Source organism: Streptomyces sp. NPDC047982 (assembly GCF_043204165.1).
Classification (GTDB): Bacteria; Actinomycetota; Actinomycetes; order Streptomycetales; family Streptomycetaceae; genus Streptomyces.
This window is the reverse complement of the sequence record NZ_JBIDBS010000007.1, coordinates 112,668-228,010: the sequence shown is the minus strand read 5'-3', so window position 1 is coordinate 228,010 and position 115,343 is coordinate 112,668. Positions and strand designations below refer to the sequence as shown.

General features: G+C 71.4%; 93 protein-coding genes and 4 pseudogenes (2 of these 97 cut by a window edge). 49 read left to right on the top strand and 48 right to left on the bottom strand.

The features are described from left to right. Positions 1-544 carry the 3' portion of a ribokinase gene (locus ACGF2V_RS11705; protein WP_362623495.1) on the top strand. 377 nt of this gene lie to the left of the window's left edge, so the window shows 544 of its 921 coding nt (coding positions 378-921); the start codon falls outside the window, past its left edge; it ends in the stop codon at positions 542-544. A gap of 302 nt (positions 545-846) precedes the next feature. Here ACGF2V_RS11705 and ACGF2V_RS11700 read toward each other — a convergent pair whose 3' ends face one another. Further along, positions 847-1,884: a LacI family DNA-binding transcriptional regulator gene (locus ACGF2V_RS11700; protein WP_362706468.1), complete on the bottom strand. Its 1,038-nt coding sequence runs from the start codon at positions 1,882-1,884 to the stop codon at positions 847-849. A gap of 435 nt (positions 1,885-2,319) precedes the next feature. Here ACGF2V_RS11700 and ACGF2V_RS11695 point away from each other — a divergent pair, with 435 nt between their 5' ends. Beyond that, positions 2,320-3,267, top strand: a complete 948-nt coding sequence (locus ACGF2V_RS11695) for a nucleoside hydrolase (RefSeq protein ID WP_362623490.1) — start codon at positions 2,320-2,322, stop codon at positions 3,265-3,267. Beyond that, entirely contained in the window at positions 3,264-4,715 is a 1,452-nt protein-coding gene (locus ACGF2V_RS11690) for an MFS transporter (protein WP_362706465.1), read from the top strand. The genes ACGF2V_RS11695 and ACGF2V_RS11690 overlap by 4 nt, the downstream gene beginning before the upstream one ends. A gap of 498 nt (positions 4,716-5,213) precedes the next feature. Here the strand turns inward: ACGF2V_RS11690 and ACGF2V_RS11685 are convergent, their stop codons facing one another. After that, entirely contained in the window at positions 5,214-6,674 is a 1,461-nt protein-coding gene (locus tag ACGF2V_RS11685; RefSeq protein WP_362706462.1) for an amino acid permease, read from the bottom strand. Positions 6,675-7,537: 863 nt separating this feature from the next. Here ACGF2V_RS11685 and ACGF2V_RS11680 point away from each other — a divergent pair. Together ACGF2V_RS11680 and ACGF2V_RS11675 are read left to right on the top strand one after the other, a co-directional pair. After that, positions 7,538-8,473, top strand: a complete 936-nt coding sequence (locus tag ACGF2V_RS11680) for an ATP-grasp domain-containing protein (RefSeq protein ID WP_362706459.1) — start codon at positions 7,538-7,540, stop codon at positions 8,471-8,473. Continuing rightward, a complete protein-coding gene (locus ACGF2V_RS11675; RefSeq protein WP_362706456.1) occupies positions 8,470-9,300 on the top strand; it encodes an alpha-L-glutamate ligase in 831 nt (276 codons plus the stop codon). Before ACGF2V_RS11680 ends, ACGF2V_RS11675 begins: the two co-directional genes overlap by 4 nt. On the opposite strand, the pseudogene ACGF2V_RS11670 reads toward ACGF2V_RS11675, so the two are convergent. The 12 genes and pseudogenes from ACGF2V_RS11670 to ACGF2V_RS11615 form a co-directional block, all read right to left on the bottom strand. Then, positions 9,297-9,491: pseudogene (locus ACGF2V_RS11670) on the bottom strand (DUF6192 family protein); the annotation flags it as partial. The gene ACGF2V_RS11675 and the pseudogene ACGF2V_RS11670 overlap by 4 nt on opposite strands. 30 nt (positions 9,492-9,521) lie before the next feature. Then, on the bottom strand, positions 9,522-9,800 hold the full coding sequence (locus ACGF2V_RS11665) for a gas vesicle protein K (protein WP_362623477.1): 279 nt from the start codon (positions 9,798-9,800) through the stop codon (positions 9,522-9,524). After that, a complete protein-coding gene (locus tag ACGF2V_RS11660) occupies positions 9,797-10,027 on the bottom strand; it encodes a gas vesicle protein (protein WP_362623474.1) in 231 nt (76 codons plus the stop codon). Before ACGF2V_RS11660 ends, ACGF2V_RS11665 begins: the two co-directional genes overlap by 4 nt. Beyond that, a complete protein-coding gene (locus ACGF2V_RS11655) occupies positions 10,014-10,844 on the bottom strand; it encodes a GvpL/GvpF family gas vesicle protein (RefSeq protein ID WP_362623471.1) in 831 nt (276 codons plus the stop codon). The genes ACGF2V_RS11660 and ACGF2V_RS11655 overlap by 14 nt, the downstream gene beginning before the upstream one ends. Continuing rightward, the gene (locus ACGF2V_RS11650; RefSeq protein ID WP_362623469.1) at positions 10,841-11,260 is read right to left on the bottom strand and encodes a gas vesicle protein; all 420 of its coding nucleotides are present in this window, start codon (positions 11,258-11,260) and stop codon (positions 10,841-10,843) included. Before ACGF2V_RS11650 ends, ACGF2V_RS11655 begins: the two co-directional genes overlap by 4 nt. Next, positions 11,257-11,502 (bottom strand): gas vesicle protein GvpG, encoded by a 246-nt coding sequence (locus ACGF2V_RS11645; RefSeq protein WP_362623468.1) that lies wholly within the window; start codon positions 11,500-11,502, stop codon positions 11,257-11,259. Before ACGF2V_RS11645 ends, ACGF2V_RS11650 begins: the two co-directional genes overlap by 4 nt. A gap of 1 nt (position 11,503) precedes the next feature. Further along, on the bottom strand, positions 11,504-12,271 hold the full coding sequence (locus ACGF2V_RS11640) for a GvpL/GvpF family gas vesicle protein (RefSeq protein ID WP_362706453.1): 768 nt from the start codon (positions 12,269-12,271) through the stop codon (positions 11,504-11,506). Next, positions 12,268-12,735, bottom strand: a complete 468-nt coding sequence (gene gvpJ, locus ACGF2V_RS11635; RefSeq protein ID WP_362623464.1) for a gas vesicle protein GvpJ — start codon at positions 12,733-12,735, stop codon at positions 12,268-12,270. Before gvpJ ends, ACGF2V_RS11640 begins: the two co-directional genes overlap by 4 nt. A 54-nt stretch (positions 12,736-12,789) precedes the next feature. Continuing rightward, the gene (locus ACGF2V_RS11630) at positions 12,790-13,137 is read right to left on the bottom strand and encodes a gas vesicle protein (RefSeq protein ID WP_362623463.1); all 348 of its coding nucleotides are present in this window, start codon (positions 13,135-13,137) and stop codon (positions 12,790-12,792) included. Positions 13,138-13,447: 310 nt separating this feature from the next. Continuing rightward, positions 13,448-15,595: a UvrD-helicase domain-containing protein gene (locus ACGF2V_RS11625; RefSeq protein WP_362706450.1), complete on the bottom strand. Its 2,148-nt coding sequence runs from the start codon at positions 15,593-15,595 to the stop codon at positions 13,448-13,450. Between the two features lie 49 nt (positions 15,596-15,644). Next, entirely contained in the window at positions 15,645-17,237 is a 1,593-nt protein-coding gene (locus ACGF2V_RS11620; protein ID WP_362706601.1) for a protein kinase, read from the bottom strand. A 234-nt stretch (positions 17,238-17,471) separates the two neighbouring features. After that, complete coding sequence (locus ACGF2V_RS11615; protein ID WP_362706448.1) at positions 17,472-17,948, bottom strand: ATP-binding protein; 477 nt, start codon at positions 17,946-17,948, stop codon at positions 17,472-17,474. A gap of 111 nt (positions 17,949-18,059) precedes the next feature. Here ACGF2V_RS11615 and ACGF2V_RS11610 point away from each other — a divergent pair, with 111 nt between their 5' ends. After that, positions 18,060-18,932, top strand: a complete 873-nt coding sequence (locus tag ACGF2V_RS11610; RefSeq protein ID WP_362623450.1) for a helix-turn-helix transcriptional regulator — start codon at positions 18,060-18,062, stop codon at positions 18,930-18,932. After that, positions 18,929-19,183, top strand: a complete 255-nt coding sequence (locus ACGF2V_RS11605; protein ID WP_362706445.1) for a DUF397 domain-containing protein — start codon at positions 18,929-18,931, stop codon at positions 19,181-19,183. Before ACGF2V_RS11610 ends, ACGF2V_RS11605 begins: the two co-directional genes overlap by 4 nt. 74 nt (positions 19,184-19,257) lie before the next feature. Here the strand turns inward: ACGF2V_RS11605 and ACGF2V_RS11600 are convergent, their stop codons facing one another. From ACGF2V_RS11600 to ACGF2V_RS11585, 4 genes are all read right to left on the bottom strand, one after another. Beyond that, positions 19,258-22,437 (bottom strand): type I restriction endonuclease, encoded by a 3,180-nt coding sequence (locus ACGF2V_RS11600; RefSeq protein ID WP_362706442.1) that lies wholly within the window; start codon positions 22,435-22,437, stop codon positions 19,258-19,260. After that, positions 22,434-23,723 carry a restriction endonuclease subunit S gene (locus tag ACGF2V_RS11595; protein ID WP_362706440.1) on the bottom strand — a complete coding sequence of 430 codons (1,290 nt, stop codon included), beginning with the start codon at positions 23,721-23,723 and terminating at the stop codon, positions 22,434-22,436. The genes ACGF2V_RS11600 and ACGF2V_RS11595 overlap by 4 nt, the downstream gene beginning before the upstream one ends. Beyond that, positions 23,720-25,834: a class I SAM-dependent DNA methyltransferase gene (locus ACGF2V_RS11590; RefSeq protein ID WP_362706437.1), complete on the bottom strand. Its 2,115-nt coding sequence runs from the start codon at positions 25,832-25,834 to the stop codon at positions 23,720-23,722. Before ACGF2V_RS11590 ends, ACGF2V_RS11595 begins: the two co-directional genes overlap by 4 nt. 89 nt (positions 25,835-25,923) lie before the next feature. After that, the gene (locus ACGF2V_RS11585) at positions 25,924-28,137 is read right to left on the bottom strand and encodes an N-6 DNA methylase (RefSeq protein ID WP_362706434.1); all 2,214 of its coding nucleotides are present in this window, start codon (positions 28,135-28,137) and stop codon (positions 25,924-25,926) included. A 176-nt stretch (positions 28,138-28,313) separates the two neighbouring features. Here ACGF2V_RS11585 and ACGF2V_RS11580 point away from each other — a divergent pair, with 176 nt between their 5' ends. After that, positions 28,314-29,540: a DNA sulfur modification protein DndB gene (locus tag ACGF2V_RS11580; RefSeq protein ID WP_362706432.1), complete on the top strand. Its 1,227-nt coding sequence runs from the start codon at positions 28,314-28,316 to the stop codon at positions 29,538-29,540. Positions 29,541-29,626: 86 nt separating this feature from the next. Here the strand turns inward: ACGF2V_RS11580 and ACGF2V_RS11575 are convergent, their stop codons facing one another. From ACGF2V_RS11575 to ACGF2V_RS11560, 4 genes are all read right to left on the bottom strand, one after another. Continuing rightward, a complete protein-coding gene (locus tag ACGF2V_RS11575; RefSeq protein ID WP_362706429.1) occupies positions 29,627-30,286 on the bottom strand; it encodes a class F sortase in 660 nt (219 codons plus the stop codon). Between the two features lie 210 nt (positions 30,287-30,496). Then, the gene (locus ACGF2V_RS11570) at positions 30,497-30,949 is read right to left on the bottom strand and encodes a sortase-dependent protein (protein WP_362706426.1); all 453 of its coding nucleotides are present in this window, start codon (positions 30,947-30,949) and stop codon (positions 30,497-30,499) included. Between the two features lie 163 nt (positions 30,950-31,112). Continuing rightward, positions 31,113-33,242 (bottom strand): sensor histidine kinase, encoded by a 2,130-nt coding sequence (locus ACGF2V_RS11565; RefSeq protein ID WP_392911685.1) that lies wholly within the window; start codon positions 33,240-33,242, stop codon positions 31,113-31,115. After that, positions 33,229-33,942, bottom strand: coding sequence for a response regulator transcription factor (locus ACGF2V_RS11560; protein WP_362706595.1), 714 nt, complete (start codon positions 33,940-33,942; stop codon positions 33,229-33,231). The genes ACGF2V_RS11565 and ACGF2V_RS11560 overlap by 14 nt, the downstream gene beginning before the upstream one ends. A gap of 303 nt (positions 33,943-34,245) precedes the next feature. Here ACGF2V_RS11560 and ACGF2V_RS11555 point away from each other — a divergent pair, with 303 nt between their 5' ends. After that, positions 34,246-36,378: a tetratricopeptide repeat protein gene (locus ACGF2V_RS11555; protein WP_362706423.1), complete on the top strand. Its 2,133-nt coding sequence runs from the start codon at positions 34,246-34,248 to the stop codon at positions 36,376-36,378. 11 nt (positions 36,379-36,389) lie between these two features. On the opposite strand, the gene ACGF2V_RS11550 is transcribed toward ACGF2V_RS11555, so the two are convergent. Further along, positions 36,390-38,255: a hypothetical protein gene (locus tag ACGF2V_RS11550; RefSeq protein WP_362706420.1), complete on the bottom strand. Its 1,866-nt coding sequence runs from the start codon at positions 38,253-38,255 to the stop codon at positions 36,390-36,392. A gap of 402 nt (positions 38,256-38,657) precedes the next feature. On the opposite strand from ACGF2V_RS11550, the gene ACGF2V_RS11545 reads away from it, so the two are divergent. Next, entirely contained in the window at positions 38,658-39,977 is a 1,320-nt protein-coding gene (locus ACGF2V_RS11545; RefSeq protein ID WP_362706417.1) for a cytochrome P450, read from the top strand. Continuing rightward, a complete protein-coding gene (locus ACGF2V_RS11540; RefSeq protein ID WP_362706414.1) occupies positions 39,974-41,236 on the top strand; it encodes a cytochrome P450 in 1,263 nt (420 codons plus the stop codon). The genes ACGF2V_RS11545 and ACGF2V_RS11540 overlap by 4 nt, the downstream gene beginning before the upstream one ends. Positions 41,237-41,305: 69 nt before the next feature. Here ACGF2V_RS11540 and ACGF2V_RS11535 read toward each other — a convergent pair whose 3' ends face one another. From ACGF2V_RS11535 to xylB, 5 genes are all read right to left on the bottom strand, one after another. Then, positions 41,306-41,851: a DUF4232 domain-containing protein gene (locus ACGF2V_RS11535; RefSeq protein WP_362706411.1), complete on the bottom strand. Its 546-nt coding sequence runs from the start codon at positions 41,849-41,851 to the stop codon at positions 41,306-41,308. 159 nt (positions 41,852-42,010) lie between these two features. Further along, positions 42,011-43,378: a cytochrome P450 gene (locus tag ACGF2V_RS11530; protein WP_362706408.1), complete on the bottom strand. Its 1,368-nt coding sequence runs from the start codon at positions 43,376-43,378 to the stop codon at positions 42,011-42,013. A 340-nt stretch (positions 43,379-43,718) separates the two neighbouring features. Continuing rightward, complete coding sequence (locus tag ACGF2V_RS11525) at positions 43,719-44,597, bottom strand: hypothetical protein (protein WP_362706405.1); 879 nt, start codon at positions 44,595-44,597, stop codon at positions 43,719-43,721. After that, the gene (locus ACGF2V_RS11520; RefSeq protein WP_362622948.1) at positions 44,597-45,874 is read right to left on the bottom strand and encodes a VWA domain-containing protein; all 1,278 of its coding nucleotides are present in this window, start codon (positions 45,872-45,874) and stop codon (positions 44,597-44,599) included. Before ACGF2V_RS11520 ends, ACGF2V_RS11525 begins: the two co-directional genes overlap by 1 nt. 176 nt (positions 45,875-46,050) lie before the next feature. Then, on the bottom strand, positions 46,051-47,577 hold the full coding sequence (gene xylB, locus ACGF2V_RS11515; protein ID WP_362706402.1) for a xylulokinase: 1,527 nt from the start codon (positions 47,575-47,577) through the stop codon (positions 46,051-46,053). A gap of 299 nt (positions 47,578-47,876) precedes the next feature. Between xylB and xylA the strand changes: the two genes are divergently transcribed. Further along, positions 47,877-49,049 (top strand): xylose isomerase, encoded by a 1,173-nt coding sequence (xylA, locus tag ACGF2V_RS11510; RefSeq protein WP_362622944.1) that lies wholly within the window; start codon positions 47,877-47,879, stop codon positions 49,047-49,049. A 320-nt stretch (positions 49,050-49,369) separates the two neighbouring features. Here xylA and pcaB read toward each other — a convergent pair whose 3' ends face one another. Then, positions 49,370-50,746, bottom strand: a complete 1,377-nt coding sequence (gene pcaB / locus ACGF2V_RS11505) for a 3-carboxy-cis,cis-muconate cycloisomerase (RefSeq protein ID WP_362706400.1) — start codon at positions 50,744-50,746, stop codon at positions 49,370-49,372. Between the two features lie 195 nt (positions 50,747-50,941). Further along, positions 50,942-51,709, bottom strand: coding sequence for a VOC family protein (locus ACGF2V_RS11500; protein ID WP_362706397.1), 768 nt, complete (start codon positions 51,707-51,709; stop codon positions 50,942-50,944). Between the two features lie 284 nt (positions 51,710-51,993). On the opposite strand from ACGF2V_RS11500, the gene ACGF2V_RS11495 reads away from it, so the two are divergent. After that, a complete protein-coding gene (locus ACGF2V_RS11495) occupies positions 51,994-53,661 on the top strand; it encodes an FUSC family protein (RefSeq protein ID WP_392911763.1) in 1,668 nt (555 codons plus the stop codon). Continuing rightward, a complete protein-coding gene (locus tag ACGF2V_RS11490) occupies positions 53,658-54,164 on the top strand; it encodes a MarR family transcriptional regulator (RefSeq protein ID WP_362622936.1) in 507 nt (168 codons plus the stop codon). The genes ACGF2V_RS11495 and ACGF2V_RS11490 overlap by 4 nt, the downstream gene beginning before the upstream one ends. A gap of 117 nt (positions 54,165-54,281) precedes the next feature. Here the strand turns inward: ACGF2V_RS11490 and ACGF2V_RS11485 are convergent, their stop codons facing one another. Beyond that, a complete protein-coding gene (locus ACGF2V_RS11485; RefSeq protein WP_362706394.1) occupies positions 54,282-55,037 on the bottom strand; it encodes an IclR family transcriptional regulator in 756 nt (251 codons plus the stop codon). Between the two features lie 732 nt (positions 55,038-55,769). On the opposite strand from ACGF2V_RS11485, the gene ACGF2V_RS11480 reads away from it, so the two are divergent. The 6 genes from ACGF2V_RS11480 to ACGF2V_RS11455 all read left to right on the top strand — a co-directional run bounded on the left by ACGF2V_RS11480 (position 55,770) and on the right by ACGF2V_RS11455 (position 62,062). Further along, the gene (locus ACGF2V_RS11480) at positions 55,770-57,377 is read left to right on the top strand and encodes an ATP-binding protein (RefSeq protein WP_362706390.1); all 1,608 of its coding nucleotides are present in this window, start codon (positions 55,770-55,772) and stop codon (positions 57,375-57,377) included. Next, on the top strand, positions 57,374-57,781 hold the full coding sequence (locus ACGF2V_RS11475) for a roadblock/LC7 domain-containing protein (protein WP_073781436.1): 408 nt from the start codon (positions 57,374-57,376) through the stop codon (positions 57,779-57,781). Before ACGF2V_RS11480 ends, ACGF2V_RS11475 begins: the two co-directional genes overlap by 4 nt. Beyond that, a complete protein-coding gene (locus ACGF2V_RS11470; RefSeq protein ID WP_362622926.1) occupies positions 57,778-58,149 on the top strand; it encodes a DUF742 domain-containing protein in 372 nt (123 codons plus the stop codon). Before ACGF2V_RS11475 ends, ACGF2V_RS11470 begins: the two co-directional genes overlap by 4 nt. After that, on the top strand, positions 58,130-58,744 hold the full coding sequence (locus tag ACGF2V_RS11465) for an ATP/GTP-binding protein (protein WP_362622923.1): 615 nt from the start codon (positions 58,130-58,132) through the stop codon (positions 58,742-58,744). The genes ACGF2V_RS11470 and ACGF2V_RS11465 overlap by 20 nt, the downstream gene beginning before the upstream one ends. Positions 58,745-58,821: 77 nt before the next feature. Beyond that, complete coding sequence (locus ACGF2V_RS11460; protein ID WP_362622920.1) at positions 58,822-60,456, top strand: cytochrome P450; 1,635 nt, start codon at positions 58,822-58,824, stop codon at positions 60,454-60,456. A gap of 259 nt (positions 60,457-60,715) precedes the next feature. Next, positions 60,716-62,062 (top strand): 6-phospho-beta-glucosidase, encoded by a 1,347-nt coding sequence (locus ACGF2V_RS11455; RefSeq protein WP_362706387.1) that lies wholly within the window; start codon positions 60,716-60,718, stop codon positions 62,060-62,062. 44 nt (positions 62,063-62,106) lie between these two features. Here ACGF2V_RS11455 and ACGF2V_RS11450 read toward each other — a convergent pair whose 3' ends face one another. From ACGF2V_RS11450 to ACGF2V_RS11420, 7 genes are all read right to left on the bottom strand, one after another. Then, on the bottom strand, positions 62,107-64,143 hold the full coding sequence (locus tag ACGF2V_RS11450; protein WP_362706384.1) for a hypothetical protein: 2,037 nt from the start codon (positions 64,141-64,143) through the stop codon (positions 62,107-62,109). Continuing rightward, positions 64,140-65,558: a VWA domain-containing protein gene (locus ACGF2V_RS11445; protein ID WP_362706381.1), complete on the bottom strand. Its 1,419-nt coding sequence runs from the start codon at positions 65,556-65,558 to the stop codon at positions 64,140-64,142. Before ACGF2V_RS11445 ends, ACGF2V_RS11450 begins: the two co-directional genes overlap by 4 nt. Next, on the bottom strand, positions 65,555-67,948 hold the full coding sequence (locus tag ACGF2V_RS11440) for a DUF5682 family protein (protein ID WP_362706379.1): 2,394 nt from the start codon (positions 67,946-67,948) through the stop codon (positions 65,555-65,557). Before ACGF2V_RS11440 ends, ACGF2V_RS11445 begins: the two co-directional genes overlap by 4 nt. Beyond that, positions 67,948-69,087, bottom strand: a complete 1,140-nt coding sequence (locus ACGF2V_RS11435; protein WP_362622904.1) for an AAA family ATPase — start codon at positions 69,085-69,087, stop codon at positions 67,948-67,950. The genes ACGF2V_RS11440 and ACGF2V_RS11435 overlap by 1 nt, the downstream gene beginning before the upstream one ends. Beyond that, complete coding sequence (locus ACGF2V_RS11430) at positions 69,084-72,704, bottom strand: DUF4132 domain-containing protein (protein WP_362706376.1); 3,621 nt, start codon at positions 72,702-72,704, stop codon at positions 69,084-69,086. Before ACGF2V_RS11430 ends, ACGF2V_RS11435 begins: the two co-directional genes overlap by 4 nt. Positions 72,705-72,950: 246 nt before the next feature. Then, entirely contained in the window at positions 72,951-73,391 is a 441-nt protein-coding gene (locus tag ACGF2V_RS11425) for a hypothetical protein (RefSeq protein WP_362622898.1), read from the bottom strand. Next, positions 73,385-73,843: an ATP-binding protein gene (locus tag ACGF2V_RS11420; protein ID WP_362622895.1), complete on the bottom strand. Its 459-nt coding sequence runs from the start codon at positions 73,841-73,843 to the stop codon at positions 73,385-73,387. Before ACGF2V_RS11420 ends, ACGF2V_RS11425 begins: the two co-directional genes overlap by 7 nt. A 205-nt stretch (positions 73,844-74,048) precedes the next feature. Between ACGF2V_RS11420 and ACGF2V_RS11415 the strand changes: the two genes are divergently transcribed. The 3 genes from ACGF2V_RS11415 to ACGF2V_RS11405 all read left to right on the top strand — a co-directional run bounded on the left by ACGF2V_RS11415 (position 74,049) and on the right by ACGF2V_RS11405 (position 75,907). Next, complete coding sequence (locus tag ACGF2V_RS11415; protein WP_362622892.1) at positions 74,049-74,909, top strand: helix-turn-helix transcriptional regulator; 861 nt, start codon at positions 74,049-74,051, stop codon at positions 74,907-74,909. Beyond that, a complete protein-coding gene (locus ACGF2V_RS11410) occupies positions 74,909-75,145 on the top strand; it encodes a DUF397 domain-containing protein (protein WP_362622889.1) in 237 nt (78 codons plus the stop codon). Before ACGF2V_RS11415 ends, ACGF2V_RS11410 begins: the two co-directional genes overlap by 1 nt. Before the next feature lie 312 nt (positions 75,146-75,457). After that, a complete protein-coding gene (locus ACGF2V_RS11405) occupies positions 75,458-75,907 on the top strand; it encodes a YchJ family metal-binding protein (RefSeq protein WP_362622885.1) in 450 nt (149 codons plus the stop codon). A gap of 85 nt (positions 75,908-75,992) precedes the next feature. Here the strand turns inward: ACGF2V_RS11405 and ACGF2V_RS11400 are convergent, their stop codons facing one another. Further along, positions 75,993-76,256, bottom strand: coding sequence for a hypothetical protein (locus ACGF2V_RS11400; protein WP_362622882.1), 264 nt, complete (start codon positions 76,254-76,256; stop codon positions 75,993-75,995). A gap of 149 nt (positions 76,257-76,405) precedes the next feature. Then, positions 76,406-77,701: a helix-turn-helix domain-containing protein gene (locus ACGF2V_RS11395; protein WP_362706372.1), complete on the bottom strand. Its 1,296-nt coding sequence runs from the start codon at positions 77,699-77,701 to the stop codon at positions 76,406-76,408. Positions 77,702-78,577: 876 nt separating this feature from the next. On the opposite strand from ACGF2V_RS11395, the gene ACGF2V_RS11390 reads away from it, so the two are divergent. Together ACGF2V_RS11390 and ACGF2V_RS11385 are read left to right on the top strand one after the other, a co-directional pair. After that, positions 78,578-79,186, top strand: a complete 609-nt coding sequence (locus ACGF2V_RS11390) for a hypothetical protein (RefSeq protein WP_362622877.1) — start codon at positions 78,578-78,580, stop codon at positions 79,184-79,186. 214 nt (positions 79,187-79,400) lie between these two features. Then, positions 79,401-80,933, top strand: a complete 1,533-nt coding sequence (locus ACGF2V_RS11385) for a DUF6801 domain-containing protein (protein WP_362706370.1) — start codon at positions 79,401-79,403, stop codon at positions 80,931-80,933. A gap of 154 nt (positions 80,934-81,087) precedes the next feature. Here the strand turns inward: ACGF2V_RS11385 and ACGF2V_RS11380 are convergent, their stop codons facing one another. Further along, positions 81,088-82,020, bottom strand: a complete 933-nt coding sequence (locus tag ACGF2V_RS11380) for a hypothetical protein (RefSeq protein ID WP_362622871.1) — start codon at positions 82,018-82,020, stop codon at positions 81,088-81,090. Between the two features lie 852 nt (positions 82,021-82,872). Between ACGF2V_RS11380 and ACGF2V_RS11375 the strand changes: the two genes are divergently transcribed. From ACGF2V_RS11375 to ACGF2V_RS11310, 14 genes are all read left to right on the top strand, one after another. After that, entirely contained in the window at positions 82,873-83,859 is a 987-nt protein-coding gene (locus ACGF2V_RS11375; protein WP_362622867.1) for an ATP-binding cassette domain-containing protein, read from the top strand. After that, positions 83,856-84,710: an ABC transporter permease gene (locus tag ACGF2V_RS11370; protein WP_362622864.1), complete on the top strand. Its 855-nt coding sequence runs from the start codon at positions 83,856-83,858 to the stop codon at positions 84,708-84,710. Before ACGF2V_RS11375 ends, ACGF2V_RS11370 begins: the two co-directional genes overlap by 4 nt. Before the next feature lie 6 nt (positions 84,711-84,716). After that, entirely contained in the window at positions 84,717-85,520 is an 804-nt protein-coding gene (locus ACGF2V_RS11365) for an ABC transporter permease (protein ID WP_362706367.1), read from the top strand. Further along, on the top strand, positions 85,517-86,833 hold the full coding sequence (locus tag ACGF2V_RS11360; protein ID WP_392911653.1) for an MCE family protein: 1,317 nt from the start codon (positions 85,517-85,519) through the stop codon (positions 86,831-86,833). The genes ACGF2V_RS11365 and ACGF2V_RS11360 overlap by 4 nt, the downstream gene beginning before the upstream one ends. Beyond that, complete coding sequence (locus ACGF2V_RS11355; RefSeq protein WP_362622859.1) at positions 86,830-87,861, top strand: MlaD family protein; 1,032 nt, start codon at positions 86,830-86,832, stop codon at positions 87,859-87,861. The genes ACGF2V_RS11360 and ACGF2V_RS11355 overlap by 4 nt, the downstream gene beginning before the upstream one ends. After that, positions 87,858-88,877: an MCE family protein gene (locus ACGF2V_RS11350; protein ID WP_362706364.1), complete on the top strand. Its 1,020-nt coding sequence runs from the start codon at positions 87,858-87,860 to the stop codon at positions 88,875-88,877. Before ACGF2V_RS11355 ends, ACGF2V_RS11350 begins: the two co-directional genes overlap by 4 nt. 1 nt (position 88,878) lies before the next feature. Next, positions 88,879-90,021: an MCE family protein gene (locus tag ACGF2V_RS11345; RefSeq protein ID WP_362622854.1), complete on the top strand. Its 1,143-nt coding sequence runs from the start codon at positions 88,879-88,881 to the stop codon at positions 90,019-90,021. Then, a complete protein-coding gene (locus tag ACGF2V_RS11340; protein WP_362706362.1) occupies positions 90,018-91,313 on the top strand; it encodes an MCE family protein in 1,296 nt (431 codons plus the stop codon). The genes ACGF2V_RS11345 and ACGF2V_RS11340 overlap by 4 nt, the downstream gene beginning before the upstream one ends. Next, the gene (locus tag ACGF2V_RS11335; protein WP_362622850.1) at positions 91,310-92,566 is read left to right on the top strand and encodes an MlaD family protein; all 1,257 of its coding nucleotides are present in this window, start codon (positions 91,310-91,312) and stop codon (positions 92,564-92,566) included. Before ACGF2V_RS11340 ends, ACGF2V_RS11335 begins: the two co-directional genes overlap by 4 nt. After that, positions 92,563-93,081: a hypothetical protein gene (locus ACGF2V_RS11330; protein WP_362706359.1), complete on the top strand. Its 519-nt coding sequence runs from the start codon at positions 92,563-92,565 to the stop codon at positions 93,079-93,081. The genes ACGF2V_RS11335 and ACGF2V_RS11330 overlap by 4 nt, the downstream gene beginning before the upstream one ends. Before the next feature lie 19 nt (positions 93,082-93,100). After that, complete coding sequence (locus tag ACGF2V_RS11325; RefSeq protein WP_392911647.1) at positions 93,101-93,823, top strand: hypothetical protein; 723 nt, start codon at positions 93,101-93,103, stop codon at positions 93,821-93,823. A gap of 77 nt (positions 93,824-93,900) precedes the next feature. Beyond that, positions 93,901-94,431, top strand: coding sequence for a hypothetical protein (locus tag ACGF2V_RS11320; RefSeq protein ID WP_362706356.1), 531 nt, complete (start codon positions 93,901-93,903; stop codon positions 94,429-94,431). Positions 94,432-94,472: 41 nt separating this feature from the next. Further along, positions 94,473-95,318: a hypothetical protein gene (locus ACGF2V_RS11315; RefSeq protein ID WP_362706353.1), complete on the top strand. Its 846-nt coding sequence runs from the start codon at positions 94,473-94,475 to the stop codon at positions 95,316-95,318. A 41-nt stretch (positions 95,319-95,359) separates the two neighbouring features. Further along, a complete protein-coding gene (locus ACGF2V_RS11310) occupies positions 95,360-96,562 on the top strand; it encodes a lytic murein transglycosylase (RefSeq protein WP_362706350.1) in 1,203 nt (400 codons plus the stop codon). Between the two features lie 69 nt (positions 96,563-96,631). Here the strand turns inward: ACGF2V_RS11310 and ACGF2V_RS11305 are convergent, their stop codons facing one another. After that, complete coding sequence (locus ACGF2V_RS11305; protein ID WP_362706348.1) at positions 96,632-97,699, bottom strand: ATP-dependent DNA ligase; 1,068 nt, start codon at positions 97,697-97,699, stop codon at positions 96,632-96,634. 97 nt (positions 97,700-97,796) lie between these two features. Between ACGF2V_RS11305 and ligD the strand changes: the two genes are divergently transcribed. Then, on the top strand, positions 97,797-98,807 hold the full coding sequence (gene ligD, locus ACGF2V_RS11300; RefSeq protein WP_362706583.1) for a non-homologous end-joining DNA ligase: 1,011 nt from the start codon (positions 97,797-97,799) through the stop codon (positions 98,805-98,807). Between the two features lie 424 nt (positions 98,808-99,231). Continuing rightward, positions 99,232-100,416 (top strand): multicopper oxidase domain-containing protein, encoded by a 1,185-nt coding sequence (locus ACGF2V_RS11295; protein WP_362622835.1) that lies wholly within the window; start codon positions 99,232-99,234, stop codon positions 100,414-100,416. A 5-nt stretch (positions 100,417-100,421) separates the two neighbouring features. Here the strand turns inward: ACGF2V_RS11295 and ACGF2V_RS11290 are convergent, their stop codons facing one another. Then, positions 100,422-102,818 carry a DEAD/DEAH box helicase gene (locus ACGF2V_RS11290; RefSeq protein WP_362706345.1) on the bottom strand — a complete coding sequence of 799 codons (2,397 nt, stop codon included), beginning with the start codon at positions 102,816-102,818 and terminating at the stop codon, positions 100,422-100,424. A 435-nt stretch (positions 102,819-103,253) separates the two neighbouring features. On the opposite strand from ACGF2V_RS11290, the gene ACGF2V_RS11285 reads away from it, so the two are divergent. After that, on the top strand, positions 103,254-103,508 hold the full coding sequence (locus tag ACGF2V_RS11285) for a WhiB family transcriptional regulator (protein WP_362622830.1): 255 nt from the start codon (positions 103,254-103,256) through the stop codon (positions 103,506-103,508). Positions 103,509-103,802: 294 nt separating this feature from the next. Here the strand turns inward: ACGF2V_RS11285 and ACGF2V_RS11280 are convergent, their stop codons facing one another. The 4 genes and pseudogenes from ACGF2V_RS11280 to ACGF2V_RS11265 form a co-directional block, all read right to left on the bottom strand. Further along, complete coding sequence (locus ACGF2V_RS11280; RefSeq protein ID WP_362622827.1) at positions 103,803-104,777, bottom strand: acyl-ACP desaturase; 975 nt, start codon at positions 104,775-104,777, stop codon at positions 103,803-103,805. A 163-nt stretch (positions 104,778-104,940) separates the two neighbouring features. After that, a pseudogene (locus tag ACGF2V_RS11275) lies at positions 104,941-107,243 on the bottom strand (ATP-binding cassette domain-containing protein). A 207-nt stretch (positions 107,244-107,450) separates the two neighbouring features. Continuing rightward, positions 107,451-107,570: pseudogene (locus tag ACGF2V_RS11270) on the bottom strand (Scr1 family TA system antitoxin-like transcriptional regulator); the annotation flags it as partial. A gap of 204 nt (positions 107,571-107,774) precedes the next feature. Continuing rightward, entirely contained in the window at positions 107,775-108,188 is a 414-nt protein-coding gene (locus ACGF2V_RS11265) for an SsgA family sporulation/cell division regulator (RefSeq protein ID WP_362622821.1), read from the bottom strand. A gap of 129 nt (positions 108,189-108,317) precedes the next feature. Here ACGF2V_RS11265 and ACGF2V_RS11260 point away from each other — a divergent pair. Further along, a pseudogene (locus ACGF2V_RS11260) lies at positions 108,318-108,497 on the top strand (oxidoreductase); the annotation flags it as partial. 274 nt (positions 108,498-108,771) lie between these two features. Here the strand turns inward: ACGF2V_RS11260 and ACGF2V_RS11255 are convergent. Then, positions 108,772-109,068 carry a YciI family protein gene (locus ACGF2V_RS11255; protein WP_362622819.1) on the bottom strand — a complete coding sequence of 99 codons (297 nt, stop codon included), beginning with the start codon at positions 109,066-109,068 and terminating at the stop codon, positions 108,772-108,774. 60 nt (positions 109,069-109,128) lie between these two features. Here ACGF2V_RS11255 and ACGF2V_RS11250 point away from each other — a divergent pair, with 60 nt between their 5' ends. The 6 genes from ACGF2V_RS11250 to ACGF2V_RS11225 all read left to right on the top strand — a co-directional run. Next, a complete protein-coding gene (locus ACGF2V_RS11250; protein ID WP_362622816.1) occupies positions 109,129-109,806 on the top strand; it encodes an endonuclease V in 678 nt (225 codons plus the stop codon). A gap of 103 nt (positions 109,807-109,909) precedes the next feature. Next, on the top strand, positions 109,910-110,053 hold the full coding sequence (mmpA, locus tag ACGF2V_RS11245; protein ID WP_362622814.1) for a morphogenic membrane protein MmpA: 144 nt from the start codon (positions 109,910-109,912) through the stop codon (positions 110,051-110,053). A gap of 618 nt (positions 110,054-110,671) precedes the next feature. After that, positions 110,672-111,823 carry a CaiB/BaiF CoA-transferase family protein gene (locus ACGF2V_RS11240; protein ID WP_362706342.1) on the top strand — a complete coding sequence of 384 codons (1,152 nt, stop codon included), beginning with the start codon at positions 110,672-110,674 and terminating at the stop codon, positions 111,821-111,823. An 86-nt stretch (positions 111,824-111,909) separates the two neighbouring features. Further along, positions 111,910-113,052 carry an acyl-CoA dehydrogenase family protein gene (locus ACGF2V_RS11235; protein ID WP_362706339.1) on the top strand — a complete coding sequence of 381 codons (1,143 nt, stop codon included), beginning with the start codon at positions 111,910-111,912 and terminating at the stop codon, positions 113,050-113,052. Positions 113,053-113,136: 84 nt separating this feature from the next. Further along, the gene (locus tag ACGF2V_RS11230) at positions 113,137-114,351 is read left to right on the top strand and encodes an acetyl-CoA C-acetyltransferase (RefSeq protein ID WP_362706336.1); all 1,215 of its coding nucleotides are present in this window, start codon (positions 113,137-113,139) and stop codon (positions 114,349-114,351) included. Positions 114,352-114,390: 39 nt separating this feature from the next. Then, positions 114,391-115,343 carry the beginning of a 3-hydroxyacyl-CoA dehydrogenase NAD-binding domain-containing protein gene (locus ACGF2V_RS11225; RefSeq protein ID WP_362706333.1) on the top strand. 1,255 nt of this gene lie beyond the right edge of the window, so only the first 953 of its 2,208 coding nucleotides appear in the window; it begins with the start codon at positions 114,391-114,393; its stop codon lies off the right edge, out of view.

Here is a 115,343-nt window from a genome sequence, read left to right as displayed (position 1 = left end):
GGACGTCCGGGCGGCCGGACCCCTCTTCGAGGCGGCGCGGGTCGTGTCCGTTCAGCTGGAGATTCCACTGGAGACGGTTGCCGAGGTGGCGGGTGTCATGTCCCCCGATACCCGGCTGGTTCTGAACCCGTCCCCGCCCGCACCCCTGCCCGAGCACGTGCTGGCCGCCTGCGACCCCTTGGTCGTCAACGAGCACGAGGCGCGCTACATACTGGGGGAAGACGCCGGCGCCACGCCTGAGGAGTGGGCACGAGCACTGCTGAAGCTCGGCCCGCGGTCGGTCGTGGTCACGCTGGGCGCGGCGGGCGCGCTCGTCGCCGAAGGCCGTACGGGTGACGTCGTACTCGTACCCAGCCCCAAGGTCGAGGCTGTCGACACGACGGGGGCGGGCGATGCGTTCACCGCGGCCCTGGCCTGGCGGCTCGGCCTGGGAGAGCAACTGGCCGAGGCCGCCGCGTTCGCCGTCAGGGTCGGTGCGGTGGCCGTCACCCGGCAGGGCGCGCAGGAGTCCTTCCCGAGCGCGGAGGAAATCTCCGTGGTGTGAAGAAAACGGGAGTGCTCGGCTGTCGTCCCGCCGGGGCGCCGACGGCAATGACACACGGTGCGGCGTGCCCAGTGCCGCTCCCGGCAACGTTCGCCCCGTCGCGCCGCCCGGCACTTTCCCGAGCTCTCAGCTTCGTCCGAGCGGGGGAGACCCCGTCCGAGGGCTTCCGGCCGCCTTGCGATCGCACGCACCGGACGACGCTCCTGTGGGGCAAACCATGCCGGTCACGGTCCCAGGGCGTGGAGGCGGGGATCGGGGCGCCCGGCCGGCAAGTGGTCAGCCCCGGACGCCGACCACGGTCATCACGCCGGGTTTCCGGCAGGTTCCCGGGCCCACGCCGCGTCGGCGTCGGCCGGACCGCTGCAGTCAGCCGTGCTGGAGCCGCGGACGATGAGTTCCGGGCCGAGTCGTACCGTGCGGCTCGGGCCCGCCTTCTCTCCGGCCAGCCGCCGGTCCAGCAACCGGGCGGCCTCCGCGGCCAGTTCGGCAACGGGTTGGCGGACGGTGGTCACGCCGGGGTCGGTGAGGCTCGCCATGGGGATGTCGTCGAAGCCGGTGACGGCGATCTCGCCCGGGACGTCCACTCCGAGCTGTCGCAGCCGTTGCAGTGCACCGATGGCGATGAGGTCGTTGGCACAGACGATGGCGTCCGGGCGGTGTGCGCGCACCCGGTCCACCGCGGCCCGCCCCCACTCGACGGAGAATTCACCGAGTTCGACACGTCCCGGCGCCTGCGGGTCCAGTGCGCCTACGCCGGACTCGTACGCGGCGAGGCGTTCGACCGCCGCCGAGGCGGTGCCCGCAGCCCCGATGAAGCACGGACGGCGACGCCCCGCGGTCGCGAGGTGGTCCAGTACGAGTTGTATGCCGACGGCGTTGTCGACGACCACGGAGTCGGCGACGCCGGGGCCGCAGCCTCGGTCCAGCAGTACCAGCGGTACGCGGGCCGCTGCCGCGGTCACCGCGGCCACGCTGCGTTTCTCGTCGACCGGGACGACGAGCAGGGCGTCGACCTGACGGGCCAGCAGGGCGTCGATCCGGGCCGCTTCGGTCATCGGGTCGTCGTCGCAGTCGGCGAGGATCACGGCACGGTCGTCGGTGTGCAGCGCGCGCGTCAGCTCCCGTACCAGAGTGGGGTAGAACGGGTTGGTGATCTGCGGCAGGACGAGGCCGATGGTGCCTGTCGAGCGGCTGCGCAACGCGCGGGCCACGTGGTTGGGCCGGTAGCCGAGACTGTCGACGGCCGCACGTACCCGCCGGGCCGTTTCCGCGCCGACCGGGCGGCTGCCGGCGAGCACCCGGGACACCGTGGCGACGGAACAGCCCGAACGTTGAGCCACGTCTCGCAGTGTTACTTCCGCCACTTCGGATCGCCTGCCCTGTTCTTCTGGTCCGGCCGCGTGAAGCGGGCGGATGCCTGTGGGGAGTTGGCAAACGTTATCACCGGCCTTTCCTCGTGCCTAGACGGCGATCCACTGTCCTAAACGGGTCACAACGTGAGATAAGACTTCACCCATTGACATCGTGGGCGTCGATGCGCAAAGTTCTCGGAGAACGATTTCCCAGATCGTTTCCTCAACGTTTTCCCACCGCGTGATCAAGGAAGAGTGCGCGGTACCTGTCTGTTCCGCTGCCCGCCCGTGGGTCGGCGCCGCATGCCGGCGTGGACCGCGACGGCGGTCGGGGACCGTACGGCGCACTCTGTGCAGTAGCCCTGTTGCGGCGCTGGCCGAGATCCATCGCAAACTGTTCAACTGAGCGAAGGGGCTCATTTGATGGCCAGAAAGATCATCCTGGACTGCGATCCCGGGCACGATGACGCGATCGCCATGCTCCTCGCGTACGGGAACCCGGACGTGGATCTGGTCGCCGTGACCACCGTGGTCGGCAACCAGACGCTGGAGAAGGTGACGCGCAACGCTTTGTCCGTGGCGCGTATCGCCGGTATCACCGGGATTCCCTTCGCCGCGGGAAGTCCGCGGCCGCTGGTGCGGACGATCGAGACGGCGCCGGACATCCACGGCGAGTCGGGACTCGACGGCCCCGTGCTGCCCGAACCGACCCTGGAGCTGGACCGCCGCCACGCCGTGGACCTCATCATCGACACGGTGATGTCCCATGAGCCGGGCGAGATCACCCTCGTCCCCACGGCCGGCCTGACCAACATCGCGCTCGCCGTACGCAAGGAGCCGCGCATCGCCTCCCGTGTCCGCGAGGTCGTGCTGATGGGTGGCGGATACCACGAGGGCAACTGGAGCGCGGTCGCCGAGTTCAACATCATCATCGACCCGGAGGCCGCGCACATCGTCTTCAACGAGAGCTGGCCGGTCACCATGGTGGGTCTCGACCTGACCCACCAGGCGCTCGCGACCCCGCAGGTGCGGCAGAAGATCGCCGCGGTCGGCACCAAGCCGGCCGCGTTCGTGGGCGAGCTGCTCGACTTCTTCGGTGCCACTTACCTCGAGGCGCAGGGCTTCGAGCATCCTCCGGTGCATGACCCGTGCGCCGTCGCCTACGTCATCGACCCGACCGTCATGACCGTGCGCAAGGCCCCGGTGGATATCGAGCTCACCGGCGGGCTGACCCTCGGCATGACCGTGACCGACTTCCGAGCGCCCGCCCCGCCCGACTGCCACACCCAGGTCGCCGTCAAGCTCGACCACGAGCGCTTCTGGGACCTCGTCGTGGACGCCCTGACGCGGATCGGTGACGGCGCCGAATGAACGTCTCCACCAGTACCAAAGCAGTCCCGGACGGTCCGACGCCGGTCACCGACCGGCCTCCGGTCCGGGTGGGCGTGCTGCTCGCCGCCCTCCTCATGGCGTGCTTCGCCTTCCAGTTGAACGCCAGCATGCTCAGCCCGGCCCTGAAGAGCATCGAGGACAGCCTCGGCGCCACTTCGGCCGAGATCGGGCTCACCCAGACCGCGTTCTTCACCTCCGCGGCCCTGTTCTCGCTGTTCCTGCCGAGGCTGGGCGACATCATGGGCCGCCGCCGCGTGCTGGTCGCGATGATGGTGCTCATGGCGATCGGCTGCGTGGTCTCCGCGCTGGCACAGAACGTGCCGATGCTGTTCGTCGGCCGCATCATCCAGGGCGTGTCCGGGCCTACCGTGCCGCTGTGCCTGATCATGCTGCGGGTCGAGGTCAGCGAGCCGAAGAAGTACGGCACCCTGCTGGGCGTGATCACCGCCGTCAACGGTGGTATCGCCGGGGTCGACTCCCTGGTCGGCGGGTTCCTCGCCGACAAGCACGGCTTCGCCTCGGTGTTCTGGGTGATGGCCGTGGTGGCGGCGATCGCCGCGGTCCTGGTCGCCACCATGACGCCGGAGTCCAAGGCGGACACCGCGTCGCGGATGGACTGGCCCGGCGTCACCCTGCTGGTCGTCTCCGTCGGAGCACTGCTGATCGCGTTGAACGAGGCCGGAAAGCTCGGCGCCGCGAACTGGCCGCTCGTCGCCGTCCTCGCCGTCGTGGCCGCGATCGCCTTCGCCCTGTTCTGGCGGACCGAGGGCAGGAGCGGGCACCCGCTGGTCGCCACCCGGCACCTGCGACAGCGCGCGACCTGGGCGACGCTGCTGACCACCGTGCTCACCATGACCGGCGTGTTCGCCGTCATGAACGGGCTGATCCCGGCGTTCGCCCAGGACGCGCAGGCCGGGCTCGGCATGTCCGCCGAACAGTCCGCATGGTGGACGCTCACGCCGTACGCGTTGGCCGGTCTCGCCATGGGTCCCCTCGCCGGCCGACTCGCCGCCGGCTTCGGATACCGCCGTATCCTGCGTCTGGGCCTGATCGGCGCGGCCGCCTCCGTCGTCCTGATGATCCTCACCCTGGGCGAGCAGTCGCGTGCCCTGCTGCTCGTGGCCTCGCTCCTGGTCGGCATCACCTACGCGGGCGTGGGCAACATCGTGCTCAACGGCCTCGGCATCGTGCTGTCCCCGCGCGAGAACCCCGGATTCCTGCCCGGGCTGAACGCCGGTGCGTTCAACCTCGGGGCCGGGCTCAGTTTCGCGGCGCTCTACGCGGTGCAGACGGCCTTCCAGCCCGCCGACCCGGCATCGACCGACGGCTATGTCGCCGGCATGATCGCGGGCGTCGTCCTGCTGGGCCTCGCCATCGTGGCGTCCTTCCTGATCCCCAAGCCAGTGGCGGCGGAAGACGGAGCCTGACGGCTGCGGCTGCCCCGGCACGACACTGTCGAGGCCGGGGCAGCGGGATCAGCTCGGCCGCTGGTCCGGCGAAGTCCCCGGGGCTGTTCACAGCACCCCGAGGGGCGGGCGGAGCTTCCCGCTCAGGCCGCACGGCAGGAATCCTTGAGCGTCGTTGCGCACCGCGGACGACTGGTCCGCGCGGTGGACTTCGCGGGCTCTGGCGCGATCACCGCGCGACCGCACGACTGATGGGCCGCATCCCTCGGGAGGCGGCCCATTGCGTGTACGCGCTGATGCAGACGGTGCGGATCCCGGTGAACCGTCGACAGCGCCGACGGGCCCCCTCGCCCAACCCGGCCCCTCCGTGCCCCGGGCGCCCGCGCGCAGGCCCGTGCGCGCCACGATGTCGCCCCTTCACGACAGATCCGTCCGCTTCACCGCCCACCGCAACCTCGCCACGCACCGGCGGCTGCGCACGGCGGCACAGGCAGCCGACCGCCGGCAGGCCGAGCGAGGTCAGGCGTCCTGGCGCTCCCACGCAAGATCGTTCACCCGTCCACGGACCACGAACCAGCCACCCACCAGCGCCGCCGCGATCAGCGGCAGGCACAGCACGGTCGTACGGCCCACTCCGCCGCCCCACCACATCAGGAACACGACACCGGCGAGGAACGCCAGCGTGACGATCTGCGTGTACGGGGCCCAGGGCAGCCGGTACGAGGGGCGGGAAACCCTGCCGTCCTGCGAGCGGCGCCAGAACAGCAGCGAGCAGAGCATGATCATGCCCCAGGTGCCGAGGATGCCGATCGACGCGAAGTTGAGGACGATCTCGAACGCCTGGCCCGGCATGACGTAATTGAGCACGACGCCGAGTACACCGAAACCCGCGGTGAGCAGGATGCCGCCGTAGGGCACCTGGCCCTTGTTCATGCGGCCGGTGAACCTGGGCGCGGAGCCCGCCAGCGCCATGGAGCGCAGGATGCGCCCGGTGGAGTACAGACCGGAGTTCAGGCTGGAAAGCGCCGCGGTCAGCACGACCAGGTTCATCACACCGGCCGCGCCCGGAACGCCGAGCTTGTCCATGACGGTGACGAAGGGGCTCTGGCCCGCCGAGTACGAGGTGTACGGCAGCAGGAGGGCCAGCAGCACCACCGAACCGACGTAGAAGAGGCCGACGCGCCACATGATCGAGTTGATCGCCCTGGGCATGATCTTCTCGGGGTTCTCCGTCTCGCCCGCGGCGACGCCGCACAGCTCGACGGAGGCGTACGCGAACACGACGCCCTGGATCATCATCAGCATCGGGAGCATGCCGGTGGGGAAGATGCCGCCGTTGTCGGTGATGGTGGAGATGCCCGGGGTGTGACCGTCCACCGGGTGCTGGGTGACCACCAGGAAGATGCCGATGAGCATGAAGGCCACCAGGGCGGAGACCTTGATGATCGCGAACCAGAACTCCATCTCACCGAAGTACTTCACAGAGATGAGGTTGGCGGTGAGGACGACGGCGAGGGCGATCAGCGCGAGGACCCACTGCGGGATGTCGCTGAACATCGCCCAGAAATGGGCGTAGGTGGCGGCCGCGGTGATGTCGGCGACGGCGGTGGTCGACCAGTTCAGGAAGTACAGCCAGCCCGCCGCGAAGGCGCCCTTCTCGCCCATGAACTCGCGGGCGTAGGAGACGAAGGCGCCGGAGGACGGCCGATACAGGACCAGCTCGCCGAGCGCGCGGACCACGAAGAAGGCGAAGACACCGCAGACCGCGTAGGCGACGGCGAGCGAGGGGCCCGCACCGGCCAGTCGCCCGCCCGCGCCCAGGAACAGGCCGGTGCCGATTGCGCCGCCGATGGCGATCATGTTGATGTGACGGGACTTGAGGTCCTTGCTGTAACCGGCATCGCCGGCGTCGTGGTGGGGGGAGCCCGTCGCCGGTGGGGCGGCGGCGAGCGTATCGGCCGCAGTGGTGCGGTCACTCATGGAGGAGGTTTGCCTTTGTGAGGGGAAGGTGGGCGGTCCCGGCCGTGGCCAGCCAGGGAGTCGTCACCGTGGCACGGCTCAAATGCACATCATCCGGGAATTTTTTGATTCTGGCAGTGCCCCACGTCACTCAGGAACACATCTGAGGTGTGCCAGACGTTACGGGTCGGTAGGCAAAGGGCGTTTCCCGATGCAAAGGCGCAGCGGAGAAACCGGTGACTACGGAGCCAGCGCGCGCCGTCCTGCGAGGCGGTCGGCCGGGCCGCCCGGCCCGGCATGTACATGTCGCTGCGGATCTCGATCACCGGCGCGCTGACGCACGGGTCCGTTCCGTCGTGCTTCAGGGCGCGTGCGTACCGGCGAAGGCGGGCGGGCTCGCGAAGCGCGGGCGTCGGGTCTGCGCGGTGATCACCGCGGCCTTCGACGCGACGACCACTGGGCAGCAAATGGGCCGCGCCCCTTTCTGGGCCGCCCGTCATGTGTATGCGCCGGCGCAAGCCGCGAGATCCCGGTGAACCGTCGACGGTACTGACGGGCGTCGCCCATGCCATCCCTCTCGGGGCCCCGTGCGCACCCGCTGTTCGACCCGTGCTCGTCACGGTGTCCGCCCCGGGGCAGGCCCCTGCTTCCGTGCTCCCGTACTCCGCGCCCCGATGGCGGACTCGGCCGGTGCAAGGCCATCCACTCCGTGGCTGTGCCCGACGAAGACCTGTCTGTAGGAGAGAACGCATCATCAGTAACACCCGGCTGACGTTGCTTTGGGGCGAGCATGACGTAGCGTTGCCCTTTTGGCGGTGTTCGGAAGAGCACCGCAAGGCATCGTTGTGCCCGCATCAACCATGGGGGCACCGAGGGGTATTGGGATGAAGCTCTGCTTCCTCGTCGAAGAGCTGTACCGGAATGACGGCATGCCGCTTGACGTGGCCCGACGACTGTCGTCGTGGGGACATCAGGTGGACGTGGTGCGCCCCGGCGGCTCACTGTTGCGGATTTCGGAGGAGGTGCGGGCGGGGACCCATGACGCCTGGGTGCTCAAGACCGTGTCCGGCGGCCCCGGGCTCACCCTTCTGGAGGCCGCGGCGGCCGTGGGCCTGACCACGGTGAACGATGCGCGGTCGATCCGCGCGGTGCGCGACAAGGTCTTCACGTCGGTCATCGCGCGGCAGCACGGGCTACCGGTTCCGGTGACCTATTCGGCACCCAGGGCCACGCTGTTCGCGGATGTCCCCGACGAGCTCTTCCCCCTGGTGGTCAAGCCCGCCGACGGCAGCTCGGGGCGGGGGGTGCGGCTCGTGCCGGACCCCGGGCGCCTGGCGGAGGCGGAGCATGCGGGGGAGGGGCAGCTGATCGCACAGCCCTACGTGCCCAATCCGGGCTCCGACCTGAAGGTCTACTGTCTCGCCGGCGAGTTCCACGCGACCTTGCGACGCTCCCCGATCCACCCGGACGGGCAGGTCGAGGAGGGAGCCGTCCCCTTGCCCGCCGAGGTGGCCGCAGTGGCGGCGCAAGTGGGAGCGGTCTTCGGCCTCGATCTGTACGGCATCGACGTGGTGCTCGGCCCCGACGGCCCCGTGGTCGTCGACATCAATGACTTCCCGAGCTTCCGTCAAGTCCCCGACTCCGTATCCCGGTTGGCCGGAGCCGTCCTGGACCTGGCCAGGGCGGGCGGCGGCGCCAGGACCGGCGTAATCGCCCCGGCTCCGCGCATTCCCTCCCGGTCGCAGACCCTCGGCGGACAGCCTCACCCGCATCCCGAAGCGGACATGCTGGCGGCTGTCCCGGGAGCCGCCCGGACATGAAGGTCTGTCTGCTGACCGACAAACCGGATCACCCGCTGCTTGCCGCGGTCTCTTGCGCATTGATCGAGGCGGAGCACCAGGTGACGTTCCTGAACCCGGACACCGGGACCGGATCCCCGTCACACCTGGTGGCCCCGGACGATCTCGCGGACGTCTACCTCCTCAAGGCCCATAACGCCCGGGCACTGGAACTCGCCCGTTTCCTCGAAGCACACGGCGCCCGGGTGGTGAACTCCGCCGCTGCGACGGAGCTGTGCCAGGACCGGAGCCGGATCGCCGCCGTGGCCGACGCCGCCGGTCTGCCGATGCCCCGGACCAGGACCCTGGAAAAGCTGTCCGAAGCCCTCCCCGGAGCGGAGCGGCCGGAGAGCCACTATCCACTCATGGTGAAGAGCCGCCACAACCGACGCGCAGATCTTGTCGCTCGCGTGGACGGCCCGGCCGCGCTACGGGAGCTTGCCGCGAAGTGGCCCGAAGAGCCCGTCGTCCTGCAGGAGTTCGTCGCGAACAGCGGCTGGGACCACAAGCTGTGGGTGATCGCGGGAGAGGTCTTCGCGGGGATACGCCCCGCACCCGTGGGCGCCCCGCCGGACGGCGCCCTGCCCGTGCCACTGGTCCGTGACCTGCCGCGGGCCTGGACCGAAACAGCCCTCCACACGGGCGAGGTCTTCGGCCTGGACGTCTACGGTGTCGACCTGCTGGACCGCGAGGGGGCGCCCGTCGTCGTCGACGTCAACGCCTTCCCGGGCATCCGCGGACCGAAGGGCGCTCCGGCGGCGCTGGCGGCCCTGGCGTTGCAACGCCCCCGCCCGGGTCCTCCCGCCTAGGGCGTGTTTCGAAAGGCCCGTCTGGCCAGAGCCAGGTCCTTGAACGCGACGTCCGGGCGGCGCAGTAGCCCCGTCGTCACCTCGGTCGCGGCGCTCTCGTCCCGCGTCAGCGCTTCGACGACCTTCACCTTGTCAGTGGACGCGACCTTCGCGACGACCGTGGGACGGCGCTGGACGTCCGGGGCGATGGCGGCGACGTCGTCCGGGCCCGCCGCAGACGGTCAGTCGCGCGGTAGCAGGGTTCCCAGCGGCCCGAGATCCAGATTGAGATCCTCCGGCCGCAGCCCGTGCTCGTCGCACAGCTCGGTCATCCGCCGCTCCAGCATCATCAGCGTCACCCCGATCCGCTCGACCTGCTCGTCGTTCAGGTCGCCTTGCTCCACCCGGCGGATCGCCTGCCGCTCCATCAGTTGCCGGATTAGTTCGACGACGGTCAGTACCAAGGCCACCAGATCGCGTCCGACAGTGTCGGGGCCCACATCGAGCCGGGGGCCCGTCACAGTGGCCCCGAGTCGGCCCAGGGAGCGGGTACCCGTTCGCTCACCGAGGACAGCAGGGCGTGCAGCGACAGTCGTACCAGGGGCACGTCCGCAATGCCGATCACCACATCCCCGCTGATTACCACGCCCGTGGCCAGCACCCGGTCCAGCAGATCCACCAGCGCTACGCCGATCGGCCCTTCAAGCGGCTCGGGCTCCTGCCACGGCACGGCCTCAACGATCTCCATGGGCCCGGTCCTCCCCCGCGAAGGAGTAGGGCACCCACGGCCCGGACAACTCGATCAGTACGCCGGTGCGCCGCCGCAGCGTGGCCACCGCCTCGGTGAAGGGCGCCGTCTGCCCCTTCTCCACCAGGTAGGCGCCGTTGAGGACCTGGGCACGGCGGCGATCGGCCAACTGCGGTTCCTGGAGCCGGAGTCGGCGTGCCGCCACCGCCACACCTCGCAGCGCCGCGTCGATCTCCTCAGCGGCGAGCAGCGCGGCGCGCCAGTTTGCCTCCCTTGCCCTGTGTGTACCTCGTACCCGCTCCAGATAGGCACGTCCGGCCCCGGACGCCGGCGGGCCGGCCGGTACGCGAACGGGGACGGCGGCGCGGTCCGCCTCAGTCGCCGCGGACGCCGAGGGCACGTACACCTTGACGCCCCACTCGACTCGCCCGCCGACGCGGTCCAACACAGCGTGGAACCGGGCCGCATCGGCGCCCAGCATCTGCCGGGCGCGATCCTCGCTGCTGAAGAGAGTGGCCAGCGTCATCGGCACAACAGGCCCGCCGGCCGCGACCGCCGTCACGACCTGGTGGTGGGCGCGGACGCACCGCTCCAGCTCATCGGGGTCGGACAGTCGCTCGGTCCAGGACTGGTGGTCGGCCTCGGCCGCGGGGACCTCCTGTACGACGGCGCGCAACCGCTCGAAAGGCAGCGCCCGCACGGGGGCGGCGGAGATCCCCGGCAACCGGGAGAGGACGTCGTCGTCCACTTGGCGGCAGACGGCGAAGACATAGGTCGCCGCTGTGGCAGGCGGCACTGCGGGAACGGGCTGCGTCATGACACCGGTCGCTCCTCGGTCCGTCGGGTCCGTTCGCTCAGCCGGTCCTCCGGCTCGCCTTCGTATGCTTCGGGCGCGGTCGTGCCGTCACCCGGCAGCCCGGCACCCTGCGAGGACCGGGGTGCCGCGAGCTGCTCACGCAGTCGCCGGTTCTCCTCCATCAGCTCGCTGTGTGCGGCGCGGGATGAGAGCGCCGGATCGGTCTCCCACCAGTCGATGCCCGCCTTCTTCGCGGTGTCGACGGAAGCGACGAACAAACGAAGCCGGATGGTGAGCAGCTCGATGTCCAGAAGGTCGATCTTGATGTCGCCGGCGATGACGATGCCCTTGTCCAGCACTCGCTCCAGGATGTCGGCGAGGTTGCTGGTGGTGGGGCCCGGGAGCGGGCCCGCTCGCCGGTAGTCGATGTCGGTCATGGGCCCGCCTCGGGTTCGGTTCTCGCTTCCAGCCGATCGAGCAGCCGTTCCTCTTCCCGCTCGAATTCGGCCAGGTCGATCTCGCCGTCCTCCAGAGCCTGGTTCAGAGCGGCGAGTCGGGCGCGGACCACTGCTGGATCGTTCACCTCGCGATCGGCGGCCTCGGCAAGCTGGTCGGCGACCCAGACCACACCCCTCACGGGGGCCAGAGGCGCGGTGAGCAGTGCGGTGAGCAACCCCATGTCAGCTCCCCGTCCGCGCCACGGCAACGGCCCTGCCGCTGGGCTCGGGCTCGAGCTCGGTGAAGCTGTAGCAGGGCAGCGGCCCGGCCACACGCAGCTCGACCCGGTCCTGGTACTCGGCGGACAGGCGGTGGACGGTCTGCTGGAAGGCCGCGGTGTCCTGCCGGTCGACAAGAAACGACATGTTCAGCACGGTTCCGGCCGCCTGCGGCCCCGGCGAGCGGGCGACAGCCAGCGCCAACAGCTCCGGCACCACCTGCTGAGCGGCGTCGGCCGCGCGACGCGCCAGGGTGTGGACCACCGCCTCGCCCAGGCGCACGTTCGCCTCGTACCCCGGGCGGCGCTGTGCGGCCTCGCGCAACTGACGGATGTGGGGCTCATCGGCGACCAGCGCTGCGAGCGCACCGGTGGCGGACAGCGCCTTGACATTCATCTCCACGCGGTCCGCCAGCCGCTCGAGCACGCGCGGATACCGCTCGCGACCGGCCTTCAGCTGCTCATGGACCGTCTCGGCGTCCGGAGCCAGCATTCCGAAGCGCATCGGCAGCACCGGCCCGTCAAGGGCCAGCGCGAGCAGCACTTCCTGATGGGCCAGCAGATCACGCCGTCGCGCACGCAACCGGGCCGGGGCGGCACTGACCACGGCCGCGGTCGCGCCCACGGACAGCAACTCCAGGGCCGCCGCCGGCGTGCCCACCCCGCGCAAGTCCGCCGGCAGGGGGTGGCCGGCCTTCACGATGCCGTAGACATAGGGCCCGCCCGCGGTCATCGCTCACTCTCCCGCCTGCGGCGTGGCTTCTCGGATCCCGCCGGGGCGGTGCGGCGCCGTGGCCGCGTCTCCGGTTCGTACTCTTCCTGCTCCTCGTCGTCCTCCTCGGAACCGCCCACGATGTCGCGCAGCTTCTCGCCTACCGCCCCGACGGTCTTCTCGACCTTGCGCTTGCCTATGCTCTTGGCCGCCGTCGCGCCGAACATCTCGGGGATGGTGGTGCTGCGCGAGGTCGCCTCCAGATCCAGCCTGTTGCATGCCTCGGCGAACCTCAGATAGGTGTCCACACTGGCCACCACGACGCGCGCGTCTATCTTCAGGATCTCGATGCCGACCAGGGAGACCCGGACGAAGACGTCGATGACCATGCCGCGGTCCAGGATGAGTTCGAGCGTGTCGTACAGCGTCCCGGCTCGCGGTACGCAGACGACCTCGCTGCTGGAGTAGGTGGTGGTCGTGGCCATGGTCAGGTGGTCCTCTCGGGAGGCTTCCGGTGGGTGTGGGCGGAGCAGGGCCCGTCAGCCGTCGGCAGCGCCTCTCTGGTAGCGGCGGATCCTGCGGTACTCGGCAGGCCGGCCGGTTTCGTCGAGTTCCACCTCGTACGTGGCGAGCAGACTGGTCGTGTCGGGGATGCGGGGCACCTCCAGCACATCGACGGCAACGCACCAGCCGTGCTCGGTGCGCCGCACGGCGCACACGCCCTCGATGAGGTGGACGATGGAGCTGTCCAACCATGCGTAGGCGCTGCGGGCGGCCTCCTCGGGTCCCACCTGCGTGACCGTTCCCCGACCGGCGTCCGCTGAGGACCCGCGGGCACGCGCGCCTTCGGAGGGTGTACTGGTACGGGTGCTGCGTTGCTCCGGCATGACGCCAGCGTGACCGGGCGGCCCCCCGCACGCATCTCCGGAGCGGCCGTTCCGGCGATCAACGTCGGGACGCGCCGGGTCGGGCCCCCTCACCGGTGCCGCATCCCGCCCGATCCCTACGTGAGAGCGAGCCGCGCGTGGATACGCGGCCTGACCCGCGTCATCACGTGCCACAACCGTGCCGGATGCAGCAGTCGGCCGCGGTCGGCGAGCACGCTGAAACGGACGATCCCCTCCGCCTCGCGATGCACCGCACCGGACGCCGCTGGCCCCGCCCTTCGGGCGGGCGACGCTACGTTCGGAACACGCCCTACGGAGCCTGACACACCCCGGCCTCCACCAGGAACTCGCTCGGCTTGCCCGACCACGACACATGCAGCCCGTCCCGGGCCCGCGTGCACGCGACGAACAGCAGGCAGCGTTCCGCCAGCAGGTCCGACTCGTGCTGGAGCCGGTCGATGTCGGCCGGGGTCACCGCACGCGGGTACGGCAGCGCACCGTCGCTCACACCGATGACCGCCACGCACCGGAACTCCAGCCCTTTGAAGGAGTGCATCGTGCCGACCTGTACGGCGTCCGCGTCGGAAGGCGCATCGCCCCGCAGACGTGTGGCAGGGATGCCCGCGGCCTTGAGCCGTTGCCCCGCCTTGTCGCAGTTCTTCTTGAACCGGGCGCTCACCCCGATCTCACCCGGAGCGATCCCGCTGTCCAGCCAGCCACGGACGCGGGCGACGAGCGCGTCCAGCTCGGCTTCCTCCGAGTCCGCCCCGCGCGCCTCGGGCCCTTTGCCGTGCAGGGCCGAGCGGTAGCCCAGCAGAGTCTCGTTCGCCGCGTCGTCCGCCAACTGCTCGAAGGGCCTGCCGACGAGCAGCGCGGTGGACCAGGAGAGGATCTCGTGCGTGGACCGGTAGTTCTTGCGCATCTTCGCCGACCGGCCGACCACCTTGATCCCGACGGCCTTCAGCGACACCTTCGAGTCGTAGATGCGCTGATGCGGGTCGCCCGCGATGAACAGGTCGTCAGGGCGGGCCGGGGCCGCCGCACGCAACAGCCGCCACTGCGCGGGGTGCAGATCCTGCGCCTCGTCGACGACCACGTGCCGGTATCGCGGACCACCGGCCTCCAACAGATCCGCGGCCTGTGCGCAGGTGCCGAGGTAGGTGCGGAGCCCGTCGGCGGTGAGCCGCCCGGTGAACTCTTCGATCGTGCGCCACACCAGCGCGCGGGCCGAGGCGGGCAGCGCGCTGCCGCGTCCGCGCCGCTCGCAGCCCTCGTACTCCTTCAGGGTCCGCAGATTCTGCGCGAGGACGACGTGCTTGTACTCCTGCGCGAGGAACTGCGCGGTGCCGGTGAACCCGGTGACCTTCGCGGCCTGCGCCCACCGCGTCTCCTCCTCGCCGCCCCGCAGAGGCCGCCGCGCGGTGGACACGACGCGGCCCGCGAACGCGTCGACGGTCATGATGTCCACCCGGTCACGCAGCGTCTCGTCCTCCACCAGTGTGGCGAGCCCGGCCCGCAGAGCCCCCACCAGCGCATTGGTGTACGTGGTCAGCAGGATGCGGTCGCCGTCACGCAGATGCCCCAGCAGATGGCGCACCCGGTGCAGCGCCACGACGGTCTTTCCGGTTCCCGGTCCGCCGGTGACCTGCGCGGGCCCGGAGTACGAGGCCCGGTAGGCGACCTTGTGCTGGGAGGGGTGCAGAAAGACCCGCCAGGCCGCGAACGGCTTGTCGAGGATGTCACGCAGTTCCTCGGTGCCGGTGACGAGCGCGATCCGGGTACGGGTGCGGCGGATGGCGGTCGCGAAGTCGCCGGTGTCCACGGGTGCGTCGTCGGCCGGCCTGGCGGAGAGGCTGACGGACACCACGTCCCGCCACACCTCCTCCACGGTGAAGCCCGCGGCGAGGTATTCGAGTACTTCTCGCTGGTCCTGCGGGAAGTACGGTGCGAAGACCTCCAGTTGTTCGAGGTCGGTGAGGGCACGCGCCTGGCGCAGGGTGGTTTCGTCGATGCCGAGCGCCGTCAGGTCCCCGTCGGACACCTTCGCGAACAACCGCCGGTCGGGAGCGGGAGCGATGCGCTCGTACGCGGGGGTGAGCTCGTCGAGCATCGCGATGTCGCGGATCTCGACGGCCCGGGTGACGGCATTGATGCTGGCTTTCTGCTTGATGGCCCAGTCGATCGCCTTGTCGTGCGGCATGACGCGGAGCAGTACGTACGTGTCACCGCTGCCGGGTGCGAGGACGACACCGCGCGTCCCCTGGTCGATCCGGATGGTCCGGATATGAGGATCACGCGCGCGCTTCAAGCTCTCCAGCTTCAGCCCGGGATCCTTGAACAGCTCGTCCAGGGTGAGGCGTTCGAACTTCTCCCAGGCGTCGAACACCCCCTGCTTCACGCTGCCCTGAAGCTTGCCGAGCTGGGCGCAGAAACCGATGTCGAACGCGAGGTGGGGCATGGGCGGACTCTCCGGGAAAGCGAACTGAAGGGTGGCGTGGCGGCAGGCGTCAGGTGGTCGGCCCGTCGAGGTCGAGGCCGATCAGCGCCAACGCCTCGCCGACCTCTGTGGTCATCTCGTCGTCGGGCCCGAAGACCAGACACAGGTCGTCGTACAGGGGGCGGAGAACCCGATGAGCCTCGGCCGCCTGGCCCTGGGCGAGCAGCAGCATCCCGATGTCGCGGCGCAGCTCGACGGCTTCCTCGCTGAGGTCGCTGTCGACGGTCCGTACGATGTCGAGGAGACCGCGCAGCGCGGCGAGCGCGTCGGTGACCTGGCCGAGCTCGGCGCGGCAGCGCGCGGCCTGGGCGCGACAGGCGCGCGCCGACTCGCCGGTGGGGCCGCCGGTGCGCGCGTACGCGTCCGCCAGGGCATCGAACTCGGGCAGAGCCGCCCGGTAGTCCCCGCCGAGCAACTGGATCGCGGCCCGGCGGGTCCGTAGCTCCAGGACCTTCCGGCTCTCCGCGCCGAGCGCGCGTGCGGCCGGTTCGATGATCTCCGCGAGTACCTCGGCGGCCTGCGCGAACCGCTCCTCGTCCAGGAGCGCGTCGGAGTGCGCGTACGCCTCGTCGATCTCCGCACGCAACTGCGCGAGTACGGGAACGGGCGCGGCCTGCCCGTCGTTCGGATCGACTGCCGCGGGCGCGGACCGGGCCACCCCCGCACGGGCGCGCGGCGCGTACGGGTTGCGGAAGATCCCCGTCGGGTCCGGCGCCCCCGCCGGTCCAGCCTCCCCGGGCGCGGGCTTCACGCCGGGCGGCGGCAGGAACGGCCGCAGCCGCTCGTACACCTCCTGCACGTCGGCCGGCCGCGCCTCCGGCGCCTTGAGCAGCAGATGCAGGACGAGGTCCTCCAGCTCCTGCGGCACCTCCGGGCGCAGCACCCGCAGCGGGGTGGGGGCGGCGTTGACGTGCTGATGCATCACCATGTACTCGCTGTCCGCCGTGAACAGCAGGCGTCCGCTGAGCAGTTCGTGCAGCACACAGCCCAGCGCGTACAGGTCGGTCTGCGGAGTGGTCCGCCCGCCGCGGACCTGCTCGGGCGCCATGTACTGATAGGTACCGATGGGGCTGCCGGTCGCGGTCAGCTTGGTGACATCGGTCCGCAGGATGGCCGCGATCCCGAAGTCGAGGACCTTCACCGTCCCGTCGCGGGCGACCAGGACGTTGCCGGGCTTGAGGTCGCGGTGGATCACCGGGACCTCGTGCGCGTACGACAGCACGGTGGCGACCTGCGCCGCCACCGCCACCGCCCAACTGACCGGAAGCAGCCGCTCCGGGTGGATGTACGCGGACAGCGACACCCCGTCCACCAGCTCCATGACCAGGAACAGCCGCTCGTACGTGTCGTCGAGCACCGCGTCATACACCTGCGGCACGCCCGGGTGCTGGATCCGTGCGGTGATGCGGGCCTCACGGCGGAAGCGCTTGGCGAACTCCTCCGCCAGTAGCGGAGAGCCGACGACGGCCTGCTGCCGAATCAACTTCACGGCGACGGGCCGGTCGAGCACGGCGTCGTAGCCGCGCCACACGTCCCCCATGCCGCCGTTGTCGAGCGGCTCCAGAAGCTCGTACCGACCGGCGATCGGCTGCTGCTGCGGCACATTGCCCCCGTGCGTGCGCTGGCCGGTGTGCGCTGTCGCACCGGCTTTCGACGTGGTGAAGGGCCAGTGTCCCTGTGGGGCGATCTTCAGTCCAGCGGCGGCGGCGCGGAGGTGTCCGGGGGGCCTCTTTCCAGTCACGACAGTTTTGCTCCGTCGGTAAGAGGCTGGAGCGCAAGTGCCCGGGAGCCGAGGCAGCCTGCTCGATGCTCGCGACGGCCTGCTGGAGCTGCTGACCTATGGTGATTGAGCCTCCACGGCGCACACGGCCCAGACCGTCTTGCCGGGGCCGTCGGCGCAGGGGTACCAGCCCCAGCGGTCCGTAAGGGCGGCGACCAGGAGCAGGCCGCGGCCTCCGTCTCCGTCCAGGTCGTCCGAGGGTTCGGCGAGGGCGGGGAGCCTCTCGCCGCGGGTGTCGGTGACCTCCACGCGTAGGGCCGTTCCCTCGGCGGACAGGCGGAGGCGGAAGTCGCGGCCGGGCACGTGGCCGTGGCTCACGGCGTTCGCGCTCAGCTCCGCGACGATCAGCGTCACGGTGTCGTGCGTGTCGCTGCCGTACGGGATGCCCCAGGCGTCGAGTCGCTCGCCGGCCAGGCGCCGGGCGAGACGGGCGCCGCGCGGGGTGGAGCTGAAGCGCATCGAGAAGTGGTGCCAAGGGAAACGGGGTTGGGTGGTGCGAGTGGGGCGAACGGGGAGTGGCGGATTGCTGGTCATGGCTCCACGTTGCCGATTGGTGGCGTAGCGTGACTAGGGGTGACGCGCCGTCGCGGGCTGGCTGTACGTGGCGTGCGTCCGGCTTGTACGTACGTGGGACAGGCGGTGGCGATGACGCAGGACGAGACGGGTGCGGGTTCGGGGACGGATGGCGGCTCCGAGTTCGGGCAGCGGCCGGAGCGTGAACCGGGTTCGGGAGTGATGACCGCGTTTGGGCAGCAGTTGAAGCTGCTACGGATGCGGGCCGGGCTGGACCGGGCGGAGTTCGGGAATCGGGTGGGCTACGCGGCGCAGTCCGTCGCGTCGTTCGAGCAGGGGCGGCGGATTCCGCAGCCGGCATTCATCGACAAGGCGGATGCAGTTCTGGAGGCCGGGGGCTTGCTGCTGACGCTGAAGAAGGAGGTCGCTCGGGCGCAGTACCCGGCGTTCTTTCGGGATGCGGCGCGGCTGGAAGCGGAGGCGGTGGAGTTGTGCGCGTACGACACCCACATGGTCAATGGCCTGTTGCAGACCGAGGAGTACATGCGTGCGGTGCTCGCCATGCGGCGCCCGCTGCTGGACGAGGAAACCATCGAGCTGCGAGTAGCTGCACGTCTGGCGCGGCAAGAGATCTTCAGCCGCTGGCCTGCTCCTTTGTTGAGTTTTGTGATGGAGGAGCCAGTCCTTCGAAGGCCGCTCGGCGGCAGGGACGTCCTACGAGGGCAGCTTGAACAACTCCTGCTGTTCGGCCAGAACCGCAACGTAGAGATTCAAGCAATGCCACTCGATCGCGACGATAACGCGGGGGTGGACGGCCCCTTCACAGTCATCACGCGTAAGGGCGGAGAGCAGTTCGTTTACCTGGAAGGTCAGGGGCGCAGCAATCTGCTGACTGATCGGGACGAGACACGGTTGGCCGCAGCACGCTATGGGATCATCCGGAGTCAGGCTCTCACTCCGCGAGAGACTCTGGGATTCATCGAGAAGTTGCTGGGAGATCTATGAACACCACCGATGCTCCTGCCATGCGGGAGCTGGCTTGGTTCAAGAGCAGCTACAGCGGGGCTGAAGGCGGCCAGTGCGTAGAGGTTGCCTGGCGCAAGAGCAGATACAGCACTGGGGATGGCGGCGAGTGCGTAGAGGTTGCTGCCGCCGCCACCCATGTCCACATCCGTGACTCGAAGCAGCTCAGTGGCCCCATGCTGACTGTTGGTCCAGGCGCGTGGGCCGGATTCATCGGCCTCGTCGTCGGCTGAGGCACACAACACCAGGAGGGTCCCGTCGCGCGCCGTACAGGCGTCACGGCGGGACCCTCCCGTGTGTGGCGGGACTACTCGTCCACGCCCTCCTCGCGGCGGATCATCCGCCAGGCCGCCCGGCGCATGCTGCGGTCCAGGCTGGACTTGAACCCCTTGTCGGGCCCGAAGTACTGCCGTCCCATGCCGGCGATCGTGTCGATGTGGTCGGCCATCTTGTCGGCGAAGACCTTGTCGAAGACCTTGCCGAAGTTTTCCTCGTCGTTGACGACGGCCGCTGCTCGCACCTTGCCGTCGGCTGTCGTCTCATCGAACGGCCGCCTGACGTCGTCCTCGGTGAAGTCGGTGCCGAACTTGGCGTTGAACTTCTCGATCAGCTCCGACAGCAGCGACTTCTCGGCCTCCGCAGCGCCGCCCGCGCCCTCCCCGAAGCCCTTGAGTTCTGCCGGGCCTTCGGCGGTGAGCGACTTGTCGTGCTCGCCGGACTTCTCCACCCGCAGATGGCTGAGGTCGATCTCGCCTATGTCGACGCCGCCGTCGGCGCGGCGCGGAAGCCGGTTGAGGAGGTAGCGGCCGTAGAGGTGCAGCCGTTCCAGCTCGGCGTCCCGGTAGGGCACGATCTGGGCGAGGAACCCGTACTTGCGAACGTAGTCGTTGAGGGCGGCGCGGAAGTCCTCGGCGGTCTCGACGTCGTCGTTCTCCTCGCTCTCAAGGAGGGGCGTGAACCGGGCGACGGCAGGGGACAGCAACCGGTACAGCTCGGCGTGCAGCTTCTCCCACTTGGCCTGCGAGCCGGCCGCCTTCTCCTTCGCGGCGAAGTAGGCGGCGGCGAACTCGTCCATCTCCGGCTCGGAGATGATCGGCGCCGACATCACGCGGCTCTGCGCGGTGTAGAGCAGGTTCGGGTCGGAGGGGAGAGTCATCGCCTCCTCGAAGTACGGGCGGAAGGCGTCCTGAATGTCCTGGGCGTCGTTGGCGAAGTCCAGGACCGCGAGGTCGGCCTGCGACTTGCGATCCGCGGTGCGGTTGAGCCGGGAGAGTGTCTGCACGGCGGCGATGCCGGTCAGCGTCTTGTTGACGTACATGGTCGTCAGGAGCGGCTGGTCGAAGCCGGTCTGGTATTTTTCCGCGACCACCAGGATCTTGTACTCCTGCTGTCCGCGCCCACCGGCCGCAACGGCCTTGTCGTCGGCACGGGTGTACGCGAACGCCTTCGGCAGCGCACTCTCGGCGATCCCGCCGTTCTCCTTGGGCTCCGTGGTCTCCTCGTCGTCGATGGTGAGCGAGCCGGAGAAGGCGACCAGGACGCCAAGGTCCGGGTACTTGGTGTCGTACTCCCGGTCCTTGATGTAACTCTTGATCGCCCGTGCCATCTGTACGGCGGACTGCCGCGAGGCCGTCACCACCATGGACTTGGCACGCCCGCCGAGCCGGCCACGGGAGTGCGCGAGGAAGTGCTCGACGATCACTGTTGCGTGCTGGGAGACGGTGTGCTCGTGGGTCAGCGCGTACCGGGCGAGCAGGCTGTTGGCCTTGGACGGGTCCACCTCGCGCTCGTCCGGATTCTGGTTCACCAGCTTCCAGTACGTGTTGTACGTGACGTAGTTGCGCAACGGATCGAGGATGAAGCCCTCCTCGATGGCCTGGCGCATGGAGTACGTGTGGAAGGGGCGGTAGACGTCCTTGCCGTCGACGGTGTGTTCCGTGCCGAAGAGTTCGAGCGTCTTGGCCTTCGGAGTGGCGGTGAAGGCGAAGTAGGAGAGGTTCGCGGCCTGTGAGCGTTCCACGGCCTTCTTCTTCAGCTTCTCGTAGACGGTGACGGCGCTCGCGCCCTGGTCCTCGGAGTCGGAGTCCAGGCCGAGGTCACGCAGGGCGGCCTTCACGGCGGTGGACGCGTCGCCCGACTGCGAGGAATGGGCCTCGTCGATGACGATCGCGAAGCTGGTGCCCTTTATCTCCGTCGGGTTCCGCTCGATGTAATCGATGAGCGCCGGGAACGAGTGCAGGGTGACCGTGACGATCTTGCCGGTGTCACGGGACAGCGCGCGGGCGAGTTGCTCGCTCTTCGCCCCGTGCTTCTCGTCGACCTTCACGACCAGGCCCTCGGTCTGCGAGAAGCTGCCGACGGTTTCCCGAAGTTGGGCGTCCAGGTTGCGGCGATCGGTGATGACGATGACCTTGTCGAAGACGGGTGCGCCAGGCTTGAGGCGGCCTTTCTTCACGGCTTCCGGGTCGAGTACGCGCGGATCGGTGTCCGCGTGGAGGTCACTGAGGCGGTGGGCAAGCCAACCGATCGTGTTCGACTTCCCGGAACCGGCCGATGCCATGACGAGGTAGTTCTGGCCGACGCCGTAAGTCGCGGCGTGCGCGGTCAGCTTCTTCACGACGTCCCACTGGTGGAAGCGCGGGAAGATCGTCGACTTGGTGGTGCCGCCGCCGGGCGTCTTGGTCTTCTGCTGGTGTACGAACCGATGGAGCAGGTCGAGCCAGTTGTCGCGTGCCCAGACCTGTTCCCACAGGTAGGAGGTGGCGTACGTGCCGTACGCGGTCGGGGTGGGGTTGCCCGCGCCGCCGGGCTGGCCGGCGCCGTTGGAGCCGGTGTTGAAGGGAAGGAACCGGGTGTTCTTGCCCCGGAGCTGTGTCGCTACGAACACGAGGTCCGGGTCCACAGCGAAGTTCGCGACGACACGGCGCGTGAAGATCAGCTCGGTGGGGTCGCGTTCGGTTCGGTACTGCTCCTTGGCCTCCTCGACGCCCTGCCGGGTGAGCGGGTTCTTCAACTCGGCGGTGGCGACCGGGATTCCGTTGAGGAACAGGGTCAGGTCGAGGCGGTTGTTCCAGTCGGCCTGCTTGGTGGCGTAGGAGAGTTCACGTACGACGGTGAGGCGATTGGCGCGGTAGCCATCGAGGACGGAGTCATCGGCGACGAGGTTTGGCTTGAAGTAGGCGACGCGGAGGCGGACGCCCCGGTCCTTGACGCCGTTGCGGAGGACGTTGAGCAGGCCGTCCTCGCTGATGGCCTTGTCCAGGCGCCGGGCGAAGCCGTGTTGGGCGTCGTTGACGTTGTTGCCGTAGACGGCGAGCAGTTCGTTCCACTCGTTGATCTGAGTTTTGCCGAGGAAGGCGAACAGTTCGTTGGTGTCCAGGCCGAGATCGGCCTGGTAGTCCTCGGGCTGCGCCTCGCGCCAGCCGCGCTCGGTCATCGCGGCGACGATGGCGTCCCCGAAGGCGGACTCGTTGTGGATGGGGCTCACGGGTGGACTCCGTCCGTTACGTTGCGACCGCTGGCGGTGGAGACGTCGAACTGGCCGGTTACGGCGGCGGTGATGAGGGCCTGGCGGCGTTCGGTGAGCAGATCACTTTGGCGCTCAAGCTTCTGGCTCATGTGGTCCAGAGCGGCCAGCTTCCGCTTTAGGTGAGTGACCCGGCGGCGCTGTTCGGTCAGATCAGGGACTGGAATCTGGAACGAGAGAGTCTGGGCAGCACTGATTACTTCCTGCGCCGCGCCGTACTGTGCGATCCGCACCTGACCGCGTCCCGCCGGAGAATTGATGAAAGCGGACAGGAACTCGGGGAGCAGCTGCTGACTTCTGCGGAGAATAAGGACCGATGCGCAGTTAGCCCCATCGTATTCATCCGTCACGACGGCCGACCGGCCGGGGGCACCAGCACGCACCACCAACACATCTCCGGCGTGTAGTCGCGAACGGTGCAGCTCTTCGTTGCTTTCCTCGGACATGAACTTCATGCCTTGGGGATTGATCCATCCTGATCGGACGTTGAATCCGTGGATGAACGGAACCCCGGTTTCCTCGAAGTAGGTCGACGGGTTGATAACAACACCAACGTTCACGGCTGGCAGTACACGGCGTAGCTGTACTACCGGCCACTGGTAGGAGATGTTTCCTGTCAGCGGATGCCTGTACGAGTCCGGTCCGTGCGACGAGACACAGGCCGCGAGGCACGCCACGCGCCGTTCGTGCAACAGTCGGATCTGTTCGCCGCGTTTGGTGGCAAGGGCGTCGACACGATCAGTCTCCGCGTCGAGGAAGTAGGCGATGCGACGCTGGTCCTCAAGTGGAACGAGAGCGACGGGGGTTCGACCCAGGGGCTCAAGATTCAAGGCGCGGAACGTTGCACCGCCGACGCTGGAGTCCCAGAACTGGCGGGCGATAGTCGTCTGAAGGGCCCAGTAGAGGAAACGCACATCGGTTCCCACTGCGGCGGCTACGCGCGCGGTTCCCTGGGTAAGGTTGGCCCCTGCCAGTTCTCCGGGGACTACCATCACCTTCCCGTACGACGGGCCGATGGATACAACCAGGTCGCCCGCAATTACCGTGGACCGGCGATACGAGGTCGCGATCTCCGGTGAGGTACGCAAGAGTTTCGACCGGTCCGGGACGCCGGACCCAGCAGTCATGTCAGCCGGTCGGATGTAAGGGACACCGCCAGGTGTGTCAGGGCCAGCCTGGACGATCCCGTACGTAATCGGCCTGGCGGGATCAACCAATCGTTTCAGCGGTAGAACAGGCCAGTTCATTCTGTCACCTCTCCAAGCAGCGCCTGAATCTCTGCCTCAAGCGCCTTCAGCTCCGCGTCGATCTCCGCCAACGGCCGCGGCGGCTCGTACACGTAGAAGTGCCGCGTGAACGGGATCTCGTAGCCCACCTTCGTCTTCGTGTGGTCGATCCACGCGTCCGGCACGTGCGGGTGAACCTCCCGCTTCAGGTACTCCTCCACGTCCTCGCCCAGCGGCACGTTCTCGTAGTCCCGCAGCTCACTGTCCGGTTCCGACGAACCCTTGACGGTCTGGACTTCACCCTCTGGATCCCGAACCCCTACCGCATCCCGCAACGCCTTCGTGAACGGCGCACCGGTCGGGCCCTGTACCCCGGCTTCCGCCATCGCGTTCCGTACCGCCACCTGAGCCTCGGACTTGGTTGCCCACTCCGAGCCCAGCAGCGGGCTCAACGCATCCCCGAGCACCTGCGTCTCGGACTCCGCCAGCTTCCGGAACAGAGTCTCTTCCTCCTCCGTGAGCTTCCGGCGAGCCTTCGCCTTGGCCGCCAACTCCGGCTCACGCGGCAGGAAGCGCTCCTCCGCCCACTTCTGCACCGGCTTCGATGCGAGCAGCGCGGCCAGCGTCTCCTCCGTCAGCTCGAAGCGCAGCTTCAGCGGCCGTTCCACCGTGATCCGCTGGTAGCCGAACGCCGAGTTGTCGAACACCTTCACCTTGCCGTGCAGCGGGTGTTCCGCGTCCGCCGCCGCTGCCACCGCGTCCCCGTACAAGCGGGTGATGTCGGCGATGTGGTTCGGCTTGCCACCCGTCCCGTCACCCAACTCCTTGCGCTTGTCGCCCAGCGACTTGCGCATCTTCACCCACTGGTCGCGCGCGTCCAGCAGCACGACCTTGCCCTTGTGCTGGGCGTCCTTCCGGTTGGTCAGGATCCAGAAGTAAGTAGAGATCCCCGTGTTGTAGAAGAGCTGGTCCGGCAGCGCGACGATCGCCTCCAGCCAGTCGTTCTCCAGGATCCAGCGGCGGATCTCCGACTCCCCCGAGCCGGCCGCGCCCGTGAACAGCGGCGAACCGTTGAAGACGATGGCGATACGCGAGCCGCCCCCGCCATTCACATCCACCGGCTTCATCTTCGAGATCATGTGCTGGAGGAAGAGGAGAGAGCCGTCGTTGATGCGGGGCAGGCCCGCGCCGAAGCGGCCGGAGTCGCCGAGGTTCTTGTACTCGTACTCGACGTCCTCCTTGACCTTCTTCCACTCCACGCCGAACGGCGGGTTCGCCAGCAGGTAGTCGAACTTCTCCCGCGCGTGGCCGTCGTCGGAGAATGAGTTGCCGAAGGCGATGTTCTCCGGGTCCTGCTCCTTGATCATCAGGTCGGACCGGCAGATCGCCCACGACTCCGGGTTGAGCTCCTGCCCGTACACCTCCACCGTGGCGTCCGGGTTCAGGGCCTTGATGTGTTCCTCGGCCGCGCTGAGCATGCCGCCCGTGCCGCAGGCCGGGTCCATGACCGTGCGGACGACGCCGGGCACGCTCAGCGCGTCGCCGTCCGGGGCGATCAGCAGGTTGACCATCAGCTTGATGACTTCGCGCGGGGTGAAGTGCTCACCCGCGGTCTCGTTCGACTGCTCGGAGAAGCGACGGATCAGCTCCTCGAAGATGTAACCCATGTTGTGGTTGGGCACGACCTCGGGACGCAGGTCCAGGTCGGTGAACTTGCCCATGACCTGGTAGAGCAGGTTCGCACCGTCGAGCTTTCTGACCTGCTGGTTGAACTCGTACTTCTCCAGGACCTCGCGGGCGTTGTCCGAGAAGGAACCGACGTACCGCTGAAGGTTCGCCGCCGCGCCCTGCGGGTCGCCGACGATCTTCTTCAGGGTCAGGTCGCTCTTGTTGTAGAAGGAGTGGCCCGATGCGCGGCGCAGGAAGTGGTCCGTGTCGATGTCCTCGCCCTCGAAGCGGGCGGCCGTCTCGGCGACCTTCTCGCGCGTCGGCTCCAGGACGCACTCCAGGCGGCGCAGCACCGTGAACGGAAGGATGACCTTTCCGTAATCCGACTGCTTGTAATCGCCGCGCAGAAGGTCGGCTACGGACCAGGCGTGGTTCGCCAACTCCGTGTGCTTGCTGCTGTTCAAGGGATTCCCCGGTTTCCTTTCGGACCCGCCCACCCCAACCGGAGCGGGTTCGGACAAGTGTGATGGATGCGTGAAGGCCGTGGTGTCGTTCAGGCCGAATCGACAGAGGCATGAGCGGACGATGTATGAGCGCACGATGTATGAGCGGACGACGACGGGACCAGCCCGCCTCCCGTCAGCCCGCCCGCCAACAGTCGCGCCGTCTGCTCGGCCAGCGCCGTCGCGCGCCGCGCCTCCGCCCTCAGTTCGTCGACGCGGCGGAACGCCTCCCCGTACCTGCGCTGCTCCTCCAACGGCAGCAGCGGTACGCGTAGCCGCCCCGGGCTGACGTGTAGGACCGTGCTGCCCGTCGACGCTCCGGCGATGTTCTCCTCCGCGCCGAGGAAGCCCGCGAGGAACCACGGGTCGAGCCGCGCGGGGTCGGGTCGGAAGAGGTGGACTTGCGGGCCGAGCAGTGCCCCCTCGTCCGGCTCGCCCGCCACCCGGGCCATCGGCCCGCTGCCGCCCGCGACCGACCGTACGAGCACATCGCCCGCAGCGATCACCGGGGCGGAGCCCGCGCGCAGCTCGGACGGGTCACCGGTCGGGCCAGTGCCGCGCGCGATGTCCGCGCCCGTCAGGACGGCGGCGGCCATCGGCGCAGCGGTCGCGCCTTGCGGGGTCCTCGGCTCCTTCGCCTCGGGTGCCGTACGCAGCAGCGTGAGCGCGCCGCCTCGTGCCAGGTCGGACGCCGTCGCGGTGCGCCACTCGCGTACCGCCGGCCCGGCCGCCTGCCAGCCAGTGTGGCCCGCAGCCCGGCCGAGGGACTTGGCGGAGGCGATGAGACGGCGACGGCTGTCGTCCGCCTCCCGGGCGAGCTCCGCGGGTTCGATGTCGGTGCGCGAGACGCGTACGTACCGGGCGGGGGAGAGGTCGACAACGTCACCGATGAGGTCGACGACCGGGACGGCGCGTGCGATGGCGGGCTCGTCGGTGAACTCGTCCGGGGCATCCGTGAACGCTGCCCACGCGGTGAGTACCCGGTCCGTCAGCCCTGGCCAGTCCAGTGCGGCGCGGCTGCCACCGCGTGTGCCCGAGCGGGGCCCGCCCCCGCGTGAACCGGTCCCGGCGGTGTCCCCGGCCCGCCACGGGCCCGGCGCCTCGGACGTGTCGACGAACAGCACGGACTTCCGTTCCGGGCCGTTCGGATCCGGCCGTTGCAGGACCCAGATCTGGAGCCCCACGTGCAGCGGGGCCGCCGCTCCGGGCGGCAGCGCGATCACTGCCCGCAGCGCACCGCTGCGTACACACTCCATCCGTACGCGGCGCCCGGAGGCGCGCGATGCGGTGGCCGGCGGAAGGATCAGGACGGCGTAGCCGCCCGGCACCAGGTGCGCGAGCGCGTGCTGCACCCAGGCCAGCTCGGACTCGGCGCGCGGCGGCACCCCGTAGGCCCAGCGCGGGTCGTAGGCCAGCTCGTCGTGACCCCAGTCCCGGTCGCCGTAGGGCGGATTGCATAGTACGGCGTCGGCGGTTAGCTGCGGGAACGCGTCGGAGCGCAGGCTGTCGCCGGTACGTACCAGGACCGCCGCATCCGGTGCGGCCAGCATCAGGCTCACCGCGCTCCGCTGGGCCTGCACCGGAACGCTGTCCTGGCCGTACAGCTCCGTCGCGCCGCGCCGGGCAGCCGCTGCGAGCAGTGTGCCGCTGCCGCAGGCCGGGTCGAGGACGCGGGTGATCGGGCCGGGGACGAGCCGGGCCACGAGATCGGTGAGCGGGGCGGGGGTCCGGTAGGTGCCGCTGGCCGCGCTTTCCTCCAGCTCTCGTTCCGCCAGCACGCTCAGCGTGGCCTCGCCGCCCTCGTCGCGTACGCACAGGGCCAGTGCTCGCAGCGCCGCAGCGTCACCACCCGAGAAGCGTACGGATTCCGTCGCCGGAACCGTGTCCGCGAGATGCGTTGTCGCGTCGTCCGCGTGGGCGACGAGGTCTGCGTCCGGCAGACCGGCCAGCGCTGTCAGCTCGTCCGGCGTGTGACGGGCGGTGGCGAGAACGAGAGGGAGGAGTCGGCCGGCCATGCGGCTGCCCTGCGGGAGCAAGCGCAACGCGGTGCGCAGCTCCTCCAGTGAGCTGACCGCCGCCGTGTGGCCTCGTGCGTCCAGCCAGGCCCGTACAGCCGGCAGGTCGTACAGCGGGCTGCTCTCGTTGCCCCCGGACGGGGCCGGGAAATCGTCGTGCCGACGGCGCCAGTTGCTGACGGTGGCGCGCGTGACTCCCGCGATGCGTGAGATCTCGGCGGCTGTCACCTGTGCGGATGGCTGGGGCATGGCGGGAGTCCTGGCCTCTCGATAGTGAGCTGTTAGCAACCTACACCGATCGTCAAATCCGTCAAGGCGTTTGACAGTGCTTTCACGGTGATGCTTATCTGGCGTCGCTTCCGGGCGGCAGTCGCCGTCCGGGCAGCTCACCTCTGGCTCATTTCGATCCCTTGGGGGGAACAGCCGTGCGCATCACCATGCCGACCGCCGTCGTCGAGGGCACCCAGCTCACCGTCATGCCGTTCCGTGCGGACGCCGTGATCGGCACCATGTCCGTGCCGACGCTCGTCCAGCTCGTGCCGTCGCCCCGCCGCGAGGAAGACGCGAAGACGCTCAAGGCCGCGTCCGGCGCCGTACGACGCCACGCCGAACTGCGGTCGCTGGTGCAGCGGGCACTGAAGTCCACACAGAAGGGGAAGAACGTCGGCTCGTACGCCGAGTACATCGCCGACGGTGTGAAGGGTGAGCTGGGTGCCGGCTGGTCCACCCCGCCGATCACCTTCTGGCACGCCGGACCGCTCGCCGCGCTCAGCGACGAGCTGCTGCCCGGCACCGGGCTGCGGACCCTGACCATCACACCCGGCACGTCGGTGGTGGCCATCGACGGTGAGACGCAGACGACCGCATGGCACGAGCTGTACGACGAACCCGAGCGATACGGGCTCACCTACACCGAACTCGCCCAGGTGCGCGTACCGTTCGAGCTGTACGTGGACCTGACCGTGGCCGATGCGCGGCAGATCTTCTACGACCGCAATGTCCAGGGCGTCGCCGTCGCGAAGAACCTGGCCATGTCCATGGACCAGCGGGACTTCGCCACCCGCCTCGCGCATCGCGTCGCCGACGCGGTCAAGATCGACGTCGACGGCAGGCTCGTACCGTTCACCAAGTTCGTCAACGCCAGCAAGCGACAGGTGGGGAAGACCGACACCGAGGTCATCACCCTGTCCGCGCTCAGGGCTCTCGTGATCACAGCGATCTACGGGCGCGGCGGACTGTCCCGCTCGGCGGAGACCGTCCACGAGGACGAGCTGCCCGTAGGGACGAGCGCCGAGCAGGTCGAGCGGAGCATCGTGCCGCTGCTGGCCCGCCTGATCGCCGACCGCAGCGAGCACTTCGTCTCGCGCAGCGCCCTCACCGCACCGGCCGTGCTCGCGGGGCTCGGCATCGCCGTGCACCACACCGCGCCGTGGGCGGACCCTGTGAACGCGCTGGGCGCCGACGAACTGCACCGGCTCCTTTCCGGCATCCGGTGGGAGCGCGAGGCCCGCTACTGGGACGGCGTGGCAGCGAAGTCGGGTGCCTCGGGGCGCCTCAACTTCAGCGGCGGCGTCAAGGACTCCGGCGGGCGGGTCGCCGACGCGATCCTCTACCCCGGCACGGAGGCAGGCCGCCGGATCCGTGGTCAGTAGGCACCCCGATCGCGCACGCCCGGTGGGCCGGGACACGGCGGCGCGGGCCGTCGGCGACGAGCCGGGGGAGGCGGTCGCGGTCGCCGTCAGCTTCTGGTGGCGTACACGATGAGGTTGTCCACGGGGTGGCCCTCGGCGTCGAAGGCGCCGTCGCAGGTGATGAGGCGCAGGGCGCGCTCGTCGGTGGCGCCGTAGACCTTCCCCGTAGGGAATGCCTTCTTGCTCACGGTCTCGGTGCCGGTGACCCGGAAGTGGAGTTCGGCGCCGCGGTCGTTGCGGATCGCGATGTCCGCGCCCTCGGCGATCTTCCTCAGGTCGTGGAAGACGGCCTTTCCGAAGCGGGTGTCGTTGTGGCCGATCAGAACGGCGGCGCCGCGCTCGCCCGGGGCGGGGTTGCCGGTGTACCAGCCGACGGTCATGCCCTTCTCGGCGGGCGGTACCTCCACGGTGCCGTCCGGGTTCAGTCCGAGCCGCATCACGGCACTGTTCACGCCGATCGAAGGGATGCTCAGGTGGGTGGGGCGCGGCGCGACGGAGCCCGGCCTTCCGGGGCCGTCCGTATGCGCGGAAGCCGACGCGTTCCCGGCGGAGCCGGCCGCTCCCGGGGTTGTGGCGGTGTACGGAAGGCCGCCGCCCTCCCGGGAGGCTGACGGGGCGTCCGCGCCGCCCGAGGAGCAGCCGGTGAGGGCGAGACAGACGAGCACCGGAAGCATGGTGCGCCGCAGTGGCGCGGGGGTGCGGAACATGAGGGCTCCAGGCCGGGTGACGGAAGGCGGGAGGGGGAGAGGCGCCGCCCCGCTGGAGACGGGGCGGCGCCACTGGGTGCGCGGGCCGGGACGGCGTCACGGTGCGTGGCAGCCGTCGTGCGCGGTATCCGCCCCGCGGGCGCATGCCGCATACCGCATACGACGAACGCCCCGGCGGTGCGGGTATCGCCGCGCGGTCGGCTCAGTGGATCAGCGGCCCGGCTGTGCGGCGGCGCGGCGGCGCAGCACGAGCGTGCCCGCTCCCGCCACCACAAGGGCGGCCGCGGCCGACCCGGCGAGGACGGCGGTGTTGTCGTCGGAGGCGGCGACCGGCCGCTCACCCGCGGCGACCCCGCCACGAGGCATGACACCGTGGGGCTTCGGCGAGGACTCCCCGAGATCGATCTTACGGACGGGCTTGGATCCGTCCTTGACGACGACGGGGTTCTTGGACGTGCCCTCGCCGAGGTTGATCTTCTTGACGGGCTTGGATCCGTCCTTGACGAGGACGGGGCTCTCGGACGTGCCCCTCCCGGTGGTCGAGGTGGGCGTCGAGGCCACCGGCGCCGGGGAGTCGGCGAAGGCGGCGGTGGACGGGACGAGTACCGCACCGGCCGCGACGGCGGCGAGGACGGCGGTGCGCAGGGTCGAGCGATGGCGCATGCAGTGGACTCCATTCCGTATCGGCCCCGGTGCTGCCGCGCACGGGTCCGTACCGGGCGCCGGGGCATGACGAAAGGCTGGCGTGGAGTTGTGAAGAACCTGTCAGACCGGTGTCGTCAACGCATCAGGTCCGCCGCGCGTCGTCCGGCCCGTCGGATCCCTGTCACCGCGCCGGGCCCCCGGCCCCGTGCGTCCCTCCCTCCGGCTCGGGCTCCGTTCCCGCACCGGCGTCCGTGTCCGTGTTCGTGCCCCTCTCCATGCCCGCGTCCGCCTTCGCCGCCGCGTCCGCCTCCGTCTCCGCCTCTGTGACCGTGGGATCGGCCGGCAGCCGCAGGGTGAACACGGAACCCTGCCCCTCGACGCTGCTCGCGTCCACCGCTCCGCCGTGCGCCTCGACGAGCTTCCGTACGATCGCCAGGCCCAGCCCGCTGCCCCCGGTGCGCCGGTTGCGGGACTTCTCGGCGCGCCAGAAACGGTCGAAGACATGGGGCAGATCACCGGCCGCGATGCCGCTGCCCGTGTCGGCGACGTCCACCACTACCTGGTCCCCGGCCTTGGACACGTACGCGTGCAAGGTCACCCGCCCGCCCTCCGGGGTGTGACGCACCGCGTTGGAGACCAGGTTGCCGATGGCCTGCCGCAGTCGCACCGGGTCGGCCGTCAGCCCGGGGAGCGGGGCGCCCGCCGCCGTGTCGCGGACCGTCAGCACGACCCCGGCGGTCTCGGCCCGGCCCTGATGGGCCGCGGCGACCTGGTCCAGTACGTCCTCGATGCGCACGGGCTCGGGGTGCAGCCGCAGCACGCCCGCGTCGGCGGCTGCCAGGTCCTGGAGGTCGTCGATGATGTGCTGCAACTGCACGGCCTCCGTGTGCAGCGAGGCGATGAACGCCGGATCGGGCTCCGCCAGTCCGTCCTGCGCCGCCTCCAGCCAGCCCCGGATGTTGCTCAGCGGGGTCCGCAGTTCATGGGCGACGTCGCTGACCATGCCCTTGCGCTGTTCCTCCAGGCGGGCCCGGTGGGCGGACATGTCGTTGAAGGCCGCGGCGAGCCGCCCGATCTCGCTGTCGTCGGTGACCCGCACGGGCGCGGACTCCTGCCCGTCCCGCATCCGTTGCGCGGCGCCGGTGAGGGCCCGCAGCGGGCTCACGAGGCGGGCGCCCGCGAGCATCGTGGCGCCGACCGTGAGCGCCAGGACGAGGGCGGCGGCGCCCGCGATCTTCGCCGTGTTCGCCGGCGAGAGAGCGAAACCGGGCACGGTCGTGTCGTTCGCGTCGCCGATGAACAGCATCGCGGGCGAGGCGACATGGGAACTGAGCTGCTCGCGACGGGCCGTGCCCACACAGGAGGCCGTGGCGCGGTCGTCGTCGCCGGTACGCACGCCCGTCGCGTGGGTACGCACGCCCGCCGCGGGGGTACGCACGCCTGTCGCGGGGGCGGCCGCCGCCTCCGGGGTCAGGACGATCAGTGGCGGTTCGGAGGGCTGCGCCCACGTCAGGTCCAGGTTGAGCCGCACGCCTTCACGGCCCTGCCGTACCAGACAGGCGTTGGCGAGCCGGTTGAGCGCCGCCAGCGCCTTGCGCTCGGTCGCGGTCGGCCGGTCCAGTTCCTCGGCCGAGCACCGCGTGCCGTGGGCCTCCTGCGAGTCGTTGCCGACCACCTCCACGCGCGGGCGTCCGCTGGGCCCGCGTACCACGTCCGCCGCGACCCCGAGCCGGCCCATACAGGCCGTGCTGCGCTCGGCGGCCCGCTGCAGAACGGCGCGTTCGGACGCCGGCAGCCGGAACGGGCCGACCGCGCGCGGATCGATCCGGTCGGCCGCGCTGCCCGCCTCGCCCACCGGCTGGGACAGGGCCGTGTCCACGGAGAGCGGGTCGACGACCGCCGATGCCTGGGGCGGCAGCGCGGGCCGGGACGGCGCCGCGGCGGAGTCCGCGAGGAGCCCGCGCTGTTCCGTCGTGAGCGCGATCCGCCGGCCGGACCGCCGTGCCAGGTCGCGCACGGTGCCCTCGACGCCGTCCCACGTGGGGTGGGTGGCGGCGTATCCGAGAAGGGTGTTGTAGATCCTGGCGTCGGCGGTGAGGTTGCGCCCCTGCTCCTGCTTGATGGCGCCGGACGTGGTCTGCACGGCCAGCCACGCGGTCGCGGCCACCGAACAGGCCGCCACCAGCGCCGACACGGCCAGCAGACGGCCGAACAGGCTCTTGCGGAGCGGCAGCCGGTCCGTCCGGACGCGACGTCGGGCCTCCTTTGGGCGACGGACGCCCGCGCCGCGGCCCGGGTCACGACGGCGCACGGGAGGCACCCCTCGCCGGGTCGGTCAGCTTGTAGCCCACTCCGAAGACGGTGAGCAGCCGGGCGGGCCTGCGCGGTACGGGCTCGATCTTCTTTCTCAGGTTCATGATGTGCACGTCGACGGTCCGGAAGCTGATGTACCGGTCGAAGCCGTGCAGTTCCTCCAGGAGCCGCTGCCGGGAGAAGACGCGTTCCGGCTCGGCCGCCATGGCGGCGAGGATCCTGAACTCGCCACGGGTGCACTCCACGGACCGCCCCTCCACCGACACCTCGTGCCGGACCGGATCGACCGTCAGCGCACCCACCCGCAGCACATGATCCGCGGCCGTGTCGACGGCCGCAGCCCCCCGGCGGCTGCGCCGCAGCAGCGTCCGCACCCGCGCCATCAGCTCGCGTGGGCTGTACGGCTTCGTCATGTAGTCGTCCGCGCCGAGGTCCAGCCCCAGCAGGAGGTCGTCCTCGGTGCTTCGGGCCGTCAGCATCAGCACCGGTAGCTCCCGGTGCTCGGCGCGCAGCACGCGCACCACGTCCAGGCCGTCCGCCCGCGGCATCATCACGTCGAGCACCAGCAGGTCGGGCTCCCGGTGGCGGACCTCGGCGAGGGCGGCGAGCCCGTCCGCGACGACCCTGACCGAGTGCCCCTCGTGTTCGAGATAGCGGCGTATGAGCTCCGCCTGCTTCTCGTCGTCCTCGGCGACCATGACGTTTGCGCACACGCGGACGATCGTAGACGAGCGCCGACGGCCTGCGGCCGGACTCTCGCCCCGTGCGGTCCCGGCCCGCCGGGAACCGAACGCCGGATTCGGCGGGGCTGACACCGGGCGTGATCGGAGAGGTTCGTGCACGTGCAGCTCTTGCCTCAACTGCCCACCGTCCAGGGCCGACACCGCCGTGATCTCCGAGGGATGCCCGGCCGCGTGACGCTAACGTTGGTCCGCACGGTGACAGCGGTGGTGCCGGGGATGGCGCACCGCGCGGAGCAACGGGAACGAGGAGTGCGCGACATGCTGGATCCCACTTCGGTGGCGGCGATCTCGGCGGTACTCGGTGCGATCGGCGCGGGAATGGCCAACGAGGCCGGGAAATGGGCCTGGGAGTCGACCGGCGGTGTCGTACGCAGAATCGTCGGCAGGGAGGTCGTCGCACCCGTGGCCGCGGACGAACGGGACGACGTGGCCCGCCTGATCCACGAACGGATCCGTACGGACCCGCAACTCGCAGACCACTGGACCGCGTTCGCCGCACGACTGCCCCACGGGCCGCGCTCGCTCGGCGCCGCCGGGTCCCATCTTCCCGCCTCCACAAGGTTCTTCACGGACCGCAAGGAGGCGATGAGGCGGCTGCACCGCGAGGCCACTCGTCGAGCGGACGGCAGGCCCCGGCTGGCCCTGGTGCACGGTCCCGACGGCATGGGCACCAGTACCCTCGCCGCACACTTCGGCTCACGGCACGGCCGCCTCTTCCCGGACGGCCGGATCTACGCCGACCTCGGCGGCGGTGGCGTCGGGAGCGCACGTGGCGTCGGAGCCGTACTGCGCACGCTGCTGCGCCAACTCGGCGCCCGCGACGAGGACATGCCGCCCGCGACCGACCGGCTCGGCGAGTTCTTCCGGCACTGTGTGACGGACCGGAGACTGCTGGTGGTGCTCGACCACGCGCATTCCGCGGCGCAGGTCAGGCCGTTCCTCACCTCGGCCCCGGGAGTCTTCACCATCGTGGTGGCCAGGACCCCGTTCCCCGGCCTCGATGCCCTGCGGGTCCCGCTGGGGCCGCTGACGGACAGGGACGCCGTGCGGCTGCTCACCGCGGTCACCGACAAGTCCACCGTCACCGCCGCCCGTGCCACTCTGCCGTCGCTCCTCGAACGCTGCGGCGGATCGCCCTACGCGCTGCGCGCGGCGGCGGCACGACTCTCCACGGCCGCGCCGCACGCGCCCGCCGCGGCGGCGGACGGCGATCCGGTGATGGGCGCGGCGGACGACACCTACCGTCTCCTGGCGCCGGATGCCGCCAAGCTGTACCGGCTGATGGCGTTGCGCGACTGGCCCGCCTTCGACGCCGAAGCGGCCGCACGGACCACCGCCCTGGACCCGGCGGCCGTCCCCGGCCTGCTCGAGGACCTCGCCGACAGGATGCTCCTGGAACGCGTGCTGGGCGCGGACGGCGACTGGCGCCACCACTACCGCCCCGGCGTCCGCGCGCACGCCGAGGCCGCCGCGATCCGGGAGGACGGAATCGCGGCCTGCTCCGCCGCTCTCGGCCGCACCTTGCTGGCCTACGCGGAACTGGCCTCGTCGGCGGCACACCAGGCGCTCCCGGAGAGCTGGCGCGTACCGGCCCCCGCCGACGACGGGTCCGGGCGGCGCTACGAGGACAGGGGCGCCGCGCTCGAAGCCCTCCTCGGGGAGATGGGCAACCTGATCGAGGCCGTTCGTTGCGCCGAGGAGTCCGACGCCCCGGAGACCGGCGTACGGCTGTGCCGCGCCCTGTGGCCGATGCAGCTCAAGGCAGGGCACCACGAGACGCTGCTGCCTGCCCTGCGCACCGGTGCGCGACTGGCCGACGCCCATCAGCCGCAGAGCACCGACGCCGGGGCACTGCACGCACAGCTCGCACACACACTGACCGAGCTGGGGCGCTGGGACGAGGCGGAGACGGAGGCGGGAGCGGCGGCGCGGGCCGAGGAGGCCGCCGGTCACAAGCGGGGGCACGCCTCGGCCGTCGAGTTCCTGGGCCTGCTGAGGCTGCGTCAGTGGCGTCACCAGGAAGCGTACGAGTGCTTCGACCACGCCGGCCGCATCCTGGACTCGATGGACGCGCGGGACGCAGGCGCGGCCGATCGGCCACGGGCCTCGGCCCTGCTGGAACGCCACCGCGGACGGGCTCTGCGGGGGCTCGGACGCGCGGAGGAGGCCCGGCGGCGGCTGGAGAGCGCGCTGAGCCGATTCCGCACGGCCGGCGACACCTACAACACGGCCCGGACGCTCACCGACCTGGCCGAGACCTGGCTGGACGAGAACGACGTCGACGCGGCACTGCCTCTGATCGACGAGGCGATCACGACCCTCGACGGCCAGCGCGCGGAGTACCACGTGTCGTACCTACGACGCATGCGGGAGCGCTGCGTCGCCGGGTGACGCGCCGGCCCTCACCCGTCCCGTTGCAGGGGTGGGGTCAGAGGCGCGACCCGTACGCGGTACAGCCGATCCCCCGTCCGTACGCGGAGCCCGTCGTCCACCACCTGCCTGAGCCGCTTCGCGGGTGGGGGCGCGCCCGGGACGTACGACGCCAGCCAGGCATGCAGGGCGGAGGCGTATGCGGCGGGGTCCGCACCGGGTGCTTCCGCCGCGTCGGCGCCCGGCTCGGCCGACATCAGCATCGGCTCCTCGCCACGCACGCGCACCACGCACGCGGACGGCCCGGTCACATAGGCCGCGACGGAGCAGCCCTGATGCCGGCGGAGCACCTCGGCCGTCCAGAGCGCCGGCGACCCGAAGCGCGGGTCGTCCGGTTCCCCGTGCCGGAACACCACGTCGGCCAGGTCCAGTTGGTCCACGTCCCGGGTGTCCTCGTGCAGCGCGACGTGGAGTTCTCCGCCGTGATCGGGGCCGGCCGGCGGACGAGGATCGGCCCGGCGGGCGACCGCGACGTCCCCGGGCCCGAGCACCCGCGTCCGTACGTGGAGCGGGACGGTGACCGTCCCCGGCTCGTGGTCCGGCAACGGCAGAGGCTCCAGCGTGGCCGGGCGGTCGGGCTCCGGCACCCCCATCATCGAGTAGAACAGGCGACGCAGCCGGACGGCGGACTCGCCCGGCACGGACGTGGTGAACTCCGCGGGGCCGGTCAGTGGCCTGTGACCGGCGAGAAGCCCTTCGACCTGGGCGACGAGCGACGTGTCGGGACCGAGCTTCGGGGCCTCCCGCATGAACGTGGAGATCGGCGCGTCCGGGTCGAGCGAATCGAGGGGCGCCGCGCCCAACAGCACCGGAATGCCGAGGGCGGCTGCGTAGTACGTCACGGAACCGTGGTCCCCGACGACGGCGTCGGCGGCCAGCAGAGCCTGCCGCCACCCGGTCAGCGGGTCGATCAGCGCGAGGCCGGAGCGCCGTGCGCGATCCAGCCAGGAACGGACCTGGCCCGGCCCGTGGCCGTGCCAGATGTTGGGGTGCAGCACGGCGGCGAACCGGTACTCGTCGACGGGGAACTCGGCCGCGACCCGGTCCAGCAGCCTCGCGACCACATCGCCGCCGTCCCCGCCGTCACCGAACAACGACTCGGAGTTCCACGTCGAATTGAGCAGCACGAGCCGCTGCCCGGGCCGCACACCCAGCGCGCGGCGGAAGCGCTCGCGAAGCGGGCGTGCGGCGAGCATCCGGTCGAAGCAGGGGTCACCGGCGAGGACAGCGGTCGGCGCGGCCTGCGGGCAGGCAAGGCGCAGACGCTCGTGCTGCTCGGGATGGGAGAGCACGAGCGCGTCGGCGATCGGCGCGCCCCGGGAGAGCAGCCACTCCGGCGCGAGCCCGAAGACGGGCGCCTTCCCTGACCCCGACCCATGTCCGGTGTCCGGTGTCCGGTGTCCGGTGTCCGGTGTCCGGTGTCCGGTGTCCGGTGTCCGGTGTCCGGTGTCCGGTGTCGCGAGCCTCTTAGTATAGCCAACACCGTGCGAGAGAATGGCCAACTTGCTGGGGAGAGCGTCCAGTTGACCGCCGAAGCTGGCCGAGACCGCCAGGTCCACCGGTGTCCCGACCGCCTGCTCCCACGGCAGGACCGGCACTCCCGTCCCGGCCAGCAACTCCGCCGTTCCGGCCATGAACGCCGAGGACCCGGTGCAGGTGGCCAGCAATTGAACCCGCAGGTCGTCGTCGAACAGAGGCAGTACGTCGAGCAGCCGGGTCGCGGCGGTCACATTGTGTACGACGACGAGGACCCGCAGGCACTTCCCCCGGGTGACCCATCGTTCCGCGTCGTCCCCGACCGGCACCCGCACCCATCGGGCCTGCCCGCACTCGCTCATCCGCACACCGCTCATCCACTCGGATTCGGCCTTCCGGGCCGTTCATGTGGTGGGCCACGATAGTCAACCCGTGTGTGCGGTCCGACGGCCGACCGGTGGACGGGGCACCCCGGCCCGCCCGGGGCCGTGGCGTGATCGGTCCGTTCACGCCGTGACCGGTGTGACGGTCGGGTACGTCGAGGCCGGCGGTTGATCGCTTCTGCTTCGGCTTCCGCCTTTCACACGGACTGTCTGTCCCTTTTCGGTCAGCCATGCGCCAATATCGGTCTCCGGCGATTGATTATCTGGTGACAACAGTCGTGATCGGCTCCGAAAGGGTCATTGAATCTCCCTATAGTGAAGCCGCGTTGATCAGCAGACCACCGCAACGAGCGCAGCCCTCGTCACAGGAGAGTCCGTACGATGACGACGCCCGCATTATCCGCCGTGCCCCCCGAGCGTGCGAACGAGGCCACGGCGGCACCCGGAGGCGGCTGCCCGGCGCGCGCCGGTGCGGCGGCCGTCCCGCTCGGCGGTCCCGAGTTCCACACCGATCCCCGGGTGCTCTACCGCACCATGCGGAACGAACACGGTCCGGTGGTCCCCGTCGAACTGCCCGGGGGCTTTCCGGCCTGGCTGGTCATCGGATACCGGGAACTCCACCAGGTCACCAGCGACGGCGAGTTGTTCCCCAGGGATGTCGGACTCTGGAACCAGTGGGAGCGCATACCGGCGGACTGGCCGCTGTTACCCATGGTCGGACGGCCGATGCCGTCCGTCTACTTCACGGCAGGGGCCGAGCACCGGCGTCACGCGGTCATGGTCGGACAGGTTCTGGAGGAGGTCGAACAGTTCCGACTCCGCAGAGACTGCGAGGAGTTGGCCGACCGGCTCATCGACGGGTTCTGCGACCGCGGGACGGCGGACCTGATCAACGAGTTCGCCGTGCCGCTGCCCGTGCTCGTCCTGGCCCGTCTGGTCGGCTTCCCCGATGCCGACGGCCCGCGGATCGCCGAGGTGCTGCGCGATCTCGCGGACGGCGGACCCGGCGCGCAGGAGGCCCATCTGCGGTTCGGTGAGCACATGCGGCTGCTGCTGGAGGCCCGGCGGGCCGTGCCCGGACACGATGTGACCTCCCGGATGCTGGCGTACGCGGGTGACTTCACCGACGAGGAATACGTGCTCGACCTCATGGCCATCACCGCCGCCGGGCATCTCACCACGGCCGACTGGATCGGCAACTCGCTGCGGCTGATGCTCACCGACGACCAGTTCGCCGTCGCGCTCACCAGTGGAGGGCACAGCGTCGCCGAGGCCATGAACGAGGTGCTGTGGGAGGAGTGCCCGACACAGATCCTCGCCGGCCGCTGGGCGTCCCGTGACACCTGGCTGGGCGGGCGGAACATCCGGGCCGGAGACATGGTGCTGCTCGGTCTGGGCCCCGCCAACGCCGATCCGCACATCCGGCAGCATCTCCCGACCGCGGCCGGGCCGTCCGGCCGGCGCGGCAACAGCGCGCATCTGGCCTTCAGCCATGGCGAGTACCGCTGCCCGTTCCCCGCCCAGGAGATCGCGGAGACCCTCGCCCGTACCGGCATCGAAGTGCTGCTCGACCGCCTGCCCGACCTGGCGTTGTCCGTCCCGGAGCGGGAACTCGTCCGGCGGCGGTCCGCCTTCTTGCGCGGTATGACCGCACTGCCCGTCCGGTTCACCCCCGTACGCCCGACAGGAGACCGCGCGTGAGCTGCCCGTACACCGCCGCCCATGGAGCCGCGTCGCGTGACGAGGCCATCGTCATCGACCCGCTGGTCCGAGACCTCGACAGTGAGACGGCGCGGCTGCGCGCCGCCGGGCCGCTCGCCCGCGTCGAACTGCTCGGGGTGCCTGCCTGGGCCGTCACCCGGCACGCCCTGGCACGTCAACTCCTCGTCGACCCGCGCCTGGTGAAGGACATCGACGCATGGGAGCTCTGGCGCAGCGGCGCGGTCACCCGCGCTTGGCCGCTGATCGGCATGATCGACGCCGGACGGTCCATGTTCACCGTGGACGGGGCCGAGCACCGGCGGCTGCGTGCCAAGACCTCCCAGGCGCTCACCCCGCGTCGGCTGGAGGAGATACGCCCGTGGATCGAGCGGTTCACCGAGGAACTGCTCGACTCCCTGGCCGAGCACGCCGAACGGAGTGCGGACGGCGTCGTCGACCTCAAGGCCGTGTACGCACAACCGTTGCCGATGCGGGTGGTCGGCATGCTGATGGGGGTGGACGAATCCGAGCACCCCATGCTGCTGCGGCGGTACGAGGCGTTCTTCTCCATGCTCACACCGCACGAGGAACGCCTGGCGGTGCTGGCGGAGTTGGACGAGTTCTACGCCGCCCTCGTGCGGGAGCGGACGGACCGGCCCGCCGACGACCTCACCAGCGCGCTGATCCTCGCCGACGAGGGAGGGGAGCCGCTCACCGAGCAGGAGGTGATCGGCAACCTCAAGGCGATGGTGGCCGCCGGGCACGAGACCACCATCGGGCTGATCCTGAACTCCGTACGAGCGCTGCTCACCCACCCCGGCCACCTGCGCAGTGTCCTCGACGGCGCGATCGCGTGGGAGACGGTGATCGAGGAGACGCTGCGTTGGGACACCCCGACCACCCATCTCCTGATGCGGTTCGCCACCGAGGACATCCCGGTGGGCGACGTGGTGATCGCGAAGGGCGAGGGAGTGGTCGTCTCGTACCGTGCCGTCGGCCGCGACACCGAGCAGCACGGGCCGGACGCCGACGACTTCGACGTCACCCGGCCGGCTCCGATCCGCCACATGGCCTTTGGCCACGGCCCCCACATCTGTCCCGGGGCGGCACTCTCCCGGCTCGAGGCGGGCATCGCCCTGCCCGCGCTGTTCGCGCGCTTTCCCCGGCTCCGGGCGGCCGTCCCGGACCACGAGATCCGCAAACTGCCGGTGATGACGCAGAACGACATGGAGGCGTTCCCGGTCCTGCCGCACGGCTGACACGGATCGCAGGCCACCGCGTCGTCGTCGCCCCTCGCCGCCCGAGGACGGCGAGGGGCCGCCCGTACGTCAGCCCGTCGCGTCCGCCAGAGCGCGGTCGGCCGCGGCGCGCGACCGCTGCCACAGCGTGGTGACCGGCTCCCACACATGGATCCCGTCCGGCATGCCCACCACGGAGGCGGAGAACGTGACGCCCCGGTGGGAGGGGTCGGCCCCCGCGGACAGGCTTCCGACGACATGGCCCTCCACGGCCTTCGGGTCCGCCGTGCGCACCGCCGCGTACGCCCGCGCGCCCTGCGTGAGTGTGTAGGGGCCGCTCTCCGAGGGCGGGACGGGCTGGGCGGAACCGTCCAGGCCGCTGAACGTGACCGTCGGGATCCGGTCCACGACACAGGTCCGGTTGCCGCGGTTGGTGACATCGAGGCGGGCGACGTTTGGTCGGCCACCGGGTTCGGCCCGCACTTGGAGGTCCTTCTCCTGGCAGACACCGGGGCGGCTCATGGCAGGGTCGGGCGCGGTGTCGGCCGGGGCCGGCGCCGCGGTGGCCGTCGACGCCAGGGCGGCGCCGACGGCGAGGGCGGCGAGGGCGGGGACGAGAGCGCAGCGGAGACGCATGGTGTTTCTCCCGTGGGATCGGTGGCCTGCGGATCGGCCTGGCGGCCCGGCGACCGGCGCGGTCGCCATGGCCAGTGTGACCGATGCCACCCGACCTCCGCGGCAGAACGGATACCAGCGCTTCGGCGCACCCGCGCCGAGGTCGGGCCGGGGCGGTTCTCAGCGCGCGCGGACCGTGGCCATCATCTCGCGGTCCGGCTGCAGGGTCAGTGAGGGGACGGGGTGGACGACGCCGGGGTCCACCTCCAGGCGGAAGCGGCGTGCCAGCACGGCCAGGACCAGCACCGCCTCGACCATGGCGAACCGTGTGCCCAGGCAGACCCGGGGGCCTCCGCCGAAGGGGAACCAGGCGTACTCGGGGATGTCGTCGCCGTTCTGCGGGGCCCAGCGCTCGGGTCGGAACTCCTCCGGCTCGGGGAACCAGCGCGCGTCGCGGTGGGTGGCCCACTGACTGGCCCACACCCTGGTGCCCTGCGCAATGGGTACGCCGCCGATCCTCGCCCCCGCCTTGGCGACGCCCGTGACCAGCCAGATCGTCGGGTAGAGACGCAGGGTCTCCTTGACGACCGACTGGGTGTAGGTGAGCCGGGCGAAGTCGTCGAACTCCGGCTCCCGGCCGTCGAGCACCCGGTCCAGCTCCTCGCTCAGCGCGGCGAGCGCCCGCGGATTGCGGGACAGCAGGTACCAGGCCCACACCAGGGTCGAGCTGGTCGTCTCGTGTCCCCCGATGTAGAGCGTGACCGTCTCGTCGCGTACCTCCTGGTCCGTGAGGTGCGTTCCTGTGTCGTCGACCGCCGTCAGCAGCCGACTGAGCAGGTCGGGGCGCTCCTCCCCGCCGTCGCGGTGGCGGGCGACGACCCGGCCCACCTCGGCGTCGATGACCGCGGCGGCCTTCTTGATCCTCGCCCGGCCCGGTGTCGGCACCCAGTCGGGCAGCAGTGCGCCGATCCCGGCGAACTCCTTGCCGATCTCCTGCTGGGCCACGCCCATGGCGCGGCCCATCGTGTCGGCGTCGGCCGCGGTGTCGACACCGAAGATCGTGCGGACCGCGATCCGCTGCGTGAGTGCCGCCATCTCACGCTTGATGTCCACGCGTTCACCGTCCGCCCAGGTGTCGGCCAGTTCCAGCGTGCTGCTCGCCATCGTCCCCGCGTACGAACGCACCTGCTTGGGGCGTACGGAAGGCTGGACCAACGACCGCTTGCGCCGCCAGTCGGCGCCCCGGGCGACCACCACGCCGTTGCCCATCACGGTGCGGAACGCGATGCCGAGCGCGGGCTGGTCGAAGGTGCGTTCCGTCTCGGTCAGCAGTTCACCGATGCACTTCGGATCGGCGACGTACACACCGGGGTTGGGGCCGAACCGCCAGGTGACCATGTCTCCGTGGTCGCGCAGCCGCTCGAAGAAGGCGAGCGGGTCCTTGCTGAACTGCGGCAGGTTTCCGAGGAGCGGCAGCCCCTTCGGGCCGGGTACGAACGTGTGGCCCCGTGATTCGGCGCCGACGGCCGGGCCGCTCTCCGTGGACATGAAGGTCTCCGCTCCCTTGTGACGCACCTCGACCGGTGCGCGAGCACATGACTTCAGGATGACCGTACGACACGCACCTCGTCATCTACCGTGCATCGCCGGCGAGTTGTCGATGATGGGAGCCGGGAGCCGGGAGCCGGGAGCCGGGAGCCGGGAGCCGGGGCAGGGGTGGGTGCGGCGGCCGGAGCGGGAGCGGGAGTGGCGCCGGTGTGGATGCCGCCGGGCGGGAGCGGTTCCCGGTCCCGCCCGGCGGCACGGTCCGGTGGGTGTCGGACCCGGGTCGGTGCCGAACATGGGTCCGGTCCGTGCCGCGGTGCGGACACCGGACCGTGACGTGACGTCAGATGCGTGGCGGTACCCGGGACGGGCGTCCGGTGCCGCGCGTGAGGGAGTAGCCGAAGACGGCCGCGATCGCTCCCAGGACACCGCCACCGATGGTCCACAGCCAGCGGTCGGTCCACCAGCCGGATGCCCATCCGTCCTCGGGCTCGCTGCCGAGCGAGACCCTGGCCTGCCCGTGGTCGCTGTCGCCGTCGCCGTCGCCGTCGCCATCACCGTCCGTGGCCGAGGAGCCCGATGCCTGCTCGACGGAGGACGCGCCGGGAACCAGAGGTTCGGCCAGTGCGCCGTCCACGTCCGCCGCACCGCCCCGGTCGACCGAGCCGACCTGGACCTCGGTCCGGATCGGGAGTCCCAGGTCCGCCGAGGGCAGGTCGACGACCGTGAGGCGTACGTAATAGCTGCCCGGCAGCGGGTCGTCGGCCCACGGATCGGACCAGGCGCGAACGGTCCGCAGGACGCAGGTCAGTTCGACCGACGACGTGCCGGCGGCCGCCTTCGCGGTCTGGCGGCCGTACATGCACGCCTGGCGGCGCCGCAGTCCGTCGTACACGTCCACCTGCCAGGTCGACGCGCCGTGCCGGGCGGCGCTCTCCGGCAGGGTGACCTTGGCCCTCACCGTGGCCCGCTGCCCGGCGTCGGCGGGGAACACCCAGTACAGGTAGTCGCCCGTGGACGCCTCGGCGGTGGCACGCTGGTCCTGTTGGAGCGCCGTCGCCGTGCGGAAGGTGGTGCCGGCCTCCGTGGGACCGGCGGCGCCGTCCGAGGCGCTCGGGCTCGGGTCCGCCGACGGGTCGTCGGCCGTGGCGACCCCCGCCGACGTCAGCAGGGCGAGCCCGGTCAGCAGCGCACCCGTGAGTGCACGCGTCGTTCGCCTCATCAGTTGGTCCTCCAGATGGCGATGCGCCAGCGCGAGAGCCAGCCCGCCAGCAGGCCGGCGACCAGTCCGGTGAGCACCAGGACCCCCAGCAGCCACCAGCCGCGGCCGAGACCGAACGCGGCGACGTCGGACGCGTCGTCCGGGGCGTCCACCAGGTCCACGGTCAGCTCGACCGGCATGCCCGGTTCGGTCTTCACCGAGGCCGGCGCCGAGAAGGAGTTGCTGACCTGGAGGCACACGGTCTCCGCGGCGGGCTTGTCGCCGCTGTCCGTGGCGTCCTGCTCCGGCTTCGGGTAGCGCAGGCCGGCGGAGATCGCGTCGGTGCGTCCGGTGCCCGACTCCGAGCCCCGGACGATCTCACGCCCGTGCACGGTCACCGCTCTCAGCAGCACGCCGTAGTCGTTGTTCACGGCACGGTCCGCCGAGACGCTGACCGAGGCGCGCAGCTCCTGGCCGGGCAGCACGTCCACCCGGTACCAGCGGTGCTCGCCGATCCTCTCGCGGTCGGTGTACAGGCCCGCCTTGAGCTGGGGCGCCCGGGAACAGCTGTCCGCGCCCTCGGTCGCCACCGGAGTGACGACCGGCTCGGCCGCACGGTCCACCAACTGCTTGACACGTCCGGAGAGTTCATCGGTGTGCTGGACGGCGGTGTACGTGCCGCCGGTGGCCTCGGCGATGCAGGTCAGCTGCTCGCGGATCTTCGTGTTCGGCACCAGGCCCAGGGTGTCGATGACCAGGTGGATGCCGCGTGCCGCGATGTCACGTGCCACCTCGCACGGGTCCAGCGGACCGCAGGTGTCCTCGCCGTCCGTGATCAGCACGATCCGCCGGGTGGTGTCGCCGCCCTCGAGGTCGTCGGCGGCGCCCAGCAGGGCCGGGCCGATCGGGGTCCAGCCGGTGGGTGCCAGCGTGGCCACCGCGGTCTTCGCCTCGGTGCGGTCCAGCGGGCCCACCGGGTAGAGCTGCCTGGTGTCCTTGCAGCCGACCTTCCGGTCGTTGCCCGGATAGTTGGCGCCGAGCGTCCGGATGCCGAGCTCGACCTGCTCGGGCACCGCGTCCAGAACCTCGTTGAACGCCTGCTTCGCCGCGGCCATGCGGGACTGGCCGTCGATGTCCCGGGTCCGCATCGAACCACTGACGTCGAGGACCAGCTCGACCTTGGGGGGAGCCTTGGTGGGGGTTTCCTCGGCGGCGGCGGGAAGTGCCGTACCGAGCCCGGCGGTCAGCGTGGCGAGCAGGATGCCCACCCCGACCGTCAGCCTTCTTCTTATGATCATCGGCGGATACTATTGAAGATCGCTTCGCTTCCCCAAACCGTTGCCGAGGCCGCGAAGGCTCCCTTTCCCGTGTGTTCAGGGCCGGGTGACGGACGATCAGTTCCCGGGTGACGCCTGGTCGACCGATGGGTGACAGGTATGCGGTGACAGGTGGTCTGCGACCCGTCGCTTGCTTGTCACCGGTCACCATGACCCGCGTCCGCGATGCCGGAGCCACGAGGGGCGGACCCGCCCAAGAGGGGGCGTGCAGCCCGCTCCAGGACCGACTCCACCCGCTCCCACGTGGCCCGGTCCCGCCGGACGGCGGGCAGTCGGGGCCCGTCGCCCGCGCCCCAGGCGGTGGCGATCGCGACCGGGTCCTCGTCCGAAGCCGCGGCGGCGGCCAGCGCTGCCGCGCCCAGCGCCACCGGCTCGCCGGGGGCGGGCACGATCAACGGCCGCCCCGAGAGCCGTCGCACCGTCTCCACCCACACGCGCCCCCGGGCGCCGCCGCCGATCAGGCGCAGCGGCCGGGCGGCCACCTCGGGGGCGTCCGGGTCGAGGCCACAGGCCCGCAGGAGTTCGTCCAGGGCGCGCAGGACGGTGACGACCGCGCCCTCGTAGGCGGCCCCGAGGAGTTGGCGCGGGGTGGTGTCGTGCCGGAGCCCGGTGAGCAGACCGGACGCGGTGGGCAGGTCGGGTGTGCGTTCACCGTCGAGATAGGGGAGGAGCACGGCCTCGCCGCCCGGCGCCGCGTCCTCACGGTCCAGGCCCAGCAGCGCCGCGACCTTGTCGACGGCGAGCGTGCAGTTCAGGGTGCAGGCCAGCGGGAGGTACGTGCCGTCCGTCGCCGCGAAGCCCGAGAGGGCCTTCGACACCGGCCGCGTCCGGGAGGCGGCGAAGACCGTGCCCGAGGTGCCGAGGCTGAGCACCGGGTGGTCCAGCAGCCCGGCGCCGCCGAGGCCGAGACCCACCGCGGCACCCATGTTGTCCCCGGTGCCCGCGGCCACGGCGATCCCGGCGGGCAGGCCCAGGTCGTCGGCCGCGTCGGCGGTCAGGGGGCCGACCCGCGTCGCCCCGCTCCCGGCCACTTCCGGCAGCAACGCGGCGTCCAGGCCGATCAGTCGGAGAAGCCCGGGGTCGTAGGTGCCGGTGGCGGTGGAGTACCAGCCGGTGCCCGAGGCATCCCCCGGGTCGGTGGCGGCGAGGCCCGCGAGGCGCTCGGTGAGGAAGTCGTGGGGGAGGCGCACGGCGGCGGTCGCGTCGGCGGTCCGTGGCTCGTTCTCCCGCAGCCATCGCCACTTCGAGGCGGTGATCGAGGCCACCGGCGCCGAGCCGGTCCGTACGGCCCAGGCATCGGGGCCGCCCAGCGCCGCCGTGAGGGCGGTGGCCTGCGGGGCGGAGCGGGTGTCGTTCCAGAGCATCGCCGGACGCAGCGGACGCCCCGCCCGGTCGAGGACGACCAGGCCGTGCTGCTGCCCGCACACCGCGATGCCCGCCACGGCGGAAGCGGGGACGCCGGACTCCCTCAACGCCGCGGTGACGGCGTCGCGCAACGCCCGCCACCACATCTCGGGATCGCTCTCGCGGGCCCCGCCCTCACCGGTGACCACATGCGGCGCCCGGCCGACGGCGAGCGGCCGGCCGGTGTCCGCGTCGACGAGGACGGCCTTGGTCGACTGGGTGGAACTGTCCACACCGATGACGACGGCACGCGACGGCATGGTCGGCCTCCTTCCTGTTCCCGCCCTGCTCCGGCGCCGCGGGGCGGGCGAATCCTGCCATGCGGCGAACGACGCATGCGCCGGACATTTTTGACCGCGCGGAGAACAAATCAAAGGGCCGGGCCCGCGGCGGGCCGCGAGTTCCCCGCAGGCGTACGGAGAGTGACGCGGGGTGGCAACGGGGTTACCGTACGGCGGCCGGGGGTGCATGATTGGCCACCGGCGTAGACACATGACGGGGCGGGCCCCGGTCCCCGTCCCGGGTTCTGGAACCCGACGGCACCGAAGGCGGCCAGACGATGACGACAGAACGCTTCATGCCCACCCCCGCGGACAGGTTCACCTTCGGCCTCTGGACGGTGGGCTGGCAAGGACGCGACCCCTTCGGCGAGGCGACCCGCTCCGCGATCGACCCGGTCGACTCCGTACGGCGCCTCGCGGAACTCGGCGCTTACGGTGTGACCTTCCACGACGACGACCTCATTGCGCCCGGCACGACGGACGGCGGCCGCGAGAGGATCGTGAAGCGTTTCCGGCAGGCGCTGGACGCGGCCGGGCTCGTCGTGCCCATGGCGACGACGAATCTCTTCACTCATCCGGTGTTCAAGGACGGCGCGTTCACCGCCAACGACCGGGACGTACGCCGCTACGCCCTGCGCAAGACCTTGCGCAACATCGACCTGGCCGTCGAGCTCGGCGCCACCACTTATGTGGCCTGGGGAGGACGCGAGGGCGCGGAATCCGGCGCGGCCAAGGACGTCCGGGTCGCCCTCGACCGCATGAAGGAAGCCTTCGACCTGCTCGGCGACTACGTGACCGAGCAGGGGTACGACCTCAGATTCGCCATCGAGCCCAAGCCGAACGAACCGCGCGGCGACATCCTGCTGCCGACCATCGGGCACGCCCTCGCCTTCATCGAGCGCCTCGAACGCCCGGAGCTGGTGGGCGTCAACCCGGAGACCGGGCACGAGCAGATGGCAGGGCTGAACTTCCCGCACGGCATCGCGCAGGCCCTTTGGGCGGGCAAGCTCTTCCACATCGACCTGAACGGGCAGTCCGGCATCAAGTACGACCAGGACCTGCGGTTCGGCGCGGGCGACCTGCGCCAGGCGTTCTGGCTCGTCGACCTGCTGGAGACGGCCGGCTACGAAGGCCCGCGGCACTTCGACTTCAAGCCGCCGCGGACCGAGGACCACGAGGGCGTGTGGGTCTCGGCCGCGGGCTGCATGCGCAACTACCTGATCCTCAGGGAACGCGCCGCCGCCTTCCGCGCCGACCCCGCCGTGCGGGAAGCGCTGCGCGCGTCCCGGCTCGACGAACTGGCCCGCCCGACCGCCGACGACGGCCTGACCGGGCTGCTGGCCGACCGGTCGGCGTTCGAGGAGTTCGACGTCGACGCGGCGGCGGAACGGGGCATGGCCTTCGAGGCGCTGGACCAGTTGGCGATGGACCATCTGCTCGGCGTCCGCTGACCGCCCGCCGCCGCGGGGCACGCGCTTCGTACGGGTCGGCCGGCGAACCGGACCCCGGCGTACGCCATCGGGTCGGCGAGCCGCTTCGGTTCGGCGACCGCGGCTCCGGCGCCGGGTCCTGGTCGGTCTTCGGCCCCAGCGGTGCGAGGTCGCGCTCCATATCGGGGCCGAGCCATGCGGCCCCTCGTACGACGGGCCGCAGCGTTCTGCGCACGGGAGGACGGGTGCCTCACGCATGGGAGACGTGCGGCGGCGGTCGGAAGGGCCCGCTTCGCCGGTGGCCGGAAGTGCGTTCTTCGCGCGTCGGTGGCCGCAGGTGGTCACCCCCGGTCGAGCGCGCGATCCGTGAGCGGGCCCGCGCAGCCGGTGTACCGGGCGGGTTCCGTCAGCTCGGCCAGGTCGAGGCCGGCCAGCTCCGGCTCCTCGTCCAGGACGTCGGTGAGGACATCGGCCAGATCCGTGGCCTCCGCGCGGGCCCGGGCGGCGGCGTTGATCAGTACCTCCCTGGCCCGCTCGCGGCCGATCCGGCCGGCGAACACGGCGGCCAGCCGCTCCGAGACGATCAACCCGTCGGTGAGCTGGAGGTTCTCCCGCATGGCGTACGGGACGACGCGCAGTCCCTCGGCGAGTTCTGCGGCTCCCCGAGCGGCCCCGCCGACGAGCCTCAGCAGTTCGCGCAGCGGCTCCCATTCGGCGTGCCAGGCCCCGGCGGGCCGTTCGTCCCCGGCGGCCAGTGATCCGTACAGCGTCGCCGCGAGACCCGGGGCGCGGCGGGCGGCCGCCGCGATCAGCGTGGCCCGTACGGGGTTCGCCTCGTGCGGCATCGCGGGCGAGCCGCCGCCGTGTCCCTCGCTCACCTCACCGATCTCGGTGCGGGACAGGATGAGCACATCGGCGGCCGGCTTGCCGAGGGCCCCCGCTGTGAAGGCGAGCGCGCCCGCCAGATCGGCGACCGGGGTGCGCAGGCTGTGCCACGGCAACAGCGGCTCTGCCAGACCGAGTTCGTTCGCGAACGCCTGGAGCAGCGGCATGCCGCGGCCTTGGCCGCCGAGAGCCGCCTCGTCCCCGTCGGTCCGCGGTGCGAGGGCGTCGAACGCCGCCAGCGTCCCCGCCGCGCCGCCGAGTTGTACCGGCAGTGATTGCCGTACGGCCGACAGCCGGTCCCGGGCGTCCAGGATCAGCGCCCGCCACCCCGCCGCCTTGAGCCCGAAGGTGATCGGCGCGGCGTGCTGGGTGAGGGTACGGCCGGCCATCGGGGTATTGCGGTGCGCGACGGCGAGCCGTGCCACCGAATCCGCGGCCCGCGCCAGATCGTCGAGCAGCTCCGCCAGGGCCCGTGCGGCGACGAGCATGGCGGCCGTGTCCAGGATGTCCTGGCTGCCCGCGCCCCGGTGCACGTACGGCCGGGCCTCCGGCTCGACCGCCGCGACCAGATCGGCGATCAGCGGCACGACCGGATTGCCGGCCGCGCGGGCGCGCAGGGCCAGACCCCGTACGTCGAAACGGCTCGCGTCGGCCGCGGCCGTCACCGCGCGCCCGGCCGCGACGGGCGCGAGCCCGCAGGCGGCCTGGGCGCGGGTGAGGGCCGCCTCGGCGTCGAGCATCGCCTGCAGAAAGGCTTTGTCGCCGGTGGCCGCCTCGACGGGGGAGCCCGCCCGTCCGGGGGCGAGCAGACCGGCATCGTTCTCGTACGTCAACTGAACTCCAGGAAGACCGTTGGCCACCGATGGAACACGCTGAGCGCGCCGGGCGGGAGCCCCGCCGGGGGCCGATGAGGCGCCGCCGGACGCCGTTGGCGATCCCGCCGGCACCGACGGAAGAACCGGCGCGCTTTGGTGACGGATTCGCACAGCGGAAGAGAAGTGCCGGGTCACGCCCCGCGGGGGCGGTCCTCAGTCCTCGTCGACCGCCCGGTGGATGCCGAACGCCGCCCCCTGCGGGTCCCGGACCACCGCCATCCGCGGCGCCTGCCGAACGCTCGTGGGCGGCATCAGCAGTTCGCCGCCCGCCCCCTGAGCGGTGGCCGCCGCCGCGTCGACGTCCGTCACCCCGAAGTACGGCAGCCAGTTGGCCGACCTGTAGGCGGCGAACGCGTCGTCCATGACCACCAGACCGCCGAAGTCGTCCCCGGCCAGGCTCCACTGCGGATACTTCTCCGAAGCGCCGTTCACCGTCCATCCGAAGACCTCCGGGTAGAAAGCCAGCGCCGGTTCGGCCTCATGGGTGACGAGTTCGACCCAGCCCAGCGCGCCGGGGGCGTTCAGCCGCTCGAAGCCCGCGAAGGCGCGCGGCTGCCACAGCGAGAAGACCGCACCGGACGGGTCCGCGACCACCGCGAACCGTCCCTCGTCGGGCACGTCGAGCGGGCCGACCAGGAGCGATCCGCCCGCCCCCTTCACCTTTTCGACGGCGGCATCGGTGTCACGGGTGGCGAACGAGACGGTCCAGGCGGTCGGCTGCTCCGGCAGGTGGGTGGGGCTGAGCGCGGCCACGCGCGCGTCCCCCAGGTACGCGGTGGTGCAGCCGCCCGCCTCCGGGCGCGGATCGGTCTCGGGGCGCCAGCCGAGGACCGCCGCGTAGAACGACTGGGCGGCGGGGACGTCGGACGTGCTCAGCTCGACCCAGCAGGGTCCACCGGGCACCGGTCCGGTCAGCTTCATCGCGTTCCTCCTTCGGGCGCGTGGCGATTGCGGGCGCGTGGCGACGAGGACGTGGGACGGCGGGGACGTGGGACGGCGGGGACACGAGGACACGCGTCCCCCGGCCGGGATCCGCGCCCGCCCCTCCCGGACCCGCGCAGTCGAACGCTATGGCCTCGGGGTGAGGGCGGCCATCGGTGGCCCGGCGACACCCTCGGAGGAGAGAGAATGTTTACGGGTGTAATACCTGCTAAAGTATTTGAGTGAGTAAGGCAACCATCCGGTCCGCGCGGTCGTTCCTCCGCATGTTCCCGCTGGTGGCGCCGCTGCGCCTCGTCCGCCCCTCGGACATGTGGTTCAAGCCGGCGACCAGCGTCGTCGTCGCCTCGGCCGTGCCGAACCTGTTGCTGTTCGCCCTCGACCGGCTGGACCTCGTGATGTACACGATGGCCGGTTCGCTCTGCGCGCTGTACGGGCACGACCTCCCGTACGCCCGCCGTGCCCGGGCGGTCGCCGGCGTCGTGCTCTCGATGGTCGTCGGCATGGCGATATCCCTGGTCGCGGCCTCGCTCACGGGATCCGCCGCCGTACTCATCGCGGTGGGCGCACTGCTCGCGGCCGCGCAGAAGCTCCTCTGCGACGCCAGCCGCATCGGTCCGCCCGGACCGGTGATCTTCACCTTCGTCACCTCGGCCGCGCTCTTCGGCCCGCAGCGCCTCGGCCAGGTGCCCGGCCATCTCGCACTGGTGCTGGCCGCGGGCGCGTTGTCCTGGCTGGTGACGCTCACCCCCGCGCTGATCCGCAGGGAGGGCCCGGAGCGCCGGGCGACCGCCCGCGCCCTCGACGCCGCCGCGGCGTACGCCGACCACCCCGGCCACCGGACACGTCACACCGCGGTCGCCGCCGTGCACGCCGCCTGGCGGGCACTCCTCGCCTCCGGGCGCCCCACCCCCGTACGCCGGGCACTCGAACGCCTCGTCGTCCACGCCGAGGCCGCACTCGCCGGGGGATTCCCGGGCGGGGACCCGGCCACCCCCGCCGCGCCCGGCCCCGACCGGCTCCGCGACTGGGCGCGGCGGACCCGGGGCCGCGGCCCCGTACCCGTGCCGCCCCCGGCGCCCGGCACGTCCGAGGAACTGTTCGGCATCGACGCCGAGCGGGCCGCCCGCCTCGCCGGAGGCCGCCGCGAAGCCCGCCGCGCACTGCTGCGCGGGCTCGCCCCGGGCTCCCCGCTGCTGCCCGTCGCCGCCCGGGCCCTCGTCGGCTGCGCCCTGGCCGGATACGTGTCCCAGGCGGCCGGGGTCGGCCGTCCGTACTGGGCGATCGTCACCGCCGCCTCCCTCTACCAGGCCAATGTGTCGCTGTCCTGGAACCGTGCCCTCCAGCGCACCCTCGGCAATCTGCTGGGCGTCCTCGTGTTCGCGGCCGTGCTGCCGCTCAGCCGGGTCTCGCCCCTCGCCCTCATCGGCTGCTGCCTGTTCTTCGGCTTCGCGGCGGAAGCCCTGATCACCCGCAACTACTGGTTGGGCTCCGTCGCCGTCACGCCCATGGCCCTGCTGGTCATGGAATTCGGCGGAACGTACCCGGCCGGTGAACTGATCGGCGACCGGGTGCTCGACACCGTGATCGGCGCCGCCACGGGCCTGCTCGGAGCCATGGTGGTGACCAACCGCCGGGCCACCGGACGCCTGGAGAAGGCCCTGGCCGACGTGCACCGGGCCCGGGCCCACGCCGTCCACGCGCTCGCCGCCCCGCAGCCCGCTCCCACCGCCCTCGACGCCGCGCGCCGTCGGCTCACCGGATCGCTCGTCGAACTGCGCGAGGCCGACGACGCGGCGGCGGGCGAATGGTGGCAGCGCGCCCTGCCCCGCGAACAGGTCCTCGCGGCCGAGCAGGCAGGACACCGTACGCTCGCGGCTACAGCAACACGGCAGGGGCTGTTCGCCCCCGCCCAGGAGAACGGAGCGGTGTGACCGACGACATCGTCGCCTCGGTGGTACGGCAGTGGCAGGCCGTCAATCCGGAGCTGGACACCGGACCCATGGAACTCATCGGCCGCATCAATCGCTGTGCGGCCCTGCTCCAGCAGGCGGAGGACGCCCCGCTGCGCGCCGCCGGCCTGACCCGTCCCGAGTTCGACGTGCTCGGTGCCCTGCGCCGTACGGACCGTGAGCTCACCCCCGGCGAGCTGGCCAGGGAGACGTTCTCCTCCGGCGCCGCCGTCACCAAGCGGCTGCGTGCCCTTCAGGAACGCGGGCTGGTCGACCGGCGCGGCGACGAACGCGACCGCCGCGTCGCCCATGTCCGCCTCACAGCGGAGGGCTGCGAGCTCGTCGACCGGTTGCTGCCACGGCAGTTGGAATACGAGCGCTCGGTGCTGTCCGGGCTCGACGAGCAGTCCCGCGCCCGGCTCAGCGCCCAGCTCAGCGAGCTGCTGGTGCAGTTGGAGGGACGCATCGGCGGCGGCCGACGCTGACGCCGGGAGCCGGGAGCCGGGAGCCGGGAGCCGGGAGCCGGGAGCCGGGAGCCGGGAGCCGGGAGGGCTGAGGGGGAGGGAGACGGGGCCGACGACTGAGGGCCTTCGCCGTCGGTGTCAGGTCGCGTCCAGCAGCGCGACCGACCGGCGCAGTTCCTCGGCGCGGCGGAGCAGGGCGCCGTCGCCGCCCCGGTCCGCGGGCGCCGACGCCACCAGCGCGAGCCGGTCCCGTCGGCTCGACCCGGCCAGCGGGACGGCCACGGTGTGCAGCCCCGCGACCGACTCCCCGCGGCTGACGGCGTATCCACGGGAACGGACGTGGGCGAGCTCCGCGAGCAGCGCGGACCGCGTGATGAGCGTCGTCGGTGTGTACCCCGGCAACTCCTCTCCGGGGTACAGGGCACGCACCTGTTCCTCCGTCAGCGACGAGAGCAGCAGCTTGCCGCCCGCGGTGGCGTGGGCGGGACGCGTACGCCCCAGCTCCAGCATCGCCCGTACCGGATGCGACGACTCGCGGCCGTCCGTGACGATGACCTGATCCCCGATCAGCGCCGCGCTCTGCACCGTCTCACCGGTGCGCCGGACCGCGTCGTCCAGCACGGCCCCCAGCCGTCGACGGACCGCCGCGCCGAAACCGGCCGGGAGGCCGAGGCGCACCAGCTCGGGCCCGGCCGCGTAGCCGCGCCCCGAGGAGTCCCGTACCGCGAAACCGCGGCCCTCCAGCGTGCTGAGCACCCGATGGGCGGTCGACCGGCCGACGCAGAGCGACGCGGCCGCCTCCGAGACGGTCAGCCGGTCGCGGGTGAGGAAGAGCTGTATGAGCCGGAGCCCGGTGTCCAGCGATTCGATCGTGTAGCGCCGTGTCTGCCCCATGGCGTATCCGTTCTCCTGTTCCGTTCTGTTGTGTTCGGGTGCGACTTCCGCTCCCGGTGCGGGCGTGGGTGACGTACCGCTTCCGGGTACGAGGCGCCGGGCGGGCGCGGGTGGTCCATAGGGGTGAAGTTCGCGTTCCGGCGGGCCCTCGTGTCGACCGGGTGCGCCACGGGCGAGTCCGTGGTGCGCGGTCACGACCGCGGCGGCCTGCGAGATGTCGGTCGGGCGGACCTGTGGACCGGTGACCGACGGCGTTTCCGTCACGGCGCGATGTCCTCTGCCGCACCTCGCCATTCGGTCATGAATGTGCATCTTTCGATCCACTTCGATCACATGCGTTCTTGTATCGCTGTGAAGGACGGAGGTGGTGTGCCTGGTCGGGCGGTCGAGCCGTCATCGTGTCATATTCCCGTGTCGACCTGGCCTGTTGCGTCGAGAATCCGGGGCCATGTGGCGCGCATATGTCCCGCTGTGCGGTACGTGGGGTGTCGTCCTGCGCCGATTTCGACATCCCGTCACTCCGTGTGCACGCACGGAGGCGCTGCGTACAGAAACTCGTGAGTGTATTACCGCGTGAGCGTTCCCGCAGGGGGTTGGGTGAATATGCCGAGGCGCTGATTCGATCTGACTAAGCTCACGCGCAGCGCAGTCGGGTTGAGACGCATTCGAGTGCTTGTTCTCAACTGTCCGGCGGGCGCGTATATCTCCCGAATCAACCGCCCGAGGTTCCAGATGGTCCGTGTCGAATCACCACCGACCGAACGGGAAGCACCCGTCGCTCGAGCCGTGTTGCTGCCCGTGGTCCTGTGCGGTGGCGCGACCGCCGCCGCCGCGCTGATGTCCGGGGCCGCCCGGATACCAGTCGTCTGGTGCGGCGCGCTCGCCACCGTCGTGATCACCGCGCTCACCGTCCAACTCGCCCGACGGGCACGCGACATGCGCGTCCAGCGCGCGGCGTACGAACGGCGCTTCGCCGATCTGGAGCGGCGCATCGCGGCCCATGACGACGAGACCGTACGGATCAGCAAGGTGCTCCTGCCCGCAGCCATCCACCGGCTGCGCGTGGGCAATTCGCCCGAAGAGGTGCTCCGGGACGTCGTCGACGCGGACGAGCGCTACAACGACCTGCCCGACGCCCAGCGCTCCTTGGTCTACAAGGTGCTGAACATCATCGACAACGAAGAGGCGCTGCGCGACTCCGCGCAGCGCGCCTTCGTCAACGTCGCCCGCCGCGTCCAGGCGATCGTCCACCGCCAGGCGAGCGAGCTGCGTGAGATGGAGGAGCACCACGGACGCAACCCCGACGTCTTCGACGACCTGCTCCGCATCGACCACGGCACCGCGCTGATCGGTCGTCTCGCCGACTCCATCGCGGTGCTCGGCGGTGCCCGGCCCAGCCGTCAATGGCCCAAGCCCGTCCCGCTGTTCAGCGTGTTGCGCGGCGCGATGTCCCGGATCCTGGAGTACCCGCGGGTCGATCTGCATTCGATCGCGAAGGTCGCCATCATCGGAACCGCCGTCGAACCGCTCATCCACGCCTGTGCCGAGCTCCTCGACAACGCCACCCGGTACTCGCCGCCGCAGACGCGGGTCCACGTCACCGCCGTCGAGGTGCAGACCGGCATCGCCATCGAGATCGAGGACGGCGGGGTCTCGCTCAGCGAGGAGGCCCGCGCACGCGCCGAGAACATGCTGGCCAGGGCCCAGGCGGGCTCCAGCATGAACGACCTCGGCGAGTCCCCGCGTCTCGGCATGGCCGTCGTCGGCCGAATCTCCCGGATGTACGACCTCCAGGTCTCCCTGCGGCAGTCCGCTTACGGCGGCGTCCGGGCGGTCCTCATCGTGCCCCGCGCCATGATCACCACCGGACCGGCTCCCGGCATCGCCCACGGCATCGGCGCCACCTCGCGGCCCACCAGCGACATCGACCACGAGGCCATGAAGCACGTCGTACCGGCCCGGCGCAAGCCGCGCCCCGTGGCCCAGCGCCCGGCAACCGGGCCGGTCGCGCCCGTCACCCGCCCGGCCATGCCCGCGGCCGCCATGGAGGACGACGTCCCCGTGGTCACCGAGTGGACCGCCGGGGGTCTCCCGCAACGCCGCAGCCGCGGCCGCGCCCCGCTGGGCTCGCACAACCTTCCCGCGCAGCCCGCCGACCCCGCCCCGGCACAGCGCAACGGCCATGCCAACGGGCACGGCCACGGGCAGGGCGGCGCCAGCCGGGAACAGCCGCCCGGGCTCTGGCTGGAGGCCTTCACCAACGCCGTCAACGGCGTGCCGCAGGAGCCGACGACCGACGAAGACTCTGACGACGCCCGGGACAAGGGAGACCTGAAGTGATCCAGCAGCGGGGAAACATGGACTGGATGCTCAAGGAACTGGCCGACGACGTGCCGGACATCCATCAGATCGTGGTGCTGTCCGCCGACGGACTGCGCATCGCCCAGCACGGCGGCGACCCCGACGTCGCCGACCGCCTCGCGGCGGCCTGCGCCGGACTGCAGAGCCTCGCCGCCGCCGTCGCCACCGAGATCCCCTACAGCGACGGCATCATGCGCCTGGTCGTCATCGAGGTCACGGGCGGCTTCTTCTACATGATGGCGGCCGGAACCGGCGCGTACCTCGCGGTCCTGGCCGGTGAGACCGTGGACGCCGGACTCGTCGGGGCACGGATGCGTGACATGGTCGTCAGGATCGGCGCCCATCTGACGAGCCCCCCTCGCCATGACAGGCAGGGAGGATGAACTCCCCCCGACGAGAACGCCGAGCGGCCGATCCGGCGCTGAGCGACCCGGAACGGCTGTACGTGCTCACCGGCGATCCCGACGGAGGCGAGCGCGCCGCGCTCGACCTGGTCACGATGATCGTCGCGAACGCCGAGCCGACGCCGACGGTCCAGCCCGAGCAGGCCGTGATCCTGCGGCTCTGCCAGGCCCCGTTATCCGTCGCCGAGGTCTCGGCGTACCTGGCTCTGCCGTTCAGCGTGGTGACCTCGCTCCTCACGGAACTCCTCGCGGCCGACCTCATCGAGTCGCGCGCACCCGTCGTTCGCGCCACTCTCCCGGACAGGTCCCTTCTCGAAGCGGTGATGCATGGACTTCAGAAGCTCTGACACGATCGCCGGCCCCCGGCGCGAGGACGTCCTCCCCACCACGGCCACGGCCGCGGTGAAGGTCGTGGTCGTCGGCGGGTTCGGGGTCGGCAAGACGACCATGGTCGGATCCGTCAGCGAGATCCGGCCGCTGACCACCGAAGAGACCATGACGCAGGCCGGTGTGGGCGTGGACGACAACTACGGGGTGGAGAGCAAGACCTCCACCACCGTCGCCATGGACTTCGGGCGGATCTCCATCAGCGAGGAGCTGATCCTCTATCTGTTCGGCACCCCCGGCCAGGAACGGTTCTGGTTCCTGTGGAACGGCCTGTTCGAAGGCGCCCTCGGCGCGGTGGTCCTCATCGACACCCGCCGTCTCGAGGTCAGTTTCGACGTCATCGGCCGACTGGAGGAACGCGGAGTGCCGTTCGTCGTCGCCATCAACACCTTCCCCGACGCCCCGAAACACCCCGTCGAGGCGCTGCGCACCGCTCTGGACCTGCCCGAAGAGGTCCCGATGATCGACTGCGACGCCAGGCTGCGCGGCTCCAGCCGCGACGTGCTGATGACCCTGATGCGCTATCTGCACAGCCTGGCCCTCCCACTCGCCTGACCGCACCGACCCCCCGTACCCACCCCCGCGCGTCCCATCCGTCCGGATTCTCGGGAATCCTGATCCCTGGAGCGATCGTGACAACCCCCTTCCACTACGAGCCCGGAGCGGCCCAGGGGCCGGTTCCACCCCCCGAGTGCCCGGCCCGCGGCCTCGGCATCGGCCCCGGCGGAATCCGTCGGCTCTACGGCCCGGAGGCCGAGCGGGACCCCCATGGGCTGTACGACAAGCTGCGCGCCGAACACGGCACCGTGGCGCCCGTGCTGCTGCACGGGGACGTTCCCGCCTGGCTGGTCCTCGGGCACAGCGAGAACCTGCACGTGACCCGTACGCCCTCGCAGTTCTCCCGGGACTCGCGGCGCTGGCGGGCCCTGCAGGACGGCAGCGTCGCCGCGGACCACCCCCTGGCCCCGATCTTCACCTGGCAGCCGATCTGCGTCTTCGCCGACGGCGCCACCCACGAACGCCAGCGCAGCGCGGTCACCGACAGCATGGCGCGCATCGACACCCGCGGGGTGCGCCGCCACATCAACCGCTACAGCAACCGGCTTGTCAACGAGTTCTGCCAGGAAGGCCATGTCGACCTGGTCAGCCGGTTCGCCGAGCGGCTGCCGATGATGGTGATGTGCGCGGTCCTCGGCATGCCCGAGGAGTACAACGACCGGATGGTCCAGGCCGCCCGGGACATGATCCGGGGCACGGCGACCGCCGTCGCGAGCAACGCCTACGTCTCGGACGCGCTGACCCGGCTCGTCGAGCGCCGTCGACGCGATCCCGCGGACGACTTCGCCACATGGCTCGTCGAACACCCCGCGGGGATGAACGATCAGGAGGTCAGCGAGCACCTCCGGCTGATCCTCATCGCCTCCTACGAGGCGACCGCCAACCTGATCGCCAACGTCCTGCGCATGGTGCTCACCGACCCCCGCTTCCGGGCCAGGCTGAGCGGCGGTCACATGACGGTGCCCGAGGCGGTCGAGCAGACGCTGTGGGACGAACCACCGTTCACCGCGGTCTTCGGCCGGTGGGCGGTCGGTGACACCGAACTGGGCGGCAAGCGGATCAAGGCGGGCGACGCCCTGATCGTCGGGATCGCGCCCGCCAACACCGACCCGGCGGTGCGGCCCGACCTCGGTGCCGACATGGCGGGCAACCGCGCCCATCTCGCGTTCAGCGGCGGCCCCCACGAGTGCCCGGGACAGGACATCGGGCGCGCCATCGCCGATGTCGGCGTCGACGCGCTGCTGATGCGGCTTCCCGACCTCGAACTCGCCGTCGAGGAGAGCGAACTGCGGTGGATCGGGAACCTCATGAGCCGACAACTGGTCGAGCTCCCGGCTGACTTCGCCGCGCGCCCGCCCCAGGACGACAAGGAACCGCCGGCCATGGGCAAGCCGCACGCGCAACGCCATGACTGGGACGTGCAGACGACGGTCCGGCGCACGGGTCCCACACCCGTTCGCGACGTGGGCCGGGCCCCGGCACCCGCCCCCGGCTCCGTCCGCGCCCCTTCCCCCGCTCGCACGGCGGCGGGCGGTGCGGCGCAGGCACCGGATTCGGCGGCGACGGACGCGGCGGTGGCGACGGCCGTCGCCGCGTCCCGGGACGCGCCCACCGACGGACCGGTGGCCGACCGGATTCCGCAGCAGCACGGTGTGTCCGCTCCGACGAGGATGTGGCGTGTCGTCGCGCGCTGGTGGAGCGGCAACTGACGACGCCGCACCCGGAGGGCGGCCGCAGGACGCAGGCGGGGCCGCCCGCACGCATGCGGCACAGCCCCGCCCGGAGCCCAGCGGGTCCGGAGTCGGGACGGGCCGAGGGCCCGGGTGGCCGTGAGGCCGGGAGTTGCGAAACGGGGCCCGCAGCCGGGGCGGCCCGGAGCCGGGAGGGCCAGGGGCGAGAGGGGGCGGGGACGAGAGGGGCGGAGTCGAGCGGGCCCGCTTCCGCCCCGTCCCCGTACCATGCGGAAGCGTGAAGCTGACAATTCTGGGCGGCGGCGGATTTCGGGTTCCCCTCGTCCACAGGGCACTCCTCGCCGATCACGCCGAGGGCGGCGTCTCGTCGGTCACCCTCCACGACACCGATGCCGACCGGCTCACCGCCGTGGCCCGGGTCCTTCGCGAACAGGCCGCGGACGTCCCCGACGCCCCCGTCGTCACCGCCACGACAGAACTCGACGAGGCCCTCCGGGGCGCCGACTTCGTCTTCTCGGCGATCCGCGTCGGCGGACTCGCGGGCCGGGCGGCCGACGAACGCGTCGCCCTCGACGAAGGCGTCCTCGGCCAGGAGACGGTCGGCGCGGGCGGCATCGCGTACGGGCTGCGCACCGTGCCGGTCGCCGTCGACCTCGCCGAGCGCATCGCACGGCTCGCCCCGGACGCCTGGGTCATCAACTTCACCAACCCGGCCGGACTGGTCACCGAGGCCATGGCCCGTCATCTGGGCGACCGCGTGATCGGCATCTGCGACTCCCCGGTGGGCCTCGGCCGCCGTCTCGCCCGGGTGCTGGGTGCCGACCCCGACCGGGCCTGGGTCGACTACGTGGGCCTCAACCACCTCGGATGGGTCCGCGGTCTGCGCGTCGACGGGCGTGACGAACTTCCGCGGCTGCTGGCGGATCCCCGACTCCTCGGTTCCTTCGAGGAGGGCAGGCTCTTCGGTGCCGACTGGATCCGGTCGCTGGGCGCCGTCCCCAACGAGTACCTGCACTACTACTACTTCAACCGGGAGGCCGTACGCGCCTACCAGTGCGCCGAGCGGACCCGGGGTGCCTTCCTCCGTGAGCAGCAGGAGGGCTTCTACGCCCGCATGAAGGACCCGGACACCCCCGCCCTGGCGGCATGGAACCGCACCCGAGCCGAACGCGAAGCCACGTACATGTCGGAGAACCGGGAGGCCGCCGGGGCCGGTGACCGCGACGAGAGCGACCTGGAATCCGGCGGGTACGAGAAGGTGGCCCTCGCCCTCATGCGGGCCCTCGCCCGCAACGAACGGACCTCGCTCATCCTCAACGTCCGCAACCGGACGACGCTCTCCGTGCTCGACGCGGACGCCGTCATCGAGGTGCCCTGCCTGGTCGACGCGAGCGGAGCCCGTCCCGTCGCCGTCGACCCCCTGCCCTACCACGCCGTCGGACTGGTCACCGCGGTCAAGGCCGCCGAGCGCGCCGTGCTCGACGCGGCGGACAGCGGCTCGCGCGCCGCCGCCGTGAAGGCGTTCGCACTGCACCCGCTGGTCGACTCGGTGACCGTCGCCGAACGACTCGTCGACGGATACGTGAAGGTCCACCCCGGTCTCCGCTACCTCGACCGCCGTTAAGGGCTGTCCCGCCCCGGGGCGGAACGCTCCCGGGGCGCGGGCCGTCAGCGTATCGACCCGGTCGCGAACCCTGGCCCGGACGCACGGAGTTCGCTGCCGACCAGGAGGTGGAGCTGTGCCTCCAGCCACGCGTCGGCGGCGGCCCCGAGCTCCGTCCCGCTCGCCGCCGCCCCGGCCGGCGTGTCGAGAAAGGCGCGCAGCAGCGTCGCGGCACGGACCAGGCCGACGCGCGACAGCGTCGTGGCGGCGTCGTCGATGCGGGAACGGGCGGGGACCGTCAGATGGCGCAGCCCGCTGTGCGGCACCGCCGAGAGCGCGGACAACGCCTCCTCCAGCGCCGCCGCCAGCGGATCGGCCGGGCGGTGGGCCACCGCCGCCAGGGCCGTGGAGCCGTCGCCCGGTGCGAGATCCGGCACGACCACCCCGGTCGGGGTGAGCACCGCGATCGGATCGATCGCGACGCCCCCGGCAAAGCGGTGCACCGTACCGCTCACATGCGTGGCGCCGCCCTCCAGGGCCGCCGCCAGGGCGTCCAACGCTCCGGGGCATTCGGGCCGGTAGGCGGACGTCAGCAGCGCCGCAGTCCCCGAGGCATCGCGCACGACGGCTTCGACACGCTGCTCGGCCGGGTCGTAGCCGACGCTCTCCACCGCCGACAGGGCGATCACATGGACCGACTCCGCCTCCACCCGCGGCCGGATCAGCCGGGGCGGTCTTCCCTCCCACCCCGTCGTGAGCGCGGACAGATCCCGTACGAGCAGAGGCTCGGGGAGCTCCGCCCAGGCCCTGCCGACGGGTGTGACGGTCGAGGTGCCGAGCCTGCCGCGGCTGATGGTCAGCGCACGGCTCGCCGTGCGCCGCACGCTCTCGCTGACCAGGCTCCCGGTGGCCAGCGCGCTCAGCCGGGTGGCGAGGACACGGCGGGCGGCGAGCAGATGACCCCTGAGCTCCTTGCCCTCGGCGGCCGTCCACGCCTTGCGGAGGACGAGGACGGCGCCCGCGCCGGGATGCGCGAAATACACCTCCGAGACGAGGGCCTGGGGCGTGCCGCGGACCCGGCAGCCCAGCGAGACGAGCCGGACCCGGCGCAGTGGGGTGTCACCGGCCTCGCGGGTGCCCAGCACGCCCGGCAGCGCGGCGGCCCGCTTCCGGGCGTGCACCTCGGTGAGCAGGGCGGCCACGGACTCCGGGCGGTAGTGCGCGTCGCGGTCGGCGTACGCGGTGAGCTGGTCCGCCAGGTCGGCGAGCGCACCGGCGGGCCAGTGCAGCGACCGGGCCGCCAGATCGGCACCGGCCCGCGCCAGGGCCCCGCCGTGCACCGGCCCGACGTGCGCCACGCCCTCCGCCAGCAGCTCGTCGGCCAGCTCCACCGCGATGTCCAGCACCGGTCCGGCCGACGGCGAGGCTGCGGGGCGACCGCCGACCTGGACGGAGACGGACCGTTCACCGGTCCCCACCGCGTCGGCCGCCCGGAACGCCCATACCGCGAGCGCCAGCACCTCGCCGCGCAGCGCCGCGGTCGCGTCCGTCAGCGCGTACGCGATCTCGCCGGGGACGGGGAAACGCACTGTGCAGGTGGGGAGTTCGACCCGGGGCTCGGGATGGTCCGGGGACGGGCGGTGCACCACGGCGGCGTAACCGCGGTCGAAGGAACGACGGGCCGCGGCGAGCGGGCGGGCGCCGACCGCTGCCGCGAGCAGCTCGTCGTCGGTGTCACCGGGAGACCAGTCGGCCACCGGGGCGGCGGCGTCCGCACCGTCGGTCGCGCCCGGGTCGGATCCGGCCTCGCGCTGGTAGGCCAGCACCAGGCCGACGAGATGGCGGCACACCCCGGGCGCGGCGCAGCCGCACGTGCCGTTCTCCAGACCTGTTCCGGGCGGCAGAGCGGTGGTGGTGCCGTCGTGGAAGCGGGCCCGCAGTGTGCTGTCCGGGTCGGTCGTGAGGGCCGGCGCCGTGCCCGCGTCGAGTTCCTTCGTGGCCCGCTTGACCAGGCCGCGGTTGGCGAGCTCCGCGAGCGTGTCGGGGGTGAGGGCGAGCAGATCGGGGCGGGCGGCGAGCACGTCCCGGGGAGCTTGGCTCATCGGCCCAGCCTCTCGGCGACGAACTCCGCGAGATGACCCGGTGTCATCGCCCCCACGTGCGCCCCGGCCTCGGCGAGCCGCCCGGCCGTCCCGCGGTCATAATCGGGCTCGGCGTCCTCGTCGAGCGCGGCCAGTCCCAGGACGGTGGTGCCCTGCTCCACCAGTGACCGCACCGAGCGCACCAACCGGTAGGCGTCGCCGCCCTCGTAGAAGTCGGTGACCAGCGCGACGATGGTGCGCCGCGGATTCTCCACCAGCCCGGCGGCGTAGCGGACGGCACGCGCGATGTCGGTGCCGCCGCCGAGTTGCACGCGCATCAGCAGTTCCACCGGGTCGTTCACGTCGGCGGTCAGGTCCACCACGTCGGTGTCGAAGGCGACCAGGTGCGTCTTGAGGCCGGGCAGGCCCCACAGGCACGCGGCGGTCACCGCCGAGTGGATCACCGATCCGGCCATCGAACCCGACTGGTCGACCAGCAGGATCAGCTGCCACCGCGTCACATGACGCCGGGTGCGGGAGTGGAAATGGGCGCGCTCGATGAGCAGGCGGCGCTCGGCCGGCTGGTAGTGGGCGAGGTTGGCGCGCACCGTCTGCCGGAAGTCGAAGTCCCGCGCCAGCGGCACCCGGCTGGGTGTGCGGGAGCGGGTGCCGTGGAATGCCCGGCGGACCTCCGGCCGGAGCCTGGCCAGCAGTTGCCGCACCACCGACTCGACGATGCGCCGGGCCAGCCGCAGTACCTCGGGGTTCATCAGATGCTTGGTGCGCAGCACGGCCCGCAGCAGCGTCGGGCTCGGCTCGACCCGCTCCAGTACGGCGGGGTCGGTGACGATCTCCTGGATGCCGTACCGCTCGACGGCGTCCCGCTCCAGGCGTTCGACGGTCTCCTTGGGGAACAGCCGGTGGATGTCGTCGAGCCAGTCGACCGTGGTCAGGGCCGACGGGCCGCTGCCTCCGGTGCGGGAGGTGGTGCCGGAGCGGCGCACGCCGCGTCGGGCCAGGTCGGGGTCGCGGCCGTAGAGCCAGTCGAGGGCGGCGTCACGGCCGGTGCCGCCGGGGCCCGGCGGACCGGTGTGGCGTTCGGCTGCGGAACCGAGGAGCAGCCGCCAGCGCTCCAGGCCCGCGTCGGGTATCACGCCGCCGGGGGCCGCGTCCCCGTGCCCGGACCCCCCGCCGGGGCCGGTCATGGCGGAGGGCGCGGCATCGGGGCCGGCACCGGGCGAGGACGCCCCGTCGGGGCTCGCCGCGTCCGTGGGCACGGGGCCGGCGGCGGTTGGAGGCATGGGTTCGGCGGTGGCCGTGGGCCTGGAACCGGAGGTGGTCGTGGGCATGCAGCCGGCAGGGGGCACGGGCGTCGTCGTGCCGGGGCCCGCTTCGACCGCGGTCGCCGGGCCGGGAGTGTGTTCGGGTGTGGTCATGGGGTGGCTCCCAGGTCGTAACGGGCCAGCAGCCGGGAAACCGACTCCTCCAGGGCGCGGGCCCGGGCGATCAGCAGCGGGTCCTCGGTGGTCCGCAGCAGGGAACGCGACGAACCGCGCACGCCGCGCCGTTCCAGCAGGCGTTCGGCGATCCGCTCGCGTTCGCGGGGCGGGAAGAACATGAACGCCTGACGCAGCGCGGGCAGCCCCGCCAGGAACGCGTCGTCGGGCAACGCGCAGACCAGCCCGTCCAGCACATCGAGCAGTGACTCCGCGCCGCGACCGGGGTTCGGCCCGTCGTCCGGGACCGCCGGCACCGCGGGCTCCGTCATCTCGTCCCGGGCGAGCGCGAACAGCCCGGCCAGCCAGTCGCCGAGCGCGTCCGTGCCCGCCCTCGCCACCGCACGCACCGCCCCGGCCGGCTCCCCCGACACGTCCTGGACCGGTGCCAGGGCCCGGTGCAGTCCGAACGCGGCCCCGCGCAGATCGAACGGCGCCTGCGGATCGCCACTGATCCGCCACGCGACCGAGGCCACCGCCTCCGGCCGGACCGAGAGCAGCCGGGTCGCGTGCCGCACCGTGTCGCGGACCGCCACCACGGCGCGCAGCCGTGCAAAGTCCACCCCCGGCCCGCCGCGTGCCCCTTCGAGGAGCCACACCAGGCGCTCCGTCGCCCGGTCGACGACCCCGGCGAGCAGCGCACCCCGCGCCACCCCGAACACCCGGTCGTGCCGCCACAGCCCCAGAGCCGTGGAAAGGATCTCCCCGAGCGCACCCGCGTCCTTCGACTCGCCCACACGAGAGGCGAGTTCACCGAGAAGCCGCTGCGAGAAGCCGTCCATTCCGCACAGCACGGCATCGAACAGCGTCCGTGCCGGATCGTCCGCCCCGGACACGGCATCCCGGGTCCGGTCGGCGAGCGCCACCGCCGCCGCATCCGCCAGCGTCGCCCCGTACGCCCCGGCCTCCACCAGCGCGGCCTCGCGCCCGGCGACGGGCCGTGACTCCCAGCGTTCCGTGAACACCGGGTCGATCCCGTGCTCGGGACCGGAGACCCGCTCGTGCCCGGGGATTCCCAGCACCCGCAGCCGGTGCAGCACCCGGCTGCGCTCCAGATCGGTGGCGTCCGTGAGGTCGAGCCGGTACGACGCCTCGGGGCCGCCGTCGAGCGACAGGGCGGCCAGCCGCGCCGCCACGTCGTGGACCAGGGGCGGCGCCGGGGTGTCGGGATGCAGCCGGCCGATGCGGTCGCCGCTGCACGCCGCCACCATCTCGACGACGACGGGGTGCGCCCCCGCCCCCAGCGGGCCCCGGCCCGTCCAGGGGAGCGGTCGGTCCAGATCATCGGTGATCAGGGCGCCCGCGAGGCCGTCCAGTACATCGATCCTGGCGGGGCGGGGATGGCCGCGCAGCGTGGTGAGCCCGTGGGCCAGACTCCGTGCGGCGATCAGATCGGAGGTGGACACCGGGACCTTGCGCGCCCGCAGCCGCCCGACGACCCCACGCAACAGACTCTCCGCCGCGGCCTCGGGGCCCGACTCCCACACCTGCTGGTAGTAGCCGGGCGACGGCATCCCCGACTGGTACCCGGCGAAGGCGTCCAACTGCCGGAAGGAGTACGGCACGAGGAAGCTTCCGGCCAGGGCGTCCTCCGGCGGAGCGGGTACCCGCGGCCATCCGTCGGCGCCGCGCTCCCACCCGTCCGTGTCGTGCTCCCGCAGGTCGTGACCGTCGCCGCCGCGCGGTCGCGCGGCGGCGGTGAGTGCCCGGAGCGCGGGCTGATGGAAACCCCCGGTCACCACCAGCACCGGCCGGTCCCCGGCCTCGGCGAGCGCCGCCCGCACCCACGCCGCCATGTACGACTCGCGCGCCCGGTCGCCCGCGTCGGCCTCCGCGTCACCGCGCACCAGTGCGAAGTACGCGTCGAGCCGCTCCGCGAGACCGTCGTCCGGCTCGACCTCGAACAGCCGGTCCCACAGGGCGTCAGGCGAGTCCACCGCGAAGTGCCGGCACAGCCGGTCCGTCGCCTCCGTGTACCGCGCCTCCGCGTCGGCGTAGCGGTTGGTGCGCTCGGCGAACGCCGGATGCCAGGCCGGAAGGTCGATGAAGCGGACCTCCGCCCCGGCCGCCCGGCCCGCCCGCAGCGCGACCCACTCCGGCGAGTAGTCGCACAGCGGGGCCCAGGACGTGGCCGCCCGGCTCTCGTCCCGGTAGTGGCTGAACACCGCGACCGGCAACTCGTGCCCGAGCAGCAGTTCGTCCAGCCGCCCGTTCATCTCCGCGGGGCCCTCGACGAGCACATGGGCGGGGTGGAGCCCGTCGATGGTCCGCTCGACCAGCCGTGCGCAGGCGGGGGAGTGGTGCCGCACCCCCAGGAACACCGCGGACATCAGTCGGCCAGGAGATGACGCGCGTCGTACAGAGCCTGCCATGCCGGGCCGCGGCGGCGCGGCACCTGCTGCTCCAGGTAGCGGCGCAGCCGGGCCAGGTCCTGCGGACTGTCCTTGGCCGCCGTCCCCGCCAGGCACGCCGCCACATCGGCGGCACTGCCCGGCTCGCCGCGCAGGAACCAGCCGCGCACCCCCACGGCATGGGCGACCGAAACGGCCTCCGCCGTGCTCATCACCGCCGAGGGGCGGTCCGCACCCGCACCGGGCCCGCCCTGCCCGTCGGCCCCGGCACGCAGCTCCCGGAACGTCGCGACCAGGACCTCCAGCACGTCCCGGTCCGGCGGCGGCTCCACCCCCGAGCGCCGCAGCAGGGTCGTCACCTCCGCTTCGACGAGCGCGAGTTCGGTGTCCAGGTCGGGAATCGGGAACACCGTCTCGAAGTTGAACCGCCGCTTGAGCGCCGCACTCATCTCGTTGACGCCGCGGTCCCGGGTGTTGGCCGTCGCGATGACGTTGAACCCCTGCCGGGCGAAGACCATGCCGTCCGGCCCGGCCAGTTCGGGGATCGCCACCACCCGTTCGGACAGCAGCGACAGCAGCGAGTCCTGCACCTCCAGCGGGCAGCGCGTGATCTCCTCGAACCGCACCAGCCTGCCCTCGGCCATGCCGCGCAGCATCGGAGCGGGCACCAGCGACCGCGTGGAGGGCCCCTCGGCGACCAGCAGGGCGTAGTTCCAGCCGTACTTGATCTGGTCCTCGGTGGTGGCCGCGCCGCCCTGCACCGTCAGCGTCGAGTCACCGCTGACCGCGGCCGCGATCAGTTCGGAGAGCAGGGACTTGGCCGTGCCGGGCTCCCCGACCAGCATCAGCCCGCGACTCGTCGCCAGCGTCACCAGTGCCCGGTCCACCAGCGAGGGATTGCCGACGAACTTCCGCCGGATGCCCGCGTCCGCGTCGCCGACCACGAAGCGGCGCGCCGCGCGCAGGCTCAGCTCCCAGCCGGGCGGCCGGGGATCACGGTCGTCCGCCCGCAGCGCGGCGAGCTCGTCCGCGTACCGCACCTCGGCCGGGGGCCGCTGTACCCGCTCCGCGGCGTCGTCCGCCGTCCCGCCGGGCCGCTGTTCGTTGCGTACGGTCATGACGTGGCACCCTCGGTGAGTTCGGTCAGGTCGGCGAGGAGTTCCGACGCCGTCACCGGATCCAGCCCGCGGAAGCGGAGCGGGTGCTCGCGCCTGGACCAATGGTCTTGGGGCCGAGTGTCGAGCCATACCGTTTCGAGCGTCTGGTCGGGGAACATGTCGACCACCCCGACCGCGATGCCGGTGTCCAGGGCGATCACCAGGTAGCAGTCGTCGGCCAGCCGCTTGGAGATCCAGCGCTCCACCCCGGCGTCCTGCGGCACGCCTCGCTCCCAGCCGCGCCGCTCCAGTCCGAGGACCTTTCCGGTCGGCACCTTCAGGCCCTCGAACCGGGTGAGCCGGTAGCCCTCGCGCTCATCGTCGGACAGCGTGAGCACGGTCCGGCCGAGCTGGGGGAACGGCTGGAGGATCTCGTAGTCGGCGAACAGCTCGGACCATGCGGCCAGTTCGTCGCCCAACCGGATCGGGTGCGCGAGCCGTACCGTCGCCTCCTCGGCCAGTTCGAAGACATCGTCCTCCACATCGGCGAACGTGCGGTCCTCCGCGACCCGGAACGCGGTGCGCGCCCCGTCGTCCGTCTCGCTCAGCCACACCAGCCGGCGCACCAGATGCCAGAGCAGTGGATGGGAGACGAAGAGCTCCCGGAACTCCTGGGCCGTCCAGGAGCGTTCGGTCACCATCGCGGTCTCCAGCCGGCGCACCTGGTCCGACGCGATCGTCCGGACGTCCTTCTTGAGCGCCATGAACCGCTTGCGCTCCGCCGGGGCGAGTTCCGCGTCGTCCCGGGCGCCCGGCTTGGGCAGGTCCTTGCGGCGCTTGCCGTCCCCGTCCCGCACGTACGGTCGCAGCTGCTCGTCGAAACCGACCGTGAACGTCCGCGTGCCGTAGTCGACGACGGTCGATCCGTCCTCGTCAAGGCCGAGGTCCGGCACCAGGCGGTCGGAGAGCTGTTCCCCGGTCAGCCCCAGCCCGGCGGCGACCTCGGCGATCTTTTCCTGGGCCCGGGCCTTCAGCGCCTTGAACTTCACCCGCTGGGCGATCGCGTGCAGATGCAGCAGCGCGACGTCGCTGCCGATCGTCGCGAGGACGTCCAGGCCCTCCACGGCTCGGTGGTGGGCGCCGTCACCGGGCCATGCCCGGATGACGGGCGTGAGCCTGCGGACCGTCTCGTCGTCGCCCAGCAGCCCCAGCGCGTGCAGCACCCACGAGTCCTTCGCGGGCATGTTGGCCAGCTGCCACTGCTCGAACAGGGCCCAGGCGAACGTGGCGAGCGATGCCGGCTCGGCCGTCTCGACGAGCGGGGCGACGCCCGGGTACACGTCGCCGGACTTCGACAGCGCCAGCGTCGTCAGCGCGTGGCGCACCGACGGCTGAGGCAGCGCACCGCCGGACCGGAGCAGGATCTGGGGCAGCAGAGCGGGTTCCGCCCACGCCGGGAGCTCGGGCATCTTGGCCGGCAGCGCCCGCTCCAGCGGATCCGCGGCCAGCAGTCCCTCCACCGCGGCCAGTGCCTCGGGGCCGTACCCCCGGGCGGCCTCGCGCACCGCCTCGTCGCCGTGCAGCGAGGCGATCAGCGTCAGCGCCTGCTCGGCGGCGCGCCGGGCGGGGCCGGCCTTGCCCACGGCGTCGGGCACCAGCAGCGGGGCGGCGGCCACGCCGTGCCGGGCGAACCAGGAACGTGCCGTGGCCGCCACGGACTTGAGACGGACCGCCCAGTCCGCCATGTGGCGGGCCACCCCCGCGTCGACGAACGGAAGCAGCACCGGCGCCAGCGAGGCGGACTGACGGGGAGCGGCGCGCAGCAGCAACGGCAGAGCGGCGAGTCCGAAGCGGGCCGCGATGGGCTTGAAGGTGTCCTCCGCGTCCCACAGGTCGGTCGGATCCCACGTGGCGAGATACGGGGCGACCAGCTCCTTCGGGCCGTGGACGTAGAGCCAGGCCGAGGAGATATGGTCTGCGCGCAGGTCGTGCTGGACGGCGGGGTCGCTCACGTCCCAGCCCGCCCACGTGCCGCCGGTGCGCTCGGTCGTGTGCCAGGACGAGACGGCGGCCCAGGATTCCCGCTCGCCGGGCAGCCACTCGACCGAGGGGGCGGACTCGGCGGTCAGACCGGTCACGACCAGGGTCTTGGCCCTGGTGCGGGGGCGTGACCAGGGCGGCGTCGTCAGGACCTCCGGAAGCGCGTCGGCGGGGGCGTCGGGGATCAGCCCCACCGGGTTCAGCAGCGGCTCCACGACCTCGACGACCTCGGCGTCCAGACTGCTCAGCGCGAGGGAGACCACGTCACGGCTGGTCGCGAGGTGGCCCCGGATCAGCCGCCGCGCCCGGTCGGCCGCCGGGCCCGAGGCGTGCCGCGCTTCGGCGGCCAGCAGGCGCACGGCCCGCACCGGACAGCGGCGCATGGCTTCGAGGAGGGCCGGACGCACGTGCTTGAGGTCCGCGTGCGCCAGCAGGGCGAGAAACGCCTCGTCGGTGGGGATCTCGGCCAGGGCCTCGGCGGCGACCTTCACCGCGTCGGCGTAGTGGGCCCCGCCCTCGAGCTGATCGGCCAGCAGCGGGGCGAGACCCGTTCCGATGCCCTCGGCCAGCGTCGCGACGAGCGCCGCGTTGTAGGCGAGGGGCGGCCGGTGGGTGAACGCCGTCACCTGGTCGCCTGAGTACAGCGAGGCGAACACCATCGTCAGCAGGCTGTCGTCGTGCTCGTCCAGAATCCGGGGATCGGCACAGAGCTCGTCGACCCAGTCCGTCTCGCTCGGCACCAGATAGGAGACGGAGACCCTGCGGATGACATCGGTACGGCGCTCGGCCAGCGCGGCGACCGCCGCGCGGTAGGTCTCCTCGTCCGCTGCGGCCAGGAGCGCGCGCACCCGGTCCGTGACCGGCCGGCGGTTCCGCATCCAGTACGCGTGGTGGGGGCGGGTGAGCACCTGCAGCTTCGGCAGGCTTCGTGAACCGCCGGCCTGCTGCCACGTCGCCTCGACCGAGAGCATCTCGGCGGCCGCGCACGCGGCGAACGGCAGGCCGTACCGCTCGGTCCACAGGTGCGCCCAGGCGGAGTCGGGCAGGGGCAGCGGGACGATCGAGGTGAGCAGGGCCGCGCCGGCCGGTGTCGGATCCCCCGCGACATGTGCCCTCAGCTGGTCGGCGAGCCCGCGGTCCGAGTCGCAGGAGTCGACGAACCGCTGGATCCAGGACGCCTGCTCCGCGACCGCCGTGTCGATCCGCTCGAACGCTCCCGACGGGAGCCCGCTCGGCACCCGGGGCGAACCGCCGCGCCGGGGCAGGAGGATGCTCTTCCACTTGGTGGGGAGCGTGAACGTGTCCTCGTCCGGCAGGCCCGGCGCCTCGGCGGGAGGCATATCCAGGACCGTCGGGGCGCCTTCGGCCGCCGATGCGGCGGACACGTCCGGGGCGGCCACCTCGCGGTACCCCTTCTTCTCCTTCTCCGCGATCGACTTGCGGACCTGCTCCGCGGCGGCCTCGGCCGACGCGTACTCCTTCGTCTGCGTACGTCCGTCGCTTCCGCAGCGTCCGTAACGGACCGTCACCACGGCGCCCTCGGCCCCGGTCTCCCAGAATTTCGACGCGGTGCCCTCGACATATTCCCAGCGGCGCACGAGTCCGCCCCCCTTTCACACCTGGACAACCCGCACTCCGACGGGTTTTCGATCAGTGGTGCCACAGTAGAACGGACCACTGACAACGCAGCGTGACCAGGGGGTTCGCTCGATGAATCCGCAGGTCGACCGGGGTTCGGGGAGGCCGGCGGAGAGCACCGGACGGGGAGCGCGGGCGACGGCACACGACGGTCGACGGGCGATGAGACGACCGGACACCGTCGGCCGCGAACCGAACCGGCCGCGTCAGGGGGCGGAGACCGCGCGTGCGCCGCCGGACGGCGCCCACGACGGGGCCACACCCATCACTTGGCAGACCATCAGGAAGAGGGGGATGGGCGGGGTGTACGGCGAGTGGCCGTCGGGTCGGTGGATCAGCCTCGGCCGGTCCCCCGGAACCCGCGCCCCGCGCACGTAGACGGCCTGCGCGGGCCAGTCCAGATCCAGGTCGGAGCCCGCGGGCACGATCCACCACCACTGGTCCGTGTCCGCGAAGACGCAGCCCGTGCGTGGCAGGTGGGACAGCAGCCGGAAGCCGTAACGGGCCGGCACGCCCACGGCGTCGCAGCCGAGGCTCGCCGAGAACGCGGGCGGCAGCGGCAGCTGTACCGTCTCCGCCGCGGCGGGGGTCCCCGATTCGTGGGGCCGGCCTGCTCGTCTGAGAGGGGACATCGCGTTCCTCAGCATGCGCGCTCCGAACCGTGGGGCAACTCCGCCCAGACGATGCGGCCCGAGCCGAACTCCGCGTATCGGGAGCCCCAGGCGCTGCACATCGCGTCGACGAGCAGCAGACCGCGTCCGTGCTCGCCGGAGGCGGTGCGGCACAGCATCGGCCCGCCGGGCTGATGCCCCTGGTCCTGCACGGCTATGCGCAGCCGTCTGTCGAGACAGCGCAGTTCGCACACGACACGGGCGCTCCTGGTGTGCACCACCGCGTTGGTGACCAGCTCCGAGACGATCAGGACCGCCGCGTCGTGCGCGTCGCCGTCCAGCCGCCACTCGTCGAGCCGGGCCCGCGCCAGGCGCCGCGCGCCGACCACGGACTCCGGGTGTGCCGGCAGCGCGAAGCAGTACCGGAGCGCTTCCGTCCCGGGGCTGAGGTCCATGAGCCGGGGGATGAGCGCACTGCCAGGTGCCACAACCATTCCTCACAGTGGGGGCTGCGTCACTCTCCGCGATCACACAGGAATGGCCGCGGTCGTGACTACGTGAACTGGTTCCCTCCATAGCTTTCCCCCTGTCCGGAACACTTGGCAAGGGGCACTCTGAAAATTGCAGAGTGACTGTGTCGTGGGACCTTGCTCGTGGCACACTGCTGCCAAACAGCGCATGGGGAGGTCTGAAGTGAGCGAACCGCGGTCCGCCCCGACCGTGGGCCAGGTCGTTCTCGGCAAGCGCCTGCAGGATCTGCGGGAGCGTGTCGGGCTGAGCCGTGACCAGGCTGCCAAGGTGCTGCGGGTCGCCCCCGCGACGGTACGCAGGATGGAGACCGCCGAGGTCGCTCTGAAGATCCCCTACGTCCAGGTGCTGCTGAAGGCGTACGGCATCTGCGACGGCGAGGCCGACGCCTTCGTGGAACTCGCCGAGGAGGCCAACAAGCCCGGCTGGTGGCAGCGCTACCACGACGTGCTGCCCGACTGGTTCAGCATGTACGTCAGCCTGGAGGGCGCCGCGAGCCTCCTGCGCATGTACGAGCCGCACTTCGTCCCCGGCCTGCTCCAGACCGAGGACTACGCGCGCTCGGTGCTGCGCACGGGGGCCGTCGGCCAGACCAGGCCCGAGGACATCGAACGCCATGTCGCGTTGCGCATGCAGCGTCAGTCCCTGCTCCACGGGCCGGACGCCCCGAAACTGTGGGTGGTGATGGACGAGACGGTGCTGCGTCGTCCGGTCGGCAGCGTCGACGCGATGCGCGGCCAGATCGACCGGCTGCTGGAGGCCACCGAGATGCCGCATGTGACACTCCAGATCGCGGAATTCTCGACCGGCCACCACCCGGGCACCTACGGCCCCTTCGTCATCTTCCGCTTCGGAATGCCCGAACTCCCCGACATGGTGTACAGCGAGTACCTGACCGGCGCCGTCTACTTCGACGCGCGCCCCGAGGTGGCCTCCTACCTCGAGGTCATGGACCGCATGGCGGCTCAGGCCGCGACTGCACAACGCACGAAGGAGATCCTCCGGGATTTCCGCAAGGAGCTGTGATGGATCCCATATACAACGGCATGCCGGCCGCCGAACTCGGCACCGAGGGCTGGCACAAGCCGTGGAGCGGTGGGAACGGGGGCAACTGCGTCGAGGCCATGAAGCTGTCCGACGGCAGGGTCGCCGTCCGCCAGTCCGCCGATCCGGAGGGCCCCGCACTGATCTACTCGCACCACGAGATCGCCGCCTTCATCCAGGGCGCCAAGGCGGGGCAGGCGGACTTCCTCCTGACCTGAGCGGTGGGCCCCGCCGACGATCCGACGGTTCTTCCCCGGCATCCGCCACTTCCTCGACATCGGCGCCGGTGTCCCCCACCGAGCCCGACCTCCCTCGGACAGCCCAGCGCGTCGCCCCGGACACGCGCGTCGTCGTTCTTCGACGGGCTCGAACTCGTCGAGCCGGGCGTCTCGCTCCGCGCGGACCGGCGCCCGGAACTCGGCGAGGTCGTCGGCGTCCCCGCGGGCAGTCGAGACCTACATCACCCGTCCACAACCTCCCGGGACGGAACACCCAGCCGGGCCGCCCGGGTCGCAGGACACAATGGACGCATGTCACGACGCACCACACGACCGAGGCGGTCCACCACCCCCGCCCGGCGGCCTTCCGCGATCACCGACCGGTCACCGTGTCCCTGCGGACTGCCCGGCACCTACGCGGACTGCTGCGGCCGTTTCCACGCGGGCGCCGCGGCCGCTTCGACGTGCGAGGCCCTGATGCGTTCCCGGTACGCGGCCTTCGCCGTCCGGGACGAGGCGTATCTGCTGCGCACCTGGCACCCCGGCACCCGGCCGCCCGCCGTCGACTTCGATCGCGGGACGCGGTGGGTGCGCCTGGAGATCCTGGAGACGACCGACGGCAGTGCCTTCCACGCCACGGGCACGGTCACCTTCCGGGCGCACTTCACCGTCGCCGGACAGCCGGACTCGCTGTACGAGAAGAGCCGTTTCGTGCGGTCCGAGGGCGCCTGGGTGTACGAGGCGGCGGTCTTCGCCGAATAGGTCCCGGGCCGGGCGGCCCGCCCGATGGGGCCGACCGGGTCTTCCGCCGGGAGAGGCGCCTGGGGAGCCCGCCCGCCGCGCTGGTTCACCAGGCACTGCCGGGGCGCACCGGCAGGCCCGGGTGATGGGCGGCGAGGATCTTGTTGGCGCGCGCCAGCTCCGAAAGCGCCTGTTCGCGGTCGGCCTGGTCCTCGACGCAGAGTCGTGGACCGCGGAACCGGCGCACCTCCCGCGCGGCGCGCGCGGCGTCGAGTTCCGCCCGCAGGATGTGCGGGGGGATGCAGGACCCGATCAGCGCGGCGACCCGGTCCGGGATCGGCACGGGGACGAGGAGGTGCGAGGCGGTCATAGGGGGTTCCCTCTCGGATGTTCGGCCAGGAGGCGGTACTGCCGGGTGCGGCCGCCGGTCGGGCGGCCGGCTCCTCCATGTCTACGGGACGCAGTTCCGGGTTTCTCCTCGGGAACGTCTCCGTGTGGCAACCGTTTGGGACTGACCGGCTATTTCGCCTTACCGCTGGGTAAGTTGCCCCGTCGCGCCGCGCGTGATCCGATTCCGGGCCGCTCGCCCCGCGGTGCGTGGGCGACGTCGTCGCCTCCGGCGCGCAGTTGCAGCCGGAGCGCGCGCAGCACCGCCTCGGTCGAGAACCGGGCTTCGGGGTCGATGAGTTGCTCGCCGAAGATGGACTCCAGACTGCGCATCCGGTAGCGGACCGTCTGTGGGTGCACGTCGAGCAGTTCGCCCATCTGGGCGGCGGTGCCCCGGGTGTCGAGCCAGATCCGCAGGGTTTCGACCAGCCGCTCCCGCCGGTTCGCGCTGATTCCGGCGAGCGGGGCGAGTTCACGTCGCGTCAGTTGGTCGAGGAGGGCCGTGTCGGACAACAGCCAGAGTGTGATCAGGTGGTCCTCGCAGAGGACGACCGGCGCGTCGTCGATGACGCCCGCGTCCACGAGTTCGAGCACCCTGCGGGCCCAGCGGATCGAGTCCGAGGCCATGGCGGTGGGAACGGTCAGTCCGACCGCGGCGTGGTGACCCGGGAGCGTCCGGTCGAGCATGCGTCTTCGCGACGCGTCGAACGCCCCCGGGATCAATAAGTGCGGCTGCGGATCGGTGAAGTCGACGAGCACGTCCCGGTCGGCGCCCGGTCCGCCCGGCTCCGGCGAGGCGCGCACCGCCACGAGCGTCACCTCGTCGGGCATCGTCCAGCCGGTCTGCTCGCACAGTTCGGCGATGGCCGTACGGGGCACGGGACGTCCGGCGAGCAGCAGGTGCAGCAGCCGCCGTCTGAGGGTGCCCGTCTGGTCGGCCGAGGCCGCGCGTACCTCCATGTAGCCCTCGCGGGAGAGCGCCTCCAGTTCGTCGACGTAGGTGAACAGGGCGTCGGCGAAGGAGAGCATCATCGTGGGGGAGAGGTTGTAGCGCCGGCCGATCTTCTTGGCCCGGCGGAGCGCGATCCGCGCGCCCAGCCGGTAGGCGCCGTGCAACTGGTCCAGAGTGCGGCCCTCGTACGCCTCGTACCGGCCGAACCTGCGGCACATCTCGTCGCGCAGGGTGGAAGGGGCGGTCGGCTCGGCGACCTGGTCCACGAAGACGGAGATGGTCTGCTCCACGCCCACCCGGATGCCCTGTCCGTACGGGCCGTCGAGCAGTCGCGCGTACACGGGGTAGGCCCGGGTGACCTCCAGCCCGATCTCCTTGATCAGACTGGGTATCTCGGGACGCACGATCGCGGCGAACTCCTGCGGCAGCGGTCCGAGCGGCTCTCCGAGTTCCGAGGGTTGTACAACTCCCGGCATTCCTCTGTCCCTTGCTCTCCGGCGCCCGATGGGGGGTGGGCCGTGGGAGGCGCGCTCCCAAGCCGTCAGGTGCGTACCGATGTGGGCTGCTGAAGATAGTCCACGCACGCGTGTGTGGACACAGGCACGGCAGGACGAGATGCAGGGGCACCTACCGCCGCCGCGGGTACGGCGTTCCCGGATTCACGGACTCGTGCATTCCGGTTCCCGTGGTGCGGGTGCGGTGCCGGATCGGCGTTCCGTGACAGGAATTCCGGGAAGCCGCGGGACTTCCCGGTGAATACATCCGCTCTCCTGCGGGACGGGAATGCGGCACGGCCGCCGTCGGGCGGACAAGTCGACCTCTTCACCGGGGCGAAGTCAAGGGGAAGGCGTCGCGGAATCGTGTATGCGGCTGTCTCCGTATACGGGGTCGGAATTCAATCCGGCCGAATCCCCTGTTGTGCCTTCGGGCGGCGAGAGGTTCTCCCGTGTCGTTGTGCGGATACGGCGCGGGCATGCGAGCAAGAAGCCTGACGCCAGGTCAAGCGCACAAGGGCCATGGCAAGTTGGCTCAAAGGTGGCCGGGGGCGCTGCGTGTGGCGGTCCTGGGCGGTCGCCGAGGCGCCGTGACTGCTCACTTCTGGACAAGATTTCACGGACCGGCACTCGTGGCGCGACAAAACGTCGACCGGGATTCGTGCTTCGGGAGATTCTTCGTCATGACTGTTGCGAAGCAACGTTACCCGACCGTAGCGTCTTCGCCGGACGCAAGTGGTCGCGCAGTCGGTCAGGCCGGACTGCCACTTCTCTGTACTGTGCCCCCATCGGAGTTCCAGCCATTCCGGCGGGACGGGTTCTCCGCATGGGTCACGCCTTCTGAAGGGAAATGGAATCGTGAACACCCTTGCACGCAGAGCCGCATTCGTCACCGCAGCACTCGGCGCGGCCATCGGGATGACGGTGTCGTCGGCCTCGGCCACCACCGCGTCGCACTCCTGGAGCGTCAGCCCCGGCGGCGCGTTCACCGCCCTCGCCAAGCTTCCGACCCTGGACGTCCCCCTCGTCCAGCTCGTCTGCGACTCCTCCGCCGTGACGTCCGGGACGCTCCAGACGACCAGCGCCGACGGGGTCGGCATCGGCAACATCAACAACATCACGTTCACCGGCTGTGACGTGGGCGGCATCTCCTTCACCGTCTCCATGACGGCGACGCCCTGGAAGCTCAACGCCATCCAGCCCAACGCCACGCACGCGGACTGGGTCGACGCAACCGTCAGCGACATCTCGGCGCACATCTCCGGCGTCGGCTGCAACGCGGACTTCAAGGGCAAGGTGTACGGGCACTACGACAACACCAAGGGCTCCCTCGTCATCGACGGCACGGGAAGCGACCTGAAGGCGTCCAACGCCAGCTGCCTCGGCCTCATCAGCAACGGTGACGTGGCCGGCTTCAACGCCGAGTACGTGGTGAGCCCGAAGCAGAAGATCACCGCCACGTCGTGACGTGGCGGACCCGGGCGCGGAGCAGCCCGGTCCACATCCGGCTCGGGGTGGTGGCGGACAACGGTTCGCCACCACCCCGAGCGGCCGTTCACGGCCCGCCCGCCGCAGCCCCGGCACCGGGGACCCGACGCACGGGGCCGGTCGGCGGCCATGTCCCGTCGCCCGCGCCAAGGCCGTGCCCCCATCACCCCGTACCAGGGAGGACAGCGCCAGTATGAACGTGAAGACATCGGCGACCGGCGGCAGGCGATCGGTGCGCCTGGCATCGGTCGCGGCCGTCGTGCTCCTCGCGGGGCTGCTGTCCGGGTCCGGATCGGCCGCCGAGGAGGGCGGCTCGGCGGTGACGCTCGCCTACGACTGCGCCCTGCCGGGCGGGACCGGCCGGGTCACCGTCCGGGTCACCACGGCCTTCCCGGCCTCCGGGACCGCGGGGACGCCGCTGGAGAGCGGTCCGGTGACGATCGACGTACGGCTCGCGCGGGCGGACCTGGAGGCGCTGCTGCCGGCCGGCACCGAGGTGGTGGCGAGCACCGCGACGCTCGCCGTGGGGATCAGGCAGAAGGACCGGTCGGCACAGGCGCGGTGGCTGGATCTGCCGGCGCCGGGCTCCGCCGTACCCGCCGAGGGGGAGGTGAGCCTCGTCCACACCGGGCCCGTCCCGTCGGTGACGCTGCCGGCCGCGGGCGACGTCGCCTTCACCGCGGGCCGGCTCACGCTCGGACTGCGCCCCGTCGCGGAGACCGCCGAGGAGAGCGGACCGGCCGACGTCCGACCGCTCACCTGTGAACCCGGAGAGGACGCGGAGGACGGCGGCACGCTGCTGGCGACCGTCCCGGTGACGGCCGGCCCGCCCGACCCCTGGCCGTCGAGGACAGAGGGGGGCGACGGGGCCCACGGCACCGACGAGGGAGGGGACACCGGTGACCGCATCGCGGTGGAGTCGCGGACGCCGCAGGCCGGGAGCGAGGAGGCGTGCCCCGTCGACCCGCCCGCCGGAAAGGCGGACTGGAGCGACGCCCCGAAACCACCGGAGGGCGCCCCGGTCATGGAGGTCGACATCCCCGGGGGCGGAACGTTCGGTTGTGCCTACGCGGTCGGCATGGCCACCGTGTACAAGCTGAACGGGGCGATGATCATCAACGACCCCGCCAAGAAGCCCGGTCTGATCAGCGTCCTGGCGAACGTGCACCGCGGACTGCGGGCGGCCAACGCCGCGGGCGGCTACTACCTGCGGCTCGACTCGCTCGGGAACCTGAGGCTGCCGGACGCCGATTCCACCTTCCTGACGTTCGGGTTCCAGCCCGTGTCCGCGAAGGTGGAGTTCGAGAACGGACCGCTCACGATCTCGACCGGGAACATCGGCATGGGCAGCACCAAGACCTACTTCGCCACAGCCTCGTTCACGCAGTCGTTGCGGCTGCGCGACGTGAAGGTCAACGGAACGCCCCTGGACGTGGGTCCCAACTGCCGCACCGCGTCGCCGTTCAAGGTGGTCCTGAACGGCGACTTCCCGAAGTACGTCAACGTCTTCGGCGGAGGCCCCATGAACGGGAAGGTCGAGATCCCCCCGTTCTCCGGTTGCGGTACCGGCGGTGAGGACCTGGACAACCTGTTCACGGCGGCCATCTCGGGGCCCGGGAACGTCGTCGCGATGAACCAGGGGCAGACCTGCGTCCCCTCGGACAGCAGCACCTTCTGCCCGCCGACCGTGCCTGCGCTGCCCGGCAAGGGGACACCCGCCGGCTGACCGCAGTCCCGCCGCCCGGCCGACGCGTGCTCCTTGGGTGCTCGTCGGTCGCGCGACGGTTGCAGGGCGCTGCCGGGCACGCGGGCGGGGCCACCCTCCGAGGACGGTCCCGTCCGGAGGACGGCCCCGCCCGTTGTCCCGCCGGCCGTACCGGTTACCGTGCAGCCGAGTGCCAGTACTGCGACATCAGCCTGCCCGCGTCGGGGGCGGCGCCGCTCGGGTCGTTGATCGTGGCCACGTACGTCTGGGCGTTGTTCAGGACCACGTTGTTGTTGCCCGAGGCGGAGGGGAGCCCGGTCTTCAGGTTCACCGCCCAGTCCAGCAGGCCGAGACCGCAGCCGTTGGCCCCCGCAACCGCGTAGGTGGTGTCCGTCTGGGTGGCGCCGAGGAGGCTGATGCGCCCCATGGCACCGGCCGGGTCGGGGGTGCCGTCACCGGCGAACTGCTGGGTGCCGGGAGTGGGACGGGTCAGGTTCTGCGGGCGGAGCAGGATCGGCTTCGATGCGGAGCCGATGTAGCACGCGTCGCCGAGGAACGGGTTCTCCAGGCGGATGCGCACCGGGAGCGTGATGATCGGCTTGCCGGTGGTGACGCCCGCCAGGAGCTGGAAGTCGCTGGGGTCGCCGGCCGGCTCGATGGTGGCGGTGACCCGGTTCAGGGTGCTGTTCGTGATCTGGTTGCAGATGCCGCTGATCACCGGGATGTCGCTGGGGCACATGAGCCCGAGGAGCCCGCCGGGGATCTGCGCGGAGTCTGCCACCAAAGCGCCTCCCGGAGGCGAGATGACCGTCGACCGGCCGCCGGGGTGCGTGATCACACCGATCTGGAGGTCGCTGGCTCCCACCGGCACGGTGGTGTTGCCGAGTGTGATGGAGCCGCTCGCGGAGTGCGAGGAGACGCAGACCGCCGTGTTGTCCAGCCCGTCGGCGGCCAGCATGGCGGGCGCGTCCACCGGACACCGGGTGAACGGCGCCCAGTGGCCGTTGAGGCTCGTCGCGGCGGTGGCCGTTCCCACGGACGCGAAGGCGGCGAGTGCGGTGAAGGAGGCCAGCAGCCCCAGGCGCGCCCGTCTCGAACCAGATCTCATGTCGTCCCCTTTTCGGGCAGCCGCCACCGGGCGGCCGCATAAGCGGAGTTGCTCGGGTCTTTCTGCGGCGCGCCAAAGACGGCACCTTTTCGGGCCATGTGTTCCGGGCGCACGGATCGTCGGTGTGCGGTACGGGTGCCGGACCCGCGGCGAACAATGCCGAAACGGACACCCTTTCGCCGAGCCGTGAGGTTACTGGCGGGAAACACCGCCGCACAATCCCGTCGTTCGAGATTGTTGCCCCGAAAGCGGCTTCTCGTTCCCGGATGAGTGCGCCACGAGGACGAGTTGTCATTCGATGCGCACCCCGTGATGGCGGAACCGGCCACGGTCGGGTCCTCCGGTCGGCGCGCGGGATTGTCATCCGGTGACAGATTTCCCCGGGCGCCTGCTCAATTCGTGCGAAGAAAGCGAGGGGGCTCGGCGGGCTCCCGAAAACTTGGAGAACCGGTATTGCCCGGCCAGGTTACCCAGCCGTAACGTCGCCCCGTGGGCAACGCGGCCAATCTGCCCGACGGTTGCTCCCCCTTCGGAAAAGGAGTCCTCTTCGTGACCTGCGCGCGAAAGCCTCCGGGCGGAAGACCTCCGGTCGGGGCGCCGTGGGGGCGGTGGGCGCGGACCGCTCCTGCCCCGCGTCCGCGACCTGACACGACGTGCGGGATCGACCCCCTGCCCGCCGTTGCGGGTTGCGCATTCGGCGACAAGGCGTACACGGGAGTTTGTCACCGAATGACAAACGGGCCGGCTCCTGGAGAAATGGCTGTTCAAGGGCTTGTCCTGGCGGTCCCGGTGAACTTAACGTGCGCCCCTCGGTGCACTTCTGTCACTTCGTGAGTGCATGCAGGAGGTGGGATGGGAATCGAAGTCGTCGTCGAGGGTCTTACCAAGTCTTTCGGCAAGCAGAACATCTGGCAGGATGTGTCGCTCACACTGCCCGCCGGTGAGGTAAGCGTGATGCTCGGCCCGTCCGGCACCGGAAAGACCGTTTTCCTCAAGTCCATCATCGGACTTCTGAAACCGGAGCGGGGACGCGTCGTCATCAATGGCGTCGACATGGTGAACAGCCCCGAGCGGGACATCATGGAGACGCGCAAACTGTTCGGGCTCATGTTCCAGGACGGTGCGTTGTTCGGCTCCATGTCGCTCTTCGACAACATCGCCTTCCCCCTGCGCGAGCACACCCGCAAGAAGGAATCCGAGATCCGGCGCATCGTCATGGAACGGATCGACATCGTCGGCCTGCTGGGCTCCGAGGGGAAACTGCCAGGAGAGATCTCCGGAGGAATGCGCAAACGCGCCGGGCTGGCCCGTGCCCTGGTGCTCGATCCGCAGATCATCCTGTGCGACGAGCCGGACTCCGGACTCGACCCGGTCCGCACCGCCTATCTCTCCCAGCTCCTCATCGACCTGAACGCGCAGATCGACGCGACGATGCTGATCGTCACCCACAACCTCGACATCGCGGCCACGGTCCCCGACAACATGGGCATGCTGTTCTGCCGCAACCTCGTCACCTTCGGCCCGCGCGAGGTCCTGCTGACCAGCGACGAACCGGTCGTCTCCCAGTTCCTCGCGGGACGCCGGGAGGGGCCCATCGGCATGTCCGAGGAGAAGGACGCGGCCACCCTCGCCGCCGAGCGGCGAGGCGCTGGAAACACCCCCGGCGCGGGGCCGCGCACCGTCGTGCCGCAGCTGGAACCCTCGCCCGGGATGCCGGTCCGCCAGGCCGTCCAGCGCCGCCGCGAGCGGGTCCTCGGCATGATGGGCCAGCTCCCCGAGGCCGCCCGCACGGCCATCATCAACAGCTACGCCCCGGCCGCCGGCGGTGCCAGGCCATGACCGCCGGCCTCCCGCTGCGGCCACCGGGGCCGCCCGCCCCCGACACACCGTCACCGAACCGGGAATCGGCGCGCCGACCGCCGACGCGGCTGCTCGCACCGCTGCGCGAGACCGGGAAGCTGTTCGCGCTCGCCCTCTCCGTGACCCGGTCGGTCTTCCGAAGGCCCTTCCAGGCGAGGGAGTTCGTCGAGCAGTTCTGGTTCATCGCCAGCGTCACCATCCTGCCCGCCGCACTCGTCTCCATCCCGTTCGGCGCGGTCATCGCCCTCCAGGTCGGCTCGCTCACCCAGCAGCTCGGCGCCCAGTCCTTCACCGGCGGCGCCAGCGTCCTCGCCGTGATCCAGCAGGCCAGCCCTCTCATCGTGGCGCTGCTCATCTCCGGCGCGGGCGGCTCCGCGATCTGCGCCGACCTCGGCTCGCGGAAGATCCGCGAAGAGCTCGACGCGATGGAGGTCATGGGCGTCTCACCCGTCCAGCGCCTGGTCGTCCCGCGCGTCCTGGCCACCATGGGCGTGGCCGTCCTGCTCAACGGACTGGTCTCGGTCGTCGGCACGCTCGGCGGCTACTTCTTCAACGTGATCATGCAGAACGGCACGCCCGGCGCGTACCTCGCCAGCTTCTCCGCCCTCGCCCAGCTCCCCGACCTCTACATCAGCGAGGTCAAGGCGCTGATCTTCGGCTTCATCGCGGGCATCGTCGCCGCCCACCGCGGACTGAACCCGCGCGGCGGGCCCAAGGGCGTCGGCGACGCGGTCAACCAGTCCGTCGTCATCACCTTCATGCTGCTGTTCTTCGTGAACATGATCCTCACGGCGATCTATCTCCAGATCGTCCCCGCGAAGGGGAGCTGAGAGACGATGTCCATGCTCGGCCGGCTGGATCGCTACGGCGACCAGCTCACCTTCTACCTGCGGGCGTTGATCTGGATCCCGCGCACGCTGCGACGCTACCTCAAGGAGGTGCAGCGGCTCCTGGCCGAGGTCGCCTTCGGCAGCGGCGGACTCGGCGTCGTCGGCGGGACCATCGGCGTGATGATCGCCATGACCCTCTTCACGGGAACGGTCGTCGGCCTCCAGGGCTACGCCGCGCTCAACCAGATCGGCACGTCCGCGTTCACCGGCTTCATCTCCGCCTACTTCAACACCCGTGAGATCGCCCCGCTCGTCGCCGGACTCGCGCTCTCCGCGACGGTCGGCGCCGGGTTCACCGCCCAGCTCGGCGCGATGCGGATCAACGAGGAGGTCGACGCCCTCGAAGCGATGGGAGTGCGGTCCATGCCGTACCTCGTCACGACCCGGGTCATCGCCGGAGTGGTCGCGATCATCCCGCTCTACGCGATCGGACTGCTCTCGTCGTACGTGGCGTCCCGTTACGTCACCGTCCTGTTCAACGGGCAGTCGGAAGGAACGTACGACCACTACTTCAATCTCTTCCTCTCCCCGGACGACGTGCTGCTGTCCGTGCTCAAGGTGTTCGTCTTCAGCGTGATGGTGATCCTCGCCCACTGCTACCACGGCTTCCACGCCGAGGGCGGACCCGCGGGGGTCGGCATCGCCGTGGGCCGGTCGGTGCGCAACGCCATCGTGCTGATCAGTCTCACCGACTTCTTCCTCTCGCTCGCCATCTGGGGCGCCACGACGACCGTGAAGGTGGCCGGATGATGCCGACGACGAAGACGACGAAGACAGGGACGGCCCGCCGCCGGATCGCCGGGATCGGCTTCCTCCTCGTGCCCGTCGCACTCGTGTGGACCTCGGTCGCGGTGTACAACAAGGAATTCACCCACGACGCCACCGTGACCGTACGCACGGGCACCGTCGGCAACGAGATGCACGAGAACGCGGAGGTGAAACTGCGCGGCGTCGTCGTCGGACAGGTCCGCGCCATCGAGGCCGACGGGGAGGGGGCCCGGCTCACGCTCGCCATCCGGCCCGGCGAACTGGACCGCATCCCGGCGGACGTCACCGCCCAGATGCTGCCCACCACGCTCTTCGGCGAGCGGTTCGTGGCCCTCGTACCGCCCGAGGTCCCCTCCGCACGCACCCTGAAGGCGGGGGACGTCATCCCGCAGGACCGCTCCGGCAACGCCATCGAACTGGAACAGGTCCTCGACGACGTCCTGCCGCTGCTCACCGCCGTGCAGCCGCAGAAGCTCTCCGCCACGCTCACCGCCGTCTCCCAGGCGCTCCAGGGCCGCGGCGAGAAGCTGGGCCGGACCCTGGTCACGCTCGACGCCCACCTGAAGAAGCTCAACCCCCACCTGCCCACGCTCAACGCAGACATCAAGGAACTCGTCAGGGTGAGCGCCGTGTACGCGGACGCCGCCCCGGACGTCCTCGACGCGCTCACCGACTTCACCACCACGAGCGGCACACTCGCCGAACAAGAGGCCGAACTCGCCGACCTGTACGGAACGACCACCGCCTCGGCCCAGGACGTCACCGACTTCCTGCGGAAGAACAAGAACAACCTCGTCCGACTCTCCGCGACGGGCCGACCGACCCTGGAGACCCTCGCGGCGTACTCGTCCGAGTTCCCCTGCACCCTGCGCACCCTCGCCAACTTCGTCCCGGCCATGGACAAGGCCCTCGGCAAGGGCACGAACCAGCCCGGACTGCACGTCACGCTGAAGACCGTGCCCTCCAAGGGAAAGTACGTGGCGGGCAGGGACACCCCCGTGTACGACGCGACCGGCGGACCGCACTGCTACTCCCTGCCCTACGTCGGCGACACCGCGCCGACGGCGGACGCCCGCGCGGCCGACCGGGGCCCGTCGGCCGGCTCCGCGCCCCGCGCGCCCGAAGAGGTCCCGGCGGCCGACGCGTCGCTCGGCATGCCCAACTCCCGGCAGGAGAGCCTGCTCGTCAACGAACTGGTCGCTCCCTCACTGAAGGTCCGGCCGCGGGACCTGCCCGAGTGGAGCAGCGTGCTCATCGGCCCGGCCTTCCGCGGCGCGGAGGTGAGGCTCAAGTGAAGCGCCGCTCGCTCGCGGGACCGCTCGCGAAATCGATCGTGTTCGTCCTGGTGACGACGCTGGCCACCACCGTGCTGGCCCTGTCCATCGCCAACACCGGGGTCGGGGAGAGGAGTTCGTACAGGGCCAGGTTCACCGACGTCACAGGTCTGGTCGTCGGCGACAGCGTCCGGATCGCCGGGGTCGAGGTCGGGCAGGTCGAATCCATCGAGGTCGCCGACCGGAGGCTCGCCGAGGTCGGTTTCACCGTGCGGAAGGGGCAAAGGCTCCCGGCGTCGGTGACCGCGTCGGTCAAGTACCTCAACATGGTCGGCCAGCGGTACATCGACCTCGGCCGAGGAGCCGGACCGGTGGGCGAGAGCTTCGCCGCCGGCTCCACCATCCCGGTCTCCCGCACCACACCGGCCCTCGACCTCACCCAGCTCTTCAACGGTTTCCAGCCGCTCTTCGAAGGGCTCTCCCCGCCCGACGTCAACGAACTGGCCGGCTCCATCGTCCAGGTGCTCCAGGGCGAGGGCGGCACCGTCGACAGCATCCTTCAGCACGTCGGCTCGCTGACCGGCACCGTCGCCGCCAAGGACAAGGTGATCGGTGAGGTGATCAAGAACCTCAACGCGGTCCTGAAGACCGTCAACGACCGCGAGGCAGGCTTCGACGACCTCGTCGTCACCCTCCGCAGGCTCGTCACCGGATTCGCCGGGGACCGCGAACCGCTCGGCCGCGCGGTGACCGCGATGGGCGCCCTGACCACCGTCACCGCCGACCTGCTCGACGACGGCCGGGGGCCCCTCAAGGACGACATCCGCCAGCTCGGCCGCCTCTCGGACCGGCTCGCCGACAACACCCCGCAGATCGAGAACTTCCTGCGCAGGACGCCCGCCAAGATGACGGCCATCAGCCGCACCGCCTCGTACGGCTCCTGGCTCAACCTCTACCTCTGCGAGGCGAGGGTCACCGGTGTGACGACCAGCGACGGCAGCGCGCCGCCCACCGGCATCGCCCTCACCCAGCCGAGGTGCCTGTCATGAGAATCAAGCCCGTACGGGAACGCAACCCCGTCGCCGTCGGCGTCGTCGGCCTGATCGTCCTGGCCCTCGCCGCACTGGTCGCCTACCGGGCCGACTCGCTGCCCTTCTTCGGCGGCGGCACGACGTACAGCGCCGACTTCACCGAGTCCGCCGGACTCACCGAGGGCGACGAGGTACGGATCGCCGGGGTGAAGGTCGGCGAGGTCACCGGGGTCGCCCTCGACGGCGCCCGGGTGAAGGTCGCCTTCCGGGTGCGGGACGCCTGGATCGGCGACTCCAGCACCGTGGGCATCGCCATCAAGACGCTGCTCGGCGAGAAGTACCTCGCCGTCGATCCGCTCGGTGACGCGGCGCAGGACCCGCGCGAGCGCATCACGACCAGCCGCACCACCTCCCCGTACGACGTCACCCAGGCGTTCGACGATCTGGGCCGGACCATCGGGGAGATCGACACCCGACAGCTCGCCAGGAGTTTCGAGACGATCTCCGCCACGTTCAAGAACTCACCGCCGAACGTGAAGAGCGCCGCCAACGGACTCTCCGCGCTCTCCAGGACCGTCTCCGAACGCGACGCGCAACTCGCCACCCTCCTCAGGAGCAGCAAACGGCTGACGAAGACCCTCGCCGGCAAGAAGAGCAGCTTCGAGACCCTGCTGAAGGACGGCAACCTGCTCCTCGGCGAGATCCAGGCCCGTCGCGACTCCATCCACCTGCTGCTCACCGGCACCCGCGACCTGGGTACCCAGCTCACCGGTCTCGTCGCCGACAACAAGAAGCAGCTCCGGCCGACGCTCGACGCGCTCGGCAGGGTCACCGCCGTTCTGCAGAAGAACCGCAAGAGCCTCGACAAGGTGCTGGCGCTCGCCGGTCCCTACAACCGGCTCGTCGGCAACACCCTCGGCAACGGGCGCTGGTTCGACAACTACGTCTGCGGCGTCGTCCCGAAGAACTACCTGCCGCCCGGCACCCCGCCGGCCACCGGATGCATGCCTCCCCGGCAGGAAGGCGGCCACTGACATGAGACCGACCCGCATCGTCGGCATCGGCGCCGGGCTCGCCGTCGTGGCCGTCGCCGCCACGACCGGTGTGATGGCCCTGGACGACCGGGGCGGCACCACCGTCACCGCGTACTTCGACCGGGCGACCGGCATCTACGCCGGATCCGACCTGCGGATCCTCGGCGTGAAGGTCGGCAGGGTCCGGTCGGTGCAGCCGCGCGGCGAGGAGGTCGAGGTCGTGCTCCGTGTCGACAGGGGCGTCAAGGTCCCGAAGGACGCCCACGCCGTCGTCGTCGCCCCCAGCATCGTCGCCGACCGCTACGTCCAGCTCGCCCCCGCCTACACCGGCGGACCGCTGCTCGCCGACGGCGCCGAACTGCCCGCCGCGAACAACGCCACCCCCCTGGAGGTCGACCAGCTCTACGCGTCCCTCACCGAACTGGCCGGCTCGCTCGGCCCGGACGGTGCCAACGCGCAGGGCGCGCTCGCCGGGCTCCTGGACACCGGTGCGAAGAACCTCAAGGGCAACGGCAAGGACATCGGGAACTCCATCGAGCAGTTCGGCAAGGCGACGAAGACCCTCGACAAGAGCAGCGGGGACCTCTTCGACACGCTGTCCCACCTGCAGACGTTCACCACCATGCTGAAGGACAACGACGGCGAGGTGCGTGACGCGGAACGCCAACTGAACTCCGTGACCGGCTTCCTGGCCGACGACAAGAAGAACCTCGGCGCGGCGCTCAAGGAACTCGGCACGGCGCTCGCGCAGGTCAAGACCTTCATCCAGCACAACCGCTCCGCACTCAAGAAGAACGTGGACGCGCTGGTGCCGCTCACTCGGATCCTCGTCGACCAGCGCGCCTCACTGGCCGAGTCCCTCGACGTCCTTCCCCTCTCGGCGGGCAACGTGCTCAACGCGTACGACCCGAAGAACCGCACGCTCAACGGCCGCACCGACCTCAACGAACTCAGTATGGGCGGCCCCCTCACGCAGCCCGCCTCCGCTCTCCACGGGCTCTCCCCCGTGGGCGCCGAGCGGCAGCGGGCGCTGCCCTCACTGCCGCTGCCGGCGGTGGGCACGGTCTACGGCACACCCGAGAAGAACGGGAGCGCCGCTGCGGCCGCTCACGACGCGAGGAAGAGGAAGGGGACCGGCCGATGAGCGCAAGACCCCGCAGGCCCGGGGCCCCCGCGGCGACCCGGGCCACCACCCTGGTCACGTTCGGTGCCCTCTGCGCCCTCGTCCTCACCGGCTGCGCCGCCCCGCAGTTCTCGGGCATCGAACAACTGCCCCTGCCCGGCGGCGCGGACCTCGGCGACCACCCGTACGAGATCACCGCCGACTTCGGGGACGTGCTCAGCCTCGCCCCGCAGTCCTCGGTCAAGGTCAACGACGTCTCCGTGGGGCGCGTCACCAAGATCTCGCTCGTACCGGGCAGTTGGCACGCGAGGGTCACCATGCGGGTCGACGGAGAGGTCGAACTCCCCGCCAACGCCTACGCGCACCTGGAACAGTCCAGCCTCCTCGGCGAGAAGTACATCCAGCTCGCGCCACCCGCGCGAGGCACCGCGCACGGCACTCTCGCCGACGGAGACCGGATCCCGCTCACCCGCACCAACCGCAACCCCGAGGTCGAGGAGGTGTTCGGCGCCCTGTCGATGCTCCTGAACGGTGGTGGCATCAACCAGCTGAAGACCATCACCACCGAACTCAACAAGGCGATGGCCGGGAACGAGGCCGGGATCCGGTCGATGCTCGAACGGATCGACACACTCGTCACCGACCTCGACGAGCACCGCGAGGACATCACCGAGGCCCTCGACGGCGTCGACCGGCTCTCCACCACCCTCGCCACCCGCAGACAACAGGTGGGCAAGGTCCTCACCGACCTCAGCCCCGGCATGAAGGTACTGGAGAAACAGCGCGGCTCCCTGCTGACCATGCTCCGGGCCCTCGACACCCTCTCCACCGTCGCCGTGGACACCATCGACAAGAGCAAGGACGACACGATCGCCGACCTGAAGGCCATCGCCCCCACCCTCAGAGCGCTCGCGGACTCCGGGAACGACCTGCCCGACTCCCTCCAGGTCCTGCTCACCTACCCCTTCACGGACGAGGTGCTGCGCGGGGTGAAGGGGGACTACCTCAACGTGTACCTGGACCTGACGGCCGTACCCGGCACGCAGATCATCCCGGCGTTCGACCCGGACGCGGTGACGGCGCCCGCGGCACGGGGAGCGGCCGGCCCGGCACTGCCGCTGCCGCTCCCCTCGGTCACGGCACCGGCCACGGCGCCCGTGAGACCGGCCCCGGGGAAGCCTGGCTCGACGGCCCCGACCGGGACGGCCCCGGGCGCACCCCGGACGACGCCGTCGAGCACACATCCGTCCGCGTCGCCGGACGGCCCGTCGGCCTCGGACGAGGCGTCGCCCTCGGAGGGGAAGAACCGGTGATCACCCTCGCCATCAGGCTCAAGAACATCGCGTTCCTGGTCATCGCGGTCCTGGTGCTCGGCTACCTCGGGGTCCGCTACGCCGGCCTCGGCCATTACGTCGGCCTGCGCGACCACTACACCGTCACGGTCCGACTCCCCAGGACCGGCGGCCTGTTCACGCACTCGGACGTCACCTACCGAGGAGTCTCCGTCGGGCGGGTCGGCCCCATCGAACTCACCGACGACGGCGTCGCGGCCGAACTGCGCATCGACAACTCCGCACCGCCCATCCCCGACGGCCTCGAAGCCGTCGTGGCCAACCTGTCGGCGGTCGGGGAGCAGTACATCGACCTGCGGCCGACCCGCTCCGGTGGCCCCTACCTGGTGAACGGCTCGGTCATCCTGCAGGCCGACACCACCGTCCCGGCGCCCGTGACCGACGTCCTCACCAGCGTCGACGACCTCGCCGGATCCGTCGACCCGGAGTCGCTGCGCACGGTGGTCGACGAGTTCGGCGCCGCGTTCACCGGCCGGGGCGACGATCTCCAGGTCCTTCTGGACACCGGGAGCGACTTCGTGCGGGCGGCCGACGACGCGCTGCCCACCAACACGAAGCTCATGGCCGACGGGCAGGTGGTACTGCGCACACAGGCCGAACAGGGCGAGGCGCTCAAGGGATTCGCCTCCGGCGCCGAGGAACTGGCGGCGCAGCTCAAGGGGTCGGACACGGACCTGCGGAAGCTGATCGCCGCGGCCCCCGACGCCACCGGTCAGATCAGCGGCCTGCTGCGCGATCTCGACCCCGCGTTCGGCATCGTCGTCGCGAACCTCCTGACCACGTCCGAGGTGGCCGTGACCCGGCAGCGCGGCCTGGAGGAACTCCTGGTGAAACTGCCCGCGGTGGTGGCGGCGGGGGCCAGCGCGATCGACGAGGACGGCGCCAGGTTCGGCATGTCCGTCACGTTCTTCGAACCGCTTCCGTGCACCGCCGGATACGGCGGCACCACCTACCGCAACGGTCTCGACACGTCGAAAGGTCCGGCGGTCAACACCAAGGCCCGCTGCGCCTCCCCGGCCGGCACCGGCATCAACGTGCGCGGCAGTGCGAACGCGCCGAAGGGCGGCCCGGTGCAAGAGCCCGCCAAGCCCGGCTCGCTGCTGCTCGGAGCCGATGCCGGAGGAACGCTCCCGGGCGCGCTCGGCTCCGTGGGGGACCCGGCGCCCGCCCCGAACGGCATGGCCGGACTGCTCGGGCTGGAGGCCGGCCGATGAGCGCACGAGGCAGGACCGTGACCGGCTGGGCCGCCGTACTCGTCGCCGCGCTGGTCTGCGCGATGGGCGGCTGGTCGTACGCACGGGCGCGGGGGGACGACACACTCGCGTACGCGAAGAGCCGCGATGCCGCCCTGGCGGCGGGCAGGCACCATCTTGCCCGGCTGAACAGCCTGGACGGCAGGAACGCCCGGAGTGTGGACGACGGGCTGCGGCTGTGGCTCGACGCCTCCACCGGGCCCCTGTACGACCAGCTCGCCCGCACCCGGAAGAAGGACGCGAGCGATCTGAGCAGGAGCGGGGGCACGGCGCGCGGCACCGTCACCGACGCGGCGCTCACCGCCCTGGACGAGCGGACCGGTACCGCCGCGCTGATCGCGACCGTGGACGTCCGGATCACCCCGCGCACCGGCCGACCGGGCACCGAGCGCAAGCGTTTCGAGGCCACGCTCGTCCGGACGGGGGACGGCTGGAAGGTCAAGGCACTGGCCGCGATTCCGGCCGGCGGCGCATGAGGGGCGGGGGAGGACGGCGATGGTGAGCACGGACGAGCGGGCCGGGAACCCGGACGAGCGAGTCGAGGACCCGGGCGCGGAGGCGGTGGACACATGTCCGCGGCCCACGGACGCCGAGGCCGAAGCCCGGGCCGATCCGCATGCGGATGCCGGGGGTGAGACGGGGGCGGACCCGATGGTCGGGGGCGGGGCGGACGAGGCGGAGGAAGCGGCCGCCCCCGACAGGAGGCCCCGGACCGTCCGCCGCCGGTTTCTCGCGGGCGCCGCGGTGCTGCTGGCCGTCGCCCTGCTCGCGGCGGGCGCCGGGCTCCTGTTCAAGGCCCGGCAACTGCGGGACACCCCGGCCGCCGACAACCTCGCGCTGACCGACACCGCGGCGACCGCCAGGGTCGTCGGCGACGTCAGCAACGCGCTCGGCGCGGTGTTCTCCTACGGTCCGCGGGACACCGGCGCCACCAAGGAGTCCGCGAGGCGGTACCTCGGGGGCAAGGCGCTCCAGCAGTACGCGGCGCTGTTCGGCCAGGTCGAGAAGCAGGCGCGGGACCAGGAACTGACCCTCACCACCCGTGTGGTAAAGGCCGGGGTCACCCGGCTGACCGGCACGGGCGCTCATCTGCTGGTCTTCCTCGACCAGGTCCACGAGCGCCGGGGGAGGCCCGCCACCACGGCGGCCGCCCAACTGTCCGTCACCGCCGAACTGCGGGGCGGGCACTGGCGGATCGTCGACATCGCAGCCAGATAGCCACCGGATGGCCACCGGGACGGTACGGCGTGGCATCCACCGCTCAGCTCAGTTCAGCCGGCAGGGGAGAGACAGCAATGGCACGGGTACGGACGAGGAAGAACCCGCTGGTGGTGGCGGCGCTCGCGCTCACGGCCGTGGCGGCCGCAGGCGCGGCCTGGGGCGGCTGGTCCTGGTACGGGGCCGCGCACGACGAGTCGGCGGCGTACGCGCGGACCCGCGACGACGCGCTGGCCGCGGGCGAGCAGGCCGTGCAGAACATGAACACTCTCGACCACCGGAAGCTGGACCAGGGGTTGGACGGCTGGGAGGACTCCACCACCGGCGATCTGCACAAGCAACTCGTCGACGGGCGGGCCGGGTTCGAGAAGCAGATCCGGGCGGCGAGGACCGTGAGCACCGCCAAGGTGCTCTCCGGCGCGGTCACCGAACTCGACGAGCGGGCCGGCAAGGCGTCGGTGATGGTCGCGCTGCGGATCACCGTGACCGCCCCGAAGGCCGAGCCCGCGGTGAAGGAGAGCCGGATGCTCGGTCAGCTCACCCGCACGTCCGAGGGGTGGAAGCTCAGCGCCCTCGGCCAGGCACCGGTCGGCAACACGGCCGGCTGACGCCCCGGCTTCCCACCCCGTCACCGAGAGGACCTCCGCACATGTCGACCACCCGTCACCTCGTCAACCGCCGACGCCGTCTGGCCGCCGTCGCCGCGGAGCGCGGTGGTGCCGCCGCGCCGCCGCGCGGGCCGGCGGACACGGACGCGCCACGCGCCGAGCCCGCCCGCGCCCCGGTCACGGAGAACGCCGCCGCGGACGACGTCCTGGACGACACCGGCACGGACCGGCGCGCGGACGACACCGGTACGGATGACACCGGTACGGACGGCCTCCTGGACGACACCGGTACGGACGGCGCCGGAACGCGTGAAACCCGCCGGCGGAGAACGCGCACGGGGGGAAAGGGACCGGCATCCGGCCAAAGGCCCCGCCTCCGGGTCGGTCTCCCCGCCGTCCTCTGCGCCCTCACGGTGCTTCTCGGCGCCTTCGCCGCCTGGGCCTTCGGCTCGGCCGCGGGCCTGCGCGACGAGCCCGCACGGCAGAACACCGCCCTCACCGACATCGGCCGCACCAGCGAGGTGAAGGGCCGGATCGCCGAGGCGGTCGGCGCGGTCTTCTCGTACAACTACGCCGCCGCGGCCAAGTCGGAGCGGGCGGCGAGGACCCACCTGGTCGGCAAGGCGGTCCAGCAGCACCGGGACATGCTCGCCCAGGTCCGCGCGCAGGGGCCGAAACAGAAGCTCGTCCTGACCACGACCGTCACCGACAGCGGGGTGGAAGTGCTCGACGGCGACCGCGCCCGGTTGCTGATCTTCGCCGACCAGAGCAACACCCGCACCGGCGCCTCGCAGGAGCGGACCTACGCGGCGGCCATGTTCGCCGTGGAGGCCGTCCGCCGCGACGGCACCTGGCGGATCTCCGCCATCGACACCTTCACGCAGTGACTCAGGACGGGGCCCGGCCGGCCGGGGGAGAGGGAGCACGCATGAGGTTCACCGGCACCACCCGCCGCAGGATCGGCGGCACGGCGGCCGCGGTCGCCGCCATGGCCGCGCTCACCGCGTCCCAGGCAGCGATCACCATCAGCGGCGAACGGACCGCGAAGGAGCGTCAGGAGACCGGGGAGGTCAGATGGTCCCAGGCGCCCAACGACGACTCCTACCACACCGAACTCCCGCCGTTCGCGACGCCGGAGCCGCCGGGGCCCGGCGCGAAGCGCGGCCCGGCCGCCGCCCGGACCTGGGCCGAGGCCGGCATCCCGAACACGGTGCTCGCCGCCTACCGCAGGGCGCAGAGCGCGTTGCGACGCACCGACCCCGGGTGCCGTCTGCCGTGGCAGCTGCTCGCGGCCATCGGCAGGGTCGAGTCCGGGCACGCGGGCGGCGGGCGGGTCGACGTCCACGGCACGACCCTCACCCCGATCCTCGGACCGGTGCTCGACGGCTCGGGCTTCGCCGAGATCCGGGACACCGACGACGGAGTGTACGACGGCGACCGCACGTACGACCGCGCGGTGGGCCCGATGCAGTTCATCCCGTCCACGTGGGCCCACTGGGGCAGGGACGGGAACGGCGACGGCCGCCGCGACCCGAACAATGTGCACGACGCCGCCCTCGCAGCCGGGGCCTACCTCTGCGCCGGGTCCCGAGACCTGTCCGTGAAGGCGGACCTGGACCGGGCGGTCCTCGCCTACAACCACTCGGACACCTATCTGCGCACCGTGCTGTCCTGGCTGGAGTTCTACCGCAAGGGCGTCCACCCGGTGGCCGACGGCAAGGGCGTCCTCCCCAGGAGCCCCGGCGCGGGCGGTCCCACCAGGCCGACGCGGCCGGTCGGCGGACCCGGAACACCGGGCGGCGGCATCGTCGTGGGCCCACAGCCCGGCGGCTCGCCCGGTCCCTCGCCGTCGGCGTCCCCGAAACCGTCCGCCACCCCGACCGTTTCACCCGGACCGACCGGGAGCCCGACCGGCTCACCCCGCCCCACCGACGGCGGACCGTCCTCCCCGGACCCCGGCACGACCCCCGACCCCGGCACGACGGAACCCGGCCCCGGCTGCCCGACCGGCTCCGCGACACCGGACCCGGGCAACTCGCCGGAGGCCACACCGAGCCCGTCCCCGGATCCCGGATCCGGCCCAGGAGAGGACCCGTGCCCCACCCCGTCGGGCTCACCCTCCGCCGGCTGACGGCACCTCGTGCCGCTCCCGGCAAGGTTCGCCCGTCGCGAGCACGCCGGTCACGGCACGGCACTGGGCTCAGCGTCCACCGGCCGACAGCACCTCGGTCAGGTCGTACCGCACCACCTCCTCCAGCTGCGCGTAGGTGCAGCTCTCCGGGGCGCGGTCCGGCCGCCACCGGCGAAACCGGGTGGTGTGCCGGAAACGGTCGCCCTCCATGTGGTCGTACGCCACCTCGCAGACGCGCTGCGGACGCAGCGCCACCCATGACCGGTCCTTCTTCCCCGACCAGCGGCTCGGTGTCCCGGGCAGCCGGGCGGTCTCGTGCGCCTCGGCGTGTGCCCATGCCGCCCACGGATGCCCGGCGACGTCGACGCGCAGCGGCTCCAGCTCCTCGACCAGCTCCGCGCGGCGCCGCTCCGAGAACGCCGAGCAGACGCCGACGTGCTGCAGGACGCCCCCGGCGTCGTACAGGCCGAGCAGCAGCGAGCCGACGACGGGTCCGCTCCGGTGGAGGCGGTAGCCCGCCACCACGCAGTCGGCGGTCCGCTCGTGCTTGATCTTGTACATGACCCGGGTGTCGGGGCGGTACGGCAGGCCGAGCGGCTTGGCGACCACCCCGTCGAGCCCCGCGCCCTCGTACCGCTCGAACCACTCCTCGGCGACCGCGGGATCACGGGTCACCGGGGCCAGATGGACGGGCGGTCCGGCGGCGGACAGGGCGGCCTCCAGCACGGTGCGCCGGTCGGACTGGGGCAGCGAGAGCAGCGAGTCGTCGCCCACCGCCAGGATGTCGAAGGCGACGAGACTGGCCGGGGTCCGCTCGGCGAGCAATCGCACCCGGGAATCGGCCGGGTGGATCCGGTCGCCGAGCCGGTCGAAGTCCAGCCGGCCGTCGTACGCGACCACGATCTCGCCGTCGATGACGCAGCGCGGCGGCAGATTCTCCCGGACGGCCGTGACCAGCTCGGGGAAATAGCGGGTGAGCGGCTTCCCGGTGCGGCTGCCGATCACCACCTCGTCACCGTCGCGGAACACGATCGCCCGGAAGCCGTCCCACTTGGCCTCGTACTGCATGCCGGGCGGGATCTTCGCGACGGCCTTGGCGAGCATCGGCTTCACGGGCGGCATCACCGGCAGGTCCATGGTCCGATTCTCACCCGAGAAAGGGATTGCTTCTCCCGATATGCGGCATGGGTGAGCCCGGCCTACCGTGATCGTCATGGGCGCAGCGGGCAGAGCGGTGGAACTGGAAGCTGGTGGACGGACCGTGCGGTTGTCCAGTCCTGACAAGATCTACTTTCCGGAGCCGGGCTACACCAAGAGGGACGTGGCGCAGTACTTCCTCGCCGTGGGTCCGGGCATCACCCGCGCCCTGCGGAACCGGCCGACCACGCTCCAGCGCTTCGTGGACGGGGTCGAGGGCGACTTCTTCTACCAGAAGCGGGCCCCGAAGAACCTCCCCGACTGGATCCCCACCGCCCGGATCACGTTCCCCAGCGGCCGGCATGCCGACGAGATCTGCCCGGCCGAACCCGCCGCCGTCCTGTGGGCGGCCAACCTCGGCACGCTCACCTTCCACCCCTGGCCGGTCCGGAGCACGGACACCGACCACCCGGACGAACTGCGCATCGACCTCGACCCGCAGCCCGGAACGGACTACGCCGACGCGGTGCGGGCCGCCCACGAACTGCGCTCCGTCCTCGACGACCACGGTCTGCGCGGCTGGCCCAAGACCTCCGGCGGCCGGGGCATCCACGTCTTCGTTCCCATCGAGCCGCGCTGGACCTTCACCGAGGTCCGGCGCGCCGCCATCGCGACCGGCCGCGAACTGGAACGCCGGATGCCGGACCGGGTGACCACCTACTGGTGGAAGGAGGAGCGCGGCGAGCGGATCTTCGTCGACTACAACCAGACCGCCCGCGACCGCACCATCGCCTCCGCGTACTCCGTGCGCCCCCGTCCGCACGCCCCGGTCTCCGCCCCGCTGCGCTGGGACGAGATCGACGACGCCGAACCGCGCGACTTCGACATCCGCACGATGCCGAAGCGCTACGCGCAGGCCGGTGACGTGCACGCGGACATGGACGAGCACGCCTTCCGGCTCGACGCCCTGCTGGAGCTGGCCGACCGGGACGAGCGGGAGCGCGGCCTGGGCGATCTGCCGTACCCGCCGGAGTACCCGAAGATGCCCGGCGAGCCGAAGCGCGTCCAGCCGAGCCGCGCCCGGAGCGACGAGGACGGCGCCGCATGAGCGCACCCGACCTGGAATCCTCCGCTCCGCACGGTGCCCATGACCGGATGCTGAATGTCCGTCAGAACGGCGCCGTGTAAGCGAAATCCCCGTGCCTTCCGGCCACGGTGCTGCTGTTCATCCTCGCGGGCGCCGCCGGGTGACGAGCCAACAGGTGTGTGGTCGGCGAGACGGAATCTGTTCGGAGTGCGGACGAAACGGGGATGTCCCGGATGCGGTGTGGGCCGTCCGGGCGGCAGCGACGCCCCGCCTACCCCGGCAGCCTCTGAAGCCGCCACGCGCGCCGTAACCTCCGTAATCTCCGCAGTCCCCTGATCCGGATCGACACCGGGACCGGGCCGCGCCTTTGTGACCGGGGCGACCCCGCGGCCTCGGCACGTTCGTCAACACACCGTAAATTCCGTAGCACAGTGGGGAGTTCGGCATGGACAGAAGGAGCTTCAACCGGAAGTTGCTGGTGGGCGGCGGGTTGGCGGCCGCAACCGGGGCGACATCGATGTCCCTCGGTGCGATCGAGGCAACTTCGGCGGAGGCCGCGCCGAGGACCGCCCCGGCCGGTGGCGCGGTCCGCCGTCTCCGTCTGTACGCGGAGAAACTGGCGGGCGATCAGATGGGATTCGGCCTGGCGAAGGGCAGGGCGACGATCCCCGGGCCGCTCATCGAACTCAACGAGGGCGACACCCTGCACGTCGAGCTCCACAACACGACGGATGCGCCGGTCAGCCTTCATCCGCACGGCGTCGACTACGACATCGCCAGCGACGGCACCCGTCTGAACAAGAGCATGGCCGAGCCGGGCGGCACCCGGACCTACACCTGGCACACCCACGCCCCGAGCATGCGCAGGGACGGCACCTGGCAGCACGGCAGCGCGGGCTACTGGCACTACCACGACCACATCGTCGGCACGGACCACGGCACCGACGGCATCCGGAAGGGCCTGTACGGTCCCCTGATCGTGCGCCGCAGGGGCGACATCCTGCCCGACAGGACCATCACGATCGTCTTCAACGGCACGACGGTCAACAACAAGGCGGCGCGCCAGGCTCCCGACTTCCACGCCACGGTAGGGGACCGGCTCGAAGTGGTGATGATCACCCACGGCGACCACTTCCACACCTTCCACATCCACGGACACCGCTGGGCGGACAACCGGACCGGTCTGCTCAACGGCCCGGACGACCCGAGCCGGATCATCGACACGAAGACCGTCGGCCCGGCGGACTCCTTCGGCTTCCAGGTCATCGCGGGCGAACGCGCGGGTGCGGGAGCGTGGATGTACCACTGCCATGTACAGAGTCATTCCGACATGGGCATGGCCGGGCTGCTGCTGGTCGCCAGGCCGGACGGCACCGTGCCGGGCTACGACCCGCACGACCCTGGGGCCCATACCGTTCCCGCGCCGGAGAAGACCCCCTCCAGCGGCACCGCTCCGGGCAAGGAGACACCGGGCAAGACCGCGTCCGGCAAGGCCGCGACCGGCACGTCGGGAGCCGGGACCGCGGGCAGCGGGACGGCGGGAGGCGCCGGGCCGCGATCCGGCACGCCGGTCCCCGGCGGGGCAGCCGTGGGCGGGACCGCCCCTGGCCCGGCGACGCACGGGACCTGAGTCGGTCAGTCGTCCCGCGCCGCGGGTTCGAGGACTTCGGTGGTGCCGGCGGCTCCGGCCTCCCCGGCGGTCCCCGGCGTCCCGGCTGCTCGGAGCACGCCGGCTTTCCCGGTGGAACCGGCAGGTGCTGCTTCCCTGCGGGAAGCGACAGGTTCTGCGGTCCCGGCCTCCCCGGTGGAAGCGGCAAGCTCTGTGATCCCGGCCTCCCCGGCGGAACCTGTGCCTTCCGAAGCGAGGCGCCGTTGTTCCTCCTCGACGATGCGACGGGCGAGCGCCCCGTCCGACACGTCCACGGCGTCCGGCGTCGTCTCGGCGACGTCACTGCGCCGCGCGTACAGATCGAACAGCCGCTCCTTGCGGGCCAGGATGTCCAGCATCCGTTCGTCGACGCTGTCGGTCGCGAGGAGCCGGTGCACCCGGACGGTCCGTATCTGCCCCATCCGGTGGGCGCGGGCCACCGCCTGATGCTCCATCGTCGGTTTGATCTGCGGCTCGCAGAGAATGACGACCGACGCGGCCTGGAGATTCAGCCCCGTGCCACCGGCCTGGATCTGGCTCAGCAGGACCGCGTGGCCGTCGGCGGCGGCGAACGCGTCGACGATGTCCTGACGCCGGGCCGCCGGGACATGTCCCGCCAACGGCCCGAAGACCTCTCCTTCCAGGGCCTTTCCGACCGTGCCGAGCACCTCGGCGAAGGACGAGAACACCACGACCTTGAGGCGGTTGCCCGCGGCCTCGGCGACCAGCTCGCGCAGCCGGTTCAGTTTCGCCGAGGTGGCGGGCCGGGCGTACGCGGCCCGGCGCATCCGCATGAACCGCCCGGCGTCCACCGCCTCGCGGTAGGCGGCCAGATCGTCCTGGCTGAACTCCTCCCACTCGTCGACCTGCACCAGGGCGGGCAGTTCCGTGAGCACGTCCTCCTGATTGCGTCGCAGATAGGCGGGGGCGACGGCCCTGCGGAACGCCTGCGAGCCCGCGGCGCCGTGCGTGGTGCGGACCGAAGGGGCCAGTTCGGGCTGGAGGTGGCGGACCAGGCTGCGGAACTCCTCGACCCGGTTCTCCATCGGCGTACCGGTCAGGAACAGCACCCGCTCCGTGCGTCCAGTCCAACCGGACACCGCACGGGAGCGGCGGGTCTGCGGATTCTTGACGTAGTGGGCCTCGTCGACCACCAGCATGCCGGGACGCACGCCGCAGTCCCGGGGAGCCGGCAGGGTGTGCAGGGCATCGAACGTGGTGACGGCGACGCCGCCGCCCTCCCGCCACTCGGCGAAGGCGCCCTGCCGCTCGGGGCCGTGCACCGGGAGGGCCCGCAGGGTGGAGCGGGCACGGACCTCGCGCGCCCAGTTGATCAGCACGCTCGCCGGGCACACCACCAGGAAGTGCGTCTCGCCGCGCGCCGCGAGATGCGCGAGCGCGGCGATGGCCTGCACGGTCTTGCCGAGCCCCATCTCGTCGCCGAGGATCACCCGCTTCTGCGCCAGCGCGAACCGGGCCCCGAACGACTGGTAGCCGCGCAGCGACACCCGCAGATGCGTGTCGTCCAGCCGCAGACCGCGCACCCGCTCGGCGATCCCCGCCGGGATGAAACCCTCCGCCGCGTCCCGGTCCGGGCGGGTGCCCGACATCTCGGCGATCAGGCTGTAGTACTCGGCGGACCGCAGCTCGAAGTCGACCCACGCCGCGAGGCCCGTGCCGGCCTCCCGCAGCAGATCGGCCGACACCTGCCCGAAGAGCAGGGGCAGTCCGCGCGTCACCGCCTCGTCGACGGCCTCCCGCGCCGAGGCGACGGCCGTCAACGCCCGGGCACGGGCCTGCCGTCCGCCGAACAGCAGGCGCACCCGCCCCCGCGCGGGCCCCGCCGCGGCCGTCAACGGCTCCAGACGCGCGATGAGCCGCCCCGCCGCGTCCACCGCCCGGCGGACGTCGGGACCGGCCTCCACCAGCCGGTGCAACGCGGTGACCAGCGCGGTCGTGGCCTCGTCAGGAGCGTCCACGTCGATCCGCACCGCTACGGTGTCCCGTACGGCGTGGGCGATCTGCCCGGCCGCTGCCAGCGTCTGATCGGCGGTCTGCGCGCCGACGCCGGGGATCTGGCGGAGCTCGTAGCGGTTCGCCCCGTGGATCTGGCCGACGGTCGTGAAACCGGCCTGTTCCACCGCGCCGAGCCGCAACCGGCCCTCCGTCACGTCCTTCAGCCGGGAGACCGGGATGGCGGACAACTCGCGACGGACGAGGTCGTCGAGCAGCGGCGCCAGCGCCGTGCGCACGGCGTCGACGGCGCCCGCGTGATCGGTCAGCACCGCGCGCGCCGCGACCAGCAGCCGTTCGGCCCGCTCCAGCAGTTCCCGGGCGGCCCGCCCCGTGGGTGCCCCGGCCTGCGCCGGTCCGGCCTCTGTCATCTGCGTTCCTCTGTCCGCGCAGCCGAGCTGCCGTCCTGCCCGGCGCCTGGCGCGGGCGCTCCATATCGTGCCACGCGCCCCGGACACTGCCGTGGCCCCGGCGGGGACGGGGGGCGTGGTGGGGGTGGAGCCGCGGTGCTCAGGAGTCCGGGCGGGCGCCGTTTCGCCGGGGGACATGGCTCGTTCTCGCCGTTCGTGCGTCGTCGCCGCAGGACCGGGCCCCGGCGGGGCGGGGCGTCGGGGTTTCCCGGGCCCGGGCAGGGCTGTACGCTCCGGAGGGCCCGACGGGCGGCACGTGACGCGACGCGAGTGCGGCCGGGGGACGCGGCCCGGCCGCCGTTCGCGGAGGCCCGGAAGGTCGGCCGGAAACCACCGGCGCGCCGCATTGATGGCGCGTTGATCGGTTGTTTATCGGGACCGGGCACTGTGGGTGCCATGCTGATCAACACCGCTTCCGACCCCGCACTCGCCTGGCAGGAGACAGCGTTGTGCGCGCAGGCGGGACCCGAGTTCTTCTTCCCCGCCCCCGGCAGCTCCACCCGCGAGGCCAAGCAGCTCTGCAACGCCTGCGAGGGGCGCGTCGCGTGCCTGGAGTACGCCCTGGCCAACGACGAGCGCTTCGGTGTGTGGGGCGGCCTCTCCGAGAAGGAGCGGGAACGGCTGCGCAGAGACGAACGCAGGCGGGCCTGAGCGCACCCGGTTCGGGGAGCGCGTCCGGCCGGTGGGCCGTGTGCCCGTGCCGCCTGCGAGGGTGGGCGTGTGAACGAGGACGAACACGACCGGAACACCCGGCTCGCGGCGGCCGTACGGCTGCGCGTCGAAGGTCGGCCCGAGGAGGAGCAGTGCGCGGGCGATCTGTCCGCGACGGTGTGAGCCCGGTGCCGGACACCGGCCCCGGCCGCCGGGGGCGGCCGGGGTGGTCCACCGCCCTGCGGGCCGGGCCCGGCCCGGTCCGGACGTCCGGGCGCGAGGGCCGGCCGGGGATCAGGCGTCGGCGCGCGCGGCCATCCGCGCCTTGCGGGCGGCGAGCTTCTCGTCGAACTTCGCCGCCTCGCCGTTCAGGCCGTTCATGTACAGGCCCAGTTCCTCCTGTGCCCGAAGGCCCTCGGGGCCCAGACCGTCGATCTGGAGTACCTTCAGGTAGCGCAGCACCGGCTGGAGCACGTCGTCGTGGTGGATGCGCAGGTTGTAGATCTCGCCGATCGCCATCCGCGCGGCGGCCCGCTCGAAGCCCGGGATCCCGTGGCCCGGCATCCGGAAGTCGACGACGACATCGCGCACGGCCTGCATCGTCTCGTCCGGGGCGATCTCGAACGCGGCGCCGAGCAGGTTGCGGTAGAAGACCATGTGCAGGTTCTCGTCGGTCGCGATGCGGGCCAGCATCCGGTCGCAGACCGGGTCGCCCGACTGATGCCCCGCGTTGCGGTGCGAGACGCGGGTGGCCAGCTCCTGGAAGGCGACGTACGCCACGGAGCGCAGCATCGAATGGCGGTTGTCGGACTCGAAGCCCTCCGACATGTGCGCCATCCGGAACCGCTCCAGCGCGTCCGGGTCCACGGCCCGCGACGTGAGCAGGTAGTCGCGCATCACGATCCCGTGCCGGCCCTCCTCGGCTGTCCAGCGGTGCACCCAGGTGCCCCAGGCGCCGTCACGGCCGAAGAGCGAGGCGATCTCGTGGTGGTAGCTCGGAAGGTTGTCCTCCGTCAGCAGATTGACGACGAGGGCCGTCCTGCCGATGTCGGTCACCTTGGACTGGTCGGCACGCCACTCCTCACCGTCCTCGAAGACGCCCGGGAAGTTCCGCCCGTCGGAGAACGGCACGTACTCGTGCGGCATCCAGTCCTTGGCGACCTTGAGGTGGCGGTTGAGCTCCTTCTCGACCACCTCTTCCAGGGCGTGCAGCAGTCGGGCGTCGGTCCACACCTGGGAACTGCCGAGGTGGGGAGCGGTGATCGTCACGGGGGACTCCTGGGGACGGAGGTTTACCTACGGATACGTAGGTTACGAGTCCGTAGGTTAAGGCTGCGGTAAGCCCGTCGCCAACTCGGCCCCCCTGAAGCCCGCCTGGAGCCCCCTCGAAGCCCCTCCCGACCGCTGGTCAGCGGGCGGGCGCCCGCCCCCGTCATCGGGTCCCGGTCCCGGGATCCCGGCTCAGGTCCCGGCGCAGGTACGCGGCGGTGGACGAAGTGCGGTGGTCGAGCAGCCCCGCGGGAGTCCCCTCGAAGAGGATCTCGCCGCCGTTCTGGCCGCCGTCGGGTCCGAGGTCGATCACCCAGTCCGCGCGCTTGAGCACGTCCAGGTCGTGTTCCACGCAGATCACGCTGTTGCCCGCGTCCACCAGCCGGTCCAGCAGATCGACGAGCGCGCCGGTGTCCGCCATGTGCAGTCCGGTGGTCGGTTCGTCGAGCACGTACACGACGCCGGTCCGGTGCAGGCGGGTGGCGAGTTTGATGCGCTGGCGCTCGCCGCCGGAGAGTGTGCTGAGCGACCGGCCCAGCGGCAGGTACGCCAGGCCGACGTCGTCGAGCGCGCCCAGTCTGCGCGACAGGGCCGGGTCGTCGAAGAGGCGGGCGGCCGGTGCGGCCGTCATCTCCAGAACATCGACGATGGTCGCGCCGCCGACGCGGTACCGCAGCACCTCGTCGTCGAAGCGTCGGCCCTCGCACACCGTGCAGGTGGTGGTCACCGGGTCCATGAAGGCGAGATCGGTGGAGATCGCGCCGCGCCCCGAGCAATTCCCGCACGCACCGGACGAGTTGAAGCTGAACAGGCCCGGATCGACACCGTTGTCCCGGGCGAAGATCCTGCGGATGGGGTCCAGCACGCCGAGGTAGGACGCCGGGGTCGAACGCGACGACGCGCTGATCGCGCCCTGGTCCACGACCACGGCGTCCGGGTACGCCTCCGTGAACACTCGCGACACCAGCGTCGACTTGCCGGATCCGGCCACTCCCGTCACCACCGCCAGCACACCTCGTGGGAACGCCACGTCCACGCCCTTGAGGTTGTGCAGCCTGGCATCCGTCACCGGCATCCACCCGGCGGGGGGCCGGAACGTGTCCTTGAGCCGTGCCCGGCGGCGCAGGCACCGCCCGGTGAGCGTGTCCGCCCGGCGCAGCCGTTCCACCGGGCCCTCGAAGACGACGCGTCCGCCCTCGGCACCCGCCCGCGGGCCCATGTCGACGACGTGGTCCGCGACGGCCAGCACATCCGGGTCGTGCTCGACGACGAGGACGGTGTTGCCCCGGTCGCGCAGCCGGACCAGGAGGTCGCCGAGCCGACCGACGTCGCGCGGGTGCAGGCCCACGCTCGGCTCGTCGAGGACGAAGGTCAGTCCGGTCAGCGAACTGCCCAGGTGCCGGACCAGTTTGAGCCGCTGCCCCTCGCCGCCCGACAGCGTGGTGGTCTCGCGGTCCAGGCTGAGGTAGCCGAGACCGATGTCCACCAGGCGCTCCAGGCGTTCGCGGGCGGCCGAGGCCACCGCACCGGCCACCGGATCGTCGATCGCGGCCAGTGCCTTCACCAGGTCGGCGACCTCCATCCGCCCGTGGTCGGCGATCGAGAGGCCATCGATCCGGGTGGCGAGCGCGGCCGCGTTCAGCCGGGCGCCGTCGCAGGATGCGCACACCGACTCGATGGTGAACCGGCGGGCGGTCTCGCGCCGCCGCTCCGAGAGACCCTCGGTGTCCCGGTTCAGGTGGAGCCGGGTGAACCGGTCGACGATTCCCTCGAACCGCATGTCCGCCGAGGACGACTTCAGCTTCAGTCGAACGGTGAACCCGTGCCGTGCAGCAGGAGCCGCATCTCCTCCTCGGTGAAGTCGCGCAGCGGTCTGTCGTTGTCGAAGCGGCCCGAACCGGCGTACAGCTGCCATTCCCAGCCGCCCACCGAGAGACCGGGCAGCAACAACGCGCCCTCGTTGAGCGACTTGTCGGGGTCGATCGCCCGGTCGATGTCGAGACGCACGGTGCGACCGACGCCGTCGCACTCCGGGCACATGCCGTCCGGTTCGTTGAACGAGTACGCGGTCGCCGAGCCCGCGCTCGGCGTTCCGTGCCGCGAGAAAAGCACCCGGATCAACGACCAGATGTCGCTCGCGGTGCCGACGGTGGAGCGGACGTTGCCGCCGATCGGCTTCTGGTCCACCACGATCGCCACGGACAGGTTGTCGATCGAGTCCACGCGGGGCCGCTCGTGCTTGGGCAACCGGTTGCGGAGGAACGAGCCGAAGGTCTCGTTGAGCTGGCGTTGGGACTCCACGGCGATCGTGCCGAAGACGAGCGACGACTTGCCCGAACCGGACCCTCCGGTGAAGACGGTGATCCGGTCCTTGGGGACGGTGAGGGAGACATCGCGCAGATTGTTCGCGCGCGCCCCGGTGACGACGATGTTCCGGTCCGTGTTCCGGCGGGTGGGATGATCCATGCGGCCGAAGCTAGCCGCGATACCGGACACCTTCTGTCTGGATTCCCAGCGCGGCCGGAGCCTGCCCGCAGGCCCGGCCGGCCCCGCGGGAGGGGCGCTCAGAGGTGTCGGCGTACTCGGAGCGATCGCGCTCGCCGCGGGGCGTCGCGGTGTGGCCGGGGGCCAGAGCAGATGGTCCGCGGCTCCCGACGTCAAGCGGGCCGCCTTCGGGCCGCCGAACCGCATGCGCAGGGCCGCTTCGTGGATCACCGCCTCGTACGACGGGGGCCGGCCCCGGGCCAGCACCTCCTGGCGCCGCACCCGCAGGGCGAGCCGCCGCGTCCAGATCCGGCCCGGGCAGCGGTGGGTCGGCCATGGCGAACAGCGCCCGCGCGTGCTCCTCGGTCCGCAGGAGGCCCGGACCCCGGGACCCGGGTGGGACCATGCGGGGCAGGTCGGCCGGGCGATACACCGAATGGAGGCGCCCGGACGACGACGGGAACGGACGAGGAGGGCGGGGGCGGTGCGGGGGGACGACGCGGACCGGACCGGTCAGGTGCCGTCGAACAGATCGGTCAGGTCCCGGTCGAGATCGAGGAACCGGTGCTCGTCCCCGGCGGGTACCAGCTCCTGTGCGCGGTCGAGGAACAGTCTCAGCTCCGCGGTGCGGACATGGACCATCGCGATCCCCTCGACGGCGTGGAACTCCAGGACGGTGCGGTCGTATCCGTACGGCCTGATGCGCACGTCCCCGACTCCTGCGTCCCCGTCCACTCCCTCGGCGAGCAACTCCCGGGAGAACTCCCAGGACACGTCGGCGCCCTCCAGGGTCGCCTTCGCCGGGAACGCCATGCGCACGGCGAACGGATCTCTCCGGTCGTACCGCAGGGTGGCCGGAAGGGTCTCCATCCGCGGCGCGGACGCGACCATGCGGGCCTGCACGGACTGTTCGATGACGGTGGACAAGACCTGCTCCCTTTCTCGGCCAGATGAACGGTTCCCGGCACAGACAAAGACGGCGGATCGTACGCTCGAGTGCACCGGCCGACGGGGTGAGTTGCGTCACTGGGCGCCGGGCACCGATCGTGCACCCGGGGCGTCGCCCGGTTGCCGCACAGCAGATCACGCGCCCTGGCGGCCGGGCCCACCGGAACGGACCCCACCCGGGACGGCGGACGTACCCGGCGCCCGGTCGACACGGGGTCGTACGACACCGTCGACTGCGCACCGGACGGCGGCCGGCGGGCCGCCGGCGAGAAGGGCCGCGTGGCACGCCCGGGAGCGCAGGCCCTGTCTTCTCACTGCCGCCCGTGTGCGTCACGGCGCCTGCGCGCTCATCGCGTCGTCGCAGGCGCCCCCGGAAGCGCCGGACGCTTTGCGGGACGGCATCCGGCCGGTCGACAGCGCTGTGAGGACAGGGCACAGGACGCACGGACCGGAGCGGGCGAGGAGAGGTGCCGGGCCCATGGCCCGGCCCGCCGAAGCGCGGGCGGCGTGGTCGCCTCGGCACAGGCGCTCTCCGGCCCGTGAGCGGCCGGTGCGTCTTGCGCTACAGCAACTCCTGCCGGTACGGGGCGAGTTCCTCGATGGTTTTCGTCGCGATGAACTCCGTGATCCGGTACGCGCACACGTCCCCGGCCACGAACGGGTCCTGCGCCGCGATCTCCTCGATCCGGGCGAGATCGTCCCCGACCGCCAGGATCACCCCGCCGTCGCGCGGGTTCTTGCGCCCCGAGGCGATGAACACCCCGGCCGCGTACTGCTGGTCCAGCCAGGCGACATGGTCGGCCAACAGGGCGTCCACGCGCTCGAGCGGGGCGGTGTAGGTCAATTCGAGTATGAACATGATCACCAGGCTATGGGATGGGCGTCGCGGGGAGTCCTGGGCGGCTCGTACACTCGACCGATGACAACGTTCCCGACGCCCGTCGACGAGGCCGGGGCCCGGGCCGTCCAGGACGCCCTGCGCGCCCGGGTGGTGCTCGACGAGGCCGGGCCCCCGCCCGGGACCGGCCGTGTCACCGGGGTCGACGTCGCCTACGACGACGAGCGCGATGTCGTCGTGGCGGCGGCCGTGGTTCTCGACGGCGCGACGCTCGACGTGGTCGCCGAGGCCACCGCCGTCGGCCGGGTCGCCTTCCCGTACGTCCCGGGGCTCCTGGCCTTCCGCGAGATCCCGACCGTGCTGGCCGCGCTGGAGTCGCTGACCGTCGATCCCGGGCTCGTGATCTGCGACGGGTACGGCCTGGCCCACCCGCGCCGCTTCGGACTGGCCAGCCATCTCGGGGTGCTCACGGGGCTGCCCGTGATCGGTGTCGCCAAGAACCCGTTCACCTTCACGTACGAGCAGCCCGGACCACACCGGGGCGACTGGTCTTCGCTTCTCGACGGCGAGGAGGAGGTGGGGCGGGCGCTGCGGACCCAGGACGGCGTCAAACCGGTCTTCGTCTCGGTCGGACACCGGACCGGCCTGGACAACGCCTGCGCCCACACTCTTTTCCTCGCCCGTGACTTCCGCCAGCCGGAGACGACGCGCAGGGCCGACGCGCTCTGCCGTCGGGCATTGCGTGAGGCGACGACCTGACGCTGCGTCATAAAGATCTCGCCCCACACGGATCGCGCGCGGATGCCGGACTGAGTACGCGTACGGATGCCGCCCGGCGATCATGACGGGCAGACTGGTACACATGACCGAACCTCGAACGTCTACGCGACCAGGAACCGTGTACCTCGCCCAGCGCCGGGTCGCGGTGGGCATGACCCTCGGGATCGTCGCGGGGGTGGTCTGGGCCGTCTCGATGATCTGCACGCTGGTGACCTGGGCGCTGTGACCCGGCCGGTGTCCGCCCGTCGCGCCCCGGCTGCTTGTGCGGGTCCGGCCCCTGGGCGTTGAGCAGGGCGCGCCGACGCGACCTCGCCGGGGCTCTCCTGGACGGGCTGCCCGCCCGTGTCCACCACCCCCCGGGATTCCTGCACGACCGCGGCACCTCCGCGACGGCCTCGGCGTCGCCCCGCCCCGCCGCCGGCTCGGGCCACCACGCGAACCGGCCGACCACCGGCAGGATCAGGGCCGACGCCGCCGCGACCGTCCATGCGACGCAGGAGCGGCCCCGCCGGCCGACCACCGCACCGCACCGCGCCCCGGTGCCGGTGCGGCGCCCGGCCCGCACCTCGCGCCGCACCCCGCGCGGCGGCGCGAAGGGCGCGGCCGTCGAGTCGGCCGGGGCCCCGCCGGGAACGAACGGCGTCCGGTTGCCCGCCGCAGGGCCGCCGGAGACCGGCATGCCGTCGGGGTGGCCGTGGCCGTGGCGATGTGCGGCCGGGCGATGTCCATGGGGGAGGATCCGGAGAAGACCAGGCGCTTGCTCGGCCGGAGGGCTTGTGCGCGGCGCGGTGCGTTCTTAGCATCATCGCTGTTACATCAGTTGTGTCATACCGCTGGGAGCCCGATGGCGACGACCGGGTACGGATCACACGGCCCACTGACGGGCGTGCGCGTCCTGGAGCTCGCGGGCATCGGACCCGGGCCGTTCGCCGCGATGCTCCTGGCCGACCTCGGAGCCGATGTCGTCCGCGTCGACCGGCCCGGCGGCGCGGGGCTCGGCATCGACCCGGCGTACGACCTGACCAACCGCAACAAACGATCCGTGATCGTCGATCTCAAGGCCGCGGACGGGCCCGGCACGGTGCTCGATCTGGCCGCGCGCGCCGACATCCTGATCGAGGGATACCGGCCGGGCGTCGCCGAACGCCTCGGGGTCGGCCCGGACGCCGCGCTCGCCCGCAACCCGCGCCTCGTCTACGGACGGATGACGGGCTGGGGGCAGGACGGGCCGCTCGCGCGACGGGCCGGGCACGACATCGCCTACATCGCCCTCACCGGCACCCTCTCCATGATCGGCAAACCCGGCGAGCCGCCCACCGTCCCCGCCAACCTGGTCGGCGACTACGCCGGCGGCTCTCTCTATCTCGTCGTCGGCGTCCTCGCCGCGCTCCAGCACGCCCGCACGCCCGGCGGCCGGGGCCAGGTCGTGGACGCGGCGATCGTGGACGGCGCCGCCCACCTCGCCACGATGATCCACGGCATGCTGGCGGCGGGCGGCTGGCAGGACCGGCGCGGCTCCAACCTCCTGGACGGCGGCTGCCCGTTCTACGGCACGTACGAGACCGCCGACGGGCAGTACATGGCGGTCGGCCCGCTGGAGCAGCGCTTCTACGACGAGTTCAGCACCCTGCTCGGCATCGACGGCGACGCCCCGGACCGTGCGGACTCCACGCGCTGGGGCGAACTGCGCGCCCTCGTCGCCGAACGTTTCAGGACCCGCACCCGCGCCGAATGGACCGAGGTGTTCTCGGGCACCGACGCCTGTGTCGCGCCCGTCCTCTCGCTCCGCGAGGCTCCGGACCACCCGCACCTGGCCGCCCGCTCCACCTTCGTCGAGCACGAAGGGCTCACCCAGCCGGCCCCCGCGCCCCGCTTCTCCGCCACCCCCGTCGCCGTGCGCGGTGGGCCCGCGCGGCCCGGTGCGGACACCGAGGCCGTAGCCGCCGACTGGGACGTCCCCGGGCTCGGCGCAGGCGGGGGCGTGCCCCCGGCGTGACGGGCCCCGGACGGCACCCCGGCCCCGGCGCAGCCGGACGGCCCGGCCCGACCACGACGACCACCACCGGCCCCAGGAGGCCCGCAGTGCAGCGGCAGATCTTCACCGAAGAGCACGACGCGTTCCGCGAGACCGTCCGCACCTTCCTCGACAAGCAGGTGCTCCCGCACTACGAGCAGTGGGAGAAGGACGGCATCGTCTCCCGCGAGGTGTGGCGGGCGGCCGGACGGCAGGGGCTGCTCGGCCTCGCCGTGCCCGAGGAGTACGGAGGCGGCGGCACCACCGACTACCGCTACAGCGCCGTCCTCGCCGAGGAGTTCACCCGGGCCGGCGCCCCCGGTCTCGCCCTCGGGCTCCACAACGACATCGTCGGCCCCTACCTCACCGGCCTCGCCACCGACGAACAGAAACGGCGATGGCTGCCCGGCTTCTGCAGCGGCGAGACCGTCACCGCCATCGCCATGACCGAACCGGGAGCGGGCTCCGACCTCCAGGGCATCCGCACCACCGCCGAGGACAAGGGTGACCACTGGCTGCTCAACGGATCGAAGACGTTCATCTCCAACGGCATCCTCGCCGACCTCGTGGTCGTCGTCGCGAAGACCACCCCCGAGGGCGGCGCGAAGGGCCTCTCGCTGATCGTCGTCGAGCGCGGTGCCGAGGGTTTCGAACGGGGCCGCAACCTCGACAAGATCGGGCAGAAGTCCCAGGACACCGCCGAACTGTTCTTCAACGACGTCCGCGTCCCCAAGGAGAACCTGCTCGGTGAGCGCGACGGCGCGTTCATCCACCTGATGACCAACCTGGCCCAGGAGCGGCTGGGCATAGCGGTCACCGGTATCGCCGCCGCCGAACACCTGCTGGAGATCACCACCCGGTACGTCAAGGAGCGCGAGGCGTTCGGACGGCCGCTCTCCAAGCTCCAGCACATCCGGTTCGAGATCGCCGAGATGGCCACCGAATGCGCTGTCACCCGCACCTTCGTCGACCGGTGCGTCGTCGACCACTCCGACGGGAGGCTCGACGCCGTGCACGCCTCGATGGCCAAGTGGTGGGCCACCGAACTCCAGAAGCGAGTCGCCGACCGCTGCCTCCAACTCCACGGCGGATACGGCTACATGGCCGAGTACCCGGTCGCCAGGGCCTTCACCGACGGCCGCATCCAGACCATCTACGGCGGCACGACCGAGATCATGAAGGAGATCATCGGCCGTTCACTGCTCGCCTGACCCTCCCCGCCCGACCTCCCTCCGACGGCCCCCTGGCTGCCCCTCCGGTCCCCGTCGACCGACCACCCCCGAAAGGCTGCTGACTTGAGCACCGAAGCGTTCGTCTACGACGCGATCCGCACCCCGCGAGGCCGCGGCAAGGCCAATGGCGCCCTGCACGGCACCAAGCCGATCGACCTCGTCGTCGGCCTCATCCACGAGATCCGCGCCCGCTTCCCCGGCCTGGACCCGGCGGCCGTCGACGACATCGTCCTCGGCGTGGTCAGCCCGCTCGGCGACCAGGGTTCCGACATCGCCCGCATCGCCGCCATCGCCGCCGGACTCCCGGACACGGTCGCCGGCGTCCAGGAGAACCGCTTCTGCGCCTCGGGCCTGGAAGCCGTCAACCTGGCCGCGGCCAAGGTCCGATCCGGCTGGGAGGACCTCGTCCTCGCGGGCGGTGTCGAGTCGATGTCCCGCGTCCCGATGGGCTCCGACGGCGGCGCCTGGGCTATGGACCCGATGACCAGTTTCCAGACCGGCTTCGCCCCGCAGGGCATCGGAGCCGACCTCATCGCCACCATCGAGGGCTTCTCCCGGCGCGACGTCGACGAGTTCGCCGCGCTCTCCCAGGAACGCGCCGCCGAGGCGTGGAAGGAGGGCCGGTTCGCGCGCTCCGTCGTCCCCGTCAAGGACCGCAACGGTCTCGTCGTCCTCGACCACGACGAGCACATGCGGCCCGGCACCACCGCCGACACGCTCGCCGGCCTCAAGCCGTCCTTCGCCACGATCGGCGAGGCGGGAGGCTTCGACGCGGTCGCGCTGCAGAAATACCACTGGGTCGAGAAGATCGACCACGTCCACCACGCGGGCAACTCCTCCGGCATCGTCGACGGCGCCGCGCTCGTCGCGATCGGCAACAAGGAGGTCGGCGAGCGGTACGGGCTCGCGCCGCGCGCCCGGATCGTCTCCGCCGCCGTCTCCGGCTCCGAACCCACCATCATGCTGACCGGTCCCGCGCCCGCCACCCGCAAGGCCCTCGCCAAGGCCGGACTCACCATCGACGCCATCGACCTCGTCGAGATCAACGAGGCGTTCGCCGGTGTCGTCCTGGGCTTCGCCCGGGACATGGATCTCTCCCTCGACCGGATCAACGTCAACGGCGGCGCCATCGCGATGGGCCACCCGCTCGGCGCCACCGGCGCGATGATCCTCGGCACCCTCATCGACGAACTGGAGCGCCGCGACCAGCGGTACGGGCTCGCCACCCTGTGCGTCGGCGGCGGCATGGGCATCGCCACCGTCGTCGAACGTCTCTGACCGTCCCCCGGCCACACCTGCTTACGGAGAAGAACCCCAATGACCGAGAGCACGACCATCCGCTGGGAACAGGACGAGACCGGCGTCGTCACCCTGGTGCTGGACGACCCCGCCCAGTCCGCCAACACGATGAACCAGGCGTTCAAGGACTCCATCGCCGCCGTCGCGGACCGCGCCGAGGCCGAGAAGGACTCCATCCGCGGCATCATCTACACCTCCGCGAAGAAGACCTTCTTCGCGGGCGGCGACCTCAAGGACATGATCAAGGTCCGTCCCGAGGACGCCCAGCGGGCGTTCGACACCACCGCCGCCATCAAGAGCGCGCTGCGCCGCATCGAGACCCTCGGCAAGCCCGTCGTCGCCGCCATCAACGGCGCCGCGCTCGGGGGCGGTTACGAGATCGCGCTCGCCGCCCACCACCGCATCGCCCTCGACGCCCCCGGCTCCCGGATCGGCCTGCCCGAGGTCACCCTCGGCCTGCTGCCCGCGGGCGGCGGCCTCACCCGCACCGTACGCCTCATGGGCATCACCGACGCGCTGCTGAAGGTCCTCCTCCAGGGCACCCAGTACACCCCCCGGCGCGCCCTGGAGAACGGCCTCGTCCACGAGGTCGCCGCCACCCGCGAGGAGATGCTCGACCAGGCCCGCGCCTTCATCGACGCCCATCCCGAGTCCCAGCAGCCCTGGGACGTCAAGGGGTACAGGATCCCCGGCGGCACCCCGTCGCACCCGAAGTTCGCCGCGAACCTCCCCGCCTTCCCGGCCAACCTCAAGAAGCAGCTCGCGGGCGCCCCGATGCCCGCGCCCCGCAACATCCTGGCCGCCGCCGTCGAGGGCTCGCAGGTCGACTTCGAGACCGCGCTGACCATCGAGGCCCGCTACTTCACCGAACTGGTCACCGGCCAGGTCGCCAAGAACATGATCCAGGCGTTCTTCTTCGACCTCCAGGCCGTCAACTCCGGCGCCGGCCGCCCCAAGGACGTCGAGGAGCG

Excerpts from the sequence above, each read along its gene's own strand:
- ACGF2V_RS11695 (WP_362623490.1), top strand. The coding sequence starts at position 2,320 with ATGGCCAGAAAGATCATCCTGGACTGCGATCCCGGGCACGATGACGCG.
- ACGF2V_RS11690 (WP_362706465.1), top strand. The coding sequence starts at position 3,264 with ATGAACGTCTCCACCAGTACCAAAGCAGTCCCGGACGGTCCGACGCCG.
- ACGF2V_RS11685 (WP_362706462.1), bottom strand. The coding sequence starts at position 6,674 with ATGAGTGACCGCACCACTGCGGCCGATACGCTCGCCGCCGCCCCACCG.
- ACGF2V_RS11680 (WP_362706459.1), top strand. The coding sequence starts at position 7,538 with ATGAAGCTCTGCTTCCTCGTCGAAGAGCTGTACCGGAATGACGGCATG.
- ACGF2V_RS11675 (WP_362706456.1), top strand. The coding sequence starts at position 8,470 with ATGAAGGTCTGTCTGCTGACCGACAAACCGGATCACCCGCTGCTTGCC.
- ACGF2V_RS11660 (WP_362623474.1), bottom strand. The coding sequence starts at position 10,027 with ATGGAGATCGTTGAGGCCGTGCCGTGGCAGGAGCCCGAGCCGCTTGAA.
- ACGF2V_RS11655 (WP_362623471.1), bottom strand. The coding sequence starts at position 10,844 with ATGACGCAGCCCGTTCCCGCAGTGCCGCCTGCCACAGCGGCGACCTAT.
- ACGF2V_RS11650 (WP_362623469.1), bottom strand. The coding sequence starts at position 11,260 with ATGACCGACATCGACTACCGGCGAGCGGGCCCGCTCCCGGGCCCCACC.
- ACGF2V_RS11645 (WP_362623468.1), bottom strand. The coding sequence starts at position 11,502 with ATGGGGTTGCTCACCGCACTGCTCACCGCGCCTCTGGCCCCCGTGAGG.
- ACGF2V_RS11640 (WP_362706453.1), bottom strand. The coding sequence starts at position 12,271 with ATGACCGCGGGCGGGCCCTATGTCTACGGCATCGTGAAGGCCGGCCAC.
- gvpJ (WP_362623464.1), bottom strand. The coding sequence starts at position 12,735 with ATGGCCACGACCACCACCTACTCCAGCAGCGAGGTCGTCTGCGTACCG.
- ACGF2V_RS11630 (WP_362623463.1), bottom strand. The coding sequence starts at position 13,137 with ATGCCGGAGCAACGCAGCACCCGTACCAGTACACCCTCCGAAGGCGCG.
- ACGF2V_RS11625 (WP_362706450.1), bottom strand. The coding sequence starts at position 15,595 with ATGCCCCACCTCGCGTTCGACATCGGTTTCTGCGCCCAGCTCGGCAAG.
- ACGF2V_RS11615 (WP_362706448.1), bottom strand. The coding sequence starts at position 17,948 with ATGACCAGCAATCCGCCACTCCCCGTTCGCCCCACTCGCACCACCCAA.
- ACGF2V_RS11610 (WP_362623450.1), top strand. The coding sequence starts at position 18,060 with ATGACGCAGGACGAGACGGGTGCGGGTTCGGGGACGGATGGCGGCTCC.
- ACGF2V_RS11605 (WP_362706445.1), top strand. The coding sequence starts at position 18,929 with ATGAACACCACCGATGCTCCTGCCATGCGGGAGCTGGCTTGGTTCAAG.
- ACGF2V_RS11595 (WP_362706440.1), bottom strand. The coding sequence starts at position 23,723 with ATGAACTGGCCTGTTCTACCGCTGAAACGATTGGTTGATCCCGCCAGG.
- ACGF2V_RS11585 (WP_362706434.1), bottom strand. The coding sequence starts at position 28,137 with ATGCCCCAGCCATCCGCACAGGTGACAGCCGCCGAGATCTCACGCATC.
- ACGF2V_RS11575 (WP_362706429.1), bottom strand. The coding sequence starts at position 30,286 with ATGTTCCGCACCCCCGCGCCACTGCGGCGCACCATGCTTCCGGTGCTC.
- ACGF2V_RS11570 (WP_362706426.1), bottom strand. The coding sequence starts at position 30,949 with ATGCGCCATCGCTCGACCCTGCGCACCGCCGTCCTCGCCGCCGTCGCG.
- ACGF2V_RS11560 (WP_362706595.1), bottom strand. The coding sequence starts at position 33,942 with ATGGTCGCCGAGGACGACGAGAAGCAGGCGGAGCTCATACGCCGCTAT.
- ACGF2V_RS11555 (WP_362706423.1), top strand. The coding sequence starts at position 34,246 with ATGCTGGATCCCACTTCGGTGGCGGCGATCTCGGCGGTACTCGGTGCG.
- ACGF2V_RS11550 (WP_362706420.1), bottom strand. The coding sequence starts at position 38,255 with ATGAGCGAGTGCGGGCAGGCCCGATGGGTGCGGGTGCCGGTCGGGGAC.
- ACGF2V_RS11545 (WP_362706417.1), top strand. The coding sequence starts at position 38,658 with ATGACGACGCCCGCATTATCCGCCGTGCCCCCCGAGCGTGCGAACGAG.
- ACGF2V_RS11535 (WP_362706411.1), bottom strand. The coding sequence starts at position 41,851 with ATGCGTCTCCGCTGCGCTCTCGTCCCCGCCCTCGCCGCCCTCGCCGTC.
- ACGF2V_RS11530 (WP_362706408.1), bottom strand. The coding sequence starts at position 43,378 with ATGTCCACGGAGAGCGGCCCGGCCGTCGGCGCCGAATCACGGGGCCAC.
- ACGF2V_RS11525 (WP_362706405.1), bottom strand. The coding sequence starts at position 44,597 with ATGAGGCGAACGACGCGTGCACTCACGGGTGCGCTGCTGACCGGGCTC.
- ACGF2V_RS11520 (WP_362622948.1), bottom strand. The coding sequence starts at position 45,874 with ATGATCATAAGAAGAAGGCTGACGGTCGGGGTGGGCATCCTGCTCGCC.
- xylB (WP_362706402.1), bottom strand. The coding sequence starts at position 47,577 with ATGCCGTCGCGTGCCGTCGTCATCGGTGTGGACAGTTCCACCCAGTCG.
- xylA (WP_362622944.1), top strand. The coding sequence starts at position 47,877 with ATGACGACAGAACGCTTCATGCCCACCCCCGCGGACAGGTTCACCTTC.
- ACGF2V_RS11500 (WP_362706397.1), bottom strand. The coding sequence starts at position 51,709 with ATGAAGCTGACCGGACCGGTGCCCGGTGGACCCTGCTGGGTCGAGCTG.
- ACGF2V_RS11495 (WP_392911763.1), top strand. The coding sequence starts at position 51,994 with ATGTTCCCGCTGGTGGCGCCGCTGCGCCTCGTCCGCCCCTCGGACATG.
- ACGF2V_RS11485 (WP_362706394.1), bottom strand. The coding sequence starts at position 55,037 with ATGGGGCAGACACGGCGCTACACGATCGAATCGCTGGACACCGGGCTC.
- ACGF2V_RS11480 (WP_362706390.1), top strand. The coding sequence starts at position 55,770 with ATGGTCCGTGTCGAATCACCACCGACCGAACGGGAAGCACCCGTCGCT.
- ACGF2V_RS11470 (WP_362622926.1), top strand. The coding sequence starts at position 57,778 with ATGAACTCCCCCCGACGAGAACGCCGAGCGGCCGATCCGGCGCTGAGC.
- ACGF2V_RS11465 (WP_362622923.1), top strand. The coding sequence starts at position 58,130 with ATGGACTTCAGAAGCTCTGACACGATCGCCGGCCCCCGGCGCGAGGAC.
- ACGF2V_RS11450 (WP_362706384.1), bottom strand. The coding sequence starts at position 64,143 with ATGAGCCAAGCTCCCCGGGACGTGCTCGCCGCCCGCCCCGATCTGCTC.
- ACGF2V_RS11445 (WP_362706381.1), bottom strand. The coding sequence starts at position 65,558 with ATGACCACACCCGAACACACTCCCGGCCCGGCGACCGCGGTCGAAGCG.
- ACGF2V_RS11440 (WP_362706379.1), bottom strand. The coding sequence starts at position 67,948 with ATGTCCGCGGTGTTCCTGGGGGTGCGGCACCACTCCCCCGCCTGCGCA.
- ACGF2V_RS11435 (WP_362622904.1), bottom strand. The coding sequence starts at position 69,087 with ATGACCGTACGCAACGAACAGCGGCCCGGCGGGACGGCGGACGACGCC.
- ACGF2V_RS11425 (WP_362622898.1), bottom strand. The coding sequence starts at position 73,391 with ATGCTGAGGAACGCGATGTCCCCTCTCAGACGAGCAGGCCGGCCCCAC.
- ACGF2V_RS11410 (WP_362622889.1), top strand. The coding sequence starts at position 74,909 with ATGGATCCCATATACAACGGCATGCCGGCCGCCGAACTCGGCACCGAG.
- ACGF2V_RS11405 (WP_362622885.1), top strand. The coding sequence starts at position 75,458 with ATGTCACGACGCACCACACGACCGAGGCGGTCCACCACCCCCGCCCGG.
- ACGF2V_RS11400 (WP_362622882.1), bottom strand. The coding sequence starts at position 76,256 with ATGACCGCCTCGCACCTCCTCGTCCCCGTGCCGATCCCGGACCGGGTC.
- ACGF2V_RS11395 (WP_362706372.1), bottom strand. The coding sequence starts at position 77,701 with ATGCCGGGAGTTGTACAACCCTCGGAACTCGGAGAGCCGCTCGGACCG.
- ACGF2V_RS11385 (WP_362706370.1), top strand. The coding sequence starts at position 79,401 with ATGAACGTGAAGACATCGGCGACCGGCGGCAGGCGATCGGTGCGCCTG.
- ACGF2V_RS11380 (WP_362622871.1), bottom strand. The coding sequence starts at position 82,020 with ATGAGATCTGGTTCGAGACGGGCGCGCCTGGGGCTGCTGGCCTCCTTC.
- ACGF2V_RS11375 (WP_362622867.1), top strand. The coding sequence starts at position 82,873 with ATGGGAATCGAAGTCGTCGTCGAGGGTCTTACCAAGTCTTTCGGCAAG.
- ACGF2V_RS11370 (WP_362622864.1), top strand. The coding sequence starts at position 83,856 with ATGACCGCCGGCCTCCCGCTGCGGCCACCGGGGCCGCCCGCCCCCGAC.
- ACGF2V_RS11365 (WP_362706367.1), top strand. The coding sequence starts at position 84,717 with ATGTCCATGCTCGGCCGGCTGGATCGCTACGGCGACCAGCTCACCTTC.
- ACGF2V_RS11360 (WP_392911653.1), top strand. The coding sequence starts at position 85,517 with ATGATGCCGACGACGAAGACGACGAAGACAGGGACGGCCCGCCGCCGG.
- ACGF2V_RS11350 (WP_362706364.1), top strand. The coding sequence starts at position 87,858 with ATGAGAATCAAGCCCGTACGGGAACGCAACCCCGTCGCCGTCGGCGTC.
- ACGF2V_RS11345 (WP_362622854.1), top strand. The coding sequence starts at position 88,879 with ATGAGACCGACCCGCATCGTCGGCATCGGCGCCGGGCTCGCCGTCGTG.
- ACGF2V_RS11340 (WP_362706362.1), top strand. The coding sequence starts at position 90,018 with ATGAGCGCAAGACCCCGCAGGCCCGGGGCCCCCGCGGCGACCCGGGCC.
- ACGF2V_RS11330 (WP_362706359.1), top strand. The coding sequence starts at position 92,563 with ATGAGCGCACGAGGCAGGACCGTGACCGGCTGGGCCGCCGTACTCGTC.
- ACGF2V_RS11325 (WP_392911647.1), top strand. The coding sequence starts at position 93,101 with ATGGTGAGCACGGACGAGCGGGCCGGGAACCCGGACGAGCGAGTCGAG.
- ACGF2V_RS11320 (WP_362706356.1), top strand. The coding sequence starts at position 93,901 with ATGGCACGGGTACGGACGAGGAAGAACCCGCTGGTGGTGGCGGCGCTC.
- ACGF2V_RS11315 (WP_362706353.1), top strand. The coding sequence starts at position 94,473 with ATGTCGACCACCCGTCACCTCGTCAACCGCCGACGCCGTCTGGCCGCC.
- ACGF2V_RS11310 (WP_362706350.1), top strand. The coding sequence starts at position 95,360 with ATGAGGTTCACCGGCACCACCCGCCGCAGGATCGGCGGCACGGCGGCC.
- ACGF2V_RS11305 (WP_362706348.1), bottom strand. The coding sequence starts at position 97,699 with ATGGACCTGCCGGTGATGCCGCCCGTGAAGCCGATGCTCGCCAAGGCC.
- ACGF2V_RS11295 (WP_362622835.1), top strand. The coding sequence starts at position 99,232 with ATGGACAGAAGGAGCTTCAACCGGAAGTTGCTGGTGGGCGGCGGGTTG.
- ACGF2V_RS11290 (WP_362706345.1), bottom strand. The coding sequence starts at position 102,818 with ATGACAGAGGCCGGACCGGCGCAGGCCGGGGCACCCACGGGGCGGGCC.
- ACGF2V_RS11285 (WP_362622830.1), top strand. The coding sequence starts at position 103,254 with ATGCTGATCAACACCGCTTCCGACCCCGCACTCGCCTGGCAGGAGACA.
- ACGF2V_RS11255 (WP_362622819.1), bottom strand. The coding sequence starts at position 109,068 with ATGTTCATACTCGAATTGACCTACACCGCCCCGCTCGAGCGCGTGGAC.
- ACGF2V_RS11250 (WP_362622816.1), top strand. The coding sequence starts at position 109,129 with ATGACAACGTTCCCGACGCCCGTCGACGAGGCCGGGGCCCGGGCCGTC.
- mmpA (WP_362622814.1), top strand. The coding sequence starts at position 109,910 with ATGACCGAACCTCGAACGTCTACGCGACCAGGAACCGTGTACCTCGCC.
- ACGF2V_RS11240 (WP_362706342.1), top strand. The coding sequence starts at position 110,672 with ATGGCGACGACCGGGTACGGATCACACGGCCCACTGACGGGCGTGCGC.